Annotated in this window: 111 protein-coding genes, 2 tRNA genes, 1 other RNA gene, 3 pseudogenes and 1 CRISPR repeat array (2 of these 118 cut by a window edge); of the genes and pseudogenes, 66 read left to right on the forward strand and 51 right to left on the reverse strand. The window is 67.6% G+C overall.

Translation table 11 applies throughout. The features are described 5' to 3' along the window. Together AZL_RS05055 and AZL_RS05060 are read left to right on the forward strand one after the other, a co-directional pair. Positions 1-168 carry the final stretch of a M16 family metallopeptidase gene (locus AZL_RS05055; protein WP_012973578.1) on the forward strand. 1,092 nt of this gene lie to the left of the window's left edge, so the window shows 168 of its 1,260 coding nt (coding positions 1,093-1,260); its start codon lies beyond the left edge, outside the window; the stop codon is at positions 166-168. Positions 169-385: 217 nt separating this feature from the next. Beyond that, positions 386-976: a GNAT family N-acetyltransferase gene (locus AZL_RS05060; RefSeq protein WP_012973579.1), complete on the forward strand. Its 591-nt coding sequence runs from the start codon at positions 386-388 to the stop codon at positions 974-976. 38 nt (positions 977-1,014) lie between these two features. Here AZL_RS05060 and AZL_RS05065 read toward each other — a convergent pair whose 3' ends face one another. The 5 genes from AZL_RS05065 to efp form a co-directional block, all read right to left on the reverse strand. Further along, positions 1,015-2,409 carry a peptidoglycan -binding protein gene (locus AZL_RS05065; RefSeq protein WP_012973580.1) on the reverse strand — a complete coding sequence of 465 codons (1,395 nt, stop codon included), beginning with the start codon at positions 2,407-2,409 and terminating at the stop codon, positions 1,015-1,017. Between the two features lie 22 nt (positions 2,410-2,431). After that, on the reverse strand, positions 2,432-3,625 hold the full coding sequence (locus tag AZL_RS05070) for a hypothetical protein (RefSeq protein ID WP_012973581.1): 1,194 nt from the start codon (positions 3,623-3,625) through the stop codon (positions 2,432-2,434). Positions 3,626-3,673: 48 nt separating this feature from the next. Then, positions 3,674-4,480: an OmpA family protein gene (locus AZL_RS05075; RefSeq protein WP_042442575.1), complete on the reverse strand. Its 807-nt coding sequence runs from the start codon at positions 4,478-4,480 to the stop codon at positions 3,674-3,676. A 119-nt stretch (positions 4,481-4,599) separates the two neighbouring features. After that, positions 4,600-5,397, reverse strand: a complete 798-nt coding sequence (locus tag AZL_RS05080; protein ID WP_012973583.1) for an inositol monophosphatase family protein — start codon at positions 5,395-5,397, stop codon at positions 4,600-4,602. A 97-nt stretch (positions 5,398-5,494) separates the two neighbouring features. Further along, complete coding sequence (gene efp / locus AZL_RS05085; protein WP_012973584.1) at positions 5,495-6,061, reverse strand: elongation factor P; 567 nt, start codon at positions 6,059-6,061, stop codon at positions 5,495-5,497. A 357-nt stretch (positions 6,062-6,418) separates the two neighbouring features. Here efp and epmA point away from each other — a divergent pair, with 357 nt between their 5' ends. Further along, on the forward strand, positions 6,419-7,486 hold the full coding sequence (gene epmA / locus AZL_RS05090; protein WP_042442577.1) for an EF-P lysine aminoacylase EpmA: 1,068 nt from the start codon (positions 6,419-6,421) through the stop codon (positions 7,484-7,486). A 51-nt stretch (positions 7,487-7,537) separates the two neighbouring features. Here epmA and AZL_RS05095 read toward each other — a convergent pair whose 3' ends face one another. The 6 genes from AZL_RS05095 to AZL_RS05120 all read right to left on the reverse strand — a co-directional run bounded on the left by AZL_RS05095 (position 7,538) and on the right by AZL_RS05120 (position 12,571). Then, positions 7,538-8,869 carry an OmpP1/FadL family transporter gene (locus AZL_RS05095; RefSeq protein ID WP_012973586.1) on the reverse strand — a complete coding sequence of 444 codons (1,332 nt, stop codon included), beginning with the start codon at positions 8,867-8,869 and terminating at the stop codon, positions 7,538-7,540. 247 nt (positions 8,870-9,116) lie between these two features. Beyond that, on the reverse strand, positions 9,117-9,923 hold the full coding sequence (locus tag AZL_RS05100; protein ID WP_012973587.1) for a TSUP family transporter: 807 nt from the start codon (positions 9,921-9,923) through the stop codon (positions 9,117-9,119). A gap of 81 nt (positions 9,924-10,004) precedes the next feature. Continuing rightward, positions 10,005-10,679, reverse strand: coding sequence for a thiamine phosphate synthase (thiE, locus tag AZL_RS05105; RefSeq protein ID WP_042442579.1), 675 nt, complete (start codon positions 10,677-10,679; stop codon positions 10,005-10,007). A gap of 3 nt (positions 10,680-10,682) precedes the next feature. Continuing rightward, entirely contained in the window at positions 10,683-11,612 is a 930-nt protein-coding gene (locus AZL_RS05110) for a class I fructose-bisphosphate aldolase (RefSeq protein ID WP_012973589.1), read from the reverse strand. Between the two features lie 165 nt (positions 11,613-11,777). Next, positions 11,778-12,014, reverse strand: a complete 237-nt coding sequence (locus AZL_RS05115) for a hypothetical protein (protein WP_148219207.1) — start codon at positions 12,012-12,014, stop codon at positions 11,778-11,780. A 110-nt stretch (positions 12,015-12,124) separates the two neighbouring features. Further along, positions 12,125-12,571, reverse strand: a complete 447-nt coding sequence (locus AZL_RS05120; protein ID WP_012973591.1) for a hypothetical protein — start codon at positions 12,569-12,571, stop codon at positions 12,125-12,127. 124 nt (positions 12,572-12,695) lie between these two features. Here AZL_RS05120 and AZL_RS05125 point away from each other — a divergent pair, with 124 nt between their 5' ends. The 3 genes from AZL_RS05125 (at position 12,696) to AZL_RS05135 (ending at position 16,675) form a co-directional block, all read left to right on the forward strand. Continuing rightward, positions 12,696-13,103, forward strand: coding sequence for a type II toxin-antitoxin system HicB family antitoxin (locus AZL_RS05125; protein WP_247894284.1), 408 nt, complete (start codon positions 12,696-12,698; stop codon positions 13,101-13,103). Positions 13,104-13,250: 147 nt separating this feature from the next. Next, complete coding sequence (locus AZL_RS05130; protein ID WP_012973593.1) at positions 13,251-14,939, forward strand: methyl-accepting chemotaxis protein; 1,689 nt, start codon at positions 13,251-13,253, stop codon at positions 14,937-14,939. 395 nt (positions 14,940-15,334) lie between these two features. After that, positions 15,335-16,675, forward strand: coding sequence for an IS1380-like element ISAzs3 family transposase (locus tag AZL_RS05135; protein WP_012973594.1), 1,341 nt, complete (start codon positions 15,335-15,337; stop codon positions 16,673-16,675). 464 nt (positions 16,676-17,139) lie between these two features. Here the strand turns inward: AZL_RS05135 and gap are convergent, their stop codons facing one another. Together gap and tkt are read right to left on the reverse strand one after the other, a co-directional pair. Continuing rightward, positions 17,140-18,147, reverse strand: a complete 1,008-nt coding sequence (gene gap, locus AZL_RS05140) for a type I glyceraldehyde-3-phosphate dehydrogenase (protein WP_012973595.1) — start codon at positions 18,145-18,147, stop codon at positions 17,140-17,142. A 74-nt stretch (positions 18,148-18,221) separates the two neighbouring features. Continuing rightward, positions 18,222-20,216 carry a transketolase gene (gene tkt / locus AZL_RS05145; protein WP_012973596.1) on the reverse strand — a complete coding sequence of 665 codons (1,995 nt, stop codon included), beginning with the start codon at positions 20,214-20,216 and terminating at the stop codon, positions 18,222-18,224. Between the two features lie 393 nt (positions 20,217-20,609). Here tkt and AZL_RS05150 point away from each other — a divergent pair, with 393 nt between their 5' ends. From AZL_RS05150 to AZL_RS35280, 21 genes and pseudogenes are all read left to right on the forward strand, one after another. Further along, entirely contained in the window at positions 20,610-20,834 is a 225-nt protein-coding gene (locus AZL_RS05150; protein WP_042442582.1) for a hypothetical protein, read from the forward strand. Positions 20,835-20,838: 4 nt separating this feature from the next. After that, a complete protein-coding gene (locus AZL_RS05155; RefSeq protein ID WP_012973597.1) occupies positions 20,839-21,147 on the forward strand; it encodes a cell division protein ZapA in 309 nt (102 codons plus the stop codon). 14 nt (positions 21,148-21,161) lie between these two features. After that, a non-coding RNA gene (gene ssrS, locus AZL_RS33825) (6S RNA) lies at positions 21,162-21,325 on the forward strand. Positions 21,326-21,357: 32 nt separating this feature from the next. Further along, positions 21,358-21,942 (forward strand): 5-formyltetrahydrofolate cyclo-ligase, encoded by a 585-nt coding sequence (locus tag AZL_RS05160; protein WP_042443543.1) that lies wholly within the window; start codon positions 21,358-21,360, stop codon positions 21,940-21,942. A gap of 22 nt (positions 21,943-21,964) precedes the next feature. Continuing rightward, positions 21,965-22,789, forward strand: coding sequence for a TIGR00282 family metallophosphoesterase (locus AZL_RS05165; protein ID WP_012973599.1), 825 nt, complete (start codon positions 21,965-21,967; stop codon positions 22,787-22,789). Between the two features lie 173 nt (positions 22,790-22,962). Next, positions 22,963-23,715: a YebC/PmpR family DNA-binding transcriptional regulator gene (locus AZL_RS05170; RefSeq protein WP_012973600.1), complete on the forward strand. Its 753-nt coding sequence runs from the start codon at positions 22,963-22,965 to the stop codon at positions 23,713-23,715. Positions 23,716-23,798: 83 nt separating this feature from the next. After that, positions 23,799-24,266: pseudogene (gene ruvC / locus AZL_RS36845) on the forward strand (crossover junction endodeoxyribonuclease RuvC); the annotation flags it as partial. Between the two features lie 249 nt (positions 24,267-24,515). Further along, a complete protein-coding gene (locus AZL_RS36850) occupies positions 24,516-24,857 on the forward strand; it encodes an endonuclease domain-containing protein (protein ID WP_247894323.1) in 342 nt (113 codons plus the stop codon). Continuing rightward, entirely contained in the window at positions 24,854-25,480 is a 627-nt protein-coding gene (gene ruvA / locus AZL_RS05180; protein WP_012973602.1) for a Holliday junction branch migration protein RuvA, read from the forward strand. The genes AZL_RS36850 and ruvA overlap by 4 nt, the downstream gene beginning before the upstream one ends. Next, entirely contained in the window at positions 25,477-26,565 is a 1,089-nt protein-coding gene (ruvB, locus tag AZL_RS05185) for a Holliday junction branch migration DNA helicase RuvB (RefSeq protein WP_012973603.1), read from the forward strand. Before ruvA ends, ruvB begins: the two co-directional genes overlap by 4 nt. After that, a complete protein-coding gene (locus AZL_RS05190) occupies positions 26,558-27,040 on the forward strand; it encodes a YbgC/FadM family acyl-CoA thioesterase (RefSeq protein ID WP_012973604.1) in 483 nt (160 codons plus the stop codon). The genes ruvB and AZL_RS05190 overlap by 8 nt, the downstream gene beginning before the upstream one ends. Positions 27,041-27,113: 73 nt before the next feature. After that, a complete protein-coding gene (gene tolQ, locus AZL_RS05195; protein ID WP_012973605.1) occupies positions 27,114-27,848 on the forward strand; it encodes a protein TolQ in 735 nt (244 codons plus the stop codon). Positions 27,849-27,850: 2 nt separating this feature from the next. After that, entirely contained in the window at positions 27,851-28,333 is a 483-nt protein-coding gene (locus AZL_RS05200) for an ExbD/TolR family protein (protein ID WP_012973606.1), read from the forward strand. 16 nt (positions 28,334-28,349) lie between these two features. After that, positions 28,350-29,516 (forward strand): hypothetical protein, encoded by a 1,167-nt coding sequence (locus AZL_RS05205; protein WP_012973607.1) that lies wholly within the window; start codon positions 28,350-28,352, stop codon positions 29,514-29,516. 2 nt (positions 29,517-29,518) lie between these two features. After that, entirely contained in the window at positions 29,519-30,871 is a 1,353-nt protein-coding gene (tolB, locus tag AZL_RS05210; protein ID WP_012973608.1) for a Tol-Pal system beta propeller repeat protein TolB, read from the forward strand. A gap of 171 nt (positions 30,872-31,042) precedes the next feature. Continuing rightward, positions 31,043-31,510: a peptidoglycan-associated lipoprotein Pal gene (pal, locus tag AZL_RS05215; protein ID WP_012973609.1), complete on the forward strand. Its 468-nt coding sequence runs from the start codon at positions 31,043-31,045 to the stop codon at positions 31,508-31,510. A gap of 238 nt (positions 31,511-31,748) precedes the next feature. Then, a complete protein-coding gene (ybgF, locus tag AZL_RS05220; RefSeq protein ID WP_052293632.1) occupies positions 31,749-32,618 on the forward strand; it encodes a tol-pal system protein YbgF in 870 nt (289 codons plus the stop codon). Next, complete coding sequence (tilS, locus tag AZL_RS05225) at positions 32,606-33,964, forward strand: tRNA lysidine(34) synthetase TilS (protein WP_247894285.1); 1,359 nt, start codon at positions 32,606-32,608, stop codon at positions 33,962-33,964. The genes ybgF and tilS overlap by 13 nt, the downstream gene beginning before the upstream one ends. 82 nt (positions 33,965-34,046) lie before the next feature. Next, on the forward strand, positions 34,047-35,984 hold the full coding sequence (gene ftsH, locus AZL_RS05230) for an ATP-dependent zinc metalloprotease FtsH (RefSeq protein WP_012973612.1): 1,938 nt from the start codon (positions 34,047-34,049) through the stop codon (positions 35,982-35,984). Positions 35,985-36,119: 135 nt separating this feature from the next. Further along, on the forward strand, positions 36,120-36,413 hold the full coding sequence (locus AZL_RS05235; protein WP_012973613.1) for a type II toxin-antitoxin system ParD family antitoxin: 294 nt from the start codon (positions 36,120-36,122) through the stop codon (positions 36,411-36,413). Positions 36,414-36,415: 2 nt separating this feature from the next. Further along, a complete protein-coding gene (locus tag AZL_RS35280) occupies positions 36,416-36,736 on the forward strand; it encodes a type II toxin-antitoxin system RelE/ParE family toxin (protein WP_148219208.1) in 321 nt (106 codons plus the stop codon). Positions 36,737-36,842: 106 nt separating this feature from the next. On the opposite strand, the gene AZL_RS05240 is transcribed toward AZL_RS35280, so the two are convergent. Both AZL_RS05240 and fabI read right to left on the reverse strand, forming a co-directional pair. Continuing rightward, positions 36,843-38,009: a hypothetical protein gene (locus tag AZL_RS05240; RefSeq protein ID WP_012973614.1), complete on the reverse strand. Its 1,167-nt coding sequence runs from the start codon at positions 38,007-38,009 to the stop codon at positions 36,843-36,845. Between the two features lie 151 nt (positions 38,010-38,160). Then, complete coding sequence (gene fabI / locus AZL_RS05245; RefSeq protein WP_042442586.1) at positions 38,161-39,009, reverse strand: enoyl-ACP reductase FabI; 849 nt, start codon at positions 39,007-39,009, stop codon at positions 38,161-38,163. Between the two features lie 118 nt (positions 39,010-39,127). Between fabI and AZL_RS05250 the strand changes: the two genes are divergently transcribed. Then, positions 39,128-40,501 (forward strand): YihY family inner membrane protein, encoded by a 1,374-nt coding sequence (locus tag AZL_RS05250; RefSeq protein WP_247894286.1) that lies wholly within the window; start codon positions 39,128-39,130, stop codon positions 40,499-40,501. Between the two features lie 27 nt (positions 40,502-40,528). On the opposite strand, the gene AZL_RS05255 is transcribed toward AZL_RS05250, so the two are convergent. Then, the gene (locus AZL_RS05255; protein ID WP_012973617.1) at positions 40,529-41,482 is read right to left on the reverse strand and encodes a DnaJ C-terminal domain-containing protein; all 954 of its coding nucleotides are present in this window, start codon (positions 41,480-41,482) and stop codon (positions 40,529-40,531) included. 51 nt (positions 41,483-41,533) lie between these two features. Then, the gene (locus AZL_RS05260; protein WP_012973618.1) at positions 41,534-42,004 is read right to left on the reverse strand and encodes an RT0821/Lpp0805 family surface protein; all 471 of its coding nucleotides are present in this window, start codon (positions 42,002-42,004) and stop codon (positions 41,534-41,536) included. A 202-nt stretch (positions 42,005-42,206) separates the two neighbouring features. On the opposite strand from AZL_RS05260, the gene pdxH reads away from it, so the two are divergent. The 5 genes from pdxH (at position 42,207) to AZL_RS05285 (ending at position 47,675) form a co-directional block, all read left to right on the forward strand. Continuing rightward, positions 42,207-42,845 carry a pyridoxamine 5'-phosphate oxidase gene (gene pdxH, locus AZL_RS05265; RefSeq protein ID WP_012973619.1) on the forward strand — a complete coding sequence of 213 codons (639 nt, stop codon included), beginning with the start codon at positions 42,207-42,209 and terminating at the stop codon, positions 42,843-42,845. A 129-nt stretch (positions 42,846-42,974) separates the two neighbouring features. Beyond that, positions 42,975-43,880, forward strand: a complete 906-nt coding sequence (locus AZL_RS05270) for a cation diffusion facilitator family transporter (RefSeq protein WP_371304230.1) — start codon at positions 42,975-42,977, stop codon at positions 43,878-43,880. 205 nt (positions 43,881-44,085) lie between these two features. Continuing rightward, a complete protein-coding gene (locus tag AZL_RS05275; protein WP_063828232.1) occupies positions 44,086-45,477 on the forward strand; it encodes a methyl-accepting chemotaxis protein in 1,392 nt (463 codons plus the stop codon). A gap of 87 nt (positions 45,478-45,564) precedes the next feature. Continuing rightward, positions 45,565-46,677: a hydrogenase formation protein HypD gene (gene hypD / locus AZL_RS05280; RefSeq protein ID WP_012973622.1), complete on the forward strand. Its 1,113-nt coding sequence runs from the start codon at positions 45,565-45,567 to the stop codon at positions 46,675-46,677. A gap of 176 nt (positions 46,678-46,853) precedes the next feature. Beyond that, positions 46,854-47,675: a universal stress protein gene (locus AZL_RS05285; protein ID WP_012973623.1), complete on the forward strand. Its 822-nt coding sequence runs from the start codon at positions 46,854-46,856 to the stop codon at positions 47,673-47,675. A gap of 51 nt (positions 47,676-47,726) precedes the next feature. On the opposite strand, the gene AZL_RS05290 is transcribed toward AZL_RS05285, so the two are convergent. The 5 genes from AZL_RS05290 to AZL_RS05310 form a co-directional block, all read right to left on the reverse strand. After that, complete coding sequence (locus tag AZL_RS05290; RefSeq protein WP_247894287.1) at positions 47,727-49,262, reverse strand: methyl-accepting chemotaxis protein; 1,536 nt, start codon at positions 49,260-49,262, stop codon at positions 47,727-47,729. Positions 49,263-49,723: 461 nt separating this feature from the next. Then, positions 49,724-50,185, reverse strand: a complete 462-nt coding sequence (locus AZL_RS05295; RefSeq protein ID WP_012973625.1) for a GNAT family N-acetyltransferase — start codon at positions 50,183-50,185, stop codon at positions 49,724-49,726. Between the two features lie 13 nt (positions 50,186-50,198). Beyond that, entirely contained in the window at positions 50,199-50,609 is a 411-nt protein-coding gene (locus AZL_RS05300) for a hypothetical protein (RefSeq protein ID WP_012973626.1), read from the reverse strand. 57 nt (positions 50,610-50,666) lie between these two features. Beyond that, positions 50,667-51,086: a hypothetical protein gene (locus AZL_RS05305; protein WP_012973627.1), complete on the reverse strand. Its 420-nt coding sequence runs from the start codon at positions 51,084-51,086 to the stop codon at positions 50,667-50,669. A 150-nt stretch (positions 51,087-51,236) separates the two neighbouring features. Continuing rightward, a complete protein-coding gene (locus tag AZL_RS05310; protein WP_012973628.1) occupies positions 51,237-51,749 on the reverse strand; it encodes a ferritin-like domain-containing protein in 513 nt (170 codons plus the stop codon). A 141-nt stretch (positions 51,750-51,890) separates the two neighbouring features. On the opposite strand from AZL_RS05310, the gene AZL_RS05315 reads away from it, so the two are divergent. Both AZL_RS05315 and AZL_RS05320 read left to right on the forward strand, forming a co-directional pair. Then, positions 51,891-52,139: a DUF6898 family protein gene (locus AZL_RS05315; protein ID WP_012973629.1), complete on the forward strand. Its 249-nt coding sequence runs from the start codon at positions 51,891-51,893 to the stop codon at positions 52,137-52,139. Between the two features lie 419 nt (positions 52,140-52,558). Continuing rightward, positions 52,559-53,077 (forward strand): hypothetical protein, encoded by a 519-nt coding sequence (locus AZL_RS05320; RefSeq protein ID WP_148219209.1) that lies wholly within the window; start codon positions 52,559-52,561, stop codon positions 53,075-53,077. 139 nt (positions 53,078-53,216) lie between these two features. Here AZL_RS05320 and AZL_RS05325 read toward each other — a convergent pair whose 3' ends face one another. Continuing rightward, the gene (locus AZL_RS05325; RefSeq protein WP_012973631.1) at positions 53,217-53,660 is read right to left on the reverse strand and encodes a MucR family transcriptional regulator; all 444 of its coding nucleotides are present in this window, start codon (positions 53,658-53,660) and stop codon (positions 53,217-53,219) included. A gap of 592 nt (positions 53,661-54,252) precedes the next feature. Here AZL_RS05325 and rpiB point away from each other — a divergent pair. The 3 genes from rpiB (at position 54,253) to nrdR (ending at position 56,639) form a co-directional block, all read left to right on the forward strand. Continuing rightward, entirely contained in the window at positions 54,253-54,690 is a 438-nt protein-coding gene (gene rpiB, locus AZL_RS05330; RefSeq protein ID WP_012973632.1) for a ribose 5-phosphate isomerase B, read from the forward strand. A gap of 146 nt (positions 54,691-54,836) precedes the next feature. Continuing rightward, positions 54,837-56,138, forward strand: coding sequence for a serine hydroxymethyltransferase (gene glyA, locus AZL_RS05335; RefSeq protein WP_042443550.1), 1,302 nt, complete (start codon positions 54,837-54,839; stop codon positions 56,136-56,138). 33 nt (positions 56,139-56,171) lie between these two features. Next, the gene (nrdR, locus tag AZL_RS05340; RefSeq protein WP_012973634.1) at positions 56,172-56,639 is read left to right on the forward strand and encodes a transcriptional regulator NrdR; all 468 of its coding nucleotides are present in this window, start codon (positions 56,172-56,174) and stop codon (positions 56,637-56,639) included. A gap of 102 nt (positions 56,640-56,741) precedes the next feature. Here nrdR and AZL_RS05345 read toward each other — a convergent pair whose 3' ends face one another. The 9 genes from AZL_RS05345 to AZL_RS05385 form a co-directional block, all read right to left on the reverse strand. Next, a complete protein-coding gene (locus AZL_RS05345; RefSeq protein WP_012973635.1) occupies positions 56,742-58,844 on the reverse strand; it encodes a sodium-translocating pyrophosphatase in 2,103 nt (700 codons plus the stop codon). Between the two features lie 244 nt (positions 58,845-59,088). Next, positions 59,089-59,544, reverse strand: coding sequence for a hypothetical protein (locus AZL_RS05350; RefSeq protein WP_148219210.1), 456 nt, complete (start codon positions 59,542-59,544; stop codon positions 59,089-59,091). A gap of 122 nt (positions 59,545-59,666) precedes the next feature. After that, entirely contained in the window at positions 59,667-60,707 is a 1,041-nt protein-coding gene (gene thiL, locus AZL_RS05355; protein ID WP_148219368.1) for a thiamine-phosphate kinase, read from the reverse strand. Beyond that, entirely contained in the window at positions 60,707-61,297 is a 591-nt protein-coding gene (gene nusB, locus AZL_RS05360) for a transcription antitermination factor NusB (protein WP_012973638.1), read from the reverse strand. Before nusB ends, thiL begins: the two co-directional genes overlap by 1 nt. A gap of 37 nt (positions 61,298-61,334) precedes the next feature. Further along, positions 61,335-61,799 carry a 6,7-dimethyl-8-ribityllumazine synthase gene (gene ribH, locus AZL_RS05365; protein ID WP_012973639.1) on the reverse strand — a complete coding sequence of 155 codons (465 nt, stop codon included), beginning with the start codon at positions 61,797-61,799 and terminating at the stop codon, positions 61,335-61,337. A gap of 36 nt (positions 61,800-61,835) precedes the next feature. Further along, a complete protein-coding gene (ribB, locus tag AZL_RS05370; RefSeq protein WP_012973640.1) occupies positions 61,836-62,975 on the reverse strand; it encodes a 3,4-dihydroxy-2-butanone-4-phosphate synthase in 1,140 nt (379 codons plus the stop codon). Beyond that, entirely contained in the window at positions 62,972-63,559 is a 588-nt protein-coding gene (locus tag AZL_RS05375; protein ID WP_012973641.1) for a riboflavin synthase, read from the reverse strand. Before AZL_RS05375 ends, ribB begins: the two co-directional genes overlap by 4 nt. A 91-nt stretch (positions 63,560-63,650) precedes the next feature. Further along, a complete protein-coding gene (gene ribD / locus AZL_RS05380; protein WP_042443554.1) occupies positions 63,651-64,742 on the reverse strand; it encodes a bifunctional diaminohydroxyphosphoribosylaminopyrimidine deaminase/5-amino-6-(5-phosphoribosylamino)uracil reductase RibD in 1,092 nt (363 codons plus the stop codon). A 53-nt stretch (positions 64,743-64,795) separates the two neighbouring features. Beyond that, positions 64,796-65,290, reverse strand: coding sequence for an outer membrane protein assembly factor BamE (locus tag AZL_RS05385; protein ID WP_042443556.1), 495 nt, complete (start codon positions 65,288-65,290; stop codon positions 64,796-64,798). 133 nt (positions 65,291-65,423) lie between these two features. Here AZL_RS05385 and AZL_RS05390 point away from each other — a divergent pair, with 133 nt between their 5' ends. From AZL_RS05390 to AZL_RS05425, 8 genes are all read left to right on the forward strand, one after another. Then, entirely contained in the window at positions 65,424-65,987 is a 564-nt protein-coding gene (locus AZL_RS05390) for a ubiquinol-cytochrome C chaperone family protein (RefSeq protein WP_012973644.1), read from the forward strand. Between the two features lie 178 nt (positions 65,988-66,165). Further along, complete coding sequence (locus tag AZL_RS05395) at positions 66,166-66,765, forward strand: YceD family protein (protein WP_012973645.1); 600 nt, start codon at positions 66,166-66,168, stop codon at positions 66,763-66,765. A gap of 190 nt (positions 66,766-66,955) precedes the next feature. Continuing rightward, complete coding sequence (rpmF, locus tag AZL_RS05400; protein ID WP_012973646.1) at positions 66,956-67,144, forward strand: 50S ribosomal protein L32; 189 nt, start codon at positions 66,956-66,958, stop codon at positions 67,142-67,144. An 82-nt stretch (positions 67,145-67,226) separates the two neighbouring features. Beyond that, positions 67,227-68,279, forward strand: a complete 1,053-nt coding sequence (plsX, locus tag AZL_RS05405; RefSeq protein ID WP_012973647.1) for a phosphate acyltransferase PlsX — start codon at positions 67,227-67,229, stop codon at positions 68,277-68,279. 3 nt (positions 68,280-68,282) lie between these two features. Next, the gene (locus AZL_RS05410; RefSeq protein WP_012973648.1) at positions 68,283-69,254 is read left to right on the forward strand and encodes a beta-ketoacyl-ACP synthase III; all 972 of its coding nucleotides are present in this window, start codon (positions 68,283-68,285) and stop codon (positions 69,252-69,254) included. A gap of 157 nt (positions 69,255-69,411) precedes the next feature. Continuing rightward, positions 69,412-69,747, forward strand: coding sequence for an integration host factor subunit alpha (locus AZL_RS05415; protein WP_012973649.1), 336 nt, complete (start codon positions 69,412-69,414; stop codon positions 69,745-69,747). Positions 69,748-69,847: 100 nt separating this feature from the next. Continuing rightward, complete coding sequence (locus tag AZL_RS05420) at positions 69,848-70,309, forward strand: MerR family transcriptional regulator (protein WP_042442592.1); 462 nt, start codon at positions 69,848-69,850, stop codon at positions 70,307-70,309. Between the two features lie 94 nt (positions 70,310-70,403). Continuing rightward, a tRNA-Pro gene (locus tag AZL_RS05425) sits at positions 70,404-70,480 on the forward strand. Here the strand turns inward: AZL_RS05425 and AZL_RS37595 are convergent. The 4 genes from AZL_RS37595 to AZL_RS05435 form a co-directional block, all read right to left on the reverse strand. Further along, a complete protein-coding gene (locus AZL_RS37595) occupies positions 70,431-70,709 on the reverse strand; it encodes a hypothetical protein (protein ID WP_371304231.1) in 279 nt (92 codons plus the stop codon). The two genes, AZL_RS05425 and AZL_RS37595, sit on opposite strands and share 50 nt — an antisense overlap. Beyond that, entirely contained in the window at positions 70,649-71,029 is a 381-nt protein-coding gene (locus AZL_RS36855) for a hypothetical protein (protein WP_012973651.1), read from the reverse strand. The genes AZL_RS37595 and AZL_RS36855 overlap by 61 nt, the downstream gene beginning before the upstream one ends. Positions 71,030-71,195: 166 nt before the next feature. Then, the gene (locus tag AZL_RS34025; RefSeq protein WP_086935336.1) at positions 71,196-71,753 is read right to left on the reverse strand and encodes a restriction endonuclease subunit S; all 558 of its coding nucleotides are present in this window, start codon (positions 71,751-71,753) and stop codon (positions 71,196-71,198) included. Continuing rightward, positions 71,689-72,510, reverse strand: coding sequence for an IS5-like element ISAli1 family transposase (locus AZL_RS05435; protein ID WP_012976163.1), 822 nt, complete (start codon positions 72,508-72,510; stop codon positions 71,689-71,691). Before AZL_RS05435 ends, AZL_RS34025 begins: the two co-directional genes overlap by 65 nt. 152 nt (positions 72,511-72,662) lie before the next feature. On the opposite strand from AZL_RS05435, the gene AZL_RS05440 reads away from it, so the two are divergent. Then, the gene (locus AZL_RS05440) at positions 72,663-74,045 is read left to right on the forward strand and encodes an IS66-like element ISAzs7 family transposase (RefSeq protein ID WP_012973653.1); all 1,383 of its coding nucleotides are present in this window, start codon (positions 72,663-72,665) and stop codon (positions 74,043-74,045) included. A 195-nt stretch (positions 74,046-74,240) separates the two neighbouring features. Here AZL_RS05440 and AZL_RS05445 read toward each other — a convergent pair. From AZL_RS05445 to AZL_RS34035, 4 genes and pseudogenes are all read right to left on the reverse strand, one after another. After that, positions 74,241-75,548: pseudogene (locus AZL_RS05445) on the reverse strand (ISL3 family transposase); the annotation flags it as partial. A 9-nt stretch (positions 75,549-75,557) separates the two neighbouring features. Continuing rightward, positions 75,558-76,850, reverse strand: coding sequence for an IS701-like element ISAzs6 family transposase (locus tag AZL_RS05450; RefSeq protein ID WP_012973655.1), 1,293 nt, complete (start codon positions 76,848-76,850; stop codon positions 75,558-75,560). A gap of 94 nt (positions 76,851-76,944) precedes the next feature. Beyond that, positions 76,945-77,702 (reverse strand): IS5-like element ISAzs9 family transposase gene (locus tag AZL_RS34030; RefSeq protein ID WP_148219189.1). Its coding sequence is split into 2 segments (ribosomal slippage): positions 76,945-77,375 and positions 77,375-77,702, totalling 759 coding nucleotides; the frame shifts between segments, so codons are not numbered across the junction. A gap of 72 nt (positions 77,703-77,774) precedes the next feature. Next, positions 77,775-78,152: pseudogene (locus AZL_RS34035) on the reverse strand (transposase family protein); the annotation flags it as partial. 644 nt (positions 78,153-78,796) lie between these two features. Here AZL_RS34035 and AZL_RS05465 point away from each other — a divergent pair. From AZL_RS05465 to AZL_RS05490, 6 genes are read left to right on the forward strand one after another with little or no spacing between them, the layout of a single operon-like run. After that, positions 78,797-79,099 (forward strand): hypothetical protein, encoded by a 303-nt coding sequence (locus AZL_RS05465; RefSeq protein ID WP_042442594.1) that lies wholly within the window; start codon positions 78,797-78,799, stop codon positions 79,097-79,099. Between the two features lie 37 nt (positions 79,100-79,136). Next, a complete protein-coding gene (locus tag AZL_RS05470; RefSeq protein ID WP_012973657.1) occupies positions 79,137-79,457 on the forward strand; it encodes a CU044_2847 family protein in 321 nt (106 codons plus the stop codon). A gap of 45 nt (positions 79,458-79,502) precedes the next feature. After that, a complete protein-coding gene (locus AZL_RS05475; protein ID WP_042442596.1) occupies positions 79,503-81,113 on the forward strand; it encodes a hypothetical protein in 1,611 nt (536 codons plus the stop codon). Further along, complete coding sequence (locus AZL_RS05480) at positions 81,110-82,876, forward strand: RAMP superfamily CRISPR-associated protein (RefSeq protein ID WP_042442599.1); 1,767 nt, start codon at positions 81,110-81,112, stop codon at positions 82,874-82,876. The genes AZL_RS05475 and AZL_RS05480 overlap by 4 nt, the downstream gene beginning before the upstream one ends. Next, positions 82,869-85,580: an RAMP superfamily CRISPR-associated protein gene (locus AZL_RS05485; RefSeq protein WP_012973660.1), complete on the forward strand. Its 2,712-nt coding sequence runs from the start codon at positions 82,869-82,871 to the stop codon at positions 85,578-85,580. The genes AZL_RS05480 and AZL_RS05485 overlap by 8 nt, the downstream gene beginning before the upstream one ends. Positions 85,581-85,615: 35 nt before the next feature. Then, positions 85,616-86,254 (forward strand): hypothetical protein, encoded by a 639-nt coding sequence (locus AZL_RS05490; RefSeq protein ID WP_012973661.1) that lies wholly within the window; start codon positions 85,616-85,618, stop codon positions 86,252-86,254. Positions 86,255-86,444: 190 nt separating this feature from the next. On the opposite strand, the gene cas6 is transcribed toward AZL_RS05490, so the two are convergent. From cas6 to AZL_RS05515, 5 genes are all read right to left on the reverse strand, one after another. After that, positions 86,445-87,398, reverse strand: coding sequence for a CRISPR system precrRNA processing endoribonuclease RAMP protein Cas6 (cas6, locus tag AZL_RS05495; RefSeq protein WP_012973662.1), 954 nt, complete (start codon positions 87,396-87,398; stop codon positions 86,445-86,447). Positions 87,399-87,850: 452 nt separating this feature from the next. Further along, positions 87,851-88,138: a CRISPR-associated endonuclease Cas2 gene (gene cas2, locus AZL_RS05500; RefSeq protein WP_012973663.1), complete on the reverse strand. Its 288-nt coding sequence runs from the start codon at positions 88,136-88,138 to the stop codon at positions 87,851-87,853. A 42-nt stretch (positions 88,139-88,180) separates the two neighbouring features. Next, complete coding sequence (gene cas1 / locus AZL_RS05505; protein WP_012973664.1) at positions 88,181-90,178, reverse strand: CRISPR-associated endonuclease Cas1; 1,998 nt, start codon at positions 90,176-90,178, stop codon at positions 88,181-88,183. A gap of 163 nt (positions 90,179-90,341) precedes the next feature. Then, a CRISPR array of direct repeats spans positions 90,342-90,890; the repeat unit is 38 nt; unit sequence AGTTCGGAGGCGTTCCGCTATGGGAAGCGGATTGGAAC. An 18-nt stretch (positions 90,891-90,908) separates the two neighbouring features. Then, the gene (locus AZL_RS34040; protein ID WP_052293634.1) at positions 90,909-91,682 is read right to left on the reverse strand and encodes a hypothetical protein; all 774 of its coding nucleotides are present in this window, start codon (positions 91,680-91,682) and stop codon (positions 90,909-90,911) included. Further along, positions 91,679-93,250 carry a hypothetical protein gene (locus AZL_RS05515; RefSeq protein ID WP_042442600.1) on the reverse strand — a complete coding sequence of 524 codons (1,572 nt, stop codon included), beginning with the start codon at positions 93,248-93,250 and terminating at the stop codon, positions 91,679-91,681. Before AZL_RS05515 ends, AZL_RS34040 begins: the two co-directional genes overlap by 4 nt. A gap of 368 nt (positions 93,251-93,618) precedes the next feature. Between AZL_RS05515 and AZL_RS05520 the strand changes: the two genes are divergently transcribed. The 3 genes from AZL_RS05520 to AZL_RS05530 all read left to right on the forward strand — a co-directional run bounded on the left by AZL_RS05520 (position 93,619) and on the right by AZL_RS05530 (position 95,356). Further along, complete coding sequence (locus AZL_RS05520) at positions 93,619-94,038, forward strand: organic hydroperoxide resistance protein (protein ID WP_012973667.1); 420 nt, start codon at positions 93,619-93,621, stop codon at positions 94,036-94,038. Positions 94,039-94,205: 167 nt separating this feature from the next. Then, positions 94,206-94,679 carry a MarR family winged helix-turn-helix transcriptional regulator gene (locus tag AZL_RS05525; protein ID WP_012973668.1) on the forward strand — a complete coding sequence of 158 codons (474 nt, stop codon included), beginning with the start codon at positions 94,206-94,208 and terminating at the stop codon, positions 94,677-94,679. 74 nt (positions 94,680-94,753) lie between these two features. Continuing rightward, on the forward strand, positions 94,754-95,356 hold the full coding sequence (locus AZL_RS05530; RefSeq protein WP_012973669.1) for a GNAT family N-acetyltransferase: 603 nt from the start codon (positions 94,754-94,756) through the stop codon (positions 95,354-95,356). Positions 95,357-95,653: 297 nt separating this feature from the next. On the opposite strand, the gene prmB is transcribed toward AZL_RS05530, so the two are convergent. After that, on the reverse strand, positions 95,654-96,586 hold the full coding sequence (gene prmB / locus AZL_RS05535) for a 50S ribosomal protein L3 N(5)-glutamine methyltransferase (protein ID WP_012973670.1): 933 nt from the start codon (positions 96,584-96,586) through the stop codon (positions 95,654-95,656). Between the two features lie 30 nt (positions 96,587-96,616). Next, the gene (gene arsC, locus AZL_RS05540) at positions 96,617-96,958 is read right to left on the reverse strand and encodes an arsenate reductase (glutaredoxin) (RefSeq protein ID WP_012973671.1); all 342 of its coding nucleotides are present in this window, start codon (positions 96,956-96,958) and stop codon (positions 96,617-96,619) included. A 258-nt stretch (positions 96,959-97,216) separates the two neighbouring features. Between arsC and serA the strand changes: the two genes are divergently transcribed. Then, positions 97,217-98,461 (forward strand): phosphoglycerate dehydrogenase, encoded by a 1,245-nt coding sequence (gene serA, locus AZL_RS05545; RefSeq protein ID WP_012973672.1) that lies wholly within the window; start codon positions 97,217-97,219, stop codon positions 98,459-98,461. Between the two features lie 118 nt (positions 98,462-98,579). Next, positions 98,580-99,302: a hypothetical protein gene (locus AZL_RS05550; protein ID WP_148219211.1), complete on the forward strand. Its 723-nt coding sequence runs from the start codon at positions 98,580-98,582 to the stop codon at positions 99,300-99,302. A gap of 9 nt (positions 99,303-99,311) precedes the next feature. Here the strand turns inward: AZL_RS05550 and AZL_RS05555 are convergent, their stop codons facing one another. From AZL_RS05555 to carA, 3 genes are all read right to left on the reverse strand, one after another. After that, complete coding sequence (locus tag AZL_RS05555) at positions 99,312-99,569, reverse strand: HNH endonuclease (protein ID WP_247894288.1); 258 nt, start codon at positions 99,567-99,569, stop codon at positions 99,312-99,314. A 46-nt stretch (positions 99,570-99,615) separates the two neighbouring features. Continuing rightward, positions 99,616-100,614, reverse strand: a complete 999-nt coding sequence (locus tag AZL_RS05560) for an EamA family transporter (RefSeq protein ID WP_012973675.1) — start codon at positions 100,612-100,614, stop codon at positions 99,616-99,618. A gap of 100 nt (positions 100,615-100,714) precedes the next feature. Further along, a complete protein-coding gene (gene carA, locus AZL_RS05565; RefSeq protein WP_012973676.1) occupies positions 100,715-101,887 on the reverse strand; it encodes a glutamine-hydrolyzing carbamoyl-phosphate synthase small subunit in 1,173 nt (390 codons plus the stop codon). Positions 101,888-102,242: 355 nt separating this feature from the next. Here carA and AZL_RS05570 point away from each other — a divergent pair, with 355 nt between their 5' ends. The 7 genes from AZL_RS05570 (at position 102,243) to AZL_RS36240 (ending at position 110,748) form a co-directional block, all read left to right on the forward strand. Beyond that, the gene (locus AZL_RS05570) at positions 102,243-102,707 is read left to right on the forward strand and encodes a GatB/YqeY domain-containing protein (protein WP_012973677.1); all 465 of its coding nucleotides are present in this window, start codon (positions 102,243-102,245) and stop codon (positions 102,705-102,707) included. A gap of 147 nt (positions 102,708-102,854) precedes the next feature. Continuing rightward, positions 102,855-103,451: a Uma2 family endonuclease gene (locus tag AZL_RS05575; protein WP_148219212.1), complete on the forward strand. Its 597-nt coding sequence runs from the start codon at positions 102,855-102,857 to the stop codon at positions 103,449-103,451. Positions 103,452-103,572: 121 nt separating this feature from the next. Beyond that, positions 103,573-106,425 (forward strand): DNA primase, encoded by a 2,853-nt coding sequence (gene dnaG, locus AZL_RS36860; RefSeq protein ID WP_012973679.1) that lies wholly within the window; start codon positions 103,573-103,575, stop codon positions 106,423-106,425. A gap of 225 nt (positions 106,426-106,650) precedes the next feature. Further along, entirely contained in the window at positions 106,651-108,663 is a 2,013-nt protein-coding gene (rpoD, locus tag AZL_RS05585; protein ID WP_012973680.1) for an RNA polymerase sigma factor RpoD, read from the forward strand. A 132-nt stretch (positions 108,664-108,795) separates the two neighbouring features. Further along, positions 108,796-108,871: transfer RNA gene (locus tag AZL_RS05590), tRNA-Ile, on the forward strand. Between the two features lie 414 nt (positions 108,872-109,285). Beyond that, positions 109,286-109,795 carry a sigma-70 family RNA polymerase sigma factor gene (locus tag AZL_RS05595; protein ID WP_012973681.1) on the forward strand — a complete coding sequence of 170 codons (510 nt, stop codon included), beginning with the start codon at positions 109,286-109,288 and terminating at the stop codon, positions 109,793-109,795. Then, the gene (locus AZL_RS36240; RefSeq protein ID WP_012973682.1) at positions 109,795-110,748 is read left to right on the forward strand and encodes an anti-sigma factor family protein; all 954 of its coding nucleotides are present in this window, start codon (positions 109,795-109,797) and stop codon (positions 110,746-110,748) included. Before AZL_RS05595 ends, AZL_RS36240 begins: the two co-directional genes overlap by 1 nt. 37 nt (positions 110,749-110,785) lie before the next feature. Here the strand turns inward: AZL_RS36240 and AZL_RS05605 are convergent, their stop codons facing one another. Beyond that, complete coding sequence (locus AZL_RS05605) at positions 110,786-111,430, reverse strand: alpha/beta hydrolase (protein WP_148219214.1); 645 nt, start codon at positions 111,428-111,430, stop codon at positions 110,786-110,788. Between the two features lie 191 nt (positions 111,431-111,621). Between AZL_RS05605 and AZL_RS05610 the strand changes: the two genes are divergently transcribed. After that, on the forward strand, positions 111,622-112,014 hold the 5' portion of the coding sequence (locus AZL_RS05610) for an SRPBCC family protein (protein ID WP_247894289.1). The gene runs 384 nt beyond the window's last position; only the first 393 of its 777 coding nucleotides appear in the window; its start codon is at positions 111,622-111,624; its stop codon lies beyond the right edge, outside the window.

Consider the following 112,014-nt stretch of genomic DNA (forward strand, 5'->3'; position numbering starts at 1 on the left):
GACCGTCCTGTTCCGGTGGAGGAGATCGTGGCCAAGATCGACGGTGTCGATCGCGACGCCGTGGTCAAGGCCGCCAGCCGCCTGCGCGCCAGCCGCCCGACCGTCGCGGCGCTCGGCCCGATCGCCAAGCTGGAAAGCTACGACCGTATCGCGGAGCGTCTCGCCTGACGATGGCGGCTGCGATGCCCCCTTCCTCCCGCGCTTGCGCATGGGTCCCTCCCTCCCCCGCTCTCAGCGGACCTTCGGTCCGCCTGTCGCGTCAGCACGAAGCTGGGCTTTGTGCGAGAGCTTCGCGGGAGAGGGTGGAGCTTGCGAGACTGCGGCAGTCCCCTCTCCCGCAAAGCGGGGGAGGGTTAGGGAGGGGGCCAGCGGCTCCCGCCCCGCGATGATCCGCCTCCTCGGCAGCGGCCTGATCAGCCCGCCCGCGGTCCGGCTCGACGGGCCGCACTGCTACATCAGGCCGCCCTTGCCGCGCGACTGGCGGGAATGGGCCGATCTTCGCGAGGCGTCGCGTGCCTTTCTGACGCCCTGGGAGCCGACTTGGCCGGCCGACGCCCTGACGCGGGCATCCTTCGCCCGGCGGCTGCGGCGGCAGGCGCAGGAATGGCGGGACGATATCGGCTACAGCTTCCTGATCTTCGACCGGGCGACCGACGCACTGGTTGGCGGGCTTGGCCTGACCAACATCCGGCGCGGCGTGGCGCAGATGGGCACGCTCGGCTATTGGGCCGGCCAGCCCTATGCCCGCAACGGCTATGTGTCGGGAGGCACCCGGCTTGCCCTGGAATTCGCCTTCGCACAGCTCGGCCTGCACCGGGTCGAGGCCGCCTGCCTGCCCACCAACCTGCCGAGCCGCGGGCTGCTGGAGAAGGTCGGCTTCAGCCACGAGGGCTATGCCCGCAGCTATCTGCGCATCGATGGCGCGTGGCGCGACCATGTTCTGTATGCCATCCTGCGCGAGGAGTGGCAGGCGTGATCCACGTTTCAGCCGATACCGCTTGAAACGATCACATCCTAGCGCTGGTCCAGCTTGATCTCGATGCGGCGGTTCTTCGCCAGCGCCTCGTCCGAGGTGCCGGGATCGATGGGCTGGAATTCGCCGAAGGCGGCGGCGGCGAGCCGCTCCGCCGGAATGCCCTGGTCGATCAGGAATTTCACCACCGACAGGGCGCGGGCCGATGACAGTTCCCAGTTGGAGGAGAACTGGAAGCGCACCGGCTTGATGTCGGTGTGGCCGTCCACCCGCAGGACCCAGTTGATGTCCGGCGGAATGACCTTGCCGATCTCGATCAGGGTGCGGGCGAGGTCGGCCAGCCGCTGCTTGCCGGCCTCCTCCAGCGTCGCCGAGCCGGACGGGAACAGCAGCTCGGACTGGAAGACGAAGCGGTCGCCGACGATGCGCACATCGGGCCGGTTGCCCAGCGCCTCCCGCACCCGGCCGAAGAATTCCGACTTGTAGCGGGCGAGGTCCTGGACCTTGGCGGCGAGCGCCTGATTGAGGCGGGCGCCCAACTCCGCGATCTGCACCTTCTGGTCGGCCGATGCCTTTTCCGACGCTTCCAGCGCAGCACCGATGCGGGCGAGCTGGTCGCGCAGCGCCAGCAATTGCTGGTTCAGCAGGTCGATCTGCTGCTTGCTTCTGGTGCCGGCGGCCTGCTCCCCGGTCAGCGAGGCCATCAGGTCGCGGATGCGCAGGTCGCGCTGGTCCAGATCCTTCTGCGCCTGCATGCGGTTGTCGGTCAGCTGCGTTTCCAGCGCCTTCAGCCGGATGTCGCGCTTGTCGATCTCCTTCTGCGCCAGCATCGTCTTTTCGGTGGCGGACGCAAGCTCCGATTCCAGCGACTTGGCGCGGTCGCGGGTGGCGCCGAGTTCGGAGAGAAGGGCCTGGCGCTGCCGTTCGGTCAGCTGGGTCGCCGACGCGGCGGCGGCCAGCTCGCCCTCCAGCTTCTGCCGGGCGTCGCGCAGCGCCTTGAGGTCGGCCTGAAGGCTGAGGATTTCCTTCAGCTTCAGCTCCAGCGTCTCGCGGTCGACGCGGACGTTGCGTTGAAGCTCCTCCAGCGTGCGGGCGGTGCGGTCGCGGTCCTCCTGGAGCTGGCTCACCTTGACCGACATGTCGTCGCGGGCGGTGACGGAGGTCTGCAACTCGGTCGAAAGCTGGGTGATGTTGACGCGCAGATCGGCGTTGGCGTCCCGCTCCATCGCCAGCAGGTCGTTCATCTCCGCGACCTTCTGGTTCAGGGCGGTCAACTGCTCGTCGCGGCCGGTCAGGGCGGTGGCGAGATAGAATTGCGCCACGACGAAGACCATCAGCAGGAAGATGACGACCATCACCAGGGACGACAGGGCGTCGACCCAGCCGGGCCAGGCGCTGGCGTCGCGGTGGCCGTTGCGGCGGCTGATGCTGGCCATGATTGCTCCCGGCGCTGGACGGTCAGCGCTGCTGTTGCTGGTCGGCTTCCTCGGCCAGCGCCGCGATGGTGCGGGCCAGCAGCTTGATCTCGCTGCGGATCTCCTGCACCGCCTGGACCCGGCCGTTGGCGGAATCCTCGACGATGCGGGCGAGATAGATGTCCATGTTGCGCAGATGCTGGCGCGAGGCGTCGTCGAAGCCGCCGCCGACCTCGGCCAGCCGGTCGAGCATGGCCTTCATGTCGAGCTGGCTTTCGCCCAGCCGCAGGAGAAGCTGCTGTTCGGCCCGCATATGGTCGGTCAGGCTCGACAGCCGCTCGGTCAGCGCCATCAGGTTGGCGTTGGCGGCGCGCCGGCCCTCCTCCGCCGTGGCGACGGTGCGCTGGAGCGAGTCGAGATTTTCGGCGGTCTGCTCCAGCAGGGCGGTCAGATAGGCCGAGGCGGCATGGTCGCCCGATTCGAGACCGCCGGCGGCGGCGCTCGACAGGCGGGTCGCGCTGGACAGCCAGTCCTCCAGATCCTGGAAGAAGCGGTTGTGGGCCTGGCTGGCCTGGAGTTCGAGGAAGCCCAGCACCAGCGATCCGGCCAGACCGAACAGCGAGGACGAGAAGGCGGTGCCCATGCCGACCAGCGGCGCCTCCAGCCCCTTTTGCAGATGGGAGAACATGGTGCCGACGTCGCCGCCCTGGACCGACAGGCTGCCGATGACGCCGCCAACGGATTGCACCGTGTGCAGCAGGCCCCAGAAGGTGCCGAGCAGGCCGAGGAAGATCAGCAGTCCGATCAGGTAGCGCGACAGCTCCCGCGATTCATCCAGACGCGAGGCGATGCCGTCGAGCAGCGAGCGCATCGACAGCGCCGACAGGGTCAGCCGGCCGCGCCGCTCACCCAGCATCCGCGCCATCGGCGCCAGCAGAACCGGCTCCTGGAGCGAAGCGGGGGGGATGCCGTTCTGGTATTGCTCCAGCCAGGCCACCTCCGGGCGGAGCATCAGGACCTGACGGAAGATGAAGGCGATGCCGGCCAGCAGCGTCGCCAGGATGACGCCGTTCAGCGGCGCGTTGTTGAGAAAGGCCGCGCGCAGGGCGGGGAACAGCAGACCGGCAACCGCGCCGACGACGACCAGGAACAGGATCATCCGGGTCAGGAACCGCTCCGGGCGTGTCATGGGGGCGGATATCTCCAGCGGTCGGGTCGTCGGGGTTGTGGCGGTCATGATGCTCCGAAGGCGTGTTCCGATCAGACCTCGCGCACGGGGTGGGCGCTATTCGTTCAGAAAGACCGCGTCGATGCGGTCCGGCTGATCGCCGCCGCCGTCCAGCCCCAGCGCGCGCACGTCGACGCGGGTGCTGCGGATGCCGAAGGCGCTCAGCCGCTCGCGCAGGGCGAGAGCCCGCGCCAACGCCCGCTGCCGTGCCTCGCGCGCCGTGTCGGGGGTGCCGCTGGCGTAGGAACGAAGCTGGAGTCTCGCGGTGCCGCTGGCGCGCAGCCGCTCGACGATCCGGTCGACCACGGGGTCCGCCGCATCCGGCAGATTGGTGGAGTCGGCCGGGAACACAAGGCTCAAAACGCTCGAAGGTGGCGGAGCGGCCACCGGAGGTGCCGCTTCCGGCGCCGGCGGCAGGGCCGCGGTGTCGGTGCGCGGCGCGAGGGGGAGCGGCTGACCGCTCGTCGGCGCGGTGGTCGGCGCGGTGGTCGGCCCGGCAGCCTGGGTTGCCGGCTGCCGCGATTGGGCCGGCGGTTGCGGTTGCGTCTGGGTCCGCGCGGTCGCCTTCGGAGCCGGCTGGGCCGGCCCCTCGGTCAGTTCCGGCACCGGGGGCGCATCCATCACCTGCGGTATGACGAGACGCGGCGGCGCCTTGACCGGCGGCGGCGTGCGCAGACCCGGACGCGCCGGGACGGGCAGGGGAACCGCGTTCTCCAGCGTCAGGCCGGCCGGAGCCATGGCGGAGCCGCTGGCCGCGCTGGTGGACGGGGTGGCCGCCGACAGGGCGGCCGGAGCGAGCGCCCAGACCGCGCATAGAGCGGCGGCGGCAAGATGTTTGCGGTCGGCGTGTCCCCAGCGGCCCAAAACGATGTGTCCCGTTAAACCTTTGTCCTGAAGACCATAGCCTATCGATCGGTCCGGTCCAACCGCTCATCCGCCCCGCCCCGCCGCCCGTCGGGACGGAGGGGCGGGGGAATGGCGGGTCAGCCCTTGGCGCTCTTCAGCAGGCGGGCGACCGGCACCTGGAGGTGGCTGTTGGCGGCGAGGACATTGCCGGTAAAGACCGGATTGCGCCCACCCTCGATCTCGCCGACGAAGCCGCCGGCCTCGGTGACCATCAGCACGCCGGCGGCGCAGTCCCACGGAGCCAGGCCGCGCTCCCAATAGGCGTCGAAGCGGCCGGCGGCGGTGTAGGCGAGGTCGAGCGACGCGGCGCCGAAGCGGCGGATGCCCGCGACCTCCTTCATCACCGCCTCCTGTTCCTTCAGGAAGGTGGCGTGGTCGCCGCGGCCCTTGAAGGGGATGCCGGTGGCCAGAACGCAATCCTCCAGCCGGCGGCGTTCGGAAACGCGGAGCCGGGTGTGGTTGACGAAGGCGCCGGCGCCCTTCTCGGTCCAGAACAGTTCGTCGGTGATCGGGGCGTAGATGACGCCGGCGACGATCTCGCCGTTGCGTTCGGCGCCGATCGAGATCGCCCAGTGCGGCAGGCCGTGCAGGAAGTTGGTGGTGCCGTCGAGCGGATCGACGATCCAGCGGGCGTCGGCGTCGCTGCCCTTCGACTCGCCGCTCTCCTCCATCAGGAAACCGAATTCGGGTCGCGCCTTCTGAAGTTCCTCGCGCAGGGTGCGTTCGGCCTTCAGGTCGGCGGCGGACACGAAGTCCGCGGGGCCCTTGCGCGACACCTGGAGGTGTTCGACCTCGCCGAAGTCGCGGACGAGACCGCGGGCGGCCTTCTCGGCGGCGCGGACCATGACGTTGATGAGAGCGGAGCGGGTGGCCATGGGAGTGGGTGTACCGTTTCGTGCAGGAACCAGAAAACAATACACCGGCCTCCGCGCCTGGCGAAGACCGGTGATGGCAGAACCGACCTGGGACCGATCAGTCCTTGGCGCGTTCGACATACTCGCCGCTGGCGGTGTCGACGACGACGCGGGTCCCGGCCTCGATGTGCGGCGGAACCAGGATCGACACGCCGTTCTCCAGCTTGGCCGGCTTGTAGGAGGAGGAGGCCGTCTGGCCCTTCACCACGGGGTCGGACTCGGTGATCAGCAGCGTGACCTTGCCGGGGATCTCGACGCCCAGCGGCGAGCCTTCATGGCTCTGCACCGTGACTTCCATGCCGTCCTGCAGGAAGACGGCCGGGTCGCCGATGATGTCGCGCGGGATGGCGACCTGCTCGAACGTTTCCTTGTCCATGAAGGTGAAGCTGTCACCTTCGGCGAAGAGGAAGGTCATCTCATGCTCGTCCAGGCGAGCGCGCTCAACGGTCTCCTGGGTGCGGAACCGCTCGATCGACTTGGTGCCGGTGCGAACGTCCTTCATTTCCAGCTGGATGAAGGCGCCGCCCTTGCCAGGCTGCACGATGGCGGTTTTGGTGATGACCCAGAGCTTTCCGTTGTGCTCCAGCACATGGCCGGGGCGCATCGTGTTGGCATTGACCTTCATGGCTTACTCATGACTTCCAGAAATACGGGCGGCGCGGACCCTACCAGCTTGACCGGCCATAGGCAACGGCGCGGAACGGTACCGGCGCAGGATCCCGCCGATTGACGGGAGATTCTTCGCTGAACCGGCCCGCGCTGTTTGGAACGGTTCCAGCAATGGGACGTTTGGAACGTATGAAACGTTTTTGACGACCCTGTTCAGTGTTCCATCCGTCCCGCCCGCGCGCGTCTTCCGCGTTGAGCCGAGATTACCACGGGCGGCCGCCGTGACCAATAGCGCCCCGGCTTGAGTAAGCCGGCCGGGGATGCTCTGATGCGCCCGCACCCCTTTCGACCGTCCATCACGAGCGCGCCCGTCATGTCCGCCCCGATCCGATCCGCCGAGCTTCCTCCCTGGCACCCCGAGGCGCTGGCCCGCCGCCGTCCCTTTCTGGCGGCGCGCGGCCGGGTGTTGACCGCCGTCCGCCGCGTGTTCGAGGAGCTGGCCTTCATCGAGGTCGACACGCCGGCCCTACAGGTGTCGCCGGGGATGGAGCCGCATCTCCAGGCCTTCGCCACCGAGCTGCGCGGGCCGCATCCCGACGACCGCCGGACGCTCTACCTGCACACCAGCCCGGAATTCGCCATGAAGAAGCTGCTGGTGGCCGGCGTGCCGCGGCTGTGGCAGCTGACCCATGCCTACCGCAACGGCGAGCGGTCGGGCACCCATGCGCCTGAATTCTCGATGCTGGAATGGTATCGTGCCGGCGATGGCTACCGCACCCTGATCGACGATTGCCGGGATTTGCTGCGCGCCGGCGCCGAGGCCGGTGGCCGGCGGCGTTTCGAGTTCCGCGGGATGAACTGCGATCCCTTCGCGGCCTGGCGGGTCCTGACCGTTCCGGACGCCTTTCACGAGTACGCCGGCATCGACCTGATGGCGACCTATGACGGCGGCCATGATCCCGACCCGGCGGCGCTGGCGGCGGAGGCGGCGCGCATCGGCGTCGCGCCGCATGAGGGCGACCGTTGGGAGGACATCGTCTTCCGCATCATGTTCGACCGGATCGAGCCGCATCTGGGCGAGGGCGTGCCCTGCGTGCTGACCGACTATCCGCTGTGCATGGCGGCGTTGTCGCGGCCCAAGCCCGAGGATCCGCGGCTGGCCGAACGGTTCGAGCTGTATGCCTGCGGCCTGGAACTGGCGAACGCCTTCGGTGAACTGACCGATGCGGCGGTGCAGCGCGCCCGCTTCGAGGCCGACATGGCGCTGAAGGAACGTCTCTACGGCGAGCGTTTCCCGGTGGACGAGGATTTCCTCGCAGCACTGGAGCATGGCATGCCGCAAAGCAGCGGCATCGCCCTGGGCTTCGACCGGCTGGCGATGCTGTGCAGCGGGGCCGGGAGCATCGATCAGGTGCTGTGGCTGCCGGTCGCGGGGGTGTGACGGGGGAGGGGGCCCCTCTCCCAGTGCGGGAGAGGGGGAGATCACGTCCAATCAGAAGGTGAATCTCGCCTGGAGGCCGATCAGGTCGATGCTGCTCTTGTAATCCACGTTCAGATTGCCGCGGCCGGCGCCGACTCCGGTCAGGTCGTCGGTGAGGGCGACCGAGGTCTTCGGGACGAAGACATGCGAATAGGCGGCGTCGACCCGCAGATTGTCGGTGACCTGATAGCCGGCGCCGGCCGACAGCCAGTAACGGTTCTGTTCCGGGATGCGCGGCGTGCGGTATTGGCCGTCGACGGACCCCTTGTCGAAGGCGACGCCGCCGCGCAGCGTCAGCTTGTCGGTCACCTTGTAGGAGGTGCCGAGCGCGTAATACCAGGTGTCCTTCCAACGCTCCTCGGTCACCGAGGTGAGCGCCGGGTTGGCGACGTTGACGCGCAGCTCGTGGAAGCGCGACCAGTTGGTCCATTGCACGTCCGCCATCACCGCCCAGCGGTCGCTCAGCTCGTGATACAGGCCGAGGGAGGCGATGTCCGGCGTGGTCAGGTCGGCGTTGGCGCTCTGGTTGGGCAGGGCGCCGGCCAATGCCGGCGGCAGGCCGGTGAAGGAGACGTTGCCGGTCAGCTTGTGCTTGACCGCCGAGCGGTAGGCGAGGCCGATGCGCGTGCCCTTCACCGGCTCGATCAGGGCGCCCAGCGTGAAGCCCCAGCCCCAATCGTCACCGGTCACGTCGCTCTTGACGTCGAGCGCGCCGGGACGGCCAAGGCGGCTGGCGCCGAAATCGGAGGCCTGCGACAGCTTGGCCTTGGCATATTGGATCTGCACGCCGCCGCCGAGCGTGATCATCGGGTTGATGCGATAGGACACCGACGGCGTGAAGTTGTAGGTGCGCAGATCCGAGCGGATGCCGTGATAGCGGCCGATCCAATTGTCGCCATAGTCGGTGACCAGACCCCAGGGGCCGTTGGCCGACAGGCCGAGCTTCAGGTCGTCGCTGATCGAATAGACGAAATAGCCCGCCGGGACGATCGCGTCCTGGGCGATGTCGCCCGGCGAGGCGTTGCCGGAGATCGCGGTGCCGCCCAGCCGCCGGGCGCGGGTGGCGCTGGCGCTGTCGACCTTCGACTTCACCATGACGCCGGTGGCGGTCTGCACCGCTTCGATCCCGGTCACCAGCCCCATGGTGGCCGGGTTGTAGAACATGGCGCTGGCATCGCCGTTGCCGCCCGCGGTCACACCCGCATAGGCGGTGCCCTGGCCCGACACGCTCTGCTCCTTCAACGCGAAGCCGGCGGCGAACGCCGTGGAGGCGGTCGCGATCGGCGCGGTCACCGCGATGGCGGCGGCGGTCAGCAGGCGGGTCCTGAGCGTCGTCGGAGTCATGGTTCCTTCCCCCAATTGTGTTATTGACGCAATGATACATAAATTGACGCTTACGTAAAGATCTCCGCGCTATTTTTTGTCAGGCGGACCATCAGTGTTGCTGATGAGTCGCGCCATGGGAAGACCGGGGGAATCCGACGGGCGGAAAAGCGAAAGGGCCGGAGACGAGGCTCCGACCCTTGTGGCGACTGGAAATCGAGCGCCCGCCGCGGCGGGACACCGGCTGGCGGCTGGCGGCTGGAAAGGGTCAGGCGATCCAGGCGGCGGCGGCGGTGAACAGCTCGCGCAGGATGTTATGTTCGTCGGTCCACACCAGCTTGGCGGTGATGACGATCGAGGCCACAACCAGCATGGGGCGCACGACTCGGGCGCCGTTGCGGATCACCATATGGGCGCCGGCCTGGGCGCCGATATATTGCGCGACCCCCATCAGCAGTCCGACCGTCCACAGCACATGGCCGCCGACGATGAAGAACAGCAGCGAGGCGACGTTGCTGGTCAGGTTCAGCACCTTGGTGTGGGCGGTCGCCTTGCGCAGATTGTGGCCGAGCAGCGAGACGAAGGCGATGGCGAAGAAGGTGCCGGTGCCCGGCCCGAAGAAGCCGTCATAAAAGCCGATGCCGGTGCCGACGCTCAGCGCGAAGGCATGCTCGCCGATGCGCTGATGGGCGTCGACGTCGCCGGCCTTGGGTGACAGCAGCAGATAGAGGGCGATGCCGATCAGCAGGATCGGGATGACGTCGCGCAGGAAGCTGGGGTCCAGCATCTGCACCAGGGTCGCTCCGGCGCCGGCGCCGACGAAGGTGCAGAGGATCATGGTCCGCATCGAGCCGGGATGGACCTCGCCGCGCCGGACGAATTTCACCGTCGCCGACAGCGATCCGAAGCTGGATTGCAGTTTGCCGGTCGCCAACGCCTCGGCGGGGGACAGGCCGGCCGCCAGCAGTGCCGGGATGGTCAGCAGGCCGCCGCCGCCGGCGATGGAATCGACGAAGCCGGCCAGCAGGCCGACGGCGAACAGGATGCCCAGCGATTCGGGCGTCAGAAGATCCATGATCTGGAGGAAATCCGCTTGAGCGCCGCTGACCGGCAGGGCCGGCCATTGTGGCGGCCGACGGGGCCGGCATAGATACAGTCAGCCGGCCGACCCGACAAGCACGGCGTCGATGGCGGCGTTCAGCGCCCGGACCCCGGCCCCCGGCCCCTGGGGATGGCCCCAGACGGCGTTGACCACGGCGAGGAAATCCGCCCCGGCGGCGACCAGCGGCGCGCAGTTGTCGGCGGTGATGCCGCCGATGGCGACGCAGGGGACCTCCATCAGCTCCGACCACCAGCTCAGCAGCTCCGGCTCCGCCTTGTATTCGGCGGTCTTGGTGGTGGTGGGGAAGAAGGCGCCGAAGGCGACATAGTCCGCCCCCTCCTCGCCGGCGATCATGGCGAGATGGCGGCTGTCATGGCAGGTGACGCCGACGATGGCGTCGTTGCCCATGATCTTGCGGGCATCGCGATAGGGCGTGTCGGTTTGGCCGACATGGACACCGTCGCAGCCGGCTTCCCGCGCCAGGCGCGGATGGTCGTTCAGGATGAAGGCGACGTCCCGCTCCTGCGCGATCGGGCGCAGCAGGTCGCAGGCGCGACGGATGTCGTCCTCCGGGCGGTCCTTGAGGCGGAGCTGCACGCAGGCGACGTCGCCGGCGTCCAGCGCCTCCGCCAGAAGCGGCGCGAACGCCGCCGGCTCCAGGGCCGGCGGCGTCACGAGGTACAGTCGGCAGGCGGCAGATTCCACCCGCGTCGGCTTTCCCTTGGCCAAGTGTTACTCCCGGCCCTGGTAGATCTTCATGATCCGGTCGAGCAGCTTGAGGGCCTCCTCGCGCGGGCGCTGGAAGGCGTTGCGGCCGATGATCGAGCCGTTGCCGCCGCCGTCGCGGATGGCGCGGGCGTCCTCGAACACCGCATCCTCGCCCTTGGTGGCGCCGCCGGAGAAGACCACGACGCGGCGGCCGTTGAAGGCGCACTGCATGATGTGCTTCACCCGCTCCGCCTGGGTGGCGATCGGGATGTTCTTCGACTCGTAGACCTTCTTGGCCTCGGCCTGCTCAAGGAAGGCGGTCGGCAGCTTCACCTTGATGATGTGGGCGCCGAGCAGCGCCGCCATGTGCGCGCCATAGCCGATCACGTCGATGCCCAGCTCGCCGTCCTTGGTGACGGCGCCGCCGCGCGGGTAGGACCACAGCACGGTGGCCAGCCCGTAGGACTTCGCCTCCTTCGACAGCTCGCGGAATTCCTCGTACTGGTTGTACATGGCTTCCGAGCCGGGATAGATGGTGAAGCCGATGGCCGATGCGCCCAGGCGCAAGGCGTCCTGGATCGAGGCGGTGACGGCCTGGTCGGCGTTTTCCTTCTGGGTGGACAGCGAGTTGGCGCTGTTCATCTTGAGGATCAGCGGGATCGAGCCGGCGAAGGTGCCGGCACCGGCCTCCAGCGAGCCCAGGGGAGCGGCGTAGGCGTTGCAGCCCGCGTCGATGGCCAGCTGGTAATGGTAGTGCGGGTCGTAGCCGGCATCGTTCGGGCCGAAGCTGCGGGCCGGACCATGCTCGAAGCCTTGGTCGACCGGCAGGATCACCAGCTTGCCGGTACCGCCGAGCTTGCCTTCCATCAGGATGCGGGCGAGATTCGCCTTGGTGCCGGGATTGTCGCTCTCGTAGTTGGCGAGAATGTCTTTGACGCGGCGCGTGAGCTTCATTGTGGCTCTTCCCCTGGGGCATTCTTGAATGGCGCCGTCTTAGCCCGTATTCGCCCGTTTTGCAACGGCGGGAGGGGCATAAAGCGGCCATTTGCCACGCCTGAACGGCCTAGGGCCTGCGGTCGGGGGGGCCTCGTCAGGGCGGGGAAGCCCCGTCCCAAGGGGTTACGGCAGAAGGGACGCGACCAGGCTGTAGAGCCCGTATCCGGCCCCGCCCAGCACCGCCCAGGCCGCCGCGGTGAGCCCGACCCAGACGGCGATCAGCCGCAGGCCGCGCATCTTCTCAGGTGCGGGGGCGGGATGCCGCCCCGTCCGGTCGGGGTGCCGGGCGCCGGTGGATTGCCCCGTCCGGTGCGGCCGCGCGATCGCCTGGTCCGGCGTGGTCAGGGAGGTCATGCTCATGGGCGGCTCGTCCGGCATCGGGGGGTAGGGGATGTGTCACAAAATTATCCTAAGGTGAGGTTACACCACCTTCGCGCGGCGAGCCTGTGCGAAAAAGCGGTAGTCCCGTTCTAACCATCGCCCCGTGCCAGCCAGTCGCGGCAAAGCGCCTCGACCGGCCCGGGCCCGTGGGAGCCGTCGCCTCCGGCATCGGCAAGAGGGGAGAGATCGAGCAGCGGCGGGCGGACGGTCAGCAGCCTGGCGCCTCCGGTCTCGGCGATCGCCGCCAGCCGCCGCGCCGCCTCCGGCCGGCCGCTGAACAGCAGGCCCGGCACGCCGGCGGCCAGCGCCGCCTGCGCCTCGCCCGCGCGGTCGCCGCAGTCGAGCAGGCCGGTCACCTCCAGCGTGGGATGGGCGCGCCGCACCCGGTCCATCAGTCCGAGCAGCCAGAGCGCTCCACCCGCCGGCGGCGCCATCAGGACGAGTTCCGTTCCGGTCGACTCGGCGGCGGCGGCAGCGGCCAGCGCGTCGGCGAGGCCGCGAACCAGGATCGGACGGAAAGGCGGGGGAACGGTCATTGGCGGCGCCGGAGCGGGATCGGGTGCCCAGTGTATCCGGGATGCTCCCAGGGCTCCACCACCGGGCCGGTCGGGAGAATTGAGGCAGGTCAAACCCTGCCAAGGCCGTCCGGGAGTATGGTCGATGACGGCGGCGCTGACGCGCTGGCGCCCGTTTCATTGGACGACCTCCCCCTGGAATGCCGAGATGATGGAATACAAGGGTTACAAGGCCCAGATCGACTTCGACAACGAGGCGGGCGTCTTCGTCGGCGAAGTCATCAACACCCATGACGGCATCACCTTCACCGGCCGGTCCGTGGATGAATTGCGGGAGTCCTTCCGGCGGGCGGTGGACGATTATCTCGACCTGTCCTGCGACATGGGGGGCGAGGGCGAGCAGCCATTTTCCGGACGGCTCGCCATCCGCGTCAATCCGATCCTGCACCGGGCGGTGGCCGACTGCGCCGCGCGGGAGGGCAAGAGCGTGTCGGCCTGGATCGCCGAATGCTTGGGCCGCGCCGCCGGGGTGACGACCGTGAAGGCGGGGTGACGAGCCGGCAGGTGGCGACCCTGATTGCTCGTCAGCGAGAATAAATACAAAGATGCCCAGAGGCCTTTTGGCTTAACCTTTTTGGTCGCACTGTGATGGATCGGAAGCGGCGGTCGCGGACCGGCCCATGCATCGAAGGGATGTCCCATGAGTGGTCTGAAGGTTACCTTGAGGGCGAAGCTGTGGGGCTTGGTCGCCATGGCCGGCCTGGTATCGATCGCTCTGGCGTCGGGCGCCCTGTGGCTCAACCAGCGCAGTCTGCTGGAGGACCGCAAGGACATGTTGCGGGCCATCATCGACACGGCCCATGGGCTCGCCTCGGGCTATGAGGCCGAGGTGAAGGCGGGGCGCCTGACGCGCGAACAGGCGTTCGCGCGCTTCAAGGCCAATCTCGACACGATGTTCTACAATGGCAAGGACTACATCTTCGTCCTGAACACCGAGTACCGCACGGTGATCCAGCCCGCCCGTGCGGATTCCGTCGGCAAGGACATGAGCGGCGCCAAGGATGTGAACGGCGTCTTCTTCTCCCGCGAGCTGGTCGATTCGGCCCGCCGCGGCGGTGGCGATTTCGTCGATTACATGTTCCCAAAGCCGGGGTCCGACGTTCCGGTCGCGAAGCTGGGCTATTCGAAGCTGTTCGAGCCGTGGCAGCTCGTGCTGTGCACCGGCGTCTATATCGACGATCTCGCCGTCAAGTTCCGGAACAGTCTTTGGACGATGGTGGCCATCGTCGCCGGACTGGCGCTGCCGGTGGTGGTCATGATCGCCCTGGTGGGGCATTCGATCAGCCGGCGCATCCTCCGGCTGTCCGGGGTCATGCGGAGCCTGGCCATGGGCGACTTGGCGCTGGAGGTTCCGGAAACCGGCCGGGCGGACGAGCTGGGCGACATGAGCCGCGCGGTTCAGGTCTTCAAGGAGAACGCGGTGGACCGCCAGAGGCTGGCGGCGGAACAGGTGGAGGCCGACCGTCGCGCCGAGGCCGAGAAACGGCATACGCTTGACCGCATGGCCGAGCGTTTCGAAGGGACCGTCGGCGGAATGATCCGGTCCGTCACCAGCACCACCGAGGAACTGGGCCGCAAGGTGCGGGCGATGTCGGAAGCGGCCGAACAGACCAACCATCTGGCCGGCGTCGTCGCCACCGCCAGCGACGGCACCGCCGCCAACGTCCAGACCGTCGCCGCCGCCTCGCAGCAGTTGAGCGCGTCGATCCTCGAGATCGGCCGGCAGGTCTCGGACGCCAGCCGCGTCGCCACCGAAGCGGTCGGCATGGCCCAGCAGGCGAACGGCCGCATCGGCAACCTCGCCGACGCGGTGGACAAGATCGGCGCCGTCGTCGGGCTGATCAACTCCATCGCCGGCCAGACCAACCTGCTGGCCTTGAACGCCACCATCGAAGCCGCCCGCGCCGGCGAGGCCGGCAAGGGCTTCGCCGTGGTGGCCAGCGAGGTGAAGCAGCTCGCCAATCAGACCGCCAAGGCGACCGACGAGATCGGCGGACAGATGAGCGCGATCCAGGCGGTGACCGGTCAGGCGGTGACGGAGATCCAGAATGTCGCCACGGTGATCGAACGCCTGAGCGCCATCGCCACCGCCATCTCCGCCGCGGTCGAGCAGCAGAACGCCGCCACCGCCGAGATCGCCCGCTCGGTCCAGCAGGCCGCCGCCGGCACCGGCGAGGTGTCGACCAGCATTTCCGGGGTCACCGCCGCCTCGGACCAGAGCGGCCGCACCGCCCGCGAACTGGTGGAGGCGCTGGGCAAGCTGTCGGAGGCCGCCACCGGGCTGAACAGCCAGGTCGGCGATTTCCTGGCGACGGTGCGGGCGGCCTGATCGATCCATCTCCGGCCATCTCCGGCCATGAAAAAGGGCGCCTTCCGGTGGGAAGGCGCCCTTTTCTCCGCCGAAGCGGAGCTTACTTGGCGTTCGCCGTGGCGACGGCGGTGTCGCTCATGCGGTTGGAGAAGCCTCACTCGTTGTCGTACCAGGTCATGATGCGGACGAAGTTGCCGCAGGTTGAGTGACGACCGTGAAGGTGGATGACTTCACTATATCTGCACCAGTCATGACAAGCTTGGCTTTGGCTGGATGCGGTGAGCGACATTGTCCATTCCTGTCCTTAGCCGGGAAAATTCATGAGGGTTGGCGGGTGTAGCGGCATCCGTTGAGCGGCCGTAGGATTTGGGTGCTGACGCCAACTCCTGCCGTTTCCGGAGCGCCCACCCGCCATGGTTGATCATACCCTGCCGCTGCCCGGCCTGTCACCCGTTGCTGGAAAGCCGGTGATCGGGCGCTTTGATGGCGGCCGCCTGTCCTCCGATGGCGGGCTGCTGGTGCTGCGGGAGGTGGCGAAGCGGCTGCGGATTGCCGATCGGCTGGCCGCCTGTATTGAGGACCCGCGCGATCCAACGCGCACCGTGCATTCGCTGGCCGACATCATCGGCTTTCGCCTGCTGGCCATCGCGGCGGGCTACGAGGACGGCAACGACGCCGGCAGCCTACGCTCCGACCCGCTGTTCAAGATGGCCCTGGAACGCCTGCCGTCCGAGCGTGACCTTTGCTCGCAAGCCACCATCTCGCGCCTGGAGAACCTGCCGGATACCCGCGCACTGCTGCGCATGGGCCGAGCCATGGTCGATCTCTACTGCGCGTCCTTTCGCCAGGTGCCCAAGCGCATCGTGCTGGATGTAGACGACACCTTCGACACGGTGCATGGCGGTCAGCAGTTGCGCCTGTTCAACGCCCATTATGACGAGTACGGCTTCCAGCCCATCGTTGTCTTCGACGGCAACGGCCGCTTTGTCACCGCTGTGCTGCGCCCAGCCAAGCGGCCCAAGGGGACGGAGATCCGGACCTTCCTGCGTCGCCTGCTCCGCGCCATTCGGGCAAACTGGCCCAAGACCGAGATCCTGCTGCGCGCCGACGGCCATTACGCCTGCCCGGAGGTGCTGGACTGGTGCGAGGCGGAGGGGCTCGACTACGTGCTCGGTCTGCCGACCAGCAGCACACTGCGCCGTCACGTCACCACGCTGGAGGCCAGCACCGCGGCGCGCTTCCAGGCCATGCCCGGAGCCGACAAGGTGCGCCGCTTCAAGGAATTCTATGACGGGGCCAGCACCTGGAGCCGGGTCCGCCGCATCGTCGCGCGCGTCGAGGCAGGAGACCAGGGCACCGACAGCCGCTTCATCGTCACCAACCTACGCCACGGCACGGGTCGCTGGCTGTATGCCGGCCTGTATTGCGCGAGGGGACAGGCGGAAAATCATATAAAAGCCTGGAAATCCCACCTTGCCGCAGACCGGACCTCCTGCACCAAGGCGACGGCCAACCAGTTCCGCCTGTTCCTGCACGCCGGGGCGTACTGGCTGCTGTGGAGCCTGCGCTCGCTGATGCCGAAACGCTCCCGCTGGCGCACGGTGCAATTCGACACCTTGCGGCTGCGCTTGGTGAAGATCGCCGCGCGTATCGTGGAGATGAAGACGCAGATCAAGGTGCACCTGCCGACCAGCGCGCCTGATCAGGCGATCATCCACCTCGCCCTCGGCCGCATGCCCCGGCTCATCTGCTGAGCACCGGGGCAGCGTGCCCCAGCCGTCACCCAATCCCCTCCACCACCAACTCCGACACCGTCACGCCGCCGTCAGCGCGGCGGCCGACGACGCGCGCCCATACAGCCCAACGTTGATCATCTCAACGCGGCGACCAGACCGCTCGCCACCCTGGTGAATAAAGGCGGCTAGAAGGCTATCAACCTCAACAAACAAGAGTCAACGATGACATCGACGAAATGGATGGTCAGGTGAATTCAATGCGAAAAAAAAGAGTGCCAGAGTCAATCAATACACGTTGTTAAATTGGCGGCGCTAATTATTTAGAGTCTAACTTATATGGGGGCGTGTTCGTGTGGATCGCACAGCGCAATGTGATGAAGATTGTCCATACAAAAAGGGTGTCCACACGGCGGTGGACACCCTTGCTGTTTCCAATATCGCAGCCGCTTGATGATCAGGCAGCCAGGCAGTCGTAAGAAATCTTACTTGGCGTTCGCCATCGCGACGGCGGTGTCGCTCATGCGGTTGGAGAAGCCCCACTCGTTGTCGTACCAGGTCATGATGCGGACGAAGTTGCCGTCGATGACCTTGGTCTCGTTCAGCGCGAAGATCGAGCTGTGCGGATCATGGTTGAAGTCGGTCGAGACCAGATCCTCGGTGTAGGCGCCCAGCACGCCCTTCAGCGGGCCGTTGGCGGCGTCGGCGATCGCCTTGGTGATCTCCTCGACCGAGGTGGCGCGCTTGGCGGTGAACTTGAAATCGACGACCGACACGTTCGGCGTCGGCACCCGCATGGCGGTGCCGTCCAGCTTGCCCTTCAGCTCCGGCAGAACCTTGCCGACCGCCTTGGCCGCACCGGTCGAGGTCGGGATCATGTTCAGGGCCGCCGCGCGGGCGCGGTGCAGGTCCTTGTGGTTGGTGTCGACGATCCGCTGGTCACCCGTGTAGGAGTGGATCGTGGTCATGAAGCCCTTTTCGATGCCGACCAGATTGTTCAGCACGAAGGCCACCGGGGCCAGGCAATTGGTGGTGCAGGACGCGTTGGAGACGATCTTGTGCTCGGCGGTCAGCTTGTCGTGGTTGACGCCATAGACGACCGTGATGTCCTCGTCGGTGGCCGGGGCCGAGATCAGCACCTTCTGCGCGCCGGCTTCCAGATGCTTGGCGGCGTCGGCCCGCTTGGTGAAGATGCCCGAGCATTCCATGGCGATCTCGACGCCGAGTTCCTTCCACGGCAGCTTGGCCGGGTCACGCTCCTGGACGACCTTGATCGCATGGCCGTTGACGATCAGGACGCCGTCTCCGGTCTCGATGGTGCCGGGGAAGCGGCCATGGACGCTGTCGTACTTCAGCAGGTGCGCGTTCGCCTTCAGATCGGCCAGGTCGTTGATCGCCACGACCTCCACGTCCTTGCGGCCGCTCTCGTAGATGGCGCGCAGAACCAGACGGCCGATGCGGCCAAAACCGTTGATCGCTACCCGTACAGCCATGACTTCCTCCAGTTGGATATGGGGGCGCCCACATTCGGCCGGGCGCCCCGTCGGCTTCTCTCAGACAGACGTCGTTACAGACGCGCCTTGACGGCGTCGACCACCGCTTCGGCGGTGATGCCGAAGTGCTTGTAGAGTTCCTGGTAGGGCGCCGATTCGCCGAAGCCGGCCATGCCGACGAAGGCACCCTTGTCGCCCAGCCAGCGGTCCCAGCCGAGACGGATCGCCGCCTCGACGCCGACGCGCACGCCGGTGCCGAGCACCGACGCCCTGTAGGCGTCGTCCTGGCGCTCGAACAGCTCCCAGCTCGGCATGGACACCACGGCGGTGCCGATGCCCTGGGCCTGCAAGGCCTTGCGGGCCTCCACCGCCAGCGACACTTCCGAGCCGGTGGCGAGGATGGTGGCCTTGCGTTCGCCCTCGGCCTCGACGATCACGTAGGCGCCGCGGGCGCTGCGGTTCTCGGCCGTATGCTCGGTGCGCAGGGTGGGGACGTTCTGGCGGGTCAGCGCCAGCACCGACGGGCTGCCGGTGGCTTCCAGCGCGATCTGCCAGCATTCGGCGGTCTCGACCGCGTCGGCCGGGCGCAGCACCAGCAGGTTGGGGATGGCGCGCAGCGCCGCCAGATGCTCGACCGGCTGGTGGGTCGGGCCGTCCTCGCCCAGACCGATCGAGTCGTGGGTCATGACGAAGATGGTGCGCTGCTTCATCAGCGCGGCCAGACGGATCGCCGGGCGGCAATAGTCGGCGAACTGCATGAAGGTGCCGCCATAGGGGATGACGCCGCCATGCAGCGTCATGCCGTTCATCAGCGTCGCCATGCCATGCTCGCGCACGCCGTAGCGGACGTAGCGGCCGGCGAACTCGCCCTTGCCCTTCACGTCGGCGGTGTTCTTGACCTTGGTGTTGTTCGACGGGGTCAGGTCGGCGGAGCCGCCGATCATCTCCGGAATCGCCGGGACCAGCACCTCCAGCGTGTTGCCGGAGGCGACGCGGGTCGCCCAGCTCGGCTTCTCGGCGCTGACCTTCCGCTTGAAGGCGACGATGGTGTCGGCGAGCGCGGAGGGCACGCCATGGCCGAACGCCTCGTCGAAGGCCTTGCCGGCCTCGGCGGTCAGGGCGGCGCGGCGATCGGCCCAGCCGGCATGGGCGCCGGCGCTGCGGGTCCCGGCGGCGCGCCAGGCCGACAGCACGTCGGCGGGAACGACGAAGGGCTCATGGCTCCAGCCGATGGCGGCGCGGGTCGCGGCGATCTCGTCGGCGCCCAGCGGCGAGCCGTGGCAGGCGTGGCTGTTGGCCTTGTTCGGCGCACCCTTGCCGATGATGGTGCGGCAGGCGATCAGCGTCGGCTTGTCGGTGGAGGTCCGCGCCTGGGCGATGGCCTTCGACACCGCGTCGGTGTCGTGGCCGTCGACGGCGATGGTGTTCCAGCCATAGGAGCGGAAACGCGCCTGGGTGTCGTCGGTGAAGCTGAGGTCGGTCGTGCCGTCGATGGAGATGTGGTTGTCGTCCCACAGCACGATCAGGCGGTTCAGCCCGAGATGGCCGGCCAGCGAGCAGGCCTCGTGGCTGACGCCCTCCATCAGGTCGCCGTCCGACGCGATGACGTAGGTGTAATGGTCGATCAGCGCATCGCCGAAGCGGGCGTTGGTGATCCGCTCCGCCAGCGCCATGCCGACGGCGGTGGAGACGCCCTGGCCGAGCGGCCCGGTGGTCATCTCGATGCCGAGGCTGGGGTCCACCTCCGGATGGCCGGGGGTCAGGCTGTGCAGCTGGCGGAAGCGCTTGATCTCGTCGATCGTCATCCGCTCGTAGCCGGTCAGATAGGCCAGCGAATACAGCAGCATCGAGCCGTGGCCGGCCGACAGGACGAAGCGGTCGCGGTCGGGCCAGGTCGGGTTCTTCGGATCGAACTTCAGGAACTGGGTGAAGAGGACCGTGGCGACGTCGGCCATGCCCATCGGCATGCCGGGGTGGCCGGACTTCGCGGCCTCGACCGCGTCCATGGAGAGCGCGCGGATCGCGCTGGCCATCGTGTGGAGGGAGGGCTGGGCGGAATCAGCGGACATCTGGCGTTTCCTGCGGGATCGGGCGCGGTGCGGCGACGGCAACATTGGTTGCGCGGTCGCCTGATCGGGCGCCGCGAAACGGGCGCACCATGCAGAACCGCTGTCCCCAGGTCAACATGGGAATGGGGGTGGAAACGGCATGGCAGAGGACCCCGGTCCGATGGGGGAAGATCCTGTCCGGTCCCGCGGCGGGCCCCGCCGCCGATGCGGCTTTCCGTCACGCCCCGATTTCCCATATGGCTTTCGGATGGGGAGGTGGTCGTCATGGTTGACGCGGTCGGTTCGCCGGCCCAACTCTAAACGCTCCCAACGGCAGCGTTCCGGCTTGGCGGATCGCCGCACCGGCGCCTTTCCCTTCGATCACGACGTGCCCACAGGCCGAGGTTGACGTCCATGGACCCTCTGAAAGCCGCTCTCGACCGTCTCGGCCGTGCCGTGGACCGGCTGGAACATGCCGCGACCGCCCGCGAGGAGCGGGTCGGCCGGCGCGAGCAGGATCTGGCGCAGGCGCTGGAAACCGCGCGGGCCGACCGCGCGACCGCCCAGGCCACCGCGGAGGCGGTATCCGAGCGGCTGGAGGTCGCCATCACCCGGCTGCAACATGTGCTGGAGAGCTGACGCCATGGCCCAGGTCGATATCGAAGTGAACGGCCGCCTCTATCGCATGCTGTGCGAGGATGGGCAGGAGGGGCGGCTGCGCGAGCTGGCGGCCTATGTCGACGACCGGCTGCGCCGGCTGACCGGCGGCGGCCGCAGCGGGTCGGAGGCGCAGATGATGCTGATGACCTGCCTGGTGCTGGCCGACGAGTTGCAGGACGTGATGTCCGGCAAGGGCATCGCCCCGACGGTGGACGAGGCTGCGGTGGCCGGCGAACTCGATCGTGTCACAAAACGCATCGAAGAGGTTGCCGCGCGGCTCGAGCGCGCCTAGATTGGGTTCCGGAAGGTCCGCTGCCTGGTTCGACAGGCCGCATTAATCCCCAGGGCCGATAACCTTGATCTCTAGGGAGCTGTCCCTGTCCGGCCCATCGGGCCGGGTACACGGCGCCCACCTGCTCATGCAGGCCATGGAGGATAGGCACATGGCCACCGGCCGAGGCGGCGCCTTCCACCTTCCTTTTCCCTTGCCGTGCAGTCCGCGATGACCGATCCGGAAGCCAAGGACGCCGCCCGCCGCGAGGCGCGCGCCCGGCGCGACGCCATCGCCGACACAGAGCGTCCCGCCGCCGCCGCCGCCCTGCGTGACCGCATCGCTGGGTTGGCGCGCGACGGCCATCTGCCGCGCGGCGTCGCCGGCGGATATTGGCCGCTCGGCTCCGAACTCGACGCGCGGCCGGCTTTACTCCATCTTAGGCATCTTGGTCAGCCGGTCGGGCTTCCGGTTTCGGGGCCGCGCGGCACCGCGCTGGTATTCCGCGACTGGGATCCGGACGCGCCGATGGCGGTGGGCCGCTACGGCATCCGGGAACCGGCGGAGGGGCGCGCGGTGTTGCGCCCGTCGGTCCTGCTGGTGCCGCTGCTGGCCTTCGACCGGTCCGGCCACCGGCTGGGCTATGGCGCCGGCTATTACGACCGGACGCTGGAGGGCTTGCGGGCGGATGGGGCGGTGGTCGCGGTCGGCGTGGCCTTCGCCGCGCAGGAGATGGCGGCGGTGCCGGTGGACCGCCATGACGAGCGGCTGGATTGGATCGTGACGGAGCGCGAGACGCTCCGTATCGGTGAATGAGTTTTTCGGGAAGGTTGGGGCGATGCGGATTCTGTTCTTCGGCGACGTGGTTGGCCGCGCCGGGCGCGATGCGGTGCTGGCGCACATGCCGATGCTGCGCGAAAAGCTCGACCCCGACCTGACCGTGGTGAATGGCGAGAACGCCGCCGGCGGCTATGGCGTGACCGTCAAGATCGCCGAGGAGTTCTTCGAGGCCGGCATCGACGTGGTGACGCTGGGCAACCACACATGGGACCAGAAGGAGCTGGTCGCCACCATCGAACAGCAGCCGCGCATCGTCCGCCCGGTGAATTACCCGGAGGGCACGCCCGGCCGCGGCTTCGTCCTGTTGCAGGCGCGCGGCGGGCGCAAGGTGCTGGTGGTCAATGTCCTGCTGCGCCTGTTCATGGAGCCGATGGACGATCCCTTCGCCGCGGTGGACCGTGTCTTGAAGGCGCACCGGCTGGGGGCCGGCGGGGTCGACGCCGTGCTGATCGACATGCATGGCGAGGCGACCAGCGAGAAGATGATCATGGGCCACTTCTGCGACGGCCGCGCCTCGCTGGTGGTGGGCACCCACAGCCATGTGCCGACCGCCGACCATATGGTCCTGCCGAAGGGCACCGCCTACCAGTCGGACGCCGGCATGTGCGGCGACTATGACAGCGCCATCGGCATGAAGAAGGAGGTGGCGCTGGCCAAGATGGTGCGCAAGCTGCCGACCGAACGGCTGTCCCCGGCGGAGGGCGAGGGCACCGTCTGCGGCTGCTATGTCGAGACCGACGACCGCACCGGGCTGGCCGTCCGCATCGAACCGTTGCGCATCGGCGGGCGGCTGAGCCAGACTTTGCCGGAACGGATGCAGTAGGGCGTCCACAGTCCGACCCCGGCCGCGCCGCACTCTCGCCATATTGACTTTCTAATCCCATGGGTGTCGTCTCCCGCGCCGAAAAGGTGCGGTGGGGCGCCAGACCTGTTACATGTGTCGTGCGCTTAACCCCGCCCGATTGACCATTTTCCGTTTCGAGGCTCGTTCGACCCATGGCCGGTCATTCCCAGTTCAAGAACATCATGCACCGCAAGGGCGCGCAGGACGCCAAGCGGTCGAAGATCTTCAACAAGCTCGCCCGCGAGATCACCGTGGCCGCCAAGAGCGGCCTGCCGGACCCGGCGGCCAACCCGCGCCTGCGCGCCGCCATCCTGGCCGGACGCGCGCAGAACATGCCGCGCGACCGCATCGACCGCGCCATCAAGCAGGGCACGCCCGGCGGCGGCGACGACGCGAACTACGAGGAGGTGCGGTACGAGGGCTATGGCCCCGGCGGCGTCGCCCTGATCGTCGAGGCGCTGACCGACAACCGCAACCGCACCGCCGCCGAAGTGCGCTCCAGCTTCACCAAATATGGCGGCAGCCTGGGCGAGACCAATTCGGTCAGCTTCATGTTCAACCGCGTCGGCGCCATCTTCTACCCGGCCGCCGCGGCGGATGCCGACGCGATGTTCGAGGTGGCGCTGGAAGCCGGTGCCGACAATGTCGAATCCGACGAGAACGGCCATGAGGTGACGAGCACGGTCGAGAATTTCGGCGCCGTGCGCGACGCGCTGGAGGCCAAGTTCGGCGGTGCCGAGAGCGCGCGGCTGACCTGGCGTCCGCTGAACACCGTCGCCCCCTCCGAGGATGCCGCCGCCAGCCTGCTGAAGCTGTTGGACGTGCTGGAGGACAATGACGACGTCCAGGTGGTCGAGGGCAACTTCGACATCTCCGACGAGCTGATGCAGAAGCTGACCGCGTAACGACGCGCGGGTCTTGCAAGCGGAGAGCGGAAGCCGTGTTTGCGCGGGCAGGACGGACAGGGATGATCGATGCGCCGTCGCCGGTGCGGCTGCTGGGGATCGACCCCGGCCTGCGCCACACCGGCTGGGGCATCATCGACGTGGCGGGCAACCGCCTGAGCCACGTCGCCGACGGCGCCGTGCATTCCGACGACCGCTGCCCGCTGGCCGAGCGGCTGCTCCAGCTCCATGACGCCCTGTCGGCGGTGGTCGAGCGCTACCACCCCGACGAGGCGGCGGTCGAGGAGACCTTCGTCAACAGCAACGCGGTCTCGACGCTGAAGCTGGGCCAGGCCCGCGCCGTGGCGTTGCTGGTGCCGGCCCAGGCCGGACTGGCGGTGGCGGAATACGCCAACAACATGGTGAAGAAGGCGGTTGTCGGGCAGGGTCGCGCCGAGAAGGCGCAGGTCCAGACGATGGTGCGCCTGCTGCTGCCCGGCTGCGGGATCGGCACGCCGGACGCCGCCGACGCGCTCGCCGTGGCGATCTGCCACGCGCATCATCGGGCGAGTTGGACGATGTGGCGGCGGGAGGATGCGCAAAGACAAGTGGAGAATCCCCTCTCCCCCCCGGGGAGAGGGCAGGGTGAGGGGGATGCGCGGCGTTCCTCTCCCAAGACTCCACGCGGGGCTTCCCCCTCACCCCGACCCTCTCCCCAGGGGGGAGAGGGGGACGGTTCCCTGGGGCGAGTGGGGGATTTGGCGCGCGTCGCGAAGGCCAAGCCCACCGAATATGTCACCGGCCGGGCGCGCGATCTGCGGATGGACGCGACGAATGTGGAAAAGATCGTCTGGCAGAAGCTGCGCAATGCCCAGCTCGGCGCGAAATTTCGGCGGCAGGAGCCTATCCTGGGCTTCATCGCCGACTTCGTCGCCCATGATCACCGTCTGGTCATCGAACTGGACGGCGGCCAGCATGCCGAAGAGCGCGCCGTCCATGACGCGCGGCGGACGCGCATGCTGGAGCAGGCCGGCTTCCGCGTCCTGCGCTTCTGGAACACCGACGTGATCGACAATCTGGACGGCGTGCTGGAGACGATCCGCGCGCGTCTCGATGAAACCCCCATTCTTCGCAGCCAGCCCTCGGGCCGGGAGTTCCCATGATCGCCAAGCTGACCGGCATCGTCGATTCCACCGGCACCGACTGGGTCGTGCTCGACGTCAACGGCGTCGGCTATCTGCTGTCCTGCTCCAACCGCACCCTGTCGCGCATGGTGGTGGGGGAGCGGCTGTCGCTGGTGGTCGAGACCTTCATCCGCGAGGAGCGCATCGTCCTGCACGGCTTCGGCGATCAGGCCGAGCGCGACTGGTTCAAGCTGCTGACCACCATCCAGGGCGTCGGCGCCCGGCTGGCGCTGTCGATCCTCGGCGTGCTCGATCCCGACCAGCTGACCCGCGCCATCGCCGCCCAGGACAAGACCGCGCTGGTCCGCGCCGACGGCGTCGGGCCGAAGGTGGCGGCGCGCATCCTCAACGAATTGAAGGACAAGGTCGGCAATCTGGCGCTCGGCCCCGCGGCGGCTGCGGGCGCGCCGGCCGGCAAGGGCGCCCCCGCCGCCGTTCCCGGCGCCAGCCCGGCGCTGGCCGACGCGGTGTCGGCGCTGGTCAATCTCGGCTATGGCCGGTCGGAGGCCTTCGGCGCGGTCGTCGCCGCCGGGCGCGTGCTGGGCGATGACGCCGGCGTGTCCGATCTGATCCGCCAGGGCCTCAAGGAACTGAGCCAATGAGCGATCCCCATTCCAATCGCCAGGGGGACAGGCTGGTCCAGCCGGGCCAGGGCCATGGCGATTCCGCCGAGGCGTCGATCCGCCCGCTGTCGCTCGCCGAGTTCATCGGCCAGCGCCAGGCGCGGGAGAACCTGTCGATCTTCATCCAGGCCGCCCGCTCCCGCAACGAGGCGCTCGACCATGTGCTGCTGTTCGGGCCGCCGGGGCTGGGCAAGACGACGCTGGCGCAGATCGTCGCCCGCGAGCTGGGGGTGGGGTTCCGCGCCACCTCCGGCCCGGTGATCGCGCGGGCCGGCGATCTGGCGGCGCTGCTGACGAATTTGCAGCCGCAAGACGTTCTCTTCATCGACGAGATTCATCGCCTTAATCCCGCCGTGGAAGAGGTGCTTTATCCCGCCATGGAGGATTTCCAGCTCGACCTCATCATCGGCGAAGGCCCGTCGGCGCGGTCCATCCGGATCGACCTGCCGCCCTTCACCCTCGTCGGCGCCACGACGCGCAGCGGCCTGATCACGCGCCCCTTGCGCGAACGCTTCGGCATTCCCGTGCGGCTGCAATTCTACGAGCCGGACGAGCTGGAGCTGATCGTGCGCCGCGCCGCCGGCGTGCTCGGCATGGGCATCACCCCGGAGGGTGCCCGCGAGATCGCCAACCGGGCGCGCGGGACGCCGCGCGTGTCGGGCCGGCTGCTGCGCCGGGTGCGTGATTTCGCCGCGGTCGCCGGGGTGGAGGAGGTCGACAAGCGCGTCGCCGACGCGGCATTGACCCGGCTGGAGGTCGACCGGCTCGGGCTGGACAGCATGGACCGCCGCTATCTCGGGCTGGTCGCCAACAATTATGGCGGCGGGCCGGTCGGGGTGGAGACGCTGGGCGCCGCGTTGGGCGAACAGCGCGACGTGCTGGAGGAGGTGGTGGAGCCCTACCTGATCCAGCAGGGCTTCCTCCAGCGCACGCCGCGCGGGCGCATGCTGACCGATCAGGGCTTCCGCTATCTCGGGCTCAATCCGCCGAACGCACCGCTCCGCCAGCTCGACCTGCTGGACCGGGTTCCGGACGCGGCGGAGGGGGAGGGCGACGATGAGTGACGCCGCACCCTCCCTGTCCGGTTGCTTCGCCGAGGACGGCACGCACCGCTACCGCTTGCGGGTCTATTACGAGGACACCGACGCCGGCGGCATCGTCTATCACGCCAATTACCTGCGATTCGCCGAGCGGGCGCGGACGGAGATGCTGTTCCTGCTGGGCTTCCGCCAGCGGGAGATGGCGCAGGGCTCGGGTGATGTCACGGGTGTGTCATTTGCGGTACGGCGGCTGACCATCGATTTCGACGCCCCTGCCAAGCTGGAGGACACGCTTGAAGTGGAAACCCGAATCGTCGATATCCGCGGAGCCTCCTTCGCAGTCGCACAAGTCATCCGCCGCGACGGCCGCGCGCTGGCGCGGGCCGACCTGCAACTGGTGACGATCAACCGGGCCGGGCGGGCCGTGCGCCTTCCCGAACCGGTGAAAGCGGCGATGGAGACGCTGCATGCGAAGCAAACCGCCGCGAAGCCTTCCTGATCCGCCCGCCTGATCCACCCGACCCTTTCCTTCCACACCCCGTGCCAACAGCGCAAACGCGAGACTGACTGCGATGGACGCCCTGCAAACCGCCCAACTGGCCGGCAACGCCGCCGCCACGACGGCACATGAGATCACGATCCTCGGCCTGTTCTGGCAGGCCGACGCGATCGTCAAGATCGTGATGATGATGCTGGTCATCGCCTCGATCTGGTGCTGGGCGATCATCATCGAGAAGCTGATGCGCCTGCGCCGCCTGAACGCCCAGGCCGACGCCTTCGAGGAGGCCTTCTGGTCCGGCGGCTCGCTCGACGCGCTGTATGACCGCATCGGCCAGTCGCCCAGCGACCCGATGGCCGCGACCTTCGCCGCCGGCATGCGCGAGTGGCGTCACGCCGCCGACCGCGGCATCGGCGGCACGATGAAAAGCTCGCTGCAACAGCGGGTCGAGCGGGTGATGGCGGTGACCATCGGCCGCGAGATGGCGCGGGCCGAACGCTACATGACCTTCCTGGCCTCGGTCGGCTCGACGGCCCCCTTCATCGGCCTGTTCGGCACGGTGTGGGGCATCATGAACTCCTTCACCTCGATCGCCGGCTCGGGCAACACCAGCCTCGCCGTGGTGGCGCCGGGCATCGCCGAGGCGCTGTTCGCCACCGCCATGGGCCTGCTGGCCGCCATCCCGGCGGTGCTGTCCTACAACAAGTTCTCCACCGACCTCGGCCGTTACGCCGACCGGCTGGACACCTTCTCGGGCGAGTTCTCGGCGATCCTGTCGCGCCACCTTGAGGAGCGGGGGGCCGCCTGACCATGGCCGGACAACTCGCAGGCAAGTCCCACGGGCGCGGCAAGCGCCGGGGCTATCGCGCGATGGCCGAGATCAACATGACGCCCTTCATCGACGTCATGCTGGTCCTGCTGATCGTCTTCATGGTTGCCGCCCCGATGCTGACCGTCGGCGTGCCGGTCGACCTGCCCAAGACCAACGCCGCCCCGCTGGAGCAGCAGAAGGACCCGCTGTTCGTCACCGTGCAGACCGACGGCCGCGTCTTCGTCCAGGAGACGCCGGTCGAGCTGGCCAACATGGTGCCGCTGCTGATCGCGGTGACCAACAACAACCCGGAGGCCCGCATCCTGGTCCGCGGCGACGCCAAGATCGCCTATGGCAAGATGCTGGAGGTGATGGGCACCATGAGCGCCGCCGGCTTCAAGAAGGTCGGTCTGGTCGCCGAGATGCCGAACGGTCCGACCGCGTCCGGCGCGCGGGTCGGCGCGCCCAAACCGGCGCGGTGAGGCGGACGGAACTCCCATGCGCAAGCCCCTGATCGCCTCGGCGGTGCTGCACGTCGCGCTGGTCGCGCTGATGGTGCTCGGCCTGCCGCCCAGCGATCGCAAGCTGGAAATCGCCTCGTCGATCCCGATCGAGATCGTCGATGTCGGCGAGATCACCCAGGCCGCCCGCGTCGAGAAGGGCGAGCCCAAGCCGACGTCCAACGCCGCCCCGCGTCCGCCGATGCCGGAGGCCAAGCCAGCCCCGCCGGCGCCCGAGCCGCCGGATGCCGAGGACGAGCCGCCGCCTCCGCCGCCGCCGCCGACCAGGACGCCGGAGCCGCCCAAGGTCGCCCAAGTGCCGCCGCCGCCGCGCGAGCCGACGCCGCCGCCCAAGCCGGCGCCGACGCCTCCGCCTCCGCCACCCCCGCCGCCGCCGCCGGATCCGGCGCCGTCGCCGACTCCGAAGCCGCCGGAGCCGCCGAAGCCGGAACCTCCCAAGCCCGAGCCGCCGAAGCCCGAGCCCCCCAAGCCGGAACCCAAGAAGCCGGAGCCTCCCAAGCCGGAACCGCCGAAACCGGAACCGCCCAAGGCGGAGCCGAAGAAGCCGGAGCCTGCCAAGGAGCAGCCCAAGGAGGTCGCCAAGGCCGAGCCGAAGAAGGCGGAGGCCCCGGCCAAGCAGCCGGAGAAGCCTTCGGCCAAGACCGACCCGCTGTCCGACCTGCTGTCGAATGTCGGGAAGATCAAGCCGTCGGACAATCCGAAGGCGGACGGCAAGGCCCAGGCCAGCAACAACAGCGACGCCAAGCCCAGCCAGAAGACCGCGTCGGCGGCCCCGGCGGGCGCGGCGAAGGCGACGAACGGCCCCGACAAGCCATTCAAGCCGTCGGGCCGCGCGCTGGACGCCATCCGCGGCCAGTTGAGCAAGAACTGGAATTTCGACAGCGGCCGCAAGGACGCCGCGTCGATGCAGATCGAGATTCACGTCGAGGTCGGCCGCGACCACAGCGTGATCCGCGCCTGGATCGACGAGAAATACCGGTCGCGCTACATGTCGGACGCCGCCTTCCGGGCGTCGGCCGACGCGGCGGTGCGCGCGGTCAAGCGGTCCAGCCCGCTGGATTTGCTTGCCAGCGAGTTCACGTCGCAGACTTATGAAGACTGGCGCTTCATCGTGTTCAATTTCGACCCGAGGGACATGTTCTGACCATGACGACGAAGACGAGGCTTCTGCTGAAGCTGGCCGGGGCGACCGGCGCGCTTCTCCTCTCCCTCGGCGTTGCCGCTCCGCAGGAGGCGCGCGCCGAGTTGCGCATCGACATCACGCGGGGCGTGTCCGAGCCGCTGCCCATCGCGATCACCAGCTTCGCCGGATCGGGCGGGCGCGACGCCCAGATGGGCGCCGACATCTCCAAGGTCATCTCCGACGATCTGGAGCGGTCGGGCCTGTTCAAGCCGCTCGATCCGCGCGGCTTCCTACAGACGCCGGACCAGCTGCGCAGCGGCGAGCCGCGCTATCAGGACTGGAAGGCGCTGGGCGCCCAGGCCCTGGTCGCCGGCAACACCACGACGGGCGGCGACGGCCGCATGAAGGTCGATTTCCGCCTGTGGGACGTTGCCGCCGGCCAGTACATGCAGGGGCTGAGCTACAGCGCCTCGCCGCAGGAATGGCGCCGCATCGCCCACATCGTCGCCGACGCCATCTACAAGCGCCTGACCGGCGAGGACGGCTATTTCGACACGCGCATCGTCTATGTCGCCGAATCCGGCCCGGCGAACGCGCGCAAGAAGCAGCTGGCCATCATGGACCAGGACAGCGCCAACCATCAGTTCCTGACCGACGGCCAGACCCTGGTCCTGACGCCGCGCTTCTCGCCGACGTCGCAGGAAATCACCTACATGTCGTACTTCAACAAGAAGCCGCGCGTGTATCTGTTCAACATCGACACCGGTCGTCAGGAGGTGCTGGGCGACTTCCCCGGCATGACCTTCGCCCCGCGCTTCTCGCCGGACGGCAACAAGGTCATCATGTCGATGGCCCAGAACGGCAACACCGACATCTACACGCTGGATCTGCGCACCCGTCGCCAGACCCAGCTGACCGACGCGCCGGGCATCGACACCGCCCCCAGCTATTCGCCGGATGGCCAGCGCATCGTCTTCGAGTCGGACCGCGGCGGCACGCAGCAGCTGTACATCATGGGCGCCGACGGCTCGGGCGTGAAAAGGCTGACCTTCGGCGAGGGCCGCTACGGCACGCCGGTGTGGTCGCCGCGCGGCGATCTGATCGCATTCACGCGCCAGCGTGGTAGCAGCTTTGCAGTGGGCGTAATCCGTCCGGATGGGACGGGCGAGCGAATCCTGACCGAAGCCTTCCACGTCGAGGGTCCGACCTGGGCGCCCAACGGCCGTGTTCTCATGTTCTTCAAGGACTTGCCGTCGGGTGACGGCCGTGGCCGCAACGCGAAGCTGTACAGCATCGACATCACCGGCGCCAATGAGCGTCGCGTGAGCACCCCGGTCGACGCGTCGGACCCGGCATGGTCGCCCTTGATTCCCTAGTGGAGTAGCCCTATTTTGCGGCGGCGCGGGAGCAATGCCCAAGACAAAGGTCGATGTCGTCTTTTCGTCGGGGCTTGGCGGAAAGAAGCGGCCCCCGCGCAGACCAGGACTCGGCCATCCGGCAAGTTTCGTTCAATTACCAATCAAGTTTCGTTCAAGGGGTCCCTGAACATGCGCATGAAGTTCCTCGCCCTCGCCGCGGTCGCCCTGCTCGCCGCTTGCGAATCCACGCCGAACGACGCCGCCAACAGCGCCGCCACCGGTGCCCAGCAGTCGATCCGTCCGGGCTCGGCGGAAGATTTCGTCGTCAACGTCGGCGACCGCGTCTTCTTCGGCCTCGACCGCTTCGACCTGTCGCCGGAGGCTCGCGCCACCCTCGACCGTCAGGCCAAGTGGCTGCAGACCTACGGCTCGGTCACCGTCACCGTCGAGGGCCATGCCGACGAGCGCGGCACCCGCGAGTACAACCTGGCCCTGGGTGAGCGCCGCGCCAACTCGGTGAAGAACTACCTGGCCGCCAAGGGCATCCCGGCCAGCCGCGTCAACGTCGTGTCCTACGGCAAGGAGCGTCCGGCCGTGGTTGGCTCGAACGAGGCCGCCTGGTCGCAGAACCGCCGTGGCGTGACCGTCGTCAACTGATGACGCCGGTCCCCGCCTGACGGGGAACAGGGAAAGGGCGCCGCTTCCGGGCAACCGGGGCGGCGCCTTTTTCTTTTCGGGCGGCCTGCCGCGGCGTCCGGCCTTTTCCATCGGCGCCGGGTTCTTTGCGCCGGCGCGCAAGTTCTGCTAAACAGCGGCCATCGCGTCGCCTTTTTCGTTCGCCATGGTCGCCGTGGGTGCTCGCCCCGGCATCAGATCTCCTCAGGATCCCACGCGCATGACCACATTCCGTCCCGTCGCCGCCCTGCTGCTGGGTGGCATGTTCGCGGCAAGCCCCGCCCTGGCCCAGACGAAGGGGCAGATCGAGCGGCTGCAATCGCTGGAAACCCAGGTCGCGGCGCTGGGCGGGCCGGTGGAGGTGGCGCAGCTGTCGCCGTCCGTCGCCGCCGATTTCGAGATCCGGTTGCAGAATCTCGAACGCAGCATCCAGGATCTGACCGGCAAATACGAGGAATCGACCTATCAGGTGAGCCAGCTGCGCGAGCGGCTGGAGAAGGCCAACGCCGACATCGATTTCCGCCTGAAGGAGCTGGAGAAGGGCGGCGGGGCCACCGGCGGGGCGATGGGTGGCGCCATGGGTGGGGCGATGTCCGACTCGGCGCCGTCCAAGCCGTCGAAGGCCGCCGCCGCCGACGACAAGAAGGCGGCCGACAAGCCGGCGCAGAGCGCCGCGGCCAACCCGCCCTCCACCGCCGGCCTGTCGCCGGAAAAGCAGTATGAACAGGCGTTCGAGCTGCTGCGCAACTCCGACTATGACCGGGCGGAGAAGGCGTTGCAGGATTTCATCGCCAAGAACAAGTCCCACGCCTATGCCGGCAACGCCCAATATTGGCTGGGCGAGAGCTATTACGTCCGCAACAAGTTCCCGGAGGCGGCCCAGGCCTTTGGCGAGGTGCTGTCGAAATACCGCACCAACCCGAAGGCGGCGGACAGCCTGCTGAAGCTCGGCATGACCCTGCAACAGATGAACAGGAAGTCGGACGCCTGCACCGCCTTCAACCAGCTGATGAGCAAATTCCCCGAAGCCTCGGCCAGCGTGAAGCGCCGCGCCGATACGGAGCGCAAGCGCATCAATTGCCCGGCCTGATGGGCGACTCCGGCCCGGTCTCGCATCAGGAGTTCGCCCGCGCCCTGGCGGCGCTGGGCGGGTTCGAACCGGCGCCGGCCATCGCGGTCGGGGTTTCCGGCGGCGGCGACAGCGTGGCGCTGGCCCTGCTGCTGCGGCATTGGGTCGCGGAGCATGGCGGCAGCCTGCTGGCGCTGACCGTCGATCACGGGCTGCGCCCGGACTCCGCCGCCGAGGCGTCGGCGGTCGGGCGGACGATGGCCCGGCTCGACGTCCCCCATCATGTCCTGCGCTGGGAGGGGGAGAAGCCGTCCACCGGCTTGCAGGCGGCGGCCAGGGCGGCGCGGCACCGGCTGCTCGCCACCGCCTGCGCCGAGGCCGGCATCCTGCATCTGGCGCTGGCCCATCACCGCGACGATCAGGCGGAGACGGTGCTGCTGCGGCTGGCCCGCGGCTCTGGTGTCGACGGGCTGGCCGGCATGGCGCCGGTGCGCGCCGATGGCCCGGTTCGGATCATCCGGCCGCTGCTTGGTTTTCCCCATGACCGGCTGCTGGCGACCTGCCGCGCCGAGGGGGTGGGGTGGATCGAGGATCCGTCCAACGCCAATCCGCGCTTCGCCCGCGCCCGGCTGCGCGCCGCCAGCGATCTGCTGGGCGGGGAGGGGCTGGACGCCGACCGCTTGAGCGAGGTCGCCCGTCGCGCCGGCCGTGCCCGCGCCGCGCTGGAGCAGGCCACCGCCGCGCTGCTGGCCGACGCGGCGACCATCCATGCCGAAGGCTGGATCACGCTGGCGCGCGGGCCCCTGTCCGCCGCTCCGGCGGAGATCGCGCTCAGGGCGCTGGGGCGGACGCTGGCGGTGGTTGGCGGAGCCGCCGCCCATCCGGTGCGGGACGAGGCGCTGGAGCGGCTGCTCGGCACTCTGGCGGCAGGGCGGGGCGGGACGCTGGGCGGCTGCGTCGTGCGTCATCGTCGCGGCGCCATCATGATCGCGCGTGAGCCGGCGGCGGTGACGGAGCGGCTGACGGTGCCGCCTGGGGGCCGCGTCCTGTGGGATGGCCGATTCGACCTTTGGCTGTCGCCGCGCTGGAACCGGCCCGTCACGGTCGCGGCCCTGGGGGCGGCGGGCTGGCGGGAATGGGTTGCCCGGCCGGCGGCCGGACGACCGCCCGATCTGCCGGTTCCGGTGCGCGAATCGCTGCCAAGCCTTTGGTCGGGAACGGAATTGCTCGACCTGCCGATGGTGGGCGGCGGTCATGGATTCGACGCGGATGGACGGCACCCGATCGACCGCGCGAGATTCAGTCCGCCTTCCTCGTTGGGAAGACCAGCTTTTACGGTTGTTTCGGACCGTGACGGCATTATTTAATCAGGGAACGTGCCCGTAGGAGTCCGGGGTGCGGCCTTGTCGGCGCACCGCATGGCGATGGGTTCGCAGAAAGGCGTGTGACGTGAACAATTTCGGCAAGAACCTCGCTCTCTGGATCATCATAGGGCTGCTGCTGGTGGCCCTGTTCAACCTGTTCCAGAGTTCCTCCACCCGCAGCCCGCAAACGACCGTTCCGTTCAGCGAGCTTCTCGCCGAAGTGGACCGGGGCCAGGTCGCCGATGTGACCATCAAGGGCAACCAGGTTTCGGGCCATTTCTCCGACGGCCGCTCCTTCAGCACCTATGTCCCGCCCGAAGCGGGGCTGGTGGAGCGCCTGACCAACAAGAATGTCCGGATCAACGCGGTCCCCGACGACAGCAACGTGCCGTCGCTGTTCTCGGTGCTGCTGTCCTGGTTCCCGATGTTGCTGCTGATCGGCGTCTGGATCTTCTTCATGCGCCAGATGCAGTCCGGCGGCGGCAAGGCGATGGGCTTCGGCAAGTCGCGGGCCCGCCTGCTGACCGAGAAGGTCGGGCGCGTGACCTTCGACGACGTCGCCGGCATCGACGAGGCCAAGCAGGAGCTGACGGAGATCGTCGAGTTCCTGAAGGACCCGCAGAAGTTCCAGCGGCTGGGCGGCAAGATCCCGAAGGGCTGTCTGCTGGTCGGCCCGCCGGGCACCGGCAAGACGCTGACCGCCCGCGCGGTGGCCGGCGAGGCCAATGTGCCCTTCTTCACCATCTCCGGTTCGGACTTCGTCGAGATGTTCGTCGGCGTCGGCGCCAGCCGCGTCCGCGACATGTTCGAGCAGGGCAAGAAGAACGCCCCCTGCATCATCTTCATCGACGAGATCGACGCGGTCGGCCGCCATCGCGGCGCCGGCCTGGGCGGCGGCAACGACGAGCGCGAGCAGACCCTCAACCAGCTTCTGGTCGAGATGGACGGCTTCGAGGCGAATGAGGGCGTGATCCTGATCGCCGCGACCAACCGTCCGGACGTTCTCGACCCGGCGCTGCTGCGTCCGGGCCGCTTCGACCGTCAGGTCGTGGTGCCGAACCCCGACGTGCTGGGCCGCGAGAAGATCCTCAAGGTCCATATGCGCAAGGTCCCGCTGTCGCCGGACGTCGACGCCAAGGTCATCGCCCGCGGCACCCCCGGCTTCTCCGGCGCCGATCTGGCCAATCTGGTGAACGAGGCCGCCCTGCTGGCCGCCCGCATCGGCAAGCGCGTCGTCGGCATGGCCGAGTTCGAGGCGGCCAAGGACAAGGTCATGATGGGTGCGGAACGCCGCTCCATGGTGATGACCGAGGATGAGAAGAAGCTGACCGCCTATCACGAGGCCGGCCACGCCATCTGCGCCATCCATTGCGCCGACAGTGACCCGGTCCACAAGGCCACCATCATCCCGCGCGGCCGTGCGCTGGGCATGGTGATGCGTCTGCCGGAAGGCGACCGCATCAGCCTGTCGCAGGCCAAGCTGCTGGCCGACCTGACCGTCGCCATGGGCGGCCGCATCGCCGAGGAGCTGATCTTCGGCAAGGAGCGGGTGACCACCGGCGCCTCGGGCGACATCAAGATGGCGACCGAGATGTCGCGCCGCATGGTCACGGAGTGGGGCATGAGCGACAAGCTCGGCCCGCTTCTGTACGGCGAGCCGACGCAGGAGGTGTTCCTGGGCCATTCGGTGACCCAGCACAAGAACATGTCCGACCGCACCGCCCAGCTGGTCGACGAGGAGATCCGCCGCATCGTCGACGAAGCCTACGACCGCGCCCGGACCATCCTGACCGAGAACATCGACCAGCTGCACACCCTGGCCAAGGGCCTGCTGGAGTATGAGACGCTGAGCGGCGACGAGATCAACCGTCTGCTGCGCGGCGAGGCGATCCCGCGGGACGAGGAGCGCGAGACGATGGCGGTTCCGCCGCGTCCGACCCCCGGCAGCGGCCGCCGCTCCTCGGTTCCGCCCAGCACCGGGCAGGAGAGCGGGGGCATGGGTCCGGAACCGCAGGGCACCTGACGGTTCGGCGTTCCGAAATGAAGAAGGCGGCACCGCGAGGCGCCGCCTTTTTTCGTCGGATGAGGGTTGGTCGCGGGAGATTGACGGTTCGTCGGTTCGGTATCAGACTTTGACACCAGGAAAGGGAGAGATGGCATGTCTGGTCGGAACTTCAGCCTGACGGACCGCTTGAGCGACTTCATCGACCAGCAGGTCGAGCATGGGCGGCATCAGAACGCCAGCGAGGTCGTTCGCGAGGCGTTGCGCCGCTATCAGGACGATCTGGAGGCGGAGCAGGCGAGCCTTGCCGCCATCGGCGCCATTGCCCAGCGCGGCATTGCTGCGATCGAGCGGGGGGACTTCCGGCTTGTGCAGGACGAGGAGGGGCGTCGTGACCTGCTGGCCGACCTCAATCACCGTGCCGCCGCGCGCGCCGCCAGACGGGGGTGACGGTGAACGCCTTCCGCCTTTCCGGTCCGGCGGAGGCCGAGCTGGACGATATCTTGGACTGGAGCGAGCGGAACTTTCACGAGGTCGGGCGGATCCGTTACGCGGCGCTCCTTGTCCAGGCGATGCGGGACATCGTCGACGATCCGCGTCGCTCCGGCATCGAATGGGTACAGACGGCCGGGCAGCGCGTCGGGCTTTACCACTCGTGGCACAGCCGGACCCATATCGCCGATCCGGCGGACCGGATCCAGGCTCCGCGCCATCTCAGTCGTCTTTCGGCTAGGCGACGATGGGATCATCGACATCCTGGGCTTCGTCCATGAGAGCATGCTGCGCGGCCGGGCGCTGAGCAGGATCGTTCGGGCGAATGCCTGAAGGGGGCTTCGCCGCCTGAGGACCCGAATGGGCTTCAGGCGGCGAAGAAATGCCTCAGAGCGCGCCCTTCTGCTCGCGGCGGCGGTCGAGGGCCACGTCGAACTGGCGCAGCAGCTTCTGCATGCCTTCGAAGTACAGCTTGCGCGACGGCGTGTTCTTCATGCAGCGGGCGTCGAGATGGGCGACGCTGGTCAGCGCCGAGACGCAGTAGCCGAGCAGCCAGTAGCGCGAGCGGATGCTGCGCAGATAGTCGCGGAAGGGCTCCGGCTGGCCGTTCATGAAGCTGCTGAAGGAGGTCTCGTAATCCGACAGGATGGTGCGGATGTCGAGCAGCGTCGTCTCCAGCAGCTTGCCCACCTTCTCGATGTGCATCAGCAGCTGGGTCTCATAGGGCTTGTGCATGCGGATGTCGACCGGGATGCACTCGCGCGACTTCAGCCAGGTCAGGATGGTGCGGGCGCGCGGAGCGATGCGGCGCAGCTGGTATTCGTAGAAGGTCGTGCCCTTCCACGCGCTGAAGATGGTGTCGGCTTCCGACCGTTCGATGCCGAAGGCGGACACGAACAGCCCGGCTTCCTCCAGGTTGGGATTCCAGATCGCTTCCAGGAAGCGCTCGACGCTGCCGGCGTTGCCCTGGCCGCCGGACAGCGCCTTGCGGACGATCGGCTCGATGCGGGCGCGGATCAGGCGGCGGAGCTGATGGTCCTCCTCGTTGGAGATCAGCCAATGGCGCGGATCGACGGCGACCTTTTCCGCCTCGAAGCAGGTCTTCAGCAGGAAGGCGTCGAGCGACGGCACGTCGTCGATCATCGACAGCATCTTCATGTCGCCGATGATGCCGTTCTCCTGCGGCCCGTGCGTGATGCCGAACTGCTCTTCCAGCAGCGATTCGGCATTGCGGCCGCGCAGATAGATGGCGATGCCGCCCGCTTCCGGCGCACGGGCGTTGTGCGGCACATAGATGCCGGTCTCCACCGGGCGCGCGCCGCCCTCCAGCTCCTCGTCTTCCGACATGGGGTCGCCGCCGCCATCGTCGTCACGATCGTCGAAGTTCGGGTATTTGAAGAGGATGCAGTTGTTCAGGCCCTGCGCCTTGAACATGCGCTGCTCTTCGGGGATCTCGCGCGTGATGGCGATGAGATTCATCGACACGCTGGACCCGCCGTAAAGGATCTGCTCAAGGATCGGCGAAACCGAGTCCATTTTCTTGCGAGCGCGCATGAATATTACCCAAATCCGCGAATATTGCTCAAATCATAAACGCCGATTCCGCAAACGCAAAGAGGGATCGGCATGCCGATCCCTCCCTTCATCATGCGGTTGCCGGTGTCTTGAGGCCGCACAACCGGGCCGGTCGTCACCCGTGTTGGCCTCAACCCGCCTTCGGCGTGCCGCCCAGCGAGCCCAGCAGGCCGGCGACCTCGGCCGCCTCGTCGACCGCCACCATGCCGACGGTGTGATAGCCGCTGTCGACATGCATCACCTCGCCGGTGACGCCGCTGCCGAGATCGGACATCAGGAACAGGCCGGCGCCGCCGACCTCCTGGATGGTGACGTTGCGCTTCAGCGGGGCGTTCAGCTCGTTCCACTTCAGGATATAGCGGAAGTCGCCGATGCCACTGGCGGCCAGAGTTTTGATCGGGCCGGCGGAGATGGCGTTGACACGGATGTTGCGGCCCCCCAGATCGACGGCCAGGTAGCGCACGCTGGCCTCCAGCGCCGCCTTGGCGACACCCATCACATTGTAATGGGGCATGACGCGCTCGGCGCCGTAGTAGGATAGGGTGAGCAGGCTGCCGCCGTCCTTCATCAGCGGCACGGCGCGTTGCGCCACCGCGGTGAAGGAGTAGCAGGAGATGTCCATGGTGCGCAGGAAGTTGGCCCGCGTGGTGTCGAGATACAGCCCGTCCAGCTCGTTCTTGTCGGAAAAGGCGATGGCATGAACCACGAAGTCCAGCCCGCCCCACTCCTTCTCGATGGCGGCGAAGGTCGCGTCGATGCTGGCCTCGTCGGTGACGTCGCAGGGCAGGACGAGCTTGGCGCCGACCTGCTCGGCCAGCGGCTTCACCCGCTTCAGCAGGGCGTCGCCCTGATAGGTGAAGGCGAGCTCCGCCCCGTGCTGGGCCAGGGTGGAGGCGATCCCCCAGGCGATCGAGCGATCGTTGGCCACGCCCATGATCAGGCCACGCTTGCCGGCCATGAGCGGCATCGGATTGGACATCGGAACCTCGTGAACGACGGATGTAGCGCGGCCAACGCCGCGAAAAGTGCCGCGCATCCTACACGAAAGCGCCCGATGGTCAAACCGACGCGGGCGATCCCGCCGCGGGAGGTGCCGCATGGCTCCCCCTGAGGGCAAGGCGGGCGGCGGCATGGAGGAGGAGCGCGGCGGCATCCTGGCGGCGTTCCGGGAGCTCGGCGGCTTCTTCGGCCATTCGATGCTGCGCTTCTACAATGACAATTGCTTCCAGACCGCGGCGTCGCTGACCTACACGTCGCTGCTGGCGATCGTGCCGATCATGACGATCGGCTTCGCCGTCTTCTCGGCCTTTCCGGCCTTCAGCGCGTTGCAGATGCGCATCCAGACCGCCGTCATCAAGAATCTGGTGCCGGAGATCGGCGACGCCATCCTGGAATATCTCGGCCGCTTCATGGCCAATGCCGGGCAGATGCCGATCTTCGGGGTGATCGGGCTGGCGGTGTCGGCGGTGCTGCTGATCTGGACCATCGAAGGCTCCTTCGCCACCGTCTGGCGCGTGCGGGAACCGCGCTCCTACGTCACCCGCATCCTGTCCTTCTGGGCGGTGGTGTCGCTGACGCCGCTGTTCGCCGGCGCCAGCCTGTCCCTGTCCAGCACGCTGTGGACCGCGCTGGAGCTGGCGCATCTGGAAGGGGTGGTCCATCCGCTGGCCGGCATCGGCATGCTGCTGCCGTTCGGGTTGCAGTTGCTGGGCTGTTCGCTGCTGTATCTGGTGATCCCGAATCGCGAGGTGTTCTGGCTGGACGCGCTGTGCGGCGGCGCCATCGGCTCGATCCTGCTGGAGGGATCGAAGGCGATCTTCGGTTGGTACATGCGCGAATATCCGGCCTACCAGACCATCTACGGCGCCCTGTCGGTGGTGCCGATCTTCCTGTTCTGGCTCTATATCGCCTGGTCGACGGTGCTGTTCGGCGCGGTGGTCACCGCGTCGCTGCCGGAATGGCGGGCGGGCAAGGTCACCCGCGGCGGCATGGAGGGGCTGCTGCCGGCCCAACGGCTGGCGCTGGCGATGGCCGTGCTGCGCGAACTGATGGAGGCGAGCCGGTTGGGCGTCGGCATGCGCCGCCGCACCCTGGTCGGTCGGGTGCCGGTGGGCACGCTGCTGATCGACGGCATCCTGGAGCAGCTGCGCGATGCCCATTGGGTCGCCCACACCACGCGGGACGCCTGGGTGTCGACCCGCGACCTGGGCGAGGCGACGCTGCTGGACCTGATGAAGGCGCTGGGCATCGGCATGCGCGGCTCCGTCCATGGGCTGGGCGGTCTGGCCCCGCCCTGGCAGGAGCGCACCGCCCGTCTGCTCGACGCCGCCGAGGAGCGGCAAGGCGACCTTCTGAACGTTCCGCTCAAGACCCTGCTGACCGACGAGCCGCCGCCGGAGGGACAGCCGGCAGGGCAGGGGGCGGGGCAGGGGAATGCCGGGCCGGTGCCGCTGCGGGCGGTCAAGGGGTGACGGTCGGGGGACGAGGTGGCGGCCCGACTATTCCAGCCCGGCCTTCTTGCGGACGTCGTAGCTGCGGGTCTTCGCCCATTGTTCGACGAACTTGACCAGCTCGGCGTCGGGCGGATCGGGCAGGACGACCTTCAGCTTCACATATTGGTCGCCCGGCTGCTTGGTCGCCTGGTTCACCACGCCCTTGCCGCGCAGCCGCAGGACCGAGCCGGTGTTGGCGCCGGGCGGCACCTTCACCGCCACCTTGCCGCTGATGGTCGGCACGGTGATGGTGGCGCCCAGCACCGCCTCGTTCAGGGTGATCGGCAACTCCAGATGGATGTCGCCGTCCTGCCGGGTGAAGAAGGGGTGCGATTCGACATGCACCTCGACGATGGCGTCGCCGTTGGGCATGCCGCCCATGCCGGGCAAGCCCTGCCCCTTGAGCCGGAGCTTCGCCTCGTCCTCCGTCCCCGGAGGGATGGCGACGTCGATGCTCTTGCCGTTCGACAGGTTGATGCGGCGCTTCGATCCGTTCGCCGCCTCGACGAACGGCACGGTGACGGAATAGGAGATGTCGCTGCCGCGCACCTTCGGCCCGGTCGAGCCGCCCGTGCCGGCACCGGCGCCCGTGCCGCCGGGGCGGCGCCGGCCGCCGCCGAACAGGTCGGAGAACCAGTCGTCGCCGCCGCCGAAGAAGCTGTCGTCGGCGGTGCCGCTGTAGGCGTTGCCCCGGCTGGTCCGGCCACGCGGGCCGAAGCCCGCGTGCCGTTCCTGCCCCGCCGGGTCGATCTCGCCGCGGTCGTAGCGGGCGCGCTTCTCGGCATCCGACAGCAGCGTGTAGGCGGCCGAGATTTCCTTGAACCGTTCCTCGTTGGCGGCGTCGCCCGGTTTCAGATCCGGGTGATGCTGTTTGGCGAGCTTGCGGTATGCCTTCTTGATGTCATCGGCACTGGCGGACCGGCTGACGCCGAGAACGCTGTAGGGATCGCGCGTGGCCACGGGCAGAAAGTTCCCGCCCCAGGGGGGCTCAAAGGTTGCGGGTCGGCTCTATCAGTTCCCGACGATCTTCCACGTACCATCGGCCTGTTTGCAAGCGGTTCCGTACGCCTGCTCGGTCCGGCCCCTGACGACGATGGTCTGCTGGTACTCGCGGCAGTAGGTGCCGCTGTTGCTGTAGCCGTCGCGGGTGGTCACGATGGTGCCGGAATTGCCCGACTGCGGGTTGTTCCAGTTGATGCGCTCGCCGACCGGGGCGGCATAGGCCTGGCGGGCCGCCGTCTCGGCATAGCCGGCGTCGGCCTTGTCGAGCGAGCTGCCGATCTCCTTGCCGATGAAGGCGCCCAGCAGCGTGCCGACGCCGGTCGCCACCAGCTTGCCCGTTCCGCCGCCGATCTGTGAGCCGATCAGTCCGCCGGCCACCGCGCCGCCGACCGTGCCGACCGTTTCCTTCTCACCGCCCGTCTGGCACCCGGCCAGCAGGCCCACGGCGATCATGGCCGGAACGACTTTCTTCACGAACATCCTTGCGCCTCGAAAAGGTTGGTTCCCGCGCCAGCCAATCGGTGGCTTCGCGGTGGACAGTGATATAAGCGACCCTATGCTTGCTGTGAATTGTGATGAGGCTGTGACCCTTACGCTTTTGCACGGAAGCCCGCCCGCGCCATCGGCCGACGGCGTCGCCCGGCCGGTTCCGCGCGGGACCCATCGAGACAGGACCACAGGCATGACGGACTCCCAAGACCGCGACCCCTACGACCTCTTCGCCGACTGGATGAGGGAGGCGGAGCAGAGCGAACCCAACGATCCCAACGCCATGGCGCTGGCCACCGCCGACGCCAACGGCATTCCGTCGGTGCGCATGGTGCTGCTGAAGGGGATCGACCCGCGCGGCTTCGTCTTCTACACCAACACCGAGAGCCGCAAGGGCGCGCAGCTGCTGGCGAATCGGAACGCCGCCCTGTGCTTCCACTGGAAGAGCCTGCGCCGTCAGGTGCGGGTGGAGGGTGCCGTCGAGATCGTCACCGACGCCGAGGCCGACGCCTATTTCGAGAGCCGCCCGCGCGAAAGCCGGATCGGCGCCTGGGCGTCGCTGCAATCGCGCCCGCTGGAGGGCCGGTGGGAGCTGGAGAAGCGCGTGGCGCAGTTCGCCGCCAAATACGCCATCGGCACCGTGCCGCGGCCGCCGCACTGGACCGGCTTCCGCGTGCTGCCGCGGCGGATCGAGTTCTGGCGCGACCGCCCGTTCCGCCTGCATGACCGGCTGGTGTTCCTGCGCGCCGCCGAGGAAGCGGCCGGGGGAGCGGCGGCCGGGGGAACGGAAGGCAATCCGCCGGGTTGGATCACCGAGCGGCTTTATCCGTAACGGAGCGCCCCGTGAGGCCGCCGGCCGTAAGCGACCTGTAAGGACGGGAGGCTACGGTCGCGCGCCGGCCCCGGCGGTGGCGGCGGGGGGCTTCGCGGATCGGGGGGACGGGTGAGCGACAAGGTGGAAATGACGGCATCGGCGGATCGGCTGCGCCGCTACGCCACCTATGCCAGCGTGTCGGTGGCCTCCACCCTGATCGCGGCGAAGCTGGCGGCCTATCTGCTGACCGAATCGGTCAGCATCCTGTCGTCGCTGATCGATTCCTGCACCGATCTGATGGCGTCGGTGGTGACGCTGCTGGGGGTGCGCCACGCCCTGCGTCCGGCCGACGCCAACCACCGCTTCGGCCATGGCAAGGCGGAGGCGCTGGCGGCACTGGCCCAGGCCGCCTTCATCGCCGGATCGGCGGTGCTGCTGACCGTCGAGGCGGTGCGTCGGCTGATCCGGCCGGAGCCGATCGCCGAGGGCACGATGGGCATCGCCGTGATGGTGTTGTCGATCCTGCTGACCGCCGGCCTGATCACCTTCCAGCGCCGTGTCCAGATGGCGACCGGGTCCGTCGCCATCGGGGCGGACCGGCTGCATTATTCCGGCGACCTGCTGATGAACGGCGCGGTCATCGTCGCCATCCTGCTGACCGAGGCGACGGGGTTGACCGCCGTCGATCCGCTGTTCGGCATCGGGATCGCCCTGTTCCTGCTGAACGGCGCCCGCGGCGTGGGGAGCGACGCCCTGGACGTGCTGATGGACCGCGAACTGGGCGGGGAGGAGCGCGGGCGGATCGCGGCACTGGCGCTGGCGGAGCCGGGGGTGCGCGGCCTGCACGATCTGCGCACCCGCAATGCCGGCACCGGCTGCTTCATCGAGCTGCATCTGGAGCTGGACGGCGGCCTGACCCTCGATGCCGCCCACGAGATCGCCGACCGGGTGGAGCTGCGGTTGCGCGAGGCCTTCGCCAATTCCGAGGTCATGGTCCATCAGGAGCCGGCCGGGCTGGCCGACGAGCGGCTGGACCATCGGATCGCCGGCTGACGGCGATCCAACGGGCCGGTCCGCCGCCCGCGATACGGGGGCCGGGCCGTCCCGGCGCGTGACTTCCCCTTAGGATATCCTACCAAAGGACAGGGGGGCCGGGGGTGACTCCGGTCCCCGGTTCATTGCGATTCCGTATCAAAAGCGCAATAATAGTTCCCGGGAGAAAGCGTCCAGTTATAAAACAGCAAAAATGGTGGGCATAATGGATGGGAGCTTTGCGCTTCGGCCGCATCTGATCGCGGACATCGCGGAGGAGGCGGGCAATCTCGGCATCGAGATCGCGGACATCGCCGGCCACATCGAGGATGTGAACGCCCGCGTCACCCACCAGTCGGACGTCTTCGCGCAGCTGCGCGAGACCAGTATTAAAATGTCGCGCAGCACGCTGAGGATTTCCGAGGCGTCGGCCATCGCCCGCTCCGTCACCGAACAGGCGCGCCACGAGGTCGACAGTTCCCATGACCGGGTGCAGCGGTCACTGTCCGACATCCATGCGCTGGTCGCGTCGGTGACGGGGATCGAAGGGCAGATCGCCGGCCTGCGCGATGCGCTGGACCGCGTCGGCAAGGTCGCCAAGGAGATCTTCACCATCGCCAAGCAGACCAACCTGCTGGCCCTGAACGCCACCATCGAGGCGGCGCGGGCCGGCGAGGCCGGGCGCGGCTTCGCCGTGGTGGCGAACGAGGTGAAGTCGCTGTCGACCAAGACCAGCGAGGCGACGACGGAGATCGACGCGACCCTGAAGCTGCTGAACGACCAGGCCCAGCGGCTGATGGCGGAGAGCGCGGCCAGCGCCACCAAGGCCCGCGCGGTCAGCGAGGGCACCGCCGCCATCGGTACGGTGATCGAGACGGTCGGCCGCGCCATGCGCGAGCTGAATGGCGAGGCCGACAAGATCGACGCCGCCTCGGCCGAGATCGGCGGCAATTGCGGCGAGCTGGAGCGCGAGATCGGCGATCTGGCGGCGGGCGTGAAGCTGTCCAGCGACAATCTGGCGCAGGCGCGCGACCGGGTGAACACCCTGGTCGGCATGAGCGAGCGGCTGATCGGCGTCACCGCCGAACTGAACATCGAGACGGTCGATACCCCCTTCATCACCGCCGTCACGGCGGCCGCCGCCAAGGTGTCGGCCGCCTTCGAGGCGGCGCTGGCCAGCGGCGCCATCAGCGAGGCCGACCTGTTCGACCGCGATTACCAGCCGGTCGCCGGATCGGACCCGCAGCAGGTGCTCACCCGCTACACCCAGCTGTGCGACCGCGTGCTGCCCGGCATCCAGGACCCTGTGCTGTCGGGCAACGGCCGCATCGTCTTCTGCGTGACGGTGGACGAGAACGGCTATCTGCCCACCCACAACCGCCAGTTCAGCCAGCCCCAGGGCCGCGATCCGGTGTGGAACGCCGCCAACTGCCGCAACCGCCGCATCTTCAACGACCGGGTCGGGCTGGCCGCCGGACGCAACACCAAGCCCTTCCTGCTCCAGACCTACCGGCGCGACATGGGCGGCGGCAAATTCGCCCTGATGAAGGACGTCTCCGCCCCGGTCACCGTGCGCGGCCGCCATTGGGGCGGGCTGCGGCTGGCCTACAAGGTGTGATCGCGTGGCCTCCCCGACATCCCTCTTGATCCGTATCAACGCATGGGATCAGCCTTGCGGGTGAAATGGCGGGCAGAGGGAGCGACCATGAAGTATGTCGACGAGTTCCGTGATCCGGTTCTGGCCCGCAACGTCGCCGCCGCCATCGCGCGCGAGGTGAGGGCCGACCGCGCCTATCACCTGATGGAGTTCTGCGGCGGCCACACCCACGCCATCTCCCGCTATGGCATTCCCGACCTGCTGCCGGACAATGTCCGCATGATCCACGGGCCGGGCTGCCCGGTCTGCGTGCTGCCGGTGGGGCGGATCGACGACGCCATCGCGCTGGCCCGCCGGCCGGAGGTGACGCTCTGCACCTATGGCGACGTGATGCGGGTGCCGGGGTCGGGCCGGCTCAGCCTGCTGAAGGCCAAGGCGCAGGGCGCCGACGTGCGCATGGTGGTTTCGGCCGACGCGGCGGTGCGCATCGCCGCGGAGACCCCCGACCGCCAGGTCGTTTTCCTCGCCATCGGTTTCGAGACGACGACCCCGCCGACCGCGCTGGCGGTGCGGATGGCGGCGGCCCAGGGGCTGACCAACTTCTCCGTCTTCTGCAACCATGTGCTCACCCCCTCGGCCATCCAGGGCATCCTGGCGGGCAAGGAGGAGGGGCTGTCGCTGGACGGCTTCGTCGGGCCCGCCCATGTCTCCGTCGTCATCGGCTCCGACGCCTACGCCCCGGCCGCGGTGGAGCATGGCAAGCCGGTGGTGATTTCCGGCTTCGAGCCGCTGGACGTGCTGCAATCCATCCTGATGCTGGTCCGCCAGATCAATGACGGGCGGGCGGAGGTAGAGAACCAGTTCACCCGCGCCGTCACCGCCGAGGGCAACCGCAAGGCCCAGGCGCTGGTGCTGGAGATCTTCGAGACGCGGGCCTCCTTCGAATGGCGCGGCCTGGGCGGCATCCCGCACAGCGGGCTGAAGCTGCGCGAGGCCTATGCCGCCTTCGATGCCGAGCGGCGTTTTCCCATCGCCGGGGCCAGCGTGCCCGATCACAAGGGCTGCGATTGCGGCGCCATCCTGCGCGGGGTGAAACGGCCGGTCGACTGCAAGCTGTTCGACACCGTCTGCACGCCGGAAAACCCGATGGGATCCTGCATGGTCTCCGCCGAGGGCGCCTGCGCCGCCCATTACACCTATGGGCGGTTCCGCGACGCCTGACCGGGAGCGGGCATGGGGCCGCCTGATCGGTGTCCTTGCGGCTTTTCGCCGCAGGGCGGGCGAAGGTCGCCCGGTTGGACCATGATGCTTGGCGAACATTCCGCGAGTCGCTCTGTTCGCGCCGCGGAGAATGACGGATGCCGGCAGGCATCGCATTTCACACCGGGAGGACCCGCATGAGCTACAAGCATATCCTCGTCCATCTCGACGGCAGCCCGCATGTCGAGGCGCGGCTCGACGCCGCCATCGCGCTGGCCCAGCGCCATGGCGCCTTTCTGCGCGGCCTGTTCGCCCAGGGCGACCGCAACGCCACCAGCGTGATCGCCCGCCGCTCCAGCGACCATCTGGTCGAGGCCGCCGCGGCCAGCGAGGCCCTGTTCACGGAGAAGCTCGCCGCCGCCGGGCTGGAGGGCCATTGGCACGGCCTGACCCATGGCGAATACAACCATGTCATCCGCGAGGTCATCATCTGGTCGCGCTTCGCCGACCTGACGGTGCTGGGCCAGTATGACCGCGAGGCAGGATCGCAGGCGGCGCCGGAGGAGCTGAACGAACAGGTTGTGCTGAATTCCGGCCGCCCGGTGCTGGTCATTCCCTATGCCGGCCGCTTCCCGGTGACCGGCAGGCGCGTCGCCGTCGCCTGGAACGCGGAGCGCGAGGCCGCCCGCGCCCTGTCCGACGCCATGCCGATGCTGGAGAAGGCCGACGAGGTGACGGTCATCACCGTGCTGACCCAGGCTTCCTCCTCCGCACCCGAGGCGCCGCGGGTCGGGCTGCTCGACCATCTCGCCTTCCACGGGGTGACGGCGGAGCAGACCCATTTCACCGTGACCGACATCGGCGCGATGGACGCGCTGCTGGCCCGCGCCATGGACACCGGCGCCGATCTGCTGGTGATGGGGGCCCATGGCCATTACGGTTTCCCGTTCCTGCACCGCGGCAGCGGGACGCGCCATGTCCTGCGCACCTGCCCGGTGCCGCTGCTGCTGTCGCATTGAGGGAGGCGGGAGGAGGGGCGGCCAGCGCGGCCGCCCGTCCCCCGAAACGCCTCACGCCGCCTTCACCCCGGCCAGGAAGCTTTCGACCTCCCGGTGCAGGCGGGTGGCTTCGGTGGTGAGATGGTCGGCGACGTTGCGGACATCGCCGGCGGCGCGGCCGGTGTCGCCGGCGGCCCGGGTGACGTCGATGATGGTGCTACTGACCTGCTGCGTACCCTGGGCCGCCTCCTGGACGTTGCGGCTGATCTCCTGGGTCGCGGCGCTCTGCTGTTCCACCGCCGAGGCGATGGTGGCCGAGATCTGGCTGATCTCTCCGATGATCCGGCCGATCTCCTCGATGGCGGACACGGCCTCGCGGGTGGCGCCCTGGATGGTGGCAATCTGGCCGGTGATGTCCTCCGTCGCCTTGGCCGTCTGGTTGGCGAGGCTCTTGACCTCGCTGGCGACGACGGCGAAGCCCTTGCCGGCCTCGCCCGCCCGTGCCGCCTCGATGGTGGCGTTGAGCGCCAGCAGGTTGGTTTGGGCGGCGATGTTGTTGATGAGATCCACCACCTCGCCGATTTTCTGCGCCCCTTCGGCAAGACCTGAGACGACCCCGTTGGCGCGGCTGGCGCCGCCGACCGCCTGTTCGGCGACCCGGGTCGACTGGGCGACCTGACGGCCGATCTCGGCGATGGAGGAGGACAGCTCCTCCGCCGCCGAGGCGACGGTCTGGACGTTGGCGGAGGCCTGTTCGGCGGCCGAGGCCACGGTGGTGCTCTGGCGGTTCGCCTCGTCGGCGGTGGTGGTCAGCGTGCCGGCCGACTGCTGCATCTGGGTCGCCGCCCCCGACAGGCCCTGCACGACGGTGGTCACATTGCGTTCGAAGCCGTGCATCAGCTCCTCCAGGCGGGCGGCCCGGCGGGATTTCGCCTCCTCCTCGGCGCGCTGGACGGCGGCGAGCCGGTCGGCTTCGATGGCGTTGCGCTTGAACACATCCACCGCCTCGGCCATGGCGCCGACCTCGTCCCCGCGGCCGACACCGGGCACCTCGACCGCGCGGTCGCCGCCGGCCAGCCGGCCCATGGCGGCGGTCATGGCGACGATCGGCGAGGCGATGGCACGGCGCAGCAGCAGGCAGGCGACCGCGGCGACCAGCACCGAAATCAGCGCGCCGATGACGGAGGTGGCATAGCCGGTGGAGAAGGCGGTCTTCTGCTCGGTATTGCGGACCTTCAGCAGCGCATGCTCCGCCTCGTCGATCTGGGAGACCAGCATGCGGATATTGTCCATCGATTCCTTACCCAGCGCCTTCGCCTCCATCGCGCGGGCCTCCTCGCGCGTTTCCGGTCTGGACATCAGGGCGATCTCCTTTTCGGCCACCGTTTCCCGCCAAGCCGTGGCGTGCTTGCGCAGATCATCGAGCCGCGCCTGCTGCTGCGGGTTGTCGGCGGTCAGGGCGGTGACCTCGGACAGGGCGCGGTCGAAGGCCTGACGACCCTTGTGGAAGGGGTCGAGAAAGCTCTGGTCGCCGCTGACCAGATAGCCGCGCAATCCGGTTTCCTGATCGATCATCGCCGTCATCGCCGCGTCGGTGGTCTGGATCACGCGATAGGTGTGGAGAGTCCAGCCGATCGAGGTCTGAATTGATGATAAAGTTAAATAATTGACAGAACTGATTGCGCCAATGATGACAATCAGCGTGATGAATGATGTCAGCAATTTTCCGCCGATGCGGAGGTTGGCGAACCAGGTCATATCGTTACACCTCATATAGCTGAACAGAGTTCCGAATTTGAGAACTGGGTCTCTTCTCGCGAACCCCAGAGGATTGAGTGACCCGATCGAACAGATCGAATTAAATCTGAGTTACGATTGCAATTAAGGTTTCGATCATCGCAAATTCTGCTTATGACCGAATCCCGACCCCTTCACATAGGGCCTATGGCTATCGTTAAGGTTGATTAAAAACAATGGTTTGTCGCGTCAATTTCCCGGGTGCAGGCAACGGAATCGGCGCCCGGAGGGCGTGTGTCATTGTGTCACATCAACCAGGAGAGGAGTTTTCCTCAGCGGCGCAGCCGCATATCGATATGCGGGATGCCGAAATCATCGTAAGGTTCGCCGTCGCGGACGAAGCCGAAGCCGCCGTAGAAACGTTCAAGATGAAGTTGCGCGCCGATCGTCACGTCGCATTGCGGCCAGCCTTCCGCTAATACCTTCAGGGCTTCCGCCACCAGCAACCGCCCCAGTCCGGTGGATCGATGGGACGCGGCGACGGCCAGTCGGCCGAAGGAGGCGGACGTTCCCGACTCCGTGCCCTCCGGGGCGAGGCAGCGGGCGCAGCCGACGATTGCGCCGCCCTCATCCCTGGCGATCAAATGCAGCGCTCCGGGATCGCGCCCGTCGATGTCGGGGTAGGGGGAGTTCTGTTCGACCACGAACACCTGGCCGCGCAGGGCCAGCAGGTCATGCAGCTCGGTCAGGGTCAGGGTATCGAAGGCGACGCGACGGATGGTGGCGGGAGTCATCGTGGCGGCGGGCTCAGGCGATGGCGTTGCGGATCAGGTAGTCGGCGATGTCCTTGGGCTTGACCTTGATGTCGGTCAGCGGCTCGTCGGCGGTCATCGCCTTGGCGACCAGCAGGCTGTTCTGCACATTGGTCAGCGTGACGCGGAACATGCCGGCCGCGCCCTTGAGACGCGGGTAATAGGTGGGATCGATCACCTTCTCGCGCCGGCCGAGCCGGGCCAGCGCGGTCTCCTCGTCCAGCCCGTCGGCCTGCCTGGACTGGACCAGCTTCCAGTCGGATTCGCCACCCCAGCCGGCGGCGATGGCGGCCTTGGCGGCGGCCTCATCCTCGGCGACGCCCAGCTTGTAGATGTGCTTTCCCTGTCCGACGTCGGATGCCCATTTGGTCAGGGCGGCGCTGCGCGCGACATAGACGAGGGCCATGGCGGCTCGATCCTTCCGCTGGGAATGAACTGGCGGACATCGACCGCCGGGCCAGCGTTACTGCAGCGCCGACTGCCGCGCAATGGGCGTGATGAGGATGCGGGTGATGACGTCCTTGCCGAACATGGCGATGACCGATTCGTCGATCCGGCGGCGCAGGGCGGGGACGTTGGCGATGTTGCCGCGGACGATCCAGCCTTCGTCCACCCCCTTGTAGATGGCGGTCAGGATGGCGTCCTGAAGGCGCGGGATGCTCAATTGCACCTCGCCCAGCTTGAGCGAGTCGCCGACCTCCAGATTGACCTCGACCTGGGTGTATTTCTCGATCCTGCCGGCATTCACCACCGGCACCATCAACGGCTTGATCCGCACCGACGGCGGAAGCGCGCCGGCCGCCCCTTCGGACGCGGCGGCCGGCGGCGCCGACGGCAGGGTCAGGAGCAGGGCAAGGCAGAGGACGGACAGGAGGCCGCGCATTGGCAGGATACCGCAAAGGACCGGATGGCGGCGATGCTACCGGTCCGACGCGGCCGATGCAACCGGGGCCGCCCTTACGCGGGCCTGGAATGCGGCTGGCGGGATGGTTCAAGCGGCCCCGATCAGGCCGCTCCGATCAGGCTGCTCCGATCAGGCCGCTTTCCTGCCGCCGGCCGCCATCGCCTTCTTGTTGACGTCGCCGACGGCCAGCTTGTTCAGCAGCATGTCGGTATCCTTCTCCTCCTGCAAGGTCTCGTCCAGCAATTGGGCGACCTTGTCGAGGCCGCAGGCGGTGGCATAGGCGTGCAGCGCGCCGTAGCTGGCGATCTCGTAATGCTCCACCTTCTGGGCGGCGGCGATCAGGGCGGCGTCCTGGACTTCGGGGGCCAGACCCATGTCGAGGATCTCCTGGGCCTCGCTGATCAGCCCTTCCATCGCATCGCAATGCTTGCCGCGGGGACGGGTGTCCAACTCCTCGAAGACCTGCTGCAACCGGTCGATCTGGCCGTTGGTCTGTTCCAGGTGGGTTTCGAAGGCCTGGCGGAGCTGGTCGGAACTGGCGGCCTTGGCCAGCTTGGGCAGGGACTTCGCGATCTGCTTCTCGGCGTGGTAGATGTCGCGCAGGCTCTCGATCAGCAGATCCTGCATCGTCTTGGTGGCCATCGCTGTGATCCTTCCTTGCTGTGGATGTTCGGTTCGGTGGGACGGGGTGCCAATGCCTGATGGCAGCGGGACAACAGCGGCGGCGACCGGGCGTTGCGGTCTCGAACGGGGAATGGCCTTCGGACAGGGGAGGGACGGAGCATGTCGGCAGCGGGCGGGTCGGCGGGCGGTGACGGCGAGGTGCTGTTCGAATTCCAGCGGGTCGGCAGCTATCTGAAGGTGATCGCCATCGACGCGGCGACCGGCGTCGAGGTGACGGTGGCCGGGCCGGCGACCGGCAGCCTGGAGTTGCTGAAGCGCACCGCCATCAACAAACTGCGCTTCGTTCAAAGCAAGGGGGCGGGGCATGGAAAGCCGGGGCCGAAGCCCGGCGGCGGCAATCTCTATTGATCGTTCCCGACGGATCGGAGGGCCGGATCGGGCGCGGGCGCTCCCGCGTTCCGGCATAAAGAAAACGCGCCGCCGGACGGTGCCGGGCGGCGCGGAGCGAAGTCTGGCTTTTGCTGATGGTGAGCGCCGGCATGCCTCCGCCGGAAAATCCCGTCCTCCGTCCAGCCGTGGGTGGCGTGGCGCCGGACGCGACCTCCGGTCGTAGAGCGAACCGCTCGCCCCCGACACTAGACCTATGCCCGCCCGTTGACACTGGCGCAGGCGACGTAACGCTTGTAGAACCGCGCATCGCCGAACGAATGGCGCATGCATGAAGCCCTTTCCCCGCACCGTCTGGCCGGGTAAGCGGGGGAATGGTCCGACACCGCTTCCGCGGCCGGCCTTCGGGCAGAGGAACGAAACACCAGGGGATCGAGGCGATGGTTCGTGTGACGGCTTTCCTGCGCGTGTCGATGATGTCGGCGGCGTTGACGGCACCCGCTCTGACGGCGGCCCTGCCGGTCTTGTCGACGGCTTGGACGGCCGCCGCCGCCACGTCTGGCCAGGCCACCGGGCAGACAGGTGGAAACCAGACCGGCGCGGCGGTTCAGAAACCCGCTCATGGAACACCGGAGCAGCATGGCGGACGGTCGTCGCCATCCGGCGCGGCATCGTCCGGAGCGGGGGGGCAGGCCGCCGGCGCCACCACGCCCCAGCCGACCACCCCCGCCGCTGGCTGCCAGAAGCCGGGTGCGCCGCTGTGCATGGACGATCAGGCGACCTTTCTCAATGCCGACAAGATGTCGTCTTGTCAGGGCGAGGTGAAGGAGTATGTCGACAAGTCGATGGCCTATCTGACCTGCCTGAACGAAGAAAATATGGCGACCGGGCGCGAGCTGAGCCGCAACGTCGACCGTTTCAATTGCCGCCTGTCAGGCCGGAAAGGCTGCCCCAACTGAGGTGGGTGGCCGTAAAAACCCAGGTGGCGAATGGTGTGGTGGATTTCAACCGGCTCGATTGCCGTGGCGTCGGCCTGAAGCGCACACGGGCCGCGTCCCTTGGGAGGACCGGCCCGCGTTGCATACGGACTTTACTCGTTCAGCCGGCCTTGCGGCGGGTCTGGCGACCGGAACTCCGGCCCAACCCGATGCGCTTGGCGAATTCCGAACGCTGGGCCGCATAGTTCGGCGCAACCATCGGATAATCGGGCGGCAGTCCCCAGCGGGCGCGATATTCGTCCGGCGACATGTTGTAGGTCGAACGAAGATGCCGTTTCAGCATCTTCAACTTCTTCCCGTCTTCCAGGCAGACGATGTATTCGGGTGTCACCGACTTGCGAATCGGCACAGCCGGTTTCAGCGGCTCCGCCGCGACCTCGCGGGGCTGACCATTCAGGCCGGTCAGCGACGAGTAGACCGTATTGATCACGTCGGGGATTTGCTGAGCTGGCAACACGTTCTTGCTGACATACGCCGATACGATGTCGGCGGTCATCCGCAGCAGCGCATTGTCCGGTCCATCGGCGCGAAGCTGGTCGCTCATTGCACTGTGTCCTGGTTTTTCATTTGTCCGTAGGAACCAAGTTGCATACCGTGATTTGGGTGTCAATATAATTTCGGCAAGTAGCAAATTAGCTGCTCTTGATTGGCAGAACAAAGGAGCCCGGCGCAAATCAGCCTTCGCTGAAAATCGTTGCGCGGTTGTGGCTGTGCCCCAGCTTTAAGGGGCATCTAGTAAGCGCCGGCTTGCGATTTTCCCCCAACCCCACTCCGGCAATTGGCCGTTCTCCCCCTCCTATAACGAACCGGCTATCTCCCTTGTTGCGGCCTCATGGCAACGAAGAGGTGAAAACCGTCACCAAACTTTCGCGGCTATCGGGCGCGGGGCGACCGGGAGGGCGGGTTGAAGGGGGCATGGCCCGGTTTTCGGCGCTGGCCGCGTCCGGAGTCCCGGTGGCCGGCAGCCGGTCCGGATTCAACCCGGATTTAGCTATGCATCCACGTCATGGTGTGGTTGTGGCGGTTGGTACCGACATCTGGTAGGGTGCCGGCGTCTTTCGCAGCATTGCCGGCCCTCTCGCCTGCCCTGTTGCCGTTTGCGCCTCTGTACCGCAAGCACCGGAGTTTCCGCCGTCATGACCGTCCGCACCGTGGCACTCGCATCCGATCACGCCGGCTATGAGCTGAAGGCGCAGATCGCCCGTCAGCTCGAGGGCGCCGGCTACGCCGTTCTCGACCTCGGCACCGATGGTCCCGCCTCGGTCGATTACCCGGACTACGCCGCGGCGCTGGCCGCCGTCGTCACCGACGGCCGGGCACAGCGCGGCGTGCTGATCTGCGGCAGCGGCATCGGCATCAGCATCGCCGCCAACCGTCATCCCGGCATCCGCGCCGCCCTGGTCCATGATGTCACCACCGCGCGTCTGTCGCGCGAGCACAACGACGCCAACGTGATCGCGCTGGGCGCCCGCGTCATCGGGCCGGAGATCGCCAAGGATTGCGTCGAGATGTTCCTGAAGACCGGCTTCGAGGGCGGCGAGCGCCACAGCCGCCGCATTGCCAAGATGGGCTGAGCGCGTCTTCGCGCCGCCTGTTCTGGCCGTCATTTGGCCGCAAAGGCCCGCAACCGGGACGCGACAGGGCCCGGAAAGCCCCGATGACAGCCGGTGACCATGTGTCCGGCCGGCGTCACGCCCTTTCGATCGAGGAGCCTTCCGCCATGACCAGCAGCAACACCGCCGAGATCGGCCGCTTCTTCGCCGCCTCGCTCGCCGAGACCGATCCCGAACTGGCCCGCGCGGTGCGCGACGAACTGGTTCGCCAGCAGGAACAGATCGAGCTGATCGCGTCCGAGAACATCGTCTCCCAGGCGGTTCTCGAGGCCCAGGGTTCGGTCCTGACCAACAAATACGCCGAGGGCTATCCGGGCAAGCGCTACTATGGCGGCTGCGAGTTCGTCGACGTCGCGGAGACCCTGGCCATCGAGCGCGCCTGCAAGCTGTTCGGCTGCGGGTTCGCCAATGTCCAGCCGAACTCCGGGTCCCAGGCCAACCAGGCGGTCCTGCTGGCCCTGCTGCAACCGGGCGATTGCGTGCTCGGCATGTCGCTGGCCGCCGGCGGCCACCTGACCCATGGCGCCGCCCCCAACATGTCGGGCAAATGGTTCAAGGCCGTCCAATACGGCGTGCGCAAGGACGACCATCTGATCGACTTCGATCAGGTCGAGGCGCTGGCCCGCGAGCACAAGCCGAAGCTGATCATCGCCGGCGGTTCCGCCTATCCGCGCGTGCTCGACTATCAGCGCTTCCGCGCCATCGCCGACGAGGTCGGGGCCATCTTCATGGTGGACATCGCCCATTACGCCGGCCTGATCGCCGGCGGCGTCTACCCGAACCCGTTCCCCTACGCCGACGTCGTCACCACCACCACCCATAAGACGCTGCGCGGCCCGCGCGGCGGCATGGTGCTGACCAACAAGGAAGATATCGCCAAGAAGATCAACTCGGCGGTGTTCCCCGGCCTCCAGGGCGGCCCGCTGATGCATGTCATCGCCGGCAAGGCGGTGGCCTTCGCCGAGGCGCTGCGTCCGGAGTTCAAGACCTACGCCCAGGCCGTGGTGGACAACGCCCAGGTGCTGGCCAAGACGCTGATCGCGGGCGGTCTGGACATCGTGTCCGGCGGCACCGACAGCCACATCGTGCTGGTCGACCTGCGTCCGAAGAACCTGACCGGCAAGGCGGCGGAGGCCAGCCTGGAGCATGCCGGCATGACCTGCAACAAGAACGGCGTGCCGTTCGACCCGCAGAAGCCGATGATCACCTCCGGCGTCCGTCTGGGCAGCCCGGCGGCGACCACCCGCGGCTTCGGCACCGCCGAGTTCCGCCAGGTCGGCGAGATGATCGTCGAGACGCTGGACGGGCTGGCCGCCAGCAACTCCGGCGACAACGCGGCGGTCGAGGCGTCGGTGCGCGAGCGCGTCCGCGGCCTGTGCCGTCAGTTCCCGATCTATCCGACCCTCTGATCCGACCCTCTGATCCGACAAGGTGATCGACAGATGCGCTGCCCGTTCTGCGGAAACGAGGACACCCAGGTCAAGGACTCGCGCCCGACCGAAGACAACTCGGCCATCCGCCGGCGGCGCTTCTGTCCCAGTTGCAGCGCCCGCTTCACCACTTTCGAACGCGTCCAGCTGCGCGAACTGACGGTGGTGAAGAGCAACGGCCAGCGCGAGCCCTTCGACCGCGAGAAGCTTCTGCGGTCGATGAAGATCGCGCTGCGCAAGCGCCCGATCGACGGCGACCGCATCGACCGCGTGGTGAACAGCATGGTCCGTCAACTGGAATCCTCCGGCGAGAGCGAGATTCCGTCGAAACAGATCGGCGAGAAGATCATGGAGGCGTTGCAGACGATGGATCAGGTCGCCTACATCCGCTACGCCTCCGTCTACAAGGACTTCCGCGAGGCCTCCGACTTCAACGAGTTCGTCGAGCAGTTGGCGCCGGAAGCCTCGCCGGGGATTTGAGATGTTGGGGAGCGGGGCGGCGTTCGCCCCCTCCCTGACCCTCCCCCACCTTCAGTGGGAGAGGGAACCTCACCGTTATTTCGCTTAACTTCCCAAGCGTCCTCACCCGAACTGGGCCAGGATCGCCAGCAGCAGGATCGCCACGATGTTGGTGATCTTGATCATCGGGTTCACCGCCGGGCCGGCGGTGTCCTTGTAGGGGTCGCCGACGGTGTCGCCGGTCACCGCCGCCTTGTGGGCGTCGGACCCCTTGCCGCCATGGTGGCCCTCCTCGATGTATTTCTTGGCGTTGTCCCAGGCGCCGCCGCCCGACGTCATCGAGATGGCGACGAAGACGCCGGTGACGATGGTGCCCAGCAGCATGGCGCCCAGCGACGCGAAACCCGCCGCCCGGCCGCCGATGGCGGCGATGACGACATACAGCACCACCGGGGCCAGCACCGGCAGCAGCGAGGGGATGATCATCTCCTTGATCGCCGCCTTGGTCAGCATGTCCACCGCCCGGCCGTAATCCGGCTTGGCGGTGCCCTCCATGATGCCGGGGATCTCGCGGAACTGGCGCCGCACCTCCACCACCACCGATCCGGCGGCGCGGCCGACCGCGGTCATGCCCATGGCGCCGAACAGATAGGGCAGCAGCCCGCCGATCAGCAGCCCAACGACGACATAGGGGTCGTTCAGCCGGAACTCGACAGGAATGTTCGGGAAGTAATGGCCCAGATCCTGGACATAGGCGGCGAAGAGGACCAGCGCCGCCAGACCGGCGGAGCCGATGGCATAGCCCTTGGTCACCGCCTTGGTGGTGTTGCCGACGGCGTCCAGCGCGTCGGTGGTGACGCGGATGTTGGCCGGCATGTCCGACATCTCGGCAATGCCGCCGGCATTGTCGGTGACCGGGCCATAGGCGTCGAGCGCCACCACCATGCCGGCCAGCGCCAGCATCGTCGTCGCGGCGATGCCGATGCCGAAGATACCGGCCTGACCGTGGGCGATCAGGATGCCGGCGCAGATGACGATCACCGGCAGGGCGGTCGATTCCATCGATACGGCGAGCCCCTGGATGACGTTGGTGCCGTGCCCGGTCTCCGACGCCTTGGCGACGCTGCGCACCGGGCGGAAGGACGTGGAGGTGTAGAACTCGGTGATCCACACCAGGAGGCCGGTGACGCCGAGCCCGACCAGGGCCGAGACGAACAGGTTGAGGCCGGTGATCGACATGCCGTCGGTCATGGTCAGGGCGCGGCTGAAGCCGAACAGGATCGCGGTGACGATCAGGATCAGCACCAGGGAGATGCCGGCGGCGACGATCAGCCCCTTGTAGAGCGCCTTCATGATGGCGTTGTCGGGGCCGAGCTTGACCGCGAAGGTCCCGGCGACCGAGGCCAGGATGCAGACGGCGCCGATCAGCAGCGGATAGACCAGCATCATCCGCAACACGCCGCCGGTAAAGAAAATCGCCGCCAACAGCATGGTGGCGACGATGGTGACGGCGTAGGTCTCGAACAGGTCGGCGGCCATACCGGCGCAGTCGCCGACATTGTCGCCGACATTGTCGGCGATGACCGCCGGGTTGCGCGGGTCGTCCTCCGGAATGCCGGCCTCCACCTTGCCGACCAGATCGGCGCCGACATCGGCCCCCTTGGTGAAGATGCCGCCGCCCAACCGGGCGAAGATGGAGATCAGCGAGGCGCCGAAGCTGAGCGCCACCAGCGCCTCCAGCACGGTGCGGACCTCGACCGGATCGTTGACGTGGTAGACCAGCGTCAGGATGCCGAAATAACCGCCGACCCCCAGCAGCCCGAGCCCGACCACCAGCATGCCGGTGATCGCCCCCGACTTGAAGGCGATGTCCAGCGCCGGGGCCAGCCCGTCGGTCGCCGCCTGCGCGGTGCGGACGTTGGCGCGGACCGAGACGTTCATCCCGATATAGCCGGCGCTACCGGACAGTACGGCGCCGATCAGGAAGCCCAAGGCCACCGGAAAGCCGAGAATCGCCCACAGGATGACCAGCAGGACGACGCCGGCGATGGCGATGGTGGTGTATTGCCGGTTCAGATAGGCGCGCGCTCCTTCCTGCACCGCGGCGGCGATGGCCTGCATCCGGTCCGATCCCGGCGACGCCGCCATGACTTCTTTTCCGGTACGAAAACCGTAGGCCAGCGCGAGCAGGCCGGCGGCGATGATGACGATGAACGCTAGAGCCATCGCATCCCCCGTTTGATTTTAAGGTCGCGCCCCGGAAAGGCTGGTCCCACCACAGGATCAAGTGGGGGAGAAGTCGGGCGCAAGTATTTTCAGGGAAAAGCATGCGCCCGGCTTCGGGGCTTTGCAACCGCCGCACGGTACGACCCGACGCGGCGAAATGGCCGGGGGTGGTCCTGACTTTGTGGGAAGGCTGGGGATTGTGCGCCGCAAAATACAGCTTGATCGCGAACGGCGCCGGGGACGGTCAGAGATTGCGCTGGGTGACCGCCTGGACCAGCACGTCGTAAACCGCGTCCTTGCCGACGGTTTTGACGGCGGCTTCCAGCAGCTTCGCCTTCACGGCGGGAATGTTGATCAAACCGCCGCCGAGGATCGACTGGTCGGCGACGCCGCCATAGAGTGCCGTCAGGAAGGCGTCGGTCAGGCGCGGCTGGTTGGCCTGGACTATCGGCTGCTTTTCCAAAATCACCTCGACCGCGACGACGACGGTGACGAACTGCTCGACTCGGGATGGTCCGATCATCGGCACCACCAGCGGCGGCAGGCGGACGAAGGCGGTGGGAGGCTTGGGCGGCGGTTCGACCTTCTTGGGCTGGTCGGTCTGGTTGGCGAAGTATTTCTGATAGACGAACCAGCCGCCGAAGCTGGCGCCACCCAGCAGCAGGATGCCGAGCACGAGCACGATCAGGGCCTTGACCACGGCAGCACACCTTACGCAGACGCCAGACGGCGGCACCCTGCGCCGGCCATGCTTTCGATTGTCTTAAAGGGCGGCGGCGGAATCCTGGCCAGAAATAATGGGCGGCCAGAAATGATGGGCGGTCAGAAATGGTCCCAGCCGCGCCGGGCCAGCGGCAGTGGCGCACCGGCGGCGTCCAGCACCGTGACCTGGCCGGGCGTGCCGGGCTGGAGCGCGCCGATTTCGGTGATCGCGACTCCACAGTCGGCAGCCAGGGCCGCCAGATCGGCGCGGAGGGCCGGCGGGGCGGTGAACAGAAGCTCGTAATCGTCGCCGCCGGTGATGGCGAGCGCCAGCCGCGCCGGGTCGCCGTCGATGGCCCCGCGCGCCGCCTCGGACAGCGGCACCGCATCGGCCCGCAGCAGCGCGGCGCAGCCGGATTCCTCGCAGAGATGGCCGAGGTCGGCGACCAGCCCGTCCGACACGTCCATCGCCCCGCCGGCCAGCCCGATCAGGCGCGGTCCGACGCTCATCCGCGGGTCGGGACGGCGCAGGCGCCCCAGCAGGTGGGCGCGGGTTTCCTCGTCCGGCATGTCGAGCCGGCCATAGGCGATCTCCAGCCCCAGGGCGGCGTCGCCGATGCTGCCGGTGACGAAGACGCAGTCGCCGACACGCCCGCCCCAGCGCGGCAGGGCGCGGCCGCTGGGGACCAGCCCGAAGGCGGTGACCGACAGGGTGATCGGGCCGCTGGTCGAGACCGAATCGCCGCCGGCGAGCGCGATGCCGAAGCTGCGCTGCTCCTCGCCCAGACCGGCGGCGAAGCCCTCCAGCCAGGAGGGATCCAGCCCACGGGGCAGGGCGGTGACCAGCGTGTAGGCCAACGGCTCCGCCCCCATGGCGGCGAGGTCCGACAGGTTGCTGCGCATCAGCTTGGCGGCGATGTCGGCCGGCGTGTCGTCGGGGAAGAAATGCACCCCGGCGACCATGGCGTCGGTGGTGACCACCAGTTCCCGCCCCTCCGGCACGCCGAACACGGCGGCATCGTCGCGCAGGCCGCGGGCACCGGGAAAGCCGGCGGCCAGCGGCTTGAAGAACCGGGCGATGCGGCCGAACTCGCCGAGGGGGTGATTCTCCCTCCTCCCCCCGGGGAGAGGGGCGGGGTGAGGGGGATGCTTGCCGGATATCACTCCTCGGCCGCGCCGCGGCCGGGGTCGGGCTTGGCGAGGTCGTCGGCGCGCAGGGCGCGGGCGACATGGTCGAGCACGCCGTTCACCATCGCCGGCTCGCGGCCGGAGAAGAAGGCGCGGGCGACGTCGACATACTCGCTGATCAGGATGCGCGGGTGGGTGTCGAGATGGACCGCGATCTCATAGGCGCCGGCGCGCAGGATGGCGCGCAGCAGCAGCTCCAGCCGGTCGAGCGGGAAGCGCGGGTCGAGGGCGGCGCCCAGCACCCCGTCGACCTCGGCGCGGCGGTGGATCGCGCCGCGCACGATGTCGGCGAACAGCTGCGGATCGCCGGCGACGAACTTGTCGCCGTCGATCTCCTCGCCCAGCCGGTGGGCGACGAACTCGCCGACGACATTCTCGACCGGGGCCTGGGCCAGATCGATCTGGTACAGCGCCTGGGCGGCGGCCAGACGGGCGGCCTTGCGCCGCGCCTTGGCGGAACCGCCGCCGGTCTTGTTCCTGCGGGACTTCGATTTGCCCTTGGTGTCGGCGCCCTTGGAGGCGTGTTCGGGTGTCACGGGGCGGCCCGCGTCGTCGTTGCTCATGGTCTGCAGTCGCTAAAAAAGAGAGGAGATGTCGGGGTCAGCGCGGATAGAGGCGGAATTTGCGCTTCAGGTCAATCATGTCAAGACAGGCCCGCGCCGCGCGCCCGCCCATATTGACCGATCCGACATTGGCCCGCGCCCAGGCCTGCTCGCGGTTTTCCACCGTCAGGATGCCGTTTCCAACCGCCAGACTGTAGCGCAGGGCCAGATCCTGCAATCCGCGGGCGCTTTCGGCGCAGATCGTTTCGTACCGTGTCGTCTCGCCCCGGATCACGCAGCCCAGCGCGACGTAACCGTCGAAACGCTTGCGGGCGGTGAAGAAATCCATCGAGCGGATGGCGTACATGATCGCCGCCGGCAGTTCCAGGCAGCCGGGCACACCATAACGGATATGCGTGGCGCCGGCGCGGTCGAGTTCCGCGACGGCGCCACGCGCCAGCTCATCGGCGATGTCCTCGTGGACGCGGGCGTCCACGACCATGATATGGGGCGTGTCGGTCATCCGGCGGAGACCAGTCCCTTCCTGACCGTCACCGGGTCAATCGTCGCCGGGGTCGGCGGCACCCGGATCGATGCCGCGGTGGCCGACCACGGTCAGGCCATAGCCCTCCAGCCCGATGATCGGCTTCTTGCGGTTGGAGATCAGCACCATCTTGCGCACGCCGAGATCCAGCAGGATCTGGGCGCCGATGCCATAGTCGCGCAGTTCCGGCACGCTGCCGGCCTGGCCCTCCAGCCGCGCCTTCAGCGTGACCGACAGGCCGTTCGGATTCGGTTCGCGCAGCAGCACGACGACGCCGCGGCCTTCCTTGGCGATCAGCTCCATCGAGGCGTGCAGGTCGTTGTCGCGGCCGGAATTGCGGTCGCCCAGCACGTCGTCCAGCACCGACTGGGCATGCATGCGCACCAGCACCGGCTCGTCGCCGGAGATGTCGCCGCGCACCAGGGCGATGTGCTCGGCATACTGGATCTTGTTGATGTAGACGTAGCTCTGGAAGCGGCCGCCGTAGCGGCTGTCGAGCGTGCCGGCCAGCACCTGCTCGACGATGGTCTCGGTGCGGCGGCGGTAGGCGATCAGGTCGGCGATGGTGCCGACCTTCAGCCCGTGGAACTGGGCGAACTGCACCAGATCGGGCAGGCGGGACATGGTGCCGTCATCGTTCATGATCTCGCAGATCACGGCGGACGGGGAATGGCCCGACAGCCGGGCGATGTCGACCGACGCCTCGGTGTGGCCGGCGCGGACCAGAACGCCGCCGTCGCGCGCCAGCAGCGGGAAGATATGGCCGGGGGTGGCCAGATCCTGCGGGCCCGACGCCGGGTCGATGGCGACGGCGATGGTCCGGGCGCGGTCGGCGGCGGAAATGCCGGTGGTGACCCCCTCGCGCGCCTCGATCGAGACGGTGAAGGCGGTCTGGTGGCGGGACGCGTTCTGTTGCGCCATCAGCGGCAGGCGCAGCCGTTCGATGTTCGGCCGGTCCATGGTCAGGCAGATCAGGCCGCGCCCGTGCTTGGCCATGAAATTGACCGCTTCCGGCGTGGCGCAGGAGGCGGGGATCACCAGATCGCCCTCATTCTCCCGGTCCTCGTCATCGACGAGGATGAACATCCTGCCCTGACGCGCCTCTTCGATGATCTCTTCGGCCGTCGACAGGTATTTGTGAAACTCGGACGTCATTCCTGCCCCGCGAGCCGGGCGACATAGCGCGCCAGCATATCGATTTCGAGATTGACCGCATCGCCCTCCGTCAGCCCGCCGAAGGTGGTGGCGGTCTGGGTGTGGGGGATGATGTTGACGCCGAAGCGGTTGCCCTCGACCTCGTTGACGGTCAGCGACACGCCGTCGATGGCGACGGAGCCCTTCGACGCGATGTATTTGGCGAGGGTGGCCGGCGCCTCGAAGGTCAGGCGCAGCGACTCGCCCTCCGGGCGGACCGACACCAGCCGGCCGACGCCGTCGACATGGCCGGACACGATGTGGCCGCCCAACTCGTCGCCGACCTTCAGCGCGCGTTCCAGATTGACCCGCGTCCCCGGCTCCCAGCCGTCGAGCGTGGTCTTCGACAGGGTTTCCCCCGAGGCCTGGATGACGTAGGTCCCCGGTCCCTTTTCGATGACCGTCAGACAGACGCCGTTATGGGCGATGGACGCCCCGATCGCGATCGTCTCCGTGTCGAAGGCGGTCTCGATGGTGAACCGGGTGTCGCCCTGCCGCTCCACGGCCCGGACGCGCCCGACATCGGTGATGATTCCGGTGAACATGCGGCGAATTTAGCAGGTTTCGCGGCCAGGGGAAGCCGGCGCGAGACCTCGGCGGACGCAACGGTCTGTTGCGTGGGACAAACTGATGGTTTCAGCCGGCGATCCGGCGGTAGCTCTCGGCCAGATCGGCCCCGGCGTCGCGGACGGAGGTGCGCTCGAAGCGCGCCATGGCGGCCAGCGCCCCGACTCCGAAGCCGGCGACCGCCGGCAGTCCGTCGCCGCCGATCAGCGAGGCGGCGCGAAACCACTCCAGCCGGTCGACCAGGCCGGCGCCGAGCAGGGCGCCGGCCACCGCCGCGCCGCCTTCGACCAGAAGGCGGGTGATGCCGCGGGCGGCGAGCGCGGTCAGTGCGGCGGCGGGATCGACGCGGCCATCGCCGTCGGCGGCGGCCGGAACGATCTCCACCCCCAGGGCGGCCAGCGCCCCGGCCCGCATGGGGTCGGGAGAGGGGCCGGTGACGACCCAGGTCGGGATGCGGCGGGCGCCGGTGGCGAGCTTCGCCGTCGCCGGCAGGCGCAGGCCGCTGTCCATCACCACCCGCACCGGGCTGCGGTCCTCCAGGCCGGGCAGGCGGCAAGTCAGCTCGGGATCGTCGGCCAGGGCGGTGCCGATGCCGACCAGGATGGCGTCATGCCCGGCGCGCAGCCGGTGGCCCCAGGCGCGCGCGGTCGGGCCGGTGATCCATTGCGATTCGCCGGTCGCGGTGGCGATGCGGCCGTCCAGCGTGCTGGCGATCTTGCAGGTGACCAGCGGGCGGTTCCGCGTGATCCGGTTGAAGAACCCCTCGTTGAGGGCCAGCGCCTCGGCCTCGCACAGGCCGGTGGTCACGGCGATGCCGGCATCGCGCAGCCGGGCCAGCCCGCCGCCGGCGACCCGAGGGTCGGGATCCTGGCAGGCGACGACGACGCGGGCCACCCTGGCCTCGACCAGCGCCAGGGCGCAGGGCGGCGTCCTGCCATAATGATTGCAGGGCTCCAGCGTGACATAGGCGGTGGCGCCTTCCGCTCCACCGGAACATGCGCGGGCGCGGGCCAGCGCCTCGGTCTCGGCATGGGGGCGGCCGCCGGGCTGTGTCCAGCCGCGTCCGATGACCGCGCCGTCGCGGACCAGCACGCAGCCGACCGCCGGATTGGGCCAGGTCCGCCCCAGCCCGCGTCCGGCGAGCGCCAGGGCGGCGCGCATATGGCGCAGGTCGGTCTCCGGATCGGGCAAGGCGGGCAAGGTGGGGCGCTTTATCAGCTGCCAGGGCCCTTGCCCTTGGTGTCCTTGGCGGAGAAGCGGCCGACGTTGCCCATCATCTGTTCCAGGAAGCCCATCTCGCGGCCGGCGGTGGGGGTGGAGCGCTCCACCAGATCGATGTCCTGGCCGTTCGACTTGTCCAGCGTCTTGATTTCGCGCAGGACGCCGTTGTTGTCGAAATGGGCGACGACGACGCGGCGCTCCGTCACCTCCGGCTCGAAGAAGGCGGTCTTCTCGGTCTTCTGCCCGATATAGTACCAGACATTCGGATCGAAGGTGCCGACCGAGGTCGGCGTGCCCAGCACCGCGGCGACGTCGTCGCGCCGGCTCTGGCCCGGCTGGAGCTCCGCCACCAGCTGCGGGTCCGTCAGGTTGCCGCGGGTGGCGACGATGGGCGAGCAGCCGGCGGCGGCGAGGCCGGCGAACAGGATGCTGCCCAGCAGGACGGTGTGGATGACGGGGCGCGGGGCGGAAAAGTTCGATCTGGTCATGATGCTCGGGCTATGATGGAGCCGGCGGGGCATGGCGGCCGACCACGGCTGTGGACGTCTCCAGGCCGGGACAATCGCACCGGCCGCTTCGCCCTGTCAACGAGACTCCGAGTCGGGGAAGGGCTGGCCTTAAGTGTCGGGACGTTTTATCGGCGATCTGCTTGGCCGTCTGGGCCGCCGCGACCGCACCGCCGCCGCGGTGGGCGGGCTGTTCACCGCCATCGTCGCCCAGGCCCGCGAGCCGGGCTTCTACCGCGCGCTGGCCGTGCCCGACACGCTCGACGGGCGGTTCGAGATGATGGCGCTGCATCTGCTGCTGGTCATGCGCCGGCTGAAGGGGCAGGGGGCGGAGGCGGCGAAACTGTCGCGGCGCCTCTATGAGACGATGGTCGATGATTTCGAGAAATCGCTGCTGGAGATGGGAGCCGGCGACAGCGGCATCGCCCGGCGGGTCAAGACGATGGCGCGCGGCATGGCCGGGCGGATCCGCGCCTATGACGAGGCGCTGGCCGACCCCGACGAGGGCCGGCTGGAGATCGCGCTGGACAACAATCTCTATGGCACGGTGGACCCGGTGCCGGAGGGCGTGCTGCCGGCCATGGCCGCCTATGCCCGCGCCTGCGCCGGTACGCTCGACGCCCAGCCGCTGGAGTCGCTGCTGCGGGGCGAGGTCCGCTTCGCACCGGTGCCGGGCTGAGCCTCGCACCATGAAGCGCACACTATATATGAAGAGTGCTGCCGCTTAATCTGAAGGGCTCCGCCACGCCTGCGACGCATCAGGCCTTGCCTTTGCACTCCGGCGGCGGCATGTGACTCGGGAGAGCGGGCGCCCGTAGCGCCATGTCATTTTGTTTTCGACCGGAAAGTCTTTCGCCATGAGCCCAGTGAACGGTGCGGGGAGCGGCGCCCCGCCGGCCCCCGAATTCTCGCGCGTCGTCCATGCCGACACCGTGCGCCGCGCCGACGTGACCGAAACCATCGAGGCGACGGAGGCGGAGCGCCGCGCGCTCGCCGAGCGGCTGGAGCTGGAGTCGATCGGCGGCCTGAGGGCCACGGTGAGGCTGCGCGCGGTGCGCGGCGGCCAGATGATCCGGGTGTCCGGAAAGCTGGAGGCCGAGGTCGTCCAGACCTGCGTCGTCACGCTGGAGCCGGTGCCGGCCCAGGTCAGCGAGAGTTTCGAGGCGCTGTTCGCCCCGCCGTCGATGGTGGAGGAGGTAGGGCTTGAGATCGATTTCGATCCCTCCCTGTCGGACGAGGACATTCCCGAGCCGATGGAGAACAACCGAATCGATATCGGCGAGCTGACGGCCCAGCACCTGTCGCTGGGATTGGACCCCTATCCCCATGCCGACGGCGTGGAGTTCGAGGGGTATCGCGAGCATGATGACGGAGAACCGGAGGAACAGGCGGTGGCGGAGGAGCCCGAAAAGCCGAACCCCTTCGCCGTTCTGCAACAATTGAAGCGGCGAGACTGACAGCGGTCTTGCGTCCGTCCCGGTTCCTTGTATAAGGGCCGGCGTTTCCACCCCCACCAATGAGCGGCGCGGGGTTGCGAAATGGGGGTTGTTCGGGCTTGCCCTTCGGGAGCATTTGCCTTATTGAATGCCGCTCGCTCTGGGCGGCCCCTGTTCGGGCCGCCTTTTCCAATGAAGAGAGTTTACGGTCATGGCTGTTCCGAAGAAGAAGACCTCCAAGTCGCGGCGCAACATGCGTCGTTCGCACCACGCTCTGCCGACCTCGGCCTACAACGAGTGCCCGAACTGCGGCGAGCTGAAGCGTCCGCACCATGTCTGCGGGTCTTGCGGCCATTACGACCAGCGTGAAGTGGTTCAGAGCGGCACCGCGGCCGCTTGATCCGCAACACGTTGTCTGAGGTCCCGTCGATCGGGGGCGCCAGCCGCCCCTGCCGCGGTCCTAGCCGGGGAGCCTGTGCGCGGTGAGCCAGCGCCTGACCATCGCTCTGGATGCCATGGGGGGCGATCTCGGCCCCGACATGGTCGTTGCCGGTGCGGACATCGCACGGGAACGCCATCCCGACGTGCGTTTTCTGCTGTATGGCGACCAGCAGCGGATCGAACCGCTGCTGAACCAGCGGCCGGCGTTGAAGGCGGTGGCGGAAATCCGCCACACCGCCGACTTCGTCGCCGGTGACGCCAAGCCGGCGGTGGCGTTGCGCGCCGGGCGCCAGTCGAGCATGCGGCTCGCCATCGACGCCGTCGCGGCGGGCGACGCCGCCTGTGTGGTTTCGGCGGGGAACACCGGCGCCCTGATGGCGATGGCGAAATTCGTGCTGAAGACGCTGCCGGGCATCGACCGGCCGGCGATCGCCTCCTTCTTCCCGACTCAACGGGGTGAGAGCGTGATGCTGGATCTCGGCGCCAACGCCGAATGCCAGCCCGAGAATCTCGTCCAGTTCGCCGTGATGGGGGCCGTTTTCGCGCGTGCCATCCTCGGCCTGCCGGAACCGTCGATCGGCGTGCTGAACATCGGCTCGGAAGACATGAAGGGCAACGAGGTGGTGCGCGCCGCGGCGGCGAGCCTGCGCGCGATGCCGCTTCCCGGCCGCTTCCATGGCTTCGTCGAGGGCAACGACATCGGTCTGGGCACGGTCGACGTCATCGTCACCGACGGCTTCACCGGCAATGTCGCGCTGAAGACGGCGGAGGGGACGGCGAAGCTGTTCTCCGAGTTCCTGCGCCGCACCTTCGCGACCTCCTGGCTGGCGCGGATCGGCTATCTGCTGGCGCGCGGCGCCTTCAAGCGCTTCCGCGAGCGGATCGACCCGCGCCGCTACAACGGGGCGATGTTCCTCGGTCTGCGCGGCGTCTGCGTGAAGAGCCATGGCGGCACCGACGCGGTCGGCTTCGCCAATGCCGTGGCGGTCGCCATCAATCTGGCGACGCACGGTTTCAATGAACGCATCAAGGAGGAGATGGGGCGCATGGCCGACGCGACCCCTCTTCCCGACACGAAGGCGGCGGCGGGCTGAACCATGGTCATGCGTTCCCGAGTTCTCGGTTGCGGCTTCTTCCTGCCGTCCAATGTCGTCACCAACCAGGATCTGGAACAGCGGGTGGATACGTCGGACGAATGGATCGTCCAGCGCACCGGCATCAGGTCCCGCCACATCGCCGCCGAGGGGGAGAAGACCTCCGACCTCGCCATCGCCGCGGCGATCCGCGCGCTGGAGCATGCCGGGGTCGCGGCGGACAGCATCGACTGCATCCTGCTGGCCACCACCACGCCGGACAACACCTTCCCGGCCACCGCCACCAGGGTGCAGGCCGCCCTGGGGACACGGGGCTTCGCCATGGACATCCAGGCGGTCTGCGCCGGCTTCGTCTATGCCCTGTCGGTCGCCGACAATTTCCTGCGCAGCGGTCAGGCGCGCCGCGCCCTGGTGATCGGGGCGGAGACCTTCTCCCGCCTGCTGGACTGGAACGACCGCACCACCTGCGTGCTGTTCGGCGACGGCGCCGGCGCCATCGTGCTGGAGGCCTATGAGGCCAAGGGCGACTCGACCGACCGCGGCGTGCTGTCCACCCATCTTCATTCCGACGGCAACCAGTACGACCTGCTCTATGTCGATGGCGGCGTGTCCACCACCGGCACCATCGGTCATGTCCGCATGCATGGGCAGGAGATTTTCCGCCATGCCGTCTCCAAGCTGTCGGCGGTGGTCGAGGAGGCGCTGGCCGCCAACGGGCTGGAGTCGGCCGACATCGACTGGATGGTTCCGCACCAGGCGAATCGCCGCATCATCGACGGGCTGGCCCGCAAGATGAAGCTGTCGCCGGAAAAGGTGGTGCTGACGGTCGACCGTCACGGCAACACCTCCGCCGCCTCGATCCCGCTGGCGCTGGGCGAGGCGGTGGCCGATGGCCGCATCAAGCGCGGCGATCTGATCCTGATGGAGGCCATCGGCGGCGGGCTGACCTGGGGGTCGGCGCTGATTCGCTGGTAAGGTGCTGGAAGCGGCCCGCCAGTCTTTCCCCCTTGATGCCGCACCGCACCGCCGTCCGCGCCTCCGCCGGGCGGGTGCGGCTGCCAAGCTTTTGAATTGACGGACCTTCTTTCCCCGGATTACCGTCTTGCCAACGGTTGCGGGGGGAGGTCGAACAATGTCGCAAAATACCGTCACGCGCGCTCAGTTGAGCGAAGCCGTCTATCAGGAAGTCGGTCTGTCACGCAACGAATCGGCCGACCTGGTCGAAACCGTTCTGGACGAGATTTCCGACGCCCTCGCCAGGGGGGAGATGGTGAAGATCTCCTCCTTTGGCAGTTTCCAGGTCCGCCAGAAGGGGGAGCGGGTCGGCCGCAACCCCAAGACCGGGGAAGAGGTGCCGATTCTGCCGCGCCGGGTTCTGGTGTTCCGTGCCAGCCATGTGCTGAAACACCGGATCAACGAGGTTCAGGAGGGTGGCGGGGCGCCGACGCCTGCGCGGGCGCTGTCCTGATACCGGCTGTCGTCGATGATGCGGACGCCCTGTCCATCGCCGTGCCGTGCCGTTCCCCGGGCCACCGCATCCGCCTGCCGGTTGGTGGCCTGAGCCTGCCATGAAATCGGCCACCGCCTATCGCACCATCAGCGAGGTGTCGACCGACCTCAATGTGCCCCAGCATGTGCTGCGGTTCTGGGAAACCAAGTTTCCCCAGGTCCGCCCGCTGAAGCGCGGCGGTGGCCGGCGCTATTACCGGCCGGAGGATGTCGAGCTTCTGCGGCGGATCCAGGCGCTGTTGTATCAGGACCGCTACACCATCAAGGGTGTGCAGCGCCTGCTGAAGGAAGGGCGCATGTCCGACCCGACGCCGCCGGTGCCGGAGGACATCGACGATGGCGCGGAGGTCGCGGAGTTTGGTGAAGGGGCTGGCGGCGACGAGGCCGATGACGGCGGTGATGTGGATCATCCGGCCCTGTCGGACGCCTTGCGGCACGAGATCACCATGGTGGTGGACGAGCTGAGATCGCTGCGGTCGGTGCTGTCTCGGCTGTCCGAAAGCGGGGCCAAAAAAAGCTGAAAAAAGATCACGGGAGATGTTGCATCGGCGAAAGTCCACGGCTATAGTCCCGTTCCCTTCCGGAGCCAAGCCGCAAGCACTGCGGTGAAGTTGACGGAGCGTAGCGCAGCCTGGTAGCGCATCAGACTGGGGGTCTGGGGGTCGCAGGTTCAAATCCTGTCGCTCCGACCAGTTCCGGAGGGATCGAAAAGCCTTGGAACCTTATGGTTCCAAGGCTTTTTCTTTGCTTATCGCTAGAGGCTGCCCAGGAGGGGCCGCGAACGCCCGTGTGGCGAGCGAGAGGCGCCCGATTGGGCGGCACAGCCCCGGCCACCGTGTCGCGCCACTGCGCTCGGGTGTTCACCACCGGGACATCGTCGATCTTGGTCGTGGAGGGCGGCGAGCGCCGCTCCTGCCGCATGCGCCATGTCCGATCATTGTCGACGCCGGCACCGGCGTGCCCCGCCCGATTCGGATGTTGACCGCGTCCAACACCGTCATCAGCCGAGCGCCCCCGGACGGCGACGGGTGGAACGGCCCCTCCTTGCCCACATGGAGACCCTTCTCCATGGCGATGAAGACCTTCTTCCCCCAGGATCCCATCCGCCACCGGGACAGGCGGTCGGCCATGCCGGCGCCCTCCTGGCAGAAGGCGATCAGGGTGGATTTGTTCCCCGGCCGCTCCAGCGCCAGTTCGATGTCCTGGGTGATGTGGTCGTCGCCGAAGCGGTAGCCGCACACTCCGCGCCCTTCTGGGTCGGTTGGCGGTCTTGCCGTACGTCCTGGAGCTGATCGACATGCGCCCGAATGACGGCGTTGGACGCGGTGCGGTCATCGTCCCGCTTCACCAGCCGCCGGATGATGTCCGCACCGGCGGCTGGCCGGGATGCGATGAACCCTCCCGCGATCAAAGCTCTCCGCGAAAGGCGCGTTGGGAGAGGGAGGCGAAGAGATCATCACCGAATGAGGGATTGCGAGACAATTTGACATGGATCGACCTGTATACGGCTGCAAAGCGCTCCTGTTCGACCAGCGCCGGGATCATAAACGGGATCGGCCTAAGGGTTTCGATGTTGATATTGGCTCTGGCCGTCTCTGGTGCTTGGTCTTGAAACACTTGCTTCCAATAACGGAGCGCATATTCGACAAACTCTGGAACAAGAATCTCGGATTTAGGTGTGATACCGATAACGCTGTCAGGAAAATATGTTTCCTGACCCAAAATGGCGGTCTCGCCAATCGTTGCGCCAACGATTGCAATGACAACCGTTCCCTGCGGAAATACTTTGCTAACTTTTGTGCCATTTTCGTTTAGCGTCTGTGTCCATTTCGTGAGATAGCCGTGGGCTTTTGAAATGTCCCCGGTCTGAGAGTCCGACTCGGAATCGGCAAAGCTGTGTCTATGTTCGAGCCACCCGTCTTGAGAGCAGTTTGACGCTGGCGATGAAGACCCAGGCGACGGCACTCTCGACGGTGGCCTCGAAGTCCTTGGCGAGGCGGCGATTGCGGTTAAGCCAAGCGATTGTACGCTCAACGACCCACCGCCGAGGCAGCAGTTCAAAGCCTTTGGCGGCGTCGGACCGCTTGACGATCTCCAGCGTCCATGTCCCGATCTGAGCCAAAGCGGTTTCCAGCTTGGGTCCAGCGTAGCCGCCGTCCGCGAAGACGTGGCGAAGCCAGGGGAAGAGCGTGCGAACGGAGGCGAGGAGCGCCGGGGCGCCATCACGGTCCTGGATGTCGGCGGCATGAACGATGGCGGCGACCAGCAAGCCATTGGTGTCGGTCAACACATGCCGCTTGCGCCCCTTGATGCACTTGCCCGCGTCGTAGCCACGGGGGCCACCTGCTTCCGTCGTCTTGACCGACTGGCTGTCGATCACCCCCGCTGTCGGGCTGGCCTCCCGTCCCATGCTTTCCCGAACCATCGCCACCAAGGCGTGATTGATCGTCTCCCAGGTCCCATCGTCGCGCCAGCGGTAGAAATAGCGCTGGACCGTCGTCATCGGCGGGAAATCCTTCGGCAGTTGCCGCCACTGGCACCCGGAGGTCGCCAGAAAGAGGATGCCGTTCACGATCTCGCGCACGTTGACCGTTCGCGGCCGTCCCAAGCGTCGAGCCGCCGGGAGGAGTGGTTCGAGCACCGCCCACTCCGCGTCCGTCGTGTCGCTTGAATACCTCAATCCTTTTCGCTGATACTGCGCTCGGGTGATTTCAGTCCACATTGTCTTGTCATTCGTCATGCTTCGCAACATCGATCGAATCACAAGAGACTGAAATCACTCAATTCTTTTCGGGTCAGGCTCTAAGGACGTAACTGCTCACGGGGCTGGCGAAATGGGTTGCGCGGGGTGCTGGAATATGAGTCAACGTCGGGATGGAGAAACCGCCGCGCCATCGCCTGAGTGATGCCGAGAAGGACGCCCTGCTTTTGGAGCAGGCGGCGTTGATCGAGCGTCTGGCCGCGCGGATCACGGAACTCGAGGCGCTGGTCGGCAAGCCGCGCAAGACGTCGTCGAATTCCCACACGCCGCCTTCACAGGACGGCCCCGGCCGCCCCGGCTCGAAGGCGGCGGCCACGCGCCGGCGCAAGCCGCGACCATCGCGTCCCGGCGTGTCGCGCCCGCTGAGCGAGGAGCCGGACAAGACGGATCGGCGTCTGGCCGAGAGCTGCCCCCATTGCGGGACGGCGGTATCGGCGATGCCCCAGCGCTGCCGACACCGCTACGATCACATCGATCTTCCGGTCATCCGCCCGATGGTGACACGGGTGGAACTGTTCGGTGGTCGCTGTGGCGATTGCGGGCGGCGCTACCGGGCGGAGCCTCCGGCTTTGATGCCGCCGGGCACACCGTTCGGCCCCGGCATCCGGGCGTTGCTGGCCTACCTTCACCACAGCCACCACGTCGGCTTCGAGCGTCTGTCGCGGATGCTGAAAGAGGTGTTCGGGCTGACCATCTCAGAAGGCGCCATCGCCAACAGCTTCCGGCGGATGGGGGGGGCGTTCGACACGGCCCGCGCGGCGATCAAGGCCAAGCTGTTGACCGCGCCGGTCATCGCGTCCGACGAAACCACCACGCGGGTGAATGGCGTCACCCAGTGGCAGTGGGTCTTCCACTCCGACAAGGCGGTGCTGCACGACATCGTCCCCAGCCGGGCCCGGAGCGTCGCGGCGCAGCTTCTCGGTGACCATCGGCCCGAGGTCTGGGTCTCCGACCGCTATGCCGGGCAGCAGGAATTGGGGCGCGTCCATCAGGTCTGCCTGGCCCATGTCCTGCGCGATGTCCAGTACGCCATCGACTGCGGCGACACCGTCGTCGCTCCCAAAATCCGCGACCATCTGCGCTGGGCCATCCGCATCGGCAAGCGGCGCCCCGCCTCGAAGGACAGCACGCTCGCCGCTTACGCCGCCAGAGCCGATCGGGGCCTTGATGTCCTGCTCGGCGTTCCCGCCGCCCATCCCGCCGGACGCGACCTGCAGCGCCAGATCAAGGCGTGGCGCGGCAAGTTCTTCGTCTTCCTCACCGACCGCCGCGTCCCGCCAACCAACAACGGCAGCGAGCGGGAAATCCGGCCCTCCGTCATCTTCCGCAAGGTCACCAACGGCTTTCGATCAACCTGGGGGCCGGGCATCCACGCCGGCTATCGATCCGTCACCGGGACTGCCCGCTTGCAGGGCCAGTCCGCCTGGACCGCCATCCGCGACCTCGTCGATGGCACCTTCGCTGTCGCCGAAGCACCCGCGCTGCCAGCCACCTGAGCAATTACCTAAGGACGGCGGCTTTATCGCGGTGTGGCAATCCTACGATCCGGCAACTGGGTGGGATGTCTTGGGGCGGGTATTCAAGGCGGACGGCAGCGCCGGCAAACAGTTCCTGTCAGGCGACATCCCAATTTGGGCTCTTGGAAATTTTGTGTGGATGAGTAGAAGGTGTTTGGGGATGTGATGTTCGCGTTAGGCGTGAGCCAAGACCCGACTGCGTAGGAGATCGAAGCCGGCACGGCCGTACATATCCCGCTTGATGACCTTGAGCCGATTGACGTGGCCCTCGACTTGCCCGCTACTCCACGGCTCGGTGAGCGCGGCGCGCACGGCGTCCTCGTCGCGCCGGATGCCGGCGGCGAACGGCCCCAGGGCACTGGCCTCCGCCTCACGCAGCCAGCCGTCGAACATGGTCGGCGTCTTGTCCTTCACCATCGTCGTGAAGCGGCTGATCAGGTCGGCGGCGGTGGCGATGGCGGGCGAGCGGTCCCGCAAGGAGACGACGAACTGGCGGTCCTCCTCGGAAAGCACGTCGAGGTCGACGGTTAGCAGGCGCACTGCCCGCCGAGGCGTCGGTGGCTCCGTAACTCTGGTCGCCGCCGAGTGACGCCTCGGTCCTGTGGATTTTCTGAGGCTCGGGTCCTCTCGCCGCCGCTGCATCGCCCAGTTCCGCACAACGGAATATTGTCCGGCAAAGCCCTGGCCCTTGAGGTCGCGCCAGAGCGCTGCCCCATTGTGACACCCGGCTTGCCAACGCTCCTCCAGATGGGCGCGATACGGGTCGAGGATGCTGGTCGCGCGAGCGGCATGGCGCCATGTCGGTGCATGGCCGGCCCGCAACCAGCGGCGCACCGTCTTGCGTTCGATCCCGGTGGTGCGGGCAATGGCTTTCAGCGCCATGCCCTGTTCACGCAAGCGCGCAACTTCGGCGAAGCGGGCGTCGCGGCGCTCCTGCGCAGCCCGCGACCGCCGCTCTGCGGCTCGCAACGGCCGTTCGGTTTCGGATGCAGTGGCTGGTCCCGAGTTGTTCTCCTCCAGCGTCAGCGGTTCCGGTTTCAGGGCGGCCGTTTGAGCGGCCTCGCGCAGATCGCGGTGATGATGCTCGAGAACCCCGCGCAGGGCGTCGCTCGCGTTTCGCAGCAAATGCCACCGGTCCGCGACCTGGATCGCTTCGGGAGCACCACGGGCGGCCCCCTCGGCGTAGGCGCCGGCGCGGTCACGGGCGACGACGGAGATGCCGGGGTGCATCATGAGCCATGCCGCCAAGGTGTCGGCACTGCGGTCGGGCAACAGGTCGATGACCCGCCGACGCTCCAGATCGCACAGGATCGTGCCGTAGCGATGCCCCTTACGCCAAGCCCAATCGTCCACGCCCAGCACAGTGACCGGAGGGATCGGCTTGGTTCCGCCGGCGCGAACGCGATGCAACAGCGTCGTTCGGCTGATCGGCATTCCCATCGCCGTGGCATGACGGGCGCCAGGGTTGCCGCCTAGTACTACAGCCGGTCCTTATCGGTTTGGGTGCGTCGTTTCCAATGGGAGCGCCGTGCTCGCTGTTGGTGGCGTCTTCGCCAGATGGACCAATCGATAATGGCGGTGGGTGGCGCGGGGGGCCGGCCGATCAAGGCGACCAGGAGGGCGCGGATCTCGGGCACGGTCAAGGGCAGAAGATCGGCGGACAGGTCGAGTTGATCCTCTCCCCCCGATGGCCGCCGTGCGCACGACGGTGAGAAAGGCCAGGGCCAGCATGGCCAAGGTGACGTGGCGGTGCCAGCCGGTCCACGAGCGCACCTCGTACTGGTCGAGCCCGACCTCGCCCTTCGCCGCCTCGAAGCAGGACTCGATGGTCCAGCGCGACCCGGCGACCCGGACCAATGTGGCGACCGGCGTGCCTTCCGGGGCGAAGGTCAGATAGTAGGTGAGTTTGTCCGGCTCGGCGATGGAGCGGCGCACCAGCAGACCGCGGCACCAGCCCTCGCGCAGGGAAGCGTAGGTTTTGTGCGCCCAGTCGTAGAGGCGTGGCCCCTTGGCTCCGTCGCCAGCACTCAACCGCTGCCAGTCGGTGGCGGTGAAGCCGGTCGTCCGCTCCTTGACCGTATCGAAGCCCATGGGCGCGCGCTGTTTGCTGGTGATCGCCAGCACGTAGCCCAGCGGTTGGCGCTCCAGCCATAGCCGCAGCGCGTAGTCCCCGCCGTAGACGGAGTCGGCGGTCACCCAGCGGCAGGGCAGGCCGGCTGCCACGGCGCGCTCCAGCATCGCCCGCCCCAGTTTCGGCTTGGTGGCGAAGCCGACGGCGTTGGGGACGCCGGCCATCCGTCGGCGTTCGTCGTTGCCAGCCCAGTCCTCGGGCAGATAGAGAGCGCGGTCGACCAGCACCCGGCCGCGTCGGCTGGCGTAGCCGAGGAAGACGCCGATCTGGCAGTTTTCGATACGTCCGGCGGTGCCGGAATACTGCCGCTTCACCCCGACCGAGCGGGTGCCCTTCTTGACGAAGCCGGTTTCATCGAGGACCAGCACGGCCTCATCGTCGCTCAACCGTTCGATGACATAGGCCTGGAGGTCGTCGCGGACGGCGTCGGCATCCCAACGGGTCCGGGCCAGGAAATCCTGCATCGCCGCCGGCGAGCAATCCCCGGCGGCTTCGGCCAACTGCCAGCCATTCTTGCGATCCAGCGGCGCCAAAAGACCTCTCACGTAACGCAGAGCCCGTTGGCGACCGGCCGCGCTGTAGAAGGACCTCAATCCGCCGACCAGCCCTTCCAGGGCATCGGACCATTCCGCCGCTTCCGTCATCTCGGTCATGCTCGGACCCTCCAGTCGGTTCCAAGCTCAACAGGCCGCCCGGCCGCATATTCCGTCTTTCGCGACCGGCTGTAGTACTAGGGCCTGTTGACATTCATCGTGTTACCAAGACGGTAGCGACGAGGTTAATGGCAGCGGCGAAGCTTGTATCAGTTTTGTCGTATCGTGTGGCGATGCGTCGGAATTCTTTGATTTTGCAGAAGAAGTTCTCGACCAGATGGCGCCATTTGTACATCTCGGCGTCGTGGGGAATCGGGGGAGATCGGTTGGCCTTGGACGGAATGACGGCGACCGCGCCTCGCTCGGCGATCAAGATACGGATGGCGTTGCTGTCGAAGGCTTTGTCAGCCAGCAAGGCGGAGAATTCGATACCGTCCAGCACCGGTTCGACGCCGACGCTGTCATGTCGCTGGCCCGGCAGCAGGATGAAGCGCCCAAGGTTCCCCAACGCATCGACGACGGCCAGGATCTTGGTCGTCAGCCCGCCACGAGAGCGACCGATGGCCTGAGCCTGAGTCCCCCCCTTGCGCCGGTACCGTGCTGATGCACCCGGACAATCGTGCCATCAATGATCGCGTACTCGAAGTCCGCGTCGCTCGATAAAGCGGCGAAGACCTCGTCGAAGACACCGGCCTTGGCCCATCGGCGATAGCGCTGGAACACCGAGTTCCAATTGCCGAACGCTGCAGGCAAGTCCCGCCAGGGCGCTCCAACGCGGACGATCCACAGGACCGCCTCCAAAAACAGGCGATTGTCCGCTGCCGAGCGGCCAGGGTCGCCCACTTTGCCGGGAAGAAGCGGCGCTATCCGCTCCCACTGATCATCTCGCAATACAATCCGATCCAAGGCCACCTCCCTTTTGGTAGCCTTGAATCAAATTTCTACGACCACCGGAAGCCTCTTCTCAACGCGAATGTCAACAGGCCCTAGTGCCAAGCCGATGGACCGGTGCACCGAGCGCAGCCGGTCGGTCTGCCGGCCTCGCCGTTGCGCGATGCCCGGCAATGACTCGGCAAAGGTCCGCCGGGAACAGGTCGGCGCCGTGCAACGGAAACGACGGACCCGGACCAGCAGGACGGTGGGGCGGCCGAAACACGCGAGGTCGCCGAGGCTGCGCCAGTAGGAACCGTGAATCCGCCGAGATGGCGTCCCACACGCGGTACAGGGAGCCGACACCGTCGTCTGCTGTGCGCGCAACGTGATGCGTGGGGAGCCATGGTCGATCTGGTCAATGATATGGAGACCAGGAAGAAAGCCAATCGAATGCAGGGAAAGGTTCAAGGAGAGGACCGTGTCAAGGATACGCTTCCTCTCATATAGCGATCCGCAAACTTCGAAGGGCTCCGCCTACTTTCGACTGCTTCGGGCTGCAACCTCAACCCCTGATTGATCACACAAAATTTCCAAGAGCCCAGTTCGGGATGTCGTTTGACAGACGTCCCGCGCCTGACCGGCGGAGTAGTGCTACAGCCAGGCGGCGAACGTGGTGTCGGGCCGCCCTTAGGACAGGGCGGATTTCGGGTTGGTGTCGAGGAGCAGTTCCAGAGGGTCGCCATCGGCGCGGGCGGGCACCATGTCCAACCCGCTCTTGGTATCCAGGCGCAGGCCAAGCCGCCCGCGGCACGCCCTCGACGGAGGTGACGTGCAGGTCCGGCGCGCCGCCCTGGGTGCAGTTGGGCAATCGGGTGTTGTCCTCGTCGCCGGAGCTGGGAAGCGCCTGTCGCACCCTGTCCAACCAGGACCATGCCCCCATTGGGGCAAAGCTGGCGACCGGCGGCACGGTTATTCGTGTCCGATCAGCGGTTTCCATCGTCCACCGCATTCGCCTCAGGCGATTCCCTTCAGCGTATCACCACAAACACTTGGAGAAAATCTCTCGATGATGCATTTTATAAGTAGGTTATATGAGAATTCCCAACTGCTTCCGGAGGAGCGATGGTCAGGGAATGACCGCAACGCTGCATGATTGCGTGATCCGGTTCTGGCGGGAAACGGGCACTGCCCGGAAAGTTGCCGGCACTGGATTCCTGGCGATCGGAGTCGATGGCCAGACCTATGCTCTGACCTGCGCCCATGTGGCGAATCTGGCGCTTGGGCGCAACCTGACCGAGGACAGCCCGACACAAGAAGGCGGCATCGTCACCGTTGATCTGATGGGGCGTGGCATCGTCACCGCGTCGGACGACTATACCGCCCGCATTTGGCCGCTCCACCCCGCCCCCGACGCCAACGGTCTCTGCCCCCGTTGATCCGACTTTTTCCCACAACGACGCCCTGGGAGTTCCCATGCCTACCCGTCTCGTCCGTTACGAACTCGCCGCCGGCGGCAATGTCGTCGTCGAGGAAGCCGTCACCGACCAGGGCGGTCTGGTCGGAGTCGGCGATGTGGTCGAGGCGTCGCGCCAGCGCTTCGAGGAGGCGCTGGCCGGCATCCGTCCGGCGACCGCCGCCGTGCTGGAGCATGTGGCCTCCCTGGTGGACGGGCCGGACACCGTGGCGCTCGAACTGGGCTTCTCGCTGAAGGGCGAGGTCGGCGCGGTCATCGCCAAGACGGCGGCGGAAGGCTGCTTCAAGCTCACCATGACCTGGAAGAGGACCGGCGCCTGACCGGCAAACAACAAAAGCTCCCGTATCGTGAGGATCGCCCGCTCGATGAAACAGGATGACGGATTGGAAAGCGCCCTGCTGGCGCGGGTGGCCGCGTGCAACTTCGACGCGACCATCCTCGACACCAACGACCTCAGCACCATCCGCGGCAGCAGCCTGATCGCGCTGCGTTTTCCCGAGCGGATCGTGCAGCGGCTGGAGCGGGAGCGTCCCGACCTCCAGGTCTCGGCCATCGCGTCCGGCGCGTCGGAGCTTCTGTTCCGCTTCGCCTCCCTGCCGGGGGCGACGGAGGCGGTCGAGGCGGCGCTGCGCCGCACGCTGCGCGGCGCCGGCGATCCGGCGAGCTGGCCCTGGACGCTGTTCACCTATGTGTGGGCGGTGGAGGGGCCGGACGACGGCGCCGGCCGGGACTTCGTCAAACGCCTGCGCCGGCTGACCGCCCGCTGCAACACGCTGCAATATCGACAGCCGACGATCGTTCTGCCGCCCTTCCACAGCGACGCGGAGCGGCGGGCGCGGGATGGCAAGACCGATGCGGCCAGCGTCGTTTGCAGCCTTGACGGGGTGCGCCCGGCCACGCCCGGCCTACGCCAGAAAAGCAAGGCCGTGTCCGCCAGCGTGCGCTGGCGGCGTGGCTTTGGCGTAAAGGCCAAAGAGCTGTTCTATGAGGCGGAGCTTAAGGACATCGGTTACCGGTCCGCGCTGCCCTTCGCCGGGGAATTCTCCGATCTGGCGCCGACCGCCGACGAACGGAGAACCCGCGACATTCCGGACTCGCTGACCGGCAAGATGGCCCTGATCTATCTGGACGGCAACGGCTTCGGACAAAGGCGGCAGGCGGAGGGACGGACGGCGGCCGGGCTGCGCGCCTTTTCCGAGGATGTGAAGGCCAAGCGCCGCGACCTGCTGCACGAGGTGCTGACCGCGCTGGACGATCTTCCCGGCATGATCCATCCGGGCGACGAGCGGACCCGCCAATGCGTGCGGTTTGAAACCCTGCTGTGGGGTGGGGATGAGGTGATGTGGGCGCTGCCCGCCTGCTGCGCCTGGGCGGTGATGGGGGTGGTGCAGGCCCATTTGAACGACCGGAACCGCTGGGGCGAGCTGACCCACGCCGCCGGACTGCTGATCGCCCCCTACAAGGCCCCGATCACGCATCTGACGGCGCTGGTCAAGGATTTGGGCGATACCGCGAAGACGGTGAACCGTGGGGGCAACGGGGTTCAGATCGGCATCGTTTCCGGTTTCGACATGCCGGGGGTGACGGTGGATGCCCTACGGCGGCCGCTGTTCGATCCGGATGGTGCGGAGGACGAGGTTCCGCACGGAACCCTCCAGTGCGACGGCGCCCGGTGGGGCGATGGTCAGGGCGCCATGGCGGCGGTCAAGCATCCCCGGACGGGCCTGCCACGCTCCGCCCTTTACCGAGTCTATCACGAGTCCTTGGAGAAAGGGTTGTTCGCTTCCGGCAGAAGGGAGGACGCGCGCCGGTATCTGGACATGGGCCTCGCACAGATCGAGCTGGTGCATGAGGGGACCATCGATCCCCAGGCCATCGCCACCCTGCGTGACGGCCTTCCCGGTGCCCAGGGCGTTGCCGAGCATCCGCTGGTCCCGCTCCATCAGATCCTCAGCCTGTGGGATATCGCCCGATGACAGCAGCTTTCCGTTGGGATCTGTCGATCGAACTGCGCAGTCCCTTCCTCATCCCCGGTCCGTCGGTGAACGCCACCCTGTCGGACGCCAGACCGGCTCGGGGTGCCGGTGGCGATCCGATCATTCCCGGCACGCTGATCCGGGGCCTGTTCCGTGATGCGCTGGAGAGCGCGGGGTTTCACGACGCCTTGACCCTGTTCGGCGCCGCATCCGGTCGGGACAAGTCCGACCATGGTCCGTCCGGGCCGGACGCCGCCGACGCGGCGGAAAACCGCGTGGTGGACAATGTTCCGAAACGGCGGTCGTTCGACGTCCCCGATCTGGTGGCGGACCGGCCGGCGCAGGCGGATCGGCCCGCGCACTTCACCCGTGTGGCGCTCGACAGCGCGGGCACCGGGGCCGCCCGCGAGGGGCATCTGCAATTCATCGAACTGGCGGCTCCCCTGGGCTGCGTCGTCCGCTTCACCGGCGCCATCACCGGCGTGGCCGGGAAGCCCGACGCTCTGCTGGACTCGTTCCGCAAGGCCAGCCGCCTGATCCGCGCCATCGGATCGAACAAGTCGTCGGGCTTCGGCGAGGTGGTGAGGATCGAGCTTTCGCCGGCGGCCCCCGCCGTTTCCCTTCCAGCGCCAGTCCTGCTGTCCGACGCGGTCTCCGGTTGCCGGCACATCGACATCGCCTTCGCCCTCGACCGCCCTTTCCTCGTCAATTCCGCCCACACCACCGCCAACGAGTTCAAGGGGGCCGAGGTGATCCCCGGCGCGGTGCTGAAGGGCGCGCTGGCGGGTTGGATCGACAGGCTGGGCATCACACCCGACCAGTTGGCGCGGACCCGCATCGGCCATGCCTTTCCCGCTCCGGATGGCAAAAAAGAACCGGCCGCCTTGCCGCCGTTGTCGCTGGCGCTGTGCAAGGATGGAAAGCGCTCGCTGCTGCTCGACCGGCTGCTGGCCGACGATCTCGACGGCCTGCCGCCCGACAATTGGGGACCGCCCATCTTCGCCACCGACTGGAAGTCCGGCGAACGCGAGGCGATCCTGACCCATCTTGGGCTTTCCCAGCCCAGTTTGCGCCGGGACGCCCGCACGCGGACTGCCATTGACGGCAAGACCGGCACGGCCGCATATGATCCTGAAACCGAAACCGGCGCCTTGTTCTCCTACAGCGCGGTCCGTCCCGAGGGGCATCGCTGGGTCAGCCGCTGGCTGATCGCGGACGATGTGGACCCGGCTGCGCTGGCGGCTCTGCTGGAGCTTCTGGGGCGGGGGCTTCCCGGTATCGGCAAGACCCGCGCCGTCGCCATGGCGGCATCGGTCACGCCGGTTGACGCTCCGCCATCCGAACCCCTGCCGGGTGGCCTGTGGGCCTTCACCCTGCAAACCGACGCCGCACTCGGCGATGGGGCGTTCTCCGATTATCGGACTTATTGGCACCGCCTGGGCTTCACCCTGGTCCGTCATTTCGCCGAGCAGCGGCTGGCCGGCGGCTATCAGGCCCTGCGCTATCCGGCCAAGCCGGACGGCTACGCCCCCTATGTGCTGACCCGCGCCGGATCGGTGTTCCTGGTGAAGGGCGACGCCGCCGCCCTTGTGGCTGAACTGCTGCGCGATGGCTTGCCGCCCGTATCTCCCTTCGATCAGCGGGATTGGCGCGCCTTCCCCTTCGGACGGGAGAACGGGTTCGGGGCGGTGCGGCTCAACGCCGTCGATCACGCGGCATTGCTGAAGGGCGAGGAACTCGCCAAGGACGGCATCCATGCATAGGCATCATGTGGAGTTGACCGGCAGCCTGACCGTCCTGTCGCCCCTGCATCTGGGCAACGGCCGCCGCGACGGGCGCGAGGGACTGACCGTCCTCACTGAACAGGGGGAGGAGAAGCCGGTCCTGCTGAGCGAGATTCAGCGCGATGGCCGCGGTCTTCCCTATCTTCCCGGCACCTCGCTGAAGGGGGCGCTGCGCGCCCGGCTGACGAGTGTGGATAGCGCAACCCTGTTCGGACGGCTGGACGACAAGAACCGCGAGGGCGGCGTGATGGGCCGCCTGTGGATTTATGGCGCCATCCATCAGAGCACCGGCCCCGCCGCCGGGCCGGAGCACAGCGTCCTCGCCGCCCGCACCCGCATCGACCGCGCCAGCGGCACCGCCGACGACCACAAGCTGTTCCACATGGACATGGTGCCGCCCGGCACGGTCTTCGCCTTCCATGCCCGCTGGCTGACCGACGCGACGGGCGCGGCGTTGGAGGACGAACTGGCGCAGGTCGCCACCGCGCTGGCGCCGCTGACCGACGGGACCGGCATCGCGTTGGGACGCGGCGGCCGGCAGGGGCAGGGGCGCGTCCGCCTGTCCGACCTCAAGGCGATCCTGGTTCCTTGGGACGGCGACCCGGTGGCGGTGACGCTCCCCACCATCGCCTGGACGCCGCCCGGCGAGCGTCACCGGCTGCGGCTGAGCGGCGACGGGCCATACATGATCCTCGATTCCGCCCGCCGCGACACGAAGCCGGACGGCGTGGGGGAGGAGGCCAACATCCTGCATCCGCTGCTGGATGGCGCCGGCCATCCGGCGCTTCCCGGATCGGCCCTGCTGGGGGCGCTGCGGGCGCGGGCGGCTTGGCTGGACGGCGGAGCGGACGACCGCGACCGGGTCAACACACCGCGAGCGGAGCTGACCGCGACCGAGCGGCTGTTCGGCGTTACCGGCTGGCGCGGGCTGCTGGGGGTGGAATCCATCCGCGTCGTCGATCCCGGCGTGAGGCAGCGCTTCACCTCGGTCAAGCTCGACCGTTTTTCCGCCGCCCCCATCGACGGCGCCCTGTTCACGGTGGAGGCCTTCGTCGACCCGGTGTTCGAGGTGACGCTGAGCCTGACCCCGCGCGGCGACGCCCCGGTTCCCGACGACGCGCGCGACCTGTTCGGGCGGCTGCTGGAGGATGTGCGGGACATGGGCCTGATGCTGGGCCATGGCGGATCGCGCGGCTTCGGCTGGTTCGGGGTAAGCGAGGTCCAACAGCCCGGCGCTGTCACTCAACGGCCGGATACGCCGGTGTCGGCGCAACAGACCGTCGTCTATACCAGCATCCCAGTTCCCGAGCCGCCGGAGAACGGGGTCGACCCACGGCCCAGCGCCCCTTACCGCTTCGTGCCGCTGAATCAAACGGTGGTTCCCAGCGAGGTGCCGGTGATCGAACAATGCGCCGACAGGGATTTGGCGACCTCTCAATCGCCGTTGATCGCCCGTGGCAAGGATCGTTTCAGTGGCCGGCTCACCGTTGAATGGACAGCGGAAACCCCGTTCCTGTTCGGTCAGCCGGGTGCGCGGAAATATCGGGCGGACAGGCCGGGTGCGCCGGACGAAACCATTCTTGAACCGGTGCGGCTGGGTGACCGCTATACGATTCCGGGGGCCGGTCTGCGCGGTGCTCTGCGGTCGTTGGTGGAGATCATCGGCTTCGCCCGGCTTCGTGGTGACACCATCAATCGGCGGCACCGCTTCGCCCTGCGGGATTTCAAGCACCCGGCTTTCGCGCCTGTGCTCAAGGCCGGGGCGGTGAAAGCCGGCTGGCTGCGGCAGGTCGGCGAGGCGTGGCAAATCGACGAGGTGGAATGGTTGCCGATCTCCATCCCATCCGTTCTGGAAAACCTCAAACAGACAGTTGATGAATGGGAGGACGATGATGAAGCCGAAACGCCCGTTTCCTCGATAGACAAGGAATGGGGAGGCTTCGCCATCGATCGGAAGTACGCATATTTCCCCGAAGGCCGCCGCAAGGTGAAGTTCGTCCCGCTGATCACGACCGAACGGAATGCGCAAGGAGGCTCGTTTCAGAGGAAAGTAGCGCAGATTCGGCGTTCGGGCCAGGACGGGATCCTGGTGTTTTCCGGCCCGGAAACCGAACGGCGGAAACGCTTTGAGTATGTTCTTGCCGACCATCGCAAGAAAATTCGGACGATCACCTTGACCTCGTCCGAGATCGAGGCGTTTCAGGCCGCGCATTGCAAACCGGAAGGCGACAGGAACTGGCAGCCGGTCGGTTCCTGGACCCATTGGGAACCGCAGTTCCGTGCCGGAGTTCGTGTTCCTGTCTTTTTCATCGACGATGAGACGGCTCAGGAGACCATCGCCGACGCCACGACTCCGAATGGTAAGCGCAAGCCGGTCAAGCTCGGCCTCACCCGGTTGTTCAAGCTGCCCCACCGCTATTCCGTCGCCGAGGTGCTTCATCGGACAAAGGCCCACAGGGATCGGCCAGCCGATGCCGGTGGGACCAAGCTCGATATTGCCGAGGCGTTGTTCGGTTTTGTCGACGAAGAGGCCGATGGCATCACCGGACGGACATTCAAGAGCCGGGTATCGGTGGGCTTCGCCCGCAGCAGGCAATCCGCCGCCGGGATCCGCCGGGATCAAGCCCGGCGGATGACGTTGCTGACGCCGCGTCCGTCCTTCAGTCCCTATTACCTGACCTGACCTGGGCGGACGGACGGGCGCGCCCCGGCACGCCGATGGACTGGAGCCACGACGACACGCGGTTGAATGGGCGAAAACGGTATCCCGCGCGCAACAGGGCGATTGAAGCCCTACCGCTATTCGATGAGACCAAGGGAGGGAAAAGCTCGGTCGAGAGTGTCGTTCGGTTTCTGCCGGCGGGGATACGCTTTGCCGGCGACATCCTTTACCGGAATTTGACGGCGGTCGAACTTGGCGCGCTGCTGTGGGCGGTGACGCTGGGGAAGCCGGGCGGCGAGCGGCGTCATATGCTGGGCCACGCGCGCAGCTTGGGCTATGGCCAGTTTCGGGCCGATGTCGTGAAGGCCGAGGGGGTCGATGTTCGGGCGTGCCTGGAGACATTCGAAGCTTATATGACGGAGGCTCTTGGACGGCTCTTCGCCGACTGCGAGGAAATCAAGTCGTTGTCGCACATGCTCGACCCGCGTTTGGGGGAGCGGATCAACCAGCCGCCGCATCCGATGCTGACCATACCTGGCGGGCCGAAGACCTATCAGAAGCTACGCTCCGACAGCGTGAGGACGGGGCGCAACATCCTTGATCGCTCTCTGGATCACACCTCGCCCGTCCAGGCGTCGCGCGACCCTGTGGAACATGATCAACCCACCGGTAACAAAGGAAGACCAAGACGTTGATGTCGATTTCCGGGGCGGCCGCTTGAAAAATGGGGTGTTGTATCTGCCGCCCCGTGGAAGAGAATGGGAAGAATGATCAGCATGACAAGGAGATGTGGAGCGCGAGTTTGAGGAGGTTCCGCTATGGGGAGCGGACTGAAACTTCTTATGGACGACGTTGACGAAGCGACAGCCCCTCGACGCCACTCGCTCAGGCCGCCAGCGGTTCCAAAGCGTAGCGGCCCAATCCCTGGGCGGCGTGGCTGCCGGCGTGGGTCAGCGCGCCCAGGGTCAGCAGCGGCCAAAGCGGGGCGAGGTCGCCACTCAGGGTGACGGGGCCGCGCAGACCCTCCATGCGGATCGGCGTGTCGCCCTGGCGGGCGGAATGGCGTCGCCACGCCACCGGGCGCAGGGATGACTCGTCGATATGCAGCGTGGCGGCATGGTCCTTCACGCCGCGCCAGTCGGCGGCGACCGTCGTGTCCTGCCAGCGGGCCAGACCGGACAGCCGGTTGCCCAGGCTGCTGAACAGCGCCCCGACGCCGCCATGCGTCGCTCCGCCCCGCCGCAGGCACAGCGGCGTGATAAAGGTCAGGCGGGCGGCGGCGGGCGGCGGGGAGAAGGACAGCCCCTCGTGAACGGTGATGCGGCGGTCCAGCGGTTCCAGCGCCGCATGCAGGCCGTCGGGCATGGCCACCCCGCCGCGCAGAGCCAGAATCCAGGCGTCGGCGGCACTTTCCAGCCAGTCGGTGGCGAAGCCGAACAGGGTCAGCCGCAGCGCCATCCGGTCGAAGCAGTCCGGCGCTGGATCGGCGGCGATGACATAGGGCTTGGGCGTCTCCATCCCCTTCAGGGCCGGATGCTCGCGGAACAGCGGGTCATAGGCGCAGGGCGGCGACCAGGAACACGGGCCGCCCAGCCGCGCCGCTGGTGACGCCGTGTTCAGCAACTGCCGCCCCCAGGCGCCGCGCAGCCGTCCGGGAAAGGCGGGATCGTCAACCAGATCGCCGGCGCTCCATCCGCGCGGCGGACGGCAGAGCGCCACGATTTCGGCATGGAACCAGCGCTGCGGCAGATCGGCCAAGCCGACCACGCCCATCGGCGCCGCCAAGCGGGCGGCGATCCGATCCTCATCCGCAGCCACCGAGTCGCCTTCCTCCCGCATTCCGCGATCTCCGCCCGCTCAAAACCCGCAGCCCGCGCGATAGCCGGACCTTGCCATAGCGGGGATGCCACAAGCCATGCCGAAATCGCCGGACAAGGAGCGCCGAACCCTGTGGAAACTTATTAGAATGTTGATATTCATGGATTCTTATCGTGAATCTTGGAATGTTTCGACCATACCCTTGACAAAAATCACGCCTCCATCTGCTACCCTATGGAAAACGGTCGGAATTGCCCTCGTTGCGCCAATGGCTTGCAAAGGGTATGTTCAACGCTGTTCCGCTTTGGGAAGCGGATTGAAACCGTGCTTGACGTGCGGAAGAACTTGAAACCCTTCGGTTCAACGCTGTTCCGCTTTGGGAAGCGGATTGAAACAACATGCGCTGTAGGTAGCGCTTCATCATCTGGTCCAGCGCCATTCCGCCACCAAAAGCGGCCGTCCGTCATCCCGCCCTACAGCAGGTAGAAATCCTGCGGCTCGGCCAGCGGGGCGCCGCCATAGCTGCGGGAGCGGGTCAGGCCGTGCGCGCCGATGGCGTAGACGCGCAGGCTGTCGCCCGGCGCCAGATGGGCGGCGACCCGCTCGGCCAGGCGGGCGGCGGCGCGGTCGGTCATGCGGGCCTCGAACACGCTTTTCTGCACGCGGACGGCGGCATCCTCCAACGCCTTGGCGACGCGGCGGCGGCGCTTGTCGTCGGCCACGTCGTAACAGAACACCATCAGCATCTCCGCCGCCGGCATGGCTGGCCGCCTTTCGCTCCGCTGTTCGACGATCCGGGCCGCTCAATAATCCAGGATGAAGGGGCGATAGGGTGCCTCGCCCAGGGCATGGCGGGCATAGGCGACGACCTGCGCCTGCATCACCCGCCGCCACAGCATCCTTTTCCCCGACGGCCCTTTCACCGCACGGTCAAGCCACCCCTCATAGCCACGGATCAGCCGGTCGCGGCCCGCCGACTGGATGCGGCAGACGGCGGCGCCCGGTTGTCCGTCCGGGGCATCGCCATCCGGGGGATCGGTGGTCAGGAAATCGGCGCGGGACAGGATGCGGTTGTTGAACAGATACACCGCCAGCCCCTCGACCAGCGGCGCGCGGAACTCCTCGATCAGATCGGAGACGCAGGCCTGGGCGCCGTCGCGGGCGCTGTGCAGCGCGCCGAAGCCGGGATGCAGCCCGTGGCGGACGACGAAGGCGGCGAGATCGCGGTGCAACACGGCCGACAGGTAGGAGATCACCAGATTGACCGGATCGGGCGGCGGACGGCGGCGGCGGCGCTCCAACCGCCATCCCTGCTCCAGACAGCGGCCCAACGCCGGCCAATAGGCGGCTGCGGCGGCACCTTCCAGCCCCATCAGGGCCGGAACGTCCTCGGCCACCGGCAGCTTGCGGATCAGCCGGTTCAACGCCAGGGCGGCGTCGGTGACGTCGGCGTCGGCCCGCTTGCGGTTCAGCCGCCGCAACAGGGCGCGCTGGTTGCGCAGCCGGCCATCGACGATGCGCCGCGCCAGATCGAGCCGGGCCGCCGGGTCGATGGCCAGCCGCGCCTGGGCCAGATGCAGCCCGGCGCGCGGGCCGGCGGGGCGTTCCAGCGTGCCGACGCTGTCGCCCCAGCCATCGACCAGCGCCACATCGACGCCATGGGCCAGAGCGTGGCGCAGCACGTCGTCATCGGCCTCGCACCCCGGCCCCAGTTCGATGCGGTCGAGCCGGGCGGGCGGAATCGCCAGCAGTTCCGCCCCATCCTCCGTCACCGCGAAGGACTGGTTGCGGCGGGTCAGGCGGCGGCCCCGGCGGGTGACATACAGCACGCGCAGGCCGGGCGCGCGGTCCTCGCCGTCATCCTGGTCGGGTGCGGGATCGGGGGTGGCGGCGGGATGGCGGGCCAGAACCAGCGCCTCGTCCGGGGTCAGGTCGGCGGCCTCCTCGCCATCGACCGGGCGCACCACCAGGGAGCGGACGAACAGATGCCCCAGAAAGCGGAATCCCTGTTCGAACGGCACGATGCGCGTCTTGTCGGGATGCAGCCGCAACCCGTGTTCGGCCAGCAGCGCCGCCATGCGGTCGCGCGCGTCCTCGGCAGCCGCCTCGCCCCGGCACATCAGCAGGAAATCGTCGGCGAAGCGGACCAGACGGACGCCGCGCGCGGCGATACGGTCGTCGATGTCATCCAGATAGAGGTTGGCGAGCAGCGGGCTGAGCGGTGCCCCCTGCGGCAGGCCCAGCCCCATGGCGGAAAAGCTTTCCAGCCACAGCTCGATCAGGTCGAGCAGAGGCGGCTCGTCGATCACGCGGGCGAGACAGGCCATCATCCGTTCATGGGGAACCCGCTCGAAATAGCGTTCGATGTCGCCGTCCACCACCCAGCCGAAGCCCTGGCGCCGGTGTTCGGCCACCCGCGCCACCGCCATCGCCACCGACCGGCCCGGACGATAGGCGAAGCTGCCGTCATGCATGCGTGGATCGAGCAGTGGGGTCAGCACCTGGGCGACGGCGGTCTGCGCCACCCGGTCCACCACCGGCGGGATCGCCAGCGGTCGGGTGCCGCCATCCTCCTTGGCGACATCGACGCGGCGCAGCCGGCCGGGCCGGTAGGTTCCTTGCGCCAACGCCAGTTGCAGCCGCACCAGCCGGGTCGGCAGATCGATGGAGAACTCCTCCACCGTCATCCCATCACCGCCGGCCCCGCCCTGGTTGGCGAGCACCCGCTCCCACGCCGCCTCCAGCCGATCCAGCCGGACGATTTGGTCGAACAAACCAAGGCCGACGGCGGGATCGGGCATGCGGGAACCCCGTGGAAAGTCGGAAAATGGTTTAGTATAAATGAGTTGATGGCTATTTCGTATCTATTTCCAAGGAGCGCCTTGACAAAATGCCTTATGGATTTCGCTGCCCTGTGGAAACGGGCGGGAAAGGGGCAGTTGCGACAATGAGTTGCAGGAGGTAAGTTCGGAGGCGTTCCGCTATGGGAAGCGGATTGGAACTAAAACTTGTAAGCCAACCCGGACGGATCGCATGAAGCAGTTTCGGTTCGGAGGCGTTCCGCTATGGGAAGCGGATTGGAACACGATGACTGGAGCGAACGCGGCCCCTTCTCTAGAAAGTTCGGAGGCGTTCCGCTATGGGAAGCGGATTGGAACTCTGGCATTGAAAAACAAAATTACCACAATGAGTTCGGAGGCGTTCCGCTATGGGAAGCGGATTGGAACTTTCTTCCAGGTCTTCCAGGTCGGTGATCGGGGAGTTCGGAGGCGTTCCGCTATGGGAAGCGGATTGGAACTTTCTGAAATATTTTTGTTGGTGGCTTAGTAGAGTTCGGAGGCGTTCCGCTATGGGAAGCGGATTGGAACAAACCGATCCATACAATGAATGAGAATATGGCGGCAGTTCGGAGGCGTTCCGCTATGGGAAGCGGATTGAAACCGGCCCTGGAAGGTCTGGTCGTTGTAGTAGCCCCAGTTCACAGGCATTCCGCTATCGAAAGCGGTTCGATCCGGACCAATCGCCTGCCGATCACGCCCTTTTCAGCCCCTCGGCCACCGCATGCAACAGCGCCGCTTCGTCCGGCAGGGGACTGGCGTGGCCCCAAAAGCCATATGCGGGCAATGCGCCGCCGCGCCAGCCGCCGGGAAAGACCCGGTCAAGCGCCGCGATCACCGCGCCAGGGCCATAGGTGTTGACCTCCGTCGGCGACAGCACGATCAGCGGGCGCGGGTCATCGGGGTCCAGGCGGTCCGTCACCACCGCGCAGGCCGCGTGCGGCAGCCGGGCCAGACGGGCGCGCCCGTCCAGAATGGTTTCCAGCGCGGTGACGGCGCGTTCCCCCGCCGCCTCCATCTCCGCCGTCACGCCCTGGGCGGCGCGGTCGTCGCGGCGGATGGCGGCGATCTCCGCCTCGGTGGCGCCAGCAGCCCGCAGGGCGCGGATGTGGCCGCAGTCGTTGGCCGCCACCAGCTCCATCCGCCGGGTCCAGGCGGCGGCGGGCAGTTCCAGCAGCGCGAAAATCCGGTGCAGGGAGGTCGCTTGCTCCGCCCCCGCCGCGTCGCCATGGTGATCGACGACCAGCGCGCCGTCGGGCAGCGGCATGTCCACCGCCAATTCGACCAGCACCGGACGGCGCCCCGACGCGGCGGCGGCGGCGATGGCATCGGCGTAGTCCGACGCCTTGGCCCCCCAGGCGAGCCCGGCGTCGAACAGCGGCGCATCGGGCGCATGATCGCGGATCAACCGGGCGATCTCCACCATCTCCAGATCGCGACCGCCCAGGAAGAAGGCGAATTCCGTCATCGCCGCCGCCGTTCCAACCACCTCACCCGCACGGATTTAAACAGCCCCGCCAAAGTCCAGGCAAGCCCAGCCAACACCGCAACGGTCACGAGTGCGCCGCCTAACGCCTGAAGCGCCCAATCCAGGCTCTCCGCCGGCCAGCCGTCAAACTTTTTACTACTGAACGAGATCAGATTGATGCCCAGGAACCCGGTGGCAAGCGACGGCACCGCCACCAGCAGCGCGGCGATGGTCAGGCGGGTGGTGGCCTCCGTGGCTTGGCGGCTTTCCGTGGCGTCCCGATACTCGGCGGCGGCGCGGGCTTCCTCCCGCACCTGGTCGTACAGCGCCTTCGTGTTGAGGCTGCCGCGCCACAAGGCGTACATCTCGCGCGCCTGGATCTGGTTGGACACATCGACGAACCAGTATTTCCGCGTGAAATCGAGAACGCGCTTCAGGCCCCGCTCGACATCCTTGGGGGTCTCCGCATCGGCCAGCCGGTGGGATTCGGCCAGCAACGCCGCATATTCGAACTGGGCCAGCAAGGCCAACTGGAAATAATGGCGGCGGAAATGGGTCGGCAGGATGGTCTTGAAAAACCCGTTCGCCTCACCGCCGACGGCGACGAAGCCATAGCCGGAGAACAGATAGCGCGACGCGCGCGCGGTATTCACGCCGCCACGCTCATTCGTGATCCAATGGCGGTCGTAGCAATGGCGCGTCTCGAAATCGCTTAGGAAATCCTCCGCGTAGGGACATGGCAGGTCGCCGGGCTCGTCGCAATTCGCCAGCCGCACCCAATCGCCGCGGGAAATTTCGGCGGGGTTATCCACCCGCAGATACAGCATCTGCGGGATGCGGTCATCCACCACCTGACGGATATGGACCTGATCGCGTGACAGCAGCGGTTTCAGCAGCGCCGCCCAATGCCCAGCCAGCGGCGGTTCCCCGAGTTCCACTGTCGGGCCGATCATGGCGGCCGGCGACGGCGGCGCATGGCCGGGGCTGGATCGGCCGTCCTGGCACCGCCAGCGCACCGAGGTCGGCATCAAGCCAGCCCGTCCTTCGGAATCCCAGTAAGGCGGATAGGCGCGGCGCAGCCGTTCCTGAATGGTCTGGGCATGGTGCAGCCGCATCGGCTGGGGGCCATCGGCGGCGATGATGCCGCCGTTGTTGCGGAGCTCCAGCGCCAGCACGGCGATGCCGGCGTCGAACAGATACAGGTTGGCCCGCTCCACCTGGAATTCGACGGTGAAAGCGTCCGCATCGGTGCCGAACGTCGCGTCCAGCCGATCGCAGCCAGTGCAGCGGAACAGCCGGATCTCGTCGGATTCGCCATTCTTGCCATACAGGAAATCGCGGACGAAGGGATGGAAATAGACGAACTCCTGATAGGCGCCCTGACCATCCCCGGCCGTTCCGAGATGGTCGAGCAGGCGGGGGATCTCCGTCCAGCCCCCGCCCGCCAATGCCTTTACCGCTTCCTCCCGCAGGCCGCGCGGGTCGGTGGCTCGGCCGCCTTCCAGGCTGAACGGCCAGACGAGGATCTGACGGAACTCACGAACGAGAATGTTTTGCGACGGTGTCATGAAAGGGGGTATCCCGATGCGGAGCACAGCTTTTTATAGAGGAAATTCCCTGGTTTTCTGGGAAAAATGTGAAATGCGACGGTCTTCTCGCATTGAAGATGCCGTGGGCGGAACTTGCGCCCAGTGCTCGGCGCCAGGCTGGTGGAATGCCGGGAAGCGCCGGCTCTTCACGGCCGTCTGGTCTGATGGAGGCGGCAAGGCGTACGCATCCGGCATATAAATTTCGCGCAATTCGATTGCGCGCGATAAAAATGCTTGCGCGCAATCGAATTGTGCGCCATATTCCGTTCCACAAGATCGACGGGCGCCGGTTCGCCCCGCCGCCCTGGAAAGCAAACCAAACGCCATCCAACGAAGGAGCACATGCCATGAAGACCCTGTATTCGACCAAGGTGACCGCCACCGGTGGCCGTGACGGCAAGGCCGTCAGCGAGGACGGGCTGCTGTCGGTCGCGCTGGCCGCGCCGAAGGAACTGGGCGGCCAGGGCGGCGCCACCAACCCCGAGCAGCTGTTCGCCGCCGGCTATTCCGCCTGCTTCATCGGCGCCATCAAGTTCGTCGGCAACCGCGACAAGATCGCCGTCCCGGCCGACCTGACGGTGAACGCCACCGTCGGCATCGGCGCCCGCGACGATGGCGAGGGCTTCGGCCTGACGGTCGATTTCGTCGTCTCGCTGCCGGGCATGGACAAGGCGGCGGCCGAGGATCTGCTGGCCCGCGCCCACAAGGTCTGCCCCTACAGCCACGCCACCAAGGGCAACATCCCGGTCACCACGACCGTCGCCTGATGTCGCCGCCTGGAGGCATAGCCTGAGGCGAACGGCTTTCGGCATTGCGCCGCCGGGCTGTTGCGCGCGATTGTGCGGGGACGCAAGATCGACCGACGCGCGGCATCCCGGCGGCGTTCGCCGTTTTCCTCAGGCGGCCTCCGGCCGTTTTCCAAGGTTCAGACATCATGGCAGCCGACAAGGACGACCCGCTTCTGCTCTCCAACCAGGCCTGCTTCGCGCTCTATTCGGCTCATCTGGCGATGACCCGGGTCTATCGTCCGCTGCTGGAGGAGTTGGGCCTGACCTACCCGCAATATCTGATCATGCTGTTGCTGTGGGAGGAGGACGGGCAGTCGATGAAGCTGCTGGGCGAGCGGCTCGGGCTGGACAGCGGCACGCTCACCCCGCTGCTGAAGCGGATGGAGGGGCAGGGACTGCTGACCCGCAGCCGCGATCCGCAGGACGAGCGGCTGGTGCTGGTCGGTCTCACCCCGGACGGCGTGGCTCTGCGCGGCAAGGCCGAATGCCTGCCGGCGCGGATCACCGCCGCGGCCGGCTGTTCCGCCGATGGGCTGGCGTCGCTGCGTGACGCGCTGCTGCGGCTGCGCGATGACCTCAACCGTTCGGTCGATCAAGCTCGAGGCGAAGGGCGGGGCTGAGACGAAAGGGGCTGGAAATCGGCGGTGGGAGGGCCTTCTCTAGGAAGACGCTTTGCCGACCGAAGGTTTCCATCGTGACCGCTGTCCCGAACGACGACCGTCTCCGCCTGCGCCCGGCCGATGCCGACGACGCCTATGAGCTCGCCCGGCTGATCGACATCGCCGGGGGCGGCGTCTACGACTTCCTGCTTGACGGGCTGATGCCGGGGATGACGGCGGCGGAGATTTTGATGCCCGGGCTGGCCGGGCGCAGCGGGTCGCTGTCGCATCGGCAGAGCGGGGTCGCCGAACTGGATGGACGGGTGGTCGGCATCGCCCATGGCTACCCCACCGACTGGATCCGGACGGAGGATTACAGCGGCCTGCCGCCCAACCGGGTTGCCCATATGGCCGAATTCTCCCAAACCCTGGACTGGGGCAGCTATTTCCTGTCGGCGCTGGCGGTCGATCCGGCTCTGCGGCGCCAGGGCATCGCCGGTCGGCTGCTCGGCTGGTTCTACGAGCGGGCGCGCACCGGCGGCTTCGACCGCGTCACCCTGCATGTCTGGGCCGACAATGACGCGGCCCGCCGCCTCTATGCCGGCGAGGGGTTCGAGGAGATCGGCCGCGCCGCCATCCCCTGGCATCCCCGGCTTCCGCACCAGGGCGGCAGCATCCTGTTGCGGCGCTATCTGTGAGCGGCGATCCGCCCTCCTTGTAATGCAGACGGACGCCATCGACGGTGACGAAGCGCCCGTCCGGCGGATAGCGGCGTTCGGCCGCCCGCGCCGCCAGCCTGTTGGCGACGGCCAGCCCGCCCAACGCCAGCGCGGCGATGCCCAGGGTCTTGATCATGGTGTGGCGGCTGTCGGTCATGGCGGTTGTCCTCTCAGGCGTCTGCTGCGGCGCGGCATCGTGAGAGGACAACCGGCGGGCGGGGGAGGGGTTCCCGCAGGAAGGTCAGGTGAGGGCGCCCGAGGCCGTTGGCGATCCGCTCACTTGCCGGCCTTCAGCTGGTCGCGCGTCAGCCAGAACACCTCGCCGAAGCTGTTTGCGGTCTCCAGCCACAGGAAGTCGAGATGGGGATAGTCGGCTTCCAGGATCTCGCGGCCGGTGCCGAATTCGCAGAGCAGGCCGCCCTCTGGCGTCAGATGCTTGGGCGCCTCCTTCAGGATGCGGCGGACGATGTCCAGCCCGTCGTCGCCGCCGGCCAGCGCCATCTCGGGCTCGGCGCGGAATTCCGGCGGCAGGGCGCCCATCGCCTCGGCGTCGACATAGGGCGGGTTGGTGATGATGACGTCGTATTTGCGCGTCTTCAGTGGCGCGAACAGGTCGCCCTGATGCAGGGTGATGCGGTCCTCGAACCCGCTGTCGGCGACGTTGCGCTTCGCCACCTCCAGCGCGTCGGGCGACAGGTCGACCGCGTCGACCTGGGCCTCGGGGAAGATGCGGGCGGCGAGGATGGCGAGGCAGCCTGAGCCGGTGCACAGGTCCAGCACCCGCTCGACCGAGGTCGGATCCTCGACGATGGTGAAGTCGTCGCCGCCGAACAGGTCGGAGAACAGCAGTTCGCCGATGTAGGAACGCGGGACGATCACCCGTTCGTCGACATAGAAGGGGATACCCTGGATATAGGCCTTGTTCAGCAGATAGGGCGCCGGCTTGCGGGTGTCGATGCGGGCATGGAGGATGCCGGCCACCGCCTCGCGCTCCGCCGCGGTCAGCCGGGCGTCGATATAGGGGTCGAGCTGGTCGACCGGCAGATGCAGCGTCTCCAGCACCAGGAAGACCGCCTCGTCGAAGGCGGAGCTGGTGCCGTGGCCGTAATCGAGGTCGGCCTCGTTGAAGCGGCTGACGCCGTAGCGCAGGAAATCGCGGATCGTCGACAGTTCGGCGGCGGCGGTGGCGGCGGTGTGTTTGGAGGTCACGGGCGGCTGGCTCCGGTCAGGATGAAAGGGTCAGAGCAGGTCCAGAACCGACTCCGGTGGGCGGCCGACGCGGGCGCGGTCGCCCTTGACCACGATCGGGCGCTCGATGGCGGCCGGATGGGCGGACAGGGCGGTGATCAGCGCCACGCCGTCGAGATCCTTGGCGATGCCGGCCTCCGCCGCCTCCTTGGCGCGGGTGATGTCACGCGGCGCCTTGCCCAGCTTGGCGAGGATGGCCGACAGCTCCGCCGCGCCGGGCGGGGTCTTCAGATACTCGACCACCGTCGGCTCGACACCGCGGGAGCGCAGAAGCTCCAGCGTCTCGCGCGACTTGCTGCATCGCGGGTTGTGATAGATCGTCACGTCGCTCATGGCAGAATTCCGGATTTGGGGCGGGCTTGCGAATTTGGGCGCTTTTCGACTTTCGACGCGGAGTCCGACTGATACACCCAACCCGCGTCGCGCGCCAATCCGGCATGCGGAAACGCACGCCGCGGCGCAACATCCCTCAGGTGACAAGGGCCGGCTTTGGTATTATTTTGCGCGCTCGCTTTTCCCAAGGCCCAACGCGCCGTATCCGGCGGGCGGACCTGGCGGAACAGAACCGATGCCCAGATACGGATGCCGGCCGTGACCAAGCTCTCGCTCTCCAAGGACAAGATCAACATCCTTCTTCTGGAAGGTGTGCACGACAACGCCATCGACGAGCTGGCCCGTGGCGGCTACGCCTCCGTCGAGCGGCTGCCGCGCGCCCTGGACGAGTCCGAACTGCTGGAGCGCATCGGTTCGGTCCATATCCTGGGCATCCGCTCGCGCACCCATCTGACCGCCAAGGTGTTCGAGGCGGCGCAGAAGCTGATCACCGTCGGCTGCTTCTGCATCGGCACCAATCAGGTCGACCTGAAGGCGGCGCGCCGCAACGGCATTCCGGTCTTCAACGCCCCCTATTCCAACACCCGGTCGGTGGCGGAGCTGGTGATCGGCGAGATCATCATGCTGATGCGCGGCATCTTCGAGAAGTCGCAGCTGGTCCATGGCGGCGGCTGGATGAAGTCGGCCAAGGACAGTTACGAGATCCGCGGCAAGACGCTGGGCATCGTCGGCTATGGCCATATCGGCACCCAGGTGTCGATCCTGGCCGAGGCCATGGGCATGCAGGTCCGCTTCTACGACACCGTGCGCAAACTGGCGCTCGGCAACGCGCGGGCCTGCGACTCGCTGGAGGAGCTGCTGTCGGTGTCCGACGTGGTGACCCTGCATGTGCCCGACACCCCGCAGACCCGCAACATGATCGGCGAGCGCGAGCTGGCCGCCATGAAGAACGGCAGCCACCTGATCAACGCCGCCCGCGGGCAGGTGGTGGTCATCGAGGCGCTGGCCGCCGCGATGAAGTCCGGCCATGTGCTGGGCGCCGCCATCGACGTCTTCCCGGTCGAGCCCGGCTCCGACAAGGAGGAGTTCCAGAGCGCGCTGCGCGGCATCAAGACCGCCATCCTGACCCCGCATATCGGCGGCTCGACGATGGAGGCCCAGGCCAACATCGGCACCGAGGTGGCGCAGAAGCTGATCGAGTATTCGGACAACGGCTCCACCGTCGGCGCCGTGAACTTCCCGCAGGTGGCGCTGCCGGTGCAGGCCGGCTGCACCCGCTTCCTGCACGTCCACGAGAACCGTCCCGGCATGCTGCGCAAGGTGAACGAGGTGTTCTCCGGGCGCGACCTGAACATCGCCGCCCAGTATCTCCAGACCGATCCGGAGCTGGGCTATGTGGTGGTCGACGTCGACGGCGATGTCGAGGAGCTGGAGGTCACCAACGACCTGCGCGCCATCGAAGGCACGCTGAAGGCGCGCTTCCTGTTCCCGTCGCATCATTGACGGGACTGGGGAAACTTGAGGGGTGGGGCGTCGGATCGCACCGTCGAGGGGGCGTCCCACCAAACCTCCTTCCGCCATGCCACTTGTTTGCGAACGGTTTCCCGGTAACAGTACCGGCATGACCGTTCGCCACCTGTTCCTTGTCCTTTCGGCCATGTTCGTTGCCGCGTCGCCGGTCGCCGCGCAATCCAACGGTTGCGCCGGATTCCCGCAGGCCAAGCTCAATCTGGACGGCGTCCTGGCGCCGATCCAGCGCGACGACGGCCTGACCATCGCGCAGCTCACCCGGCTTCCCGGGCGCACGCCCGGCCCGGCGGGGGCCGCCAACAGCCATGTGCTGGGGCTGACCCAGGCGCGCTATGGCGAGCAGTCGCAGGTCTCGGCCCAGGTCAAGGCGATGGGCGATGGCACCTACTGCGCCGCGGCCAGCGTGCTGGCCATCAGTTTCGGGTTCCAGCAGCGCATCGTCCATGTCGCCAGGGAGATTCCCGCCAGCTCCTGCCTGTTCGGCGAGGTGCTGGCCCATGAGATGCGCCATGTCGTGGTGGACGAGGCCCTGCTGGCCGAGATGATGCCGCAGATTCGCGGTCGTCTGGAGCAGGTGACCGCCGAGATGGCGCCGGTCCGTTCCCGCAGCCAGTCCCAGGCGATGGCGGCGATCCGCCGGCCTCTGGAATCGGCGATGAGGCGGATCATGCAGGATTTCGGCCGCGAGCGCGACCGCCGGCAGGCCCAGGTCGACACGGCGGAGGAGTATGAGCGGGTGAGCCGCGTCTGCAACGGCGAGGCCCGCAACTATCTGCCCAAGCCTGCCCAGCAGCCGACGGTTCGCCGGGGGTGAGAGCCGGTTTCAGCGCTTGCGCCGCCGCCGGTCGGTGGCGTGGCCGTCGGTGAATTCCGGCGGCTTGCGGCGGACCCAGCGGATGAAGGCGGCGATGTTGGGATGACCGCGCAGAGCCTCGATCCCGTGATACTGGTCGCGCAGCTGCTGTTCGGTCAGCACGGCGTGGATCTTGGCGTGGCAGATTCGGTGCATCGTCACCGTCTCCCGCCCGCCATAGGTCCGGGGGATCAGGTGATGCTCGTTCAGGCTGGCGCCCGGCACCATCGCCCGTCCGCACAGCGGGCAGGCGGGGTGCTCTTGCGGTGGAACGTCAGGGGCGGAGATGGGGGGTGGCGGCAGGCGGCGCATGGTGCCCGCAGGATATGGCGGGAATCCGCCGCCGGAAAAGCCGCCGCGGAGGACGCCGTCTTCCGCCACGCGCATCCGTGGCGGCCGAGGCGGGCGTTCCGGCCGGCGCCGCCGGTTTCGCCTGGACCCGCTGGCTGACCCAGACGCTGCCGAGCGCCAGCACCATGCCGGCGATCTGGTAGCTGGTCAGCGACTGGCCGAGCAGCGCCCAGCCCAGCACCACCGCCGTCACCGGGCTGAGGAAGCCCAGCGGCGCCACCGCCGAGGGTTCGAGCCGCGACAGGCCGCGGAACCACAGGATATAGGTCAGCGCCGCGCCGATCAGGCCGAGATAGGCGAAGCCCAGCAGGTTGGCCGCGCTCGGCGGCGGCAGCGCCGGCTCCAGCAGCAGCGCCACCGGCACCAGCAGGACGCCGCCGGCCGTCAGCTGCCAGGCGGTGAAGGTCAGCGGCGACACCGGCGGGCGCCAGGGCCGGCTCAGCACCGTGCCGGCCGCCATCGACCCGGCGCCGGCCAGGGCGGCGAGCACGCCGATGCCGTCCAGCGCCGCGCTGGGCTTCAGCACCAGCAGGGCGACGCCGACGATGCCGGCCAGGGCGGCGGCGACGGCGAGCGGGCGGATCGGCGTGCCCAGCAGCGGGCGCGACAGGGCGATGACGATCAGCGGCTGCACCGCCCCCACCGTGGCCGCCACCCCGCCGGGCAGGCGGTAGGCCGACACGAACAGCATCCCCCAGAAGAAGGAGGAGTTCAGCGCCCCCAGCGCCAGCGAGCGGCCCCACCAGCAGCCCCACGGCAACCGGCGGACCAGCAACAGCAACAGCAGCCCGGCGGGCAGGGCGCGCAGCAGCGCCACAGTCATCGGATAGCCCTGCGGCAGCAGTTCGGTGGTGACGATGTAGGTGCTGCCCCAGATCGCCGGGGCGACGGCGGTCAGCGGCAGGTCGGTGGAGCGGGCCATGATCCGGCTTCTTCCTTGGGAGCGGCGGCAGGCGGGGCTGGAAACGAAAAGGGCGCCCCCGAAGGAACGCCCCTTTCAGCGGACCTGCTTCGCCGGAGCGTCAGGCCGCCTTCTTCTCGGCGATCAACTGGACGAAGCGGTCGAACAGATAATGGCTGTCCTGCGGACCGGGCGAGGCTTCCGGATGGTACTGCACCGAGAAGACCGGCTTGCCCTTCAGGCGGATGCCCTCGTTGGTGCCGTCGAACAGGCTGACATGGGTGACCTCGGCGTCGGCCGGCAGGGTCTCCGGCACCACGACGAAGCCGTGATTCTGGCTGGTGATCTCGACCCGGCCCGAGACGAGATCCTTCACCGGATGGTTGGCGCCACGGTGGCCCTGCTGCATCTTGGTGGTCTTGGCGCCCAGCGCCAGCGACAGCATCTGGTGGCCCAGGCAGATGCCGAACATCGGCACGCCGGTGTCGAGCAGCCCCTTGATGGTCGGCACGGCATATTCGCCGGTGGCGGCGGGGTCGCCGGGGCCGTTGGACAGGAAGACACCGTCCGGCTGGTGGCGCATCACATCCTCCACCGAGGCGGTCGAGGGAACCACTGTCACCTTGCAGCCGGCCGCGGCGAGGCAGCGCAGGATGTTGCGCTTGGCGCCGTAATCGATGGCGACGACATGATACCGCGGCTTGTCCTGGGTGGCATAGCCGCCGCCGATGGTCCAGGCCGCCTCGGTCCAGTCATAGGTCTGGCGGCAGGACACGTCCTTGGCCAGATCCATGCCCTCCAGCCCCGGCCAGCCCTTGGCCTTGGCGACCAGCGCGTCGATGTCGAACCTGCCGTCCGGGGCATGGGCGACGACGCCGTTCGGCGCGCCCAGGTCGCGGATGCGGCGGGTCAGGCGCCGGGTGTCGACGCCGGCCAGCCCGACGAGGCCGTAGCTCTTCAGCCAGTCGTCGAGATGGCGGGTGGCGCGCCAGTTCGACGGGTCGGTGATGTCGGCGCGCAGGATCAGGCCGCGGGCGGCCGGCGTGATGGTCTCGATGTCCTCGGCGTTGGCGCCGGTGTTGCCGATGTGCGGGAAGGTGAAGGTGATGATCTGGCCGGCATAGCTGGGATCGGTCAGGATCTCCTGGTAGCCGGTCATGGAGGTGTTGAAGCACACCTCGCCCACCGAATCCCCCGTGGCGCCGATGCCTCGGCCGCGGAACACCGTGCCGTCGGCCAGAACCAGCACGCCGGTGTGAACCGCATTGTCGGAGGGGGGAGTGGCGAGAGTCATTCCTGTGAACCTTCCCAAAAACCGCGGCCGGCGACGGATCGGCTGATCGGCGGAACGGCGACGGCCTAGCGTCCCGCCGGGCGCGCACACGCAACCGCTCGCACCCCACCTTCGCCGTGATCGGGCGATGACATGGGATCGAGTGGGCTGATCGGGTGGGCCGGACATCCTATATGACGATTGGACGCCCGATTTCCAGCAATAGCTTTGCAGGGCGGCCCTGAGCCGCCGACAAAGTTGGCCATCGGCAAAGCCGGCCCATTTGTGTGGAAATCGGCGGGCGCTTTCGGGATAGTCGCCCTTTCCCGCCGAATGCCGGGCACGATGACTGCACGATGAACAAGGAAGACAGGACATGACGCTGCGCACGCAGTTCAACGACAGCTTGAAGGACGCGATGCGCGCGAAGGACCAGCGCGCGGTGTCCACCATCCGCATGATCCTCGCCGGGCTGAAGGACCGCGACATCGCCGCCCGCACGCGCGGCGTCACCGACGGCATCGACGAGGCGGAGACCCTGTCGATGCTGCAAGGGATGGTGAAGCAGCGCAACGAGTCGGCCGGGCTGTACGAGCAGGGTGGCCGTCCCGAGCTGGCCCAGCAGGAGCGCGAGGAGATCGCCGTCATCGAGCGCTTCCTGCCGAAGCAGTTGACCGAGGAGGAGGCCGGGGCCGCCATCGACGCCATCGTGACCGAGCTGGGGGCCGCCAGCATCAAGGACATGGGCAAGGTGATGGCCGAGCTGAAGGCCCGCCATGCCGGGCAGATGGACTTCGCCAAGGCCGGCGGTCTGGTGAAGGCGCGGCTGTCCGGCAAGTGAGAGCGGGCTGACGAAAGCCGGCTGACGGGGCGCTGGCCGCCAGGGGGCGACTCAGGCTAGGCTTGAGGGTGGGCGCCCCCAAGGCGGTGGTCCCATGGCGGCGGTCCGGGCGCGGCGGCCGGGAGGATGTGGCGGGAGAACAGTGGAATGGTCGCGGTCCGCAAATCCACCATTTCGGGCATGACCGTCGCGGAGTTCCTGGACTGGAACGGCGACGGCACCGACACGCGCTATGAGCTGGTGAACGGCGAACCGCGCGCCATGGCGCCTGCCAGCATCACCCATGGCATCCTGCAAAGCACCGTCGCCCGTGTGATCGGCAACCATCTGGCCGACCGTGCGCCCGGCTGCCATATCGTGACCGCTCCGGGCGTGCAGCCCCGCGTCCGTTCCAGCCACAACATGCGCATTCCCGACCTGGGCGTGACCTGCGCCCCGGACGAGCGCGGACTGCGCACGCTGCCCGATCCGGTCCTGCTGATCGAGATCCTGTCGCCCAGCAACGAGGCCGAGACCTGGGAGAATGTCTGGACCTACACCACGCTGCCATCGGTTCGCGAGATCCTGGTGCTGTGGACCTCCGCGGTCGGTGCGGAGCTCTTGTGCCGGCAGGCGGATGGAAGCTGGCCGGAAAGCCCGCTGGTGATCGGCGCGGACGGGATGCTCGGCCTGGACAGCATCGGCTATCAGGTCCCCTTGAGCACGCTCTATGCCGGAACACATCTCGCCAGGCAGCCGGACTGACGCGGTCCGCCCGAGCCATCCGCGCCCCGGGCGGGCCGGCGGCGCTGGTTCCCATACCATGCCTCTGCTATAGCCTTGCGCCCGTCGCGCCCCGTCCATCCATCCTGGTGACCGTTCGACCATGGCCTTCCCGCCCCAATTCCTGGAAGAACTGCGCACCCGCCTGACCCTGTCGGAGGTGGTCTCCAAGCGCCTGCGCCTGATCCGTGCCGGCCGCGAGTACAAGGCCCCCTGTCCCTTCCACAATGAGAAGTCGCCGTCCTTCTACGTCAACGACCAGAAGGGCTTCTTCCATTGTCTGGCGGCGGAAACCCCCGTGATCCTGCCGGATGGGGCTCGTCCCATCGCGGGACTCGCCGGCACAACCCAGACGGTTCTGACCCGTGGCGGGAAATGGGTTCCCGCGGCCTTCAAATCCTACGGCATCCAAAAGCTCATGCGCGTTACATTGACGCGCAACGGGCAGACCAAGGTGCTGCACGCGACCGCAGGTCACCGCTGGTTCGTCCGAGGCGTTATCGGAGACGTGGTGACCAGCCAGCTCCGCCGCGGCCACCGGCTCGAGGCGGTTCTGCCGGAGCCGCGGTGCGACTGGTCGCTTGATCCCGATGGTATCGCCCATGGCATCGTGTTCGGCGACGGTTCCGTTCAAAAGGGATACGGCCATGTTCACCTGCACGGTGAAAAAGACAAAGTGCTGACCGGTTGGTTTCCAGATCGGACGCCACAGCCAAAGCTGACGGAGCAGGGCAAGCCCTATCTGCGAATTTACGGCGGCAAAGCATTCGGACATATGAAGGCGCTGCCGGCTCTGGAAGACAGCACCGATGCTTACCTGCTTGGCTTTCTGGCTGGCTATATCGCCGCCGATGGCCATGTGGCGAAGGACGGAACCGTCATGCTCCACAGTGCCGACCGGGCACATCTGGAGTGGGTGCGCACCGCCGCTCTCAGGCTGGGGATCGGCACCTACGGCATTACCTTGGCGACGCGCCGCGGGCTGGCGACGGAACCCTGTGATATCTTCCGCCTCCATTTCGTGCCGTCCACCATGGACGCATCGCTGTTCCTCGGCCATCAGGCACGGGAGCGCTACGAGCAAGCCAGCAAGTCATTCGCCCGTCTGCGCTGGGTCGTGGCGTCCGTCGAGGAAACCGATAGGGAGGAGGAGGTTTTCTGCGCCGAAGTCCCCGGTGAGCATGCCTTCGCGCTGGAAGACAATATTCTCACCGGCAATTGCTTCGGCTGCGGCGCCCATGGCGACATCATCGGTTTCGTCATGCGCCACGACAATCTCGGCTTTCCCGAGGCGGTCGAACATCTGGCCGGCGAGGCCGGTCTGCCGGTGCCGCGCCCGACGGAGGAGGACCGCCAGCGCTACGAGCGGCGCAAGACCCTGCATGATCTGGTCGAGCAGGCGACGCGCTGGTTCGAGCAGCAGTTGCACGGCTCCGCCGGGCGGGCGGGGCTCGACTATTTCCTGCGGCGCGGGCTGGACGGCGACACCATCGCCCGCTTCCGCCTCGGCTATGCGCCCGGCGATTCCAACGCGCTGCGCACCCATCTGGGCAAGCAGGGCTTTTCCGACGACGACATGATCAATGCCGGGCTGCTGAAGCGGCCCGACGACGGACGGTCGCCCTACAGCTTCTTCCGCAACCGCGTGATGTTCCCGGTCACCGACCGGCGCGGGCAGGTGGTCGCCTTCGGCGGGCGCATCCTGGAGGGCGACGGGCCGAAATACGTCAACACCGCCGACACCCCGCTCTTCCACAAGGGCACGCTGCTCTACGGCCTGTCGCGGGCGCGGCAGGCGGCGGCGGACGGCAAGCCGGTGATCGTCGCCGAAGGCTATATGGATGTCATCGCCCTGGTGCGCGCCGGCTTCGAGGGGGCGGTGGCGCCGCTCGGCACCGCGCTGACCGAGACCCAGGTGCAGGAGTTGTGGAAGCTGATCCCGGCGGCGGAGAAGGTGCCCTTCCTGTGTTTCGACGGCGACAATGCCGGCCGGCGCGCGGCGTGGCGGGCGGTGGAGCGCCTGCTGCCGCACCTCGCCCCCGGCCAGTCGGCCCGCGTCGCCTTCCTGCCGGAGGGCGAGGATCCCGACAGTTTGATCCGCGCCCAGGGTCCCAAGGCGATGGGTGCCGTGCTGGAGACGGCCATCCCCTTGTCCGACGCCCTGTGGCGGATGGAGAGCGAGGGGCGGCCGACCGACACGCCGGAGGCCAAGGCGGCGGTGAAGGCGGCGCTGGAGGCCCGCGTCTCCACCATCGCCGACCGCGATGTGCAGAGCTTTTACCGGACCGAGATGCGCCGCCGCGTCGATGAGGCCTTCGCCCCGGCGCGCCCGGCCTACAATCGCGGCCCCTGGGTGCCCGGCCAGGGGCGGGGCCGCTTCGGCGAGGCGCCGCGCCGCCATGTGCCGGGCACGCCGGGGCGGCTGACCTCCAAGCCGGCGGGGGAGGGGCGTGGCCGGGTCTCGCGTCTCGCCTCGATGCGGGAGCGGATCCTGCTGGCGACCCTGATCAACCATCCCGACCTGTTCGGCGAACTGGCCGAGCCGCTGGGGCTGTTGCCGTTCGGTGACCCGGAGCTGGAAAAACTGCGCTGGGCGGTCATCGAATGCCTGTCGGACGAGGGCAACCACGACTCGGCACTTGACGCCGATGCGCTTTGTCGCCACTTGTCTTCCGCCGGCCATGAGACCATGGTCGGGGCTTTGCTGAGCGAGTCGACCTATAACCATGCCGGTTTCTCCCGGCCCGATGCCTCCTCCGAGGAGGCGAGGCGGGGATGGTGGCCGGCGTGGCGTCACCTGCATCACGAGCGGGTGCTCGACGATCTCAGGGAAGCGAAGGCGGCCCTGAAGCGTGATACGAACGAGGCCAACCTCGCCCGTGTCGCGGCGCTTCAGCAGGAGGTCATCAAGTCCGGCCTGGGTATGACGGATGAGGATGATTTCGATGACGCCTGATGGAGGAGGTCCGGGGATCGACGGTTCGCATCGTCGGTGACCGGGTGTCGGGCATCGGGGGTCGGTCGATGGGACGCGGTTGATGGGACGGGGCCGCATGACAGTGTCTGTGATGGCGGGTTCTGGGTAGGTACAAGCTTGGGGGTGGGGCGGACGGGCCGGGCGACCGGGACCGATCGCTCCTTTCGTCTTTATTCACTGGGGTAATGCGGGGGCACCGATCGCATGGCCACGAAAGCTGCGAACAGCGTGGAAGTTTCCGAAACGCGGGAGGAATCCGCAGACGGTCCTCTGATGGACGGCATGGGTTTGGCCGTCAAGAAGATGATCGCCCGCGGCAAGGAGCGCGGGTATGTCACCTACGACGAGCTGAACGCAGCGCTGCCGCAGGATTCGTCCTCGTCCGAGCAGATCGAAGACACGATGGCGATGCTGTCCGAGATGGGCATCAACATCGTCGAGTCGGAAGAGCAGGATTCGGAGAACAGCGGCGAGGGGGCCAGCGACGGCGAAGGCCGGTCGTCGGGCAATCTCGACGACGACGACATCGGCCGTACCGACGACCCCGTGCGCATGTATCTGCGCGAGATGGGGTCGGTGGAGCTGCTGTCGCGCGAAGGCGAAATCGCCATCGCCAAGCGGATCGAAGCCGGCCGCGAGATGATGATCGGCGCGATCTGCGAATCGCCCCTGACCATCCGCGCCATCCTGGAGTGGCATGATTCCCTGATGGAAGGGAAGATGCTGCTGCGCGACATCATCGACCTGGACGCCACCTATGGCGGTGGTCCGGACGGCGAGGAGATGCCGGAGGGGTTGGCCGAGGTGGTCGAGGCCGCCGGGGCCGCCGGCCCCGCCGGGGCGGCCCCCGCCGCCGACGCGCCGGCCGACGAGGAGGGCGACGAACCGCGCCCGCCGCGCGCCGAAGGCGAAGGCGAAGAGGGCGAGGAAGGCGAGGAGGGCGAGAACGCCCTGTCGCTGTCCGCCATGGAAGCCGCGCTGAAGCCGCAGGTCATCGAGACCTTCGAGAACATCAAGGCGACCTACGACAAGCTGCACAAGCTGCATGAGTCCCGCATGGCGGCGATGCAGCGCGGCGAGGATCTCGGCAAGCAGACGGACAGGAAGTACGACAAGCTAAAGACCGAGATGGTCGAGCTGATGAACACCGTCCGCCTGAACAACCAGCGCATCGAACAGCTGGTCGAGCAGCTCTATGGCCTGAACCGCAAGCTGACCGGCTTCGAAGGCCGTCTGCTGCGCATGGCCACCGAGTGCCGGGTGAAGCGCGAGGACTTCCTGAACCAGTATTTCGGCCATGAGCTGGACCCGAACTGGCTGGAGCGCATCCGTGGCCTGAACCCCAAGACCTGGGGCAAGTTCGCGGAGAAGTATGACGGCGACATCCGCAAGACTCGCGAGGCGATCTCCAACGTCGCCGAGGAAGCGCGCCTGCCGATCAACGAGTTCCGCCGCATCGTCTCCACCGTCCAGAAGGGCGAGAAGGAGGCGAGCCGCGCCAAGAAGGAGATGGTCGAGGCCAACCTGCGTCTCGTCATCTCCATCGCCAAGAAATACACGAACCGCGGCCTTCAGTTCCTGGACCTGATCCAGGAGGGCAACATCGGCCTGATGAAGGCGGTGGACAAGTTCGAGTACCGGCGCGGCTACAAGTTCTCGACCTACGCCACCTGGTGGATTCGTCAGGCGATCACCCGCTCGATCGCCGACCAGGCGCGGACCATCCGCATCCCGGTCCACATGATCGAGACGATTAACAAGCTGGTCCGCACCAGCCGCCAGATGCTGCACGAGATCGGCCGCGAGCCGACCCCGGAGGAGCTGGCCGAGCGTCTGATGATGCCGCTGGAGAAGGTGCGCAAGGTCCTGAAGATCGCCAAGGAGCCGATCTCCCTCGAAACGCCGATCGGCGACGAGGAGGATTCGCATCTCGGTGATTTCATCGAGGACAAGAACGCGGTCCTGCCGCTGGACGCGGCCATCCAGGCCAACCTGCGCGAGACGACGACCCGCGTTCTGGCCTCGCTGACGCCGCGCGAGGAGCGTGTCCTGCGCATGCGCTTCGGCATCGGCATGAACACCGACCATACGCTGGAAGAGGTCGGCCAGCAGTTCAACGTCACCCGCGAGCGCATCCGCCAGATCGAGGCGAAGGCTCTGCGCAAGCTGAAGCACCCGTCGCGGTCGCGCAAGCTGCGCAGCTTCCTGGATACCTGATCCGGGACGGTTGTTTTCGAGACGAAGCGGGGGCCGGTCGGCCCCCGTTTTCGTTTTCGGGCTTCCACGTCGGAATGATGAACGAGGGGTTGCATTTTCCCAAGGCTTTGTCGCAAAGTGCGCCTCGCGGTAGGGCCTGTAGTTCAGCGGTTAGAACGCGCCGCTCATAACGGTGTTGTCGTCGGTTCGAATCCGGCCGGGCCCACCAATCTTTCCCGACCGACCCAACGCTCTGATCGGGGGGCATTGGTCGTGCGTGACGTTCTCCAACTCATTCAATCGGCCGCGGCATTGTGGCGGCGCGGGAACCAGCGGTGGTGGGCCGATCTGGCGGCGCGGCGGGTTGGCCTGGCGGGCAACTGACGGGGCCGTTCTGAAGCCTTTTCGGCACAAGCCTGGCCGTGCCGCACAAATTTTGCTGCAAGCGTCACGAAGTCTGGAATAAAGGATGCGTGGCGCGCGTTCGCACCCATATGCATCGGGTCCCCCCTTCGGTCGCAGGATCGGCCGGGACGGCCCGGCCCTGGAGTTGCGGCGCCGTGTCGCCCCGTCCGTCCTTTCGGGAGGAGGGGGGAGGCCATGGCGTGAGCCGTGGCGTGATCGGTAAGGATCGGGTGCGCGGTTGAGCAAATTCGGGGTCGATCTGGAAGTCCACATTGCGTCCTTGCGGCGCTATGCGCGCGCGTTGCTGCGCAACGGCGCGGATGCGGAGGATCTGGTGCAGGAGGCGTTGACGCGCGCGGTGGCGCGTGCCGACAGCTTCCAGGCGGGGACGAACCTGCGGGCATGGCTTTTCACCATCCTGCACAACGTCCACGTCAATCAGGTCCGTTCCAAGGCCGCCCGGCCGCAGGAGGTCGATGTCGACGATGTCGAATCCAAGCTGGTCAGCCCGGCCCGGCAGGAGGAGCGTGTCGAACTGCGCGAGATGATGCGCGCGGTCGACGAGTTGCCGGAGGAACAGCGCAAGGTGCTGCTTCTGGTGGCGCTGGAGGGCCTGAAATACGACGAGGTCGCCGATATGCTCGGCGTGCCGATCGGGACCGTCATGTCACGCCTCTCCAGGGCGCGCGAGGCGGTGCGGGCGAAACTGGCGAACGAGGGTGGCGTCACCCTCCGGCGGGTGAAGTGATGAATGCGCATCTGACGACGGGACGGGTCACGGAGGACGAACTCCACGCCTATGTGGATGGGCAGCTGGACGGCAACCGCCGGCTGGCGGTGGAGCGATGGCTGGCCGAGGATCCGGAGGCGGCGCGCCGGGCGGAGGATTACCGCGCCCAGGCTATTCTGCTGCACGAGATGTTCGACGGCATCCTGCGCGAACCGCCGAGCGACAAGGTTCAGGAGCTGTCGGACCGGCTGAAGGGGCGCATCGCCTTCAACGACAACCGCCCGGCCTGGCATGCCCGGCCGCTGGTGCGCTTCGCCGCGGCGGTGATGCTGGTGGTCGCCGGTGCGGCCGGCGGCTGGATGGGCCGCGGCGTCGATCAGCAGGCGTCCGCCCCCGTCGCCCAGCAGCGCCAGACGCTGGCCACCTTCGCCCAGGAAGCGACGCAGGCGCACCGTTTCTACACCTCGGACGAACGGTTCCAGGTGGAGCTGGGGGCCGACAATCAGGACGAGCTGAACGGCTGGCTGTCCAAGCGGATGGGCCGCGATGTCTTCGGTCCCGACCTCGGCCGCGTCGGCTTCCGGCTGATCGGCGGCCGGTCGCTGCCGACCGATCTCGGCGCCGGCGCGCAATATATGTACGCCAACGACGCCAACAAGCGGATCACCCTGTTCGTCGGCGCCCCCCAGAGCGGCAACCAGTCCAACTTCAGTTTCACCCAGAATGGCGACGTCGCCACCTTCTATTGGGTCGAGGGGCCGCTGGCCTACGCGCTGGCAGGCCGGCTGTCGAAGGAGGAACTGCTGGAGATCGCCAAGGCGGTCTATCAGGACGTCAAGGCCGGTCCGCCGCGCCGCGATCCTCCGCCGGCCGAACAGCCGCAGCAGCAGCAACAGCAACCGCAGCAGCAACAGGATCGTCCGCCGGGCGTGCAGCCGGTCAGCGACACGCAGAAGGCCAAGGAAAGCTGAGGCGAATGGATGGGAAGGGGGGCCGGCGGCTCCCCTTTCACCGTTTGAGCAAGGTCCCCTTCAACCAGTCGCGCACCTCGCGGCACACCGCCTCGGAGGCTTCGTCCAGCGCGTGGCCGGTGCCGGGGACCAGGACCAGCTTCTTCGGGTCGCGCGCCTTGCGATGGACGTGGATCGAACAGCTGGGCGGCAGGATCTCGTCCGCCTCCCCATGGATCAGCAGGATCGGGCAGGACAGGTCGCCGACCGGTTCGATCCCATAACCCTGGGTCGCCAGCGTCACCACGGTGCAGACGGCGCCGCGGTTCGATGCCGCCGCCTGGATGACGACCGCGCCGCCGAAGGAATGACCGACCAGCGCCACATGGTGGATGCCCTGGCGCCCGAGGAAGCTCAACCCGCACAGCACGTCATACACCGACTCCTCCAGATCGCGCGGGTTCCGGAAGCACAGGCGCAACGAGGCGATGGCTTCGGCGATCAGGTTGGCGGCCAGCCGCGGATAGAGGCCGCGGGCCGGCGTATCGAACCCGCCGCCGATCCCGCCGACCCACAGCACCGCCAGCTCGGCGCCCGGCGCCGGGTAATAGCGGGCCTGGACCGTGCCACGGTCGGTTTCCAGCGTCACCGGCCGAAAGCCTTCGGCGTCGGCGATGCCCATGGTGGCGTCAAGAAGAGGCACGGCATCCTCCCTTTCCATTTGCGCGGCTGACGGGAACAACAGCGGGACCGCCCCCTCGGTTCATCTCCGTCCGACGACGACGCAACGAAGCCGCGACCCGGCTGTTCTCTGTCGATGGTCCTCGGACAGCCGGGAAAGGAGCGGCGATGGCATCGAACCGTTTGGTCGGGGGAAAACCAGCCGGAGGCGGCGTGGCCGGATTTGGAGCCGGTGGCCGCTGGCTCGCCATGATGGGCGGCACCGCCTTGGGCGTGTTGGGGCTTGGCCTTCTTGAACGGCGGTGGGAACGGCGGTCGGAGCCGCAAGCGTGGCGGGGCGGGATCCGGTGGGGTGGGGCGATGCTGGCCTTGGGCGGTACCGGCCTGGTCGTCGCCGGCTTCCTGGGGTCGCCGCCCTTCGGCGGAGGGTCCCCGCGCAACCCCGATGCGTGGCGCGGCCGTGCCCCGGCCTCCCGCCGCCGCTCACGGACGCCGGAGCGCACACAGGCGGTCGTCACCATCGCGGCGGATGCGGGGACGATCTTCCGTTTCTGGCGCAACTTCGCCAATCTGCCGAAGCTGATGCCGCAGCTTGAGCGGGTCGAT

This window comes from Azospirillum sp. B510, assembly GCF_000010725.1.
GTDB lineage: Bacteria > Pseudomonadota > Alphaproteobacteria > Azospirillales > Azospirillaceae > Azospirillum > Azospirillum lipoferum_B.

Excerpts from the sequence above, each read along its gene's own strand:
- gap (WP_012973595.1), bottom strand. The coding sequence starts at position 18,147 with ATGGCTGTACGGGTAGCGATCAACGGTTTTGGCCGCATCGGCCGTCTG.
- AZL_RS05260 (WP_012973618.1), bottom strand. The coding sequence starts at position 42,004 with ATGTTCGTGAAGAAAGTCGTTCCGGCCATGATCGCCGTGGGCCTGCTG.
- nusB (WP_012973638.1), bottom strand. The coding sequence starts at position 61,297 with ATGAGCAACGACGACGCGGGCCGCCCCGTGACACCCGAACACGCCTCC.
- AZL_RS05310 (WP_012973628.1), bottom strand. The coding sequence starts at position 51,749 with ATGGCCACCAAGACGATGCAGGATCTGCTGATCGAGAGCCTGCGCGAC.
- ribD (WP_042443554.1), bottom strand. The coding sequence starts at position 64,742 with ATGCGCGCCGCCCTGGCGCTCGCCGGACGCGGGCTGGGGCGGACCTGG.
- AZL_RS05465 (WP_042442594.1), top strand. The coding sequence starts at position 78,797 with ATGACCGCAACGCTGCATGATTGCGTGATCCGGTTCTGGCGGGAAACG.
- tolQ (WP_012973605.1), top strand. The coding sequence starts at position 27,114 with ATGGACGCCCTGCAAACCGCCCAACTGGCCGGCAACGCCGCCGCCACG.
- AZL_RS05560 (WP_012973675.1), bottom strand. The coding sequence starts at position 100,614 with ATGGCCCGCTCCACCGACCTGCCGCTGACCGCCGTCGCCCCGGCGATC.
- AZL_RS05300 (WP_012973626.1), bottom strand. The coding sequence starts at position 50,609 with ATGGCCCTCGTCTATGTCGCGCGCAGCGCCGCCCTGACCAAATGGGCA.
- AZL_RS05440 (WP_012973653.1), top strand. The coding sequence starts at position 72,663 with ATGGAGAAACCGCCGCGCCATCGCCTGAGTGATGCCGAGAAGGACGCC.
- AZL_RS05205 (WP_012973607.1), top strand. The coding sequence starts at position 28,350 with ATGCGCAAGCCCCTGATCGCCTCGGCGGTGCTGCACGTCGCGCTGGTC.
- AZL_RS05515 (WP_042442600.1), bottom strand. The coding sequence starts at position 93,250 with ATGACACCGTCGCAAAACATTCTCGTTCGTGAGTTCCGTCAGATCCTC.
- AZL_RS05295 (WP_012973625.1), bottom strand. The coding sequence starts at position 50,185 with ATGACTCCCGCCACCATCCGTCGCGTCGCCTTCGATACCCTGACCCTG.
- AZL_RS05160 (WP_042443543.1), top strand. The coding sequence starts at position 21,358 with ATGACCGATCCGGAAGCCAAGGACGCCGCCCGCCGCGAGGCGCGCGCC.
- epmA (WP_042442577.1), top strand. The coding sequence starts at position 6,419 with ATGTCCGCCCCGATCCGATCCGCCGAGCTTCCTCCCTGGCACCCCGAG.
- glyA (WP_042443550.1), top strand. The coding sequence starts at position 54,837 with ATGACCAGCAGCAACACCGCCGAGATCGGCCGCTTCTTCGCCGCCTCG.
- AZL_RS05555 (WP_247894288.1), bottom strand. The coding sequence starts at position 99,569 with ATGGTGCCGGGCGCCAGCCTGAACGAGCATCACCTGATCCCCCGGACC.
- efp (WP_012973584.1), bottom strand. The coding sequence starts at position 6,061 with ATGAAGGTCAATGCCAACACGATGCGCCCCGGCCATGTGCTGGAGCAC.
- ybgF (WP_052293632.1), top strand. The coding sequence starts at position 31,749 with ATGACCACATTCCGTCCCGTCGCCGCCCTGCTGCTGGGTGGCATGTTC.
- carA (WP_012973676.1), bottom strand. The coding sequence starts at position 101,887 with ATGACTCTCGCCACTCCCCCCTCCGACAATGCGGTTCACACCGGCGTG.
- AZL_RS05315 (WP_012973629.1), top strand. The coding sequence starts at position 51,891 with ATGTCGGCAGCGGGCGGGTCGGCGGGCGGTGACGGCGAGGTGCTGTTC.
- tkt (WP_012973596.1), bottom strand. The coding sequence starts at position 20,216 with ATGTCCGCTGATTCCGCCCAGCCCTCCCTCCACACGATGGCCAGCGCG.
- hypD (WP_012973622.1), top strand. The coding sequence starts at position 45,565 with ATGAAGTATGTCGACGAGTTCCGTGATCCGGTTCTGGCCCGCAACGTC.
- AZL_RS05125 (WP_247894284.1), top strand. The coding sequence starts at position 12,696 with ATGACGGCGGCGCTGACGCGCTGGCGCCCGTTTCATTGGACGACCTCC.
- AZL_RS05520 (WP_012973667.1), top strand. The coding sequence starts at position 93,619 with ATGAAGACCCTGTATTCGACCAAGGTGACCGCCACCGGTGGCCGTGAC.
- AZL_RS05570 (WP_012973677.1), top strand. The coding sequence starts at position 102,243 with ATGACGCTGCGCACGCAGTTCAACGACAGCTTGAAGGACGCGATGCGC.
- AZL_RS05550 (WP_148219211.1), top strand. The coding sequence starts at position 98,580 with ATGACCGTTCGCCACCTGTTCCTTGTCCTTTCGGCCATGTTCGTTGCC.
- AZL_RS05345 (WP_012973635.1), bottom strand. The coding sequence starts at position 58,844 with ATGGCTCTAGCGTTCATCGTCATCATCGCCGCCGGCCTGCTCGCGCTG.
- AZL_RS34040 (WP_052293634.1), bottom strand. The coding sequence starts at position 91,682 with ATGACGGAATTCGCCTTCTTCCTGGGCGGTCGCGATCTGGAGATGGTG.
- ruvA (WP_012973602.1), top strand. The coding sequence starts at position 24,854 with ATGATCGCCAAGCTGACCGGCATCGTCGATTCCACCGGCACCGACTGG.
- AZL_RS05435 (WP_012976163.1), bottom strand. The coding sequence starts at position 72,510 with ATGTGGACTGAAATCACCCGAGCGCAGTATCAGCGAAAAGGATTGAGG.
- AZL_RS05170 (WP_012973600.1), top strand. The coding sequence starts at position 22,963 with ATGGCCGGTCATTCCCAGTTCAAGAACATCATGCACCGCAAGGGCGCG.
- AZL_RS05575 (WP_148219212.1), top strand. The coding sequence starts at position 102,855 with ATGGTCGCGGTCCGCAAATCCACCATTTCGGGCATGACCGTCGCGGAG.
- AZL_RS05065 (WP_012973580.1), bottom strand. The coding sequence starts at position 2,409 with ATGGCCAGCATCAGCCGCCGCAACGGCCACCGCGACGCCAGCGCCTGG.
- dnaG (WP_012973679.1), top strand. The coding sequence starts at position 103,573 with ATGGCCTTCCCGCCCCAATTCCTGGAAGAACTGCGCACCCGCCTGACC.
- tolB (WP_012973608.1), top strand. The coding sequence starts at position 29,519 with ATGACGACGAAGACGAGGCTTCTGCTGAAGCTGGCCGGGGCGACCGGC.
- AZL_RS05135 (WP_012973594.1), top strand. The coding sequence starts at position 15,335 with ATGGTTGATCATACCCTGCCGCTGCCCGGCCTGTCACCCGTTGCTGGA.
- AZL_RS05200 (WP_012973606.1), top strand. The coding sequence starts at position 27,851 with ATGGCCGGACAACTCGCAGGCAAGTCCCACGGGCGCGGCAAGCGCCGG.
- AZL_RS05525 (WP_012973668.1), top strand. The coding sequence starts at position 94,206 with ATGGCAGCCGACAAGGACGACCCGCTTCTGCTCTCCAACCAGGCCTGC.
- arsC (WP_012973671.1), bottom strand. The coding sequence starts at position 96,958 with ATGAGCGACGTGACGATCTATCACAACCCGCGATGCAGCAAGTCGCGC.
- AZL_RS05130 (WP_012973593.1), top strand. The coding sequence starts at position 13,251 with ATGAGTGGTCTGAAGGTTACCTTGAGGGCGAAGCTGTGGGGCTTGGTC.
- AZL_RS05120 (WP_012973591.1), bottom strand. The coding sequence starts at position 12,571 with ATGACCGTTCCCCCGCCTTTCCGTCCGATCCTGGTTCGCGGCCTCGCC.
- AZL_RS05305 (WP_012973627.1), bottom strand. The coding sequence starts at position 51,086 with ATGCGCGGCCTCCTGTCCGTCCTCTGCCTTGCCCTGCTCCTGACCCTG.
- AZL_RS05385 (WP_042443556.1), bottom strand. The coding sequence starts at position 65,290 with ATGACCAGATCGAACTTTTCCGCCCCGCGCCCCGTCATCCACACCGTC.
- AZL_RS05250 (WP_247894286.1), top strand. The coding sequence starts at position 39,128 with ATGGCTCCCCCTGAGGGCAAGGCGGGCGGCGGCATGGAGGAGGAGCGC.
- AZL_RS05070 (WP_012973581.1), bottom strand. The coding sequence starts at position 3,625 with ATGACCGCCACAACCCCGACGACCCGACCGCTGGAGATATCCGCCCCC.
- AZL_RS05320 (WP_148219209.1), top strand. The coding sequence starts at position 52,559 with ATGGTTCGTGTGACGGCTTTCCTGCGCGTGTCGATGATGTCGGCGGCG.
- AZL_RS05470 (WP_012973657.1), top strand. The coding sequence starts at position 79,137 with ATGCCTACCCGTCTCGTCCGTTACGAACTCGCCGCCGGCGGCAATGTC.
- rpmF (WP_012973646.1), top strand. The coding sequence starts at position 66,956 with ATGGCTGTTCCGAAGAAGAAGACCTCCAAGTCGCGGCGCAACATGCGT.
- cas2 (WP_012973663.1), bottom strand. The coding sequence starts at position 88,138 with ATGCCGGCGGCGGAGATGCTGATGGTGTTCTGTTACGACGTGGCCGAC.
- AZL_RS05060 (WP_012973579.1), top strand. The coding sequence starts at position 386 with ATGATCCGCCTCCTCGGCAGCGGCCTGATCAGCCCGCCCGCGGTCCGG.
- AZL_RS05100 (WP_012973587.1), bottom strand. The coding sequence starts at position 9,923 with ATGGATCTTCTGACGCCCGAATCGCTGGGCATCCTGTTCGCCGTCGGC.
- AZL_RS05485 (WP_012973660.1), top strand. The coding sequence starts at position 82,869 with ATGCATAGGCATCATGTGGAGTTGACCGGCAGCCTGACCGTCCTGTCG.
- AZL_RS05475 (WP_042442596.1), top strand. The coding sequence starts at position 79,503 with ATGAAACAGGATGACGGATTGGAAAGCGCCCTGCTGGCGCGGGTGGCC.
- fabI (WP_042442586.1), bottom strand. The coding sequence starts at position 39,009 with ATGTCCAATCCGATGCCGCTCATGGCCGGCAAGCGTGGCCTGATCATG.
- AZL_RS05375 (WP_012973641.1), bottom strand. The coding sequence starts at position 63,559 with ATGTTCACCGGAATCATCACCGATGTCGGGCGCGTCCGGGCCGTGGAG.
- pal (WP_012973609.1), top strand. The coding sequence starts at position 31,043 with ATGCGCATGAAGTTCCTCGCCCTCGCCGCGGTCGCCCTGCTCGCCGCT.
- AZL_RS05110 (WP_012973589.1), bottom strand. The coding sequence starts at position 11,612 with ATGAAGCTCACGCGCCGCGTCAAAGACATTCTCGCCAACTACGAGAGC.
- AZL_RS05325 (WP_012973631.1), bottom strand. The coding sequence starts at position 53,660 with ATGAGCGACCAGCTTCGCGCCGATGGACCGGACAATGCGCTGCTGCGG.
- AZL_RS05080 (WP_012973583.1), bottom strand. The coding sequence starts at position 5,397 with ATGGCCACCCGCTCCGCTCTCATCAACGTCATGGTCCGCGCCGCCGAG.
- cas6 (WP_012973662.1), bottom strand. The coding sequence starts at position 87,398 with ATGCGGGAGGAAGGCGACTCGGTGGCTGCGGATGAGGATCGGATCGCC.
- AZL_RS05420 (WP_042442592.1), top strand. The coding sequence starts at position 69,848 with ATGAAATCGGCCACCGCCTATCGCACCATCAGCGAGGTGTCGACCGAC.
- ribB (WP_012973640.1), bottom strand. The coding sequence starts at position 62,975 with ATGACGTCCGAGTTTCACAAATACCTGTCGACGGCCGAAGAGATCATC.
- AZL_RS05155 (WP_012973597.1), top strand. The coding sequence starts at position 20,839 with ATGGCCCAGGTCGATATCGAAGTGAACGGCCGCCTCTATCGCATGCTG.
- ribH (WP_012973639.1), bottom strand. The coding sequence starts at position 61,799 with ATGACCGACACGCCCCATATCATGGTCGTGGACGCCCGCGTCCACGAG.
- AZL_RS05235 (WP_012973613.1), top strand. The coding sequence starts at position 36,120 with ATGTCTGGTCGGAACTTCAGCCTGACGGACCGCTTGAGCGACTTCATC.
- AZL_RS36240 (WP_012973682.1), top strand. The coding sequence starts at position 109,795 with ATGAATGCGCATCTGACGACGGGACGGGTCACGGAGGACGAACTCCAC.
- AZL_RS37595 (WP_371304231.1), bottom strand. The coding sequence starts at position 70,709 with ATGCGGCAGGAGCGGCGCTCGCCGCCCTCCACGACCAAGATCGACGAT.
- AZL_RS05285 (WP_012973623.1), top strand. The coding sequence starts at position 46,854 with ATGAGCTACAAGCATATCCTCGTCCATCTCGACGGCAGCCCGCATGTC.
- rpoD (WP_012973680.1), top strand. The coding sequence starts at position 106,651 with ATGGCCACGAAAGCTGCGAACAGCGTGGAAGTTTCCGAAACGCGGGAG.
- AZL_RS05095 (WP_012973586.1), bottom strand. The coding sequence starts at position 8,869 with ATGACTCCGACGACGCTCAGGACCCGCCTGCTGACCGCCGCCGCCATC.
- AZL_RS05410 (WP_012973648.1), top strand. The coding sequence starts at position 68,283 with ATGGTCATGCGTTCCCGAGTTCTCGGTTGCGGCTTCTTCCTGCCGTCC.
- AZL_RS05115 (WP_148219207.1), bottom strand. The coding sequence starts at position 12,014 with ATGAGCATGACCTCCCTGACCACGCCGGACCAGGCGATCGCGCGGCCG.
- pdxH (WP_012973619.1), top strand. The coding sequence starts at position 42,207 with ATGACGGACTCCCAAGACCGCGACCCCTACGACCTCTTCGCCGACTGG.
- AZL_RS05395 (WP_012973645.1), top strand. The coding sequence starts at position 66,166 with ATGAGCCCAGTGAACGGTGCGGGGAGCGGCGCCCCGCCGGCCCCCGAA.
- AZL_RS05190 (WP_012973604.1), top strand. The coding sequence starts at position 26,558 with ATGAGTGACGCCGCACCCTCCCTGTCCGGTTGCTTCGCCGAGGACGGC.
- rpiB (WP_012973632.1), top strand. The coding sequence starts at position 54,253 with ATGACCGTCCGCACCGTGGCACTCGCATCCGATCACGCCGGCTATGAG.
- AZL_RS05240 (WP_012973614.1), bottom strand. The coding sequence starts at position 38,009 with ATGCGCGCTCGCAAGAAAATGGACTCGGTTTCGCCGATCCTTGAGCAG.
- AZL_RS36850 (WP_247894323.1), top strand. The coding sequence starts at position 24,516 with ATGGACGCGACGAATGTGGAAAAGATCGTCTGGCAGAAGCTGCGCAAT.
- cas1 (WP_012973664.1), bottom strand. The coding sequence starts at position 90,178 with ATGCCCGATCCCGCCGTCGGCCTTGGTTTGTTCGACCAAATCGTCCGG.
- AZL_RS05450 (WP_012973655.1), bottom strand. The coding sequence starts at position 76,850 with ATGACCGAGATGACGGAAGCGGCGGAATGGTCCGATGCCCTGGAAGGG.
- AZL_RS05165 (WP_012973599.1), top strand. The coding sequence starts at position 21,965 with ATGCGGATTCTGTTCTTCGGCGACGTGGTTGGCCGCGCCGGGCGCGAT.
- AZL_RS05480 (WP_042442599.1), top strand. The coding sequence starts at position 81,110 with ATGACAGCAGCTTTCCGTTGGGATCTGTCGATCGAACTGCGCAGTCCC.
- AZL_RS05275 (WP_063828232.1), top strand. The coding sequence starts at position 44,086 with ATGGATGGGAGCTTTGCGCTTCGGCCGCATCTGATCGCGGACATCGCG.
- AZL_RS05150 (WP_042442582.1), top strand. The coding sequence starts at position 20,610 with ATGGACCCTCTGAAAGCCGCTCTCGACCGTCTCGGCCGTGCCGTGGAC.
- nrdR (WP_012973634.1), top strand. The coding sequence starts at position 56,172 with ATGCGCTGCCCGTTCTGCGGAAACGAGGACACCCAGGTCAAGGACTCG.
- AZL_RS05415 (WP_012973649.1), top strand. The coding sequence starts at position 69,412 with ATGTCGCAAAATACCGTCACGCGCGCTCAGTTGAGCGAAGCCGTCTAT.
- AZL_RS05270 (WP_371304230.1), top strand. The coding sequence starts at position 42,975 with ATGACGGCATCGGCGGATCGGCTGCGCCGCTACGCCACCTATGCCAGC.
- ruvB (WP_012973603.1), top strand. The coding sequence starts at position 25,477 with ATGAGCGATCCCCATTCCAATCGCCAGGGGGACAGGCTGGTCCAGCCG.
- AZL_RS05490 (WP_012973661.1), top strand. The coding sequence starts at position 85,616 with ATGGACTGGAGCCACGACGACACGCGGTTGAATGGGCGAAAACGGTAT.